The sequence below is a fragment of the Thalassospira sp. MCCC 1A03138 genome, from assembly GCF_002115785.1.
Taxonomy (GTDB): domain Bacteria; phylum Pseudomonadota; class Alphaproteobacteria; order Rhodospirillales; family Thalassospiraceae; genus Thalassospira.
This window is the reverse complement of the sequence record NZ_JFJY01000005.1, coordinates 230,685-346,027: the sequence shown is the minus strand read 5'-3', so window position 1 is coordinate 346,027 and position 115,343 is coordinate 230,685. Positions and strand designations below refer to the sequence as shown.

At 55.3% G+C, this 115,343-nt stretch carries 102 protein-coding genes and 2 tRNA genes (1 of these 104 only partly in view); 47 read left to right on the top strand and 57 right to left on the bottom strand.

The genetic code is table 11. The features are described from left to right. Positions 1 to 160: 160 nt before the first annotated feature. From TH468_RS13000 to TH468_RS12990, 3 genes are all read left to right on the top strand, one after another. The gene (locus TH468_RS13000) at positions 161 to 1,129 is read left to right on the top strand and encodes a cation diffusion facilitator family transporter (RefSeq protein ID WP_085644720.1); all 969 of its coding nucleotides are present in this window, start codon (positions 161 to 163) and stop codon (positions 1,127 to 1,129) included. Positions 1,130 to 1,259: 130 nt separating this feature from the next. Further along, the gene (locus TH468_RS12995; protein ID WP_085644772.1) at positions 1,260 to 2,207 is read left to right on the top strand and encodes a 2-dehydro-3-deoxygalactonokinase; all 948 of its coding nucleotides are present in this window, start codon (positions 1,260 to 1,262) and stop codon (positions 2,205 to 2,207) included. A gap of 36 nt (positions 2,208 to 2,243) precedes the next feature. Next, positions 2,244 to 2,903, top strand: a complete 660-nt coding sequence (locus TH468_RS12990) for a 2-dehydro-3-deoxy-6-phosphogalactonate aldolase (RefSeq protein WP_085644718.1) — start codon at positions 2,244 to 2,246, stop codon at positions 2,901 to 2,903. Between the two features lie 36 nt (positions 2,904 to 2,939). Here TH468_RS12990 and TH468_RS12985 read toward each other — a convergent pair whose 3' ends face one another. Together TH468_RS12985 and TH468_RS12980 are read right to left on the bottom strand one after the other, a co-directional pair. After that, a complete protein-coding gene (locus tag TH468_RS12985; RefSeq protein ID WP_085644716.1) occupies positions 2,940 to 4,559 on the bottom strand; it encodes an inverse autotransporter beta domain-containing protein in 1,620 nt (539 codons plus the stop codon). A 196-nt stretch (positions 4,560 to 4,755) separates the two neighbouring features. Continuing rightward, complete coding sequence (locus TH468_RS12980) at positions 4,756 to 5,691, bottom strand: AraC family transcriptional regulator (RefSeq protein WP_168177134.1); 936 nt, start codon at positions 5,689 to 5,691, stop codon at positions 4,756 to 4,758. A gap of 356 nt (positions 5,692 to 6,047) precedes the next feature. Between TH468_RS12980 and TH468_RS12975 the strand changes: the two genes are divergently transcribed. From TH468_RS12975 to TH468_RS12965, 3 genes are all read left to right on the top strand, one after another. Then, on the top strand, positions 6,048 to 6,830 hold the full coding sequence (locus tag TH468_RS12975) for an SDR family oxidoreductase (RefSeq protein ID WP_085644712.1): 783 nt from the start codon (positions 6,048 to 6,050) through the stop codon (positions 6,828 to 6,830). Between the two features lie 80 nt (positions 6,831 to 6,910). Further along, on the top strand, positions 6,911 to 7,165 hold the full coding sequence (locus TH468_RS12970; RefSeq protein ID WP_085644710.1) for a GIY-YIG nuclease family protein: 255 nt from the start codon (positions 6,911 to 6,913) through the stop codon (positions 7,163 to 7,165). A gap of 78 nt (positions 7,166 to 7,243) precedes the next feature. Further along, on the top strand, positions 7,244 to 7,591 hold the full coding sequence (locus TH468_RS12965; protein WP_037989728.1) for a hypothetical protein: 348 nt from the start codon (positions 7,244 to 7,246) through the stop codon (positions 7,589 to 7,591). 46 nt (positions 7,592 to 7,637) lie between these two features. Here TH468_RS12965 and TH468_RS12960 read toward each other — a convergent pair whose 3' ends face one another. Both TH468_RS12960 and TH468_RS12955 read right to left on the bottom strand, forming a co-directional pair. Continuing rightward, positions 7,638 to 8,780, bottom strand: coding sequence for an ABC transporter substrate-binding protein (locus TH468_RS12960; RefSeq protein ID WP_085644770.1), 1,143 nt, complete (start codon positions 8,778 to 8,780; stop codon positions 7,638 to 7,640). Positions 8,781 to 8,888: 108 nt separating this feature from the next. Then, positions 8,889 to 9,524: a CDP-alcohol phosphatidyltransferase family protein gene (locus TH468_RS12955; protein ID WP_085644708.1), complete on the bottom strand. Its 636-nt coding sequence runs from the start codon at positions 9,522 to 9,524 to the stop codon at positions 8,889 to 8,891. 168 nt (positions 9,525 to 9,692) lie between these two features. Between TH468_RS12955 and TH468_RS12950 the strand changes: the two genes are divergently transcribed. Further along, positions 9,693 to 10,889 carry a pyridoxal phosphate-dependent aminotransferase gene (locus tag TH468_RS12950; protein ID WP_085644706.1) on the top strand — a complete coding sequence of 399 codons (1,197 nt, stop codon included), beginning with the start codon at positions 9,693 to 9,695 and terminating at the stop codon, positions 10,887 to 10,889. Here TH468_RS12950 and TH468_RS12945 read toward each other — a convergent pair. Genes TH468_RS12945 through nirB form a run of 4 tightly spaced genes read right to left on the bottom strand, consistent with a single transcriptional unit; the run spans position 10,886 to position 17,426 of the window. Further along, the gene (locus TH468_RS12945; RefSeq protein WP_085644704.1) at positions 10,886 to 11,905 is read right to left on the bottom strand and encodes a bifunctional precorrin-2 dehydrogenase/sirohydrochlorin ferrochelatase; all 1,020 of its coding nucleotides are present in this window, start codon (positions 11,903 to 11,905) and stop codon (positions 10,886 to 10,888) included. The two genes, TH468_RS12950 and TH468_RS12945, sit on opposite strands and share 4 nt — an antisense overlap. After that, entirely contained in the window at positions 11,877 to 14,612 is a 2,736-nt protein-coding gene (locus TH468_RS12940; RefSeq protein ID WP_085644702.1) for a nitrate reductase, read from the bottom strand. Before TH468_RS12940 ends, TH468_RS12945 begins: the two co-directional genes overlap by 29 nt. Beyond that, on the bottom strand, positions 14,602 to 14,952 hold the full coding sequence (nirD, locus tag TH468_RS12935; protein WP_071240479.1) for a nitrite reductase small subunit NirD: 351 nt from the start codon (positions 14,950 to 14,952) through the stop codon (positions 14,602 to 14,604). Before nirD ends, TH468_RS12940 begins: the two co-directional genes overlap by 11 nt. A gap of 5 nt (positions 14,953 to 14,957) precedes the next feature. Beyond that, positions 14,958 to 17,426 (bottom strand): nitrite reductase large subunit NirB, encoded by a 2,469-nt coding sequence (nirB, locus tag TH468_RS12930; protein ID WP_085644700.1) that lies wholly within the window; start codon positions 17,424 to 17,426, stop codon positions 14,958 to 14,960. Between the two features lie 693 nt (positions 17,427 to 18,119). Between nirB and TH468_RS12920 the strand changes: the two genes are divergently transcribed. The 3 genes from TH468_RS12920 (at position 18,120) to TH468_RS12910 (ending at position 21,421) form a co-directional block, all read left to right on the top strand. Beyond that, entirely contained in the window at positions 18,120 to 19,511 is a 1,392-nt protein-coding gene (locus TH468_RS12920; protein ID WP_246832322.1) for an MFS transporter, read from the top strand. Between the two features lie 122 nt (positions 19,512 to 19,633). Next, a complete protein-coding gene (locus TH468_RS12915; protein WP_007091383.1) occupies positions 19,634 to 20,221 on the top strand; it encodes an ANTAR domain-containing response regulator in 588 nt (195 codons plus the stop codon). Between the two features lie 3 nt (positions 20,222 to 20,224). Further along, complete coding sequence (locus TH468_RS12910; protein WP_085644696.1) at positions 20,225 to 21,421, top strand: CmpA/NrtA family ABC transporter substrate-binding protein; 1,197 nt, start codon at positions 20,225 to 20,227, stop codon at positions 21,419 to 21,421. A gap of 33 nt (positions 21,422 to 21,454) precedes the next feature. On the opposite strand, the gene TH468_RS12905 is transcribed toward TH468_RS12910, so the two are convergent. Together TH468_RS12905 and TH468_RS12900 are read right to left on the bottom strand one after the other, a co-directional pair. Next, the gene (locus TH468_RS12905) at positions 21,455 to 22,396 is read right to left on the bottom strand and encodes a glucosaminidase domain-containing protein (protein WP_085644694.1); all 942 of its coding nucleotides are present in this window, start codon (positions 22,394 to 22,396) and stop codon (positions 21,455 to 21,457) included. 62 nt (positions 22,397 to 22,458) lie between these two features. Then, the gene (locus TH468_RS12900) at positions 22,459 to 23,172 is read right to left on the bottom strand and encodes a GNAT family N-acetyltransferase (RefSeq protein WP_085644692.1); all 714 of its coding nucleotides are present in this window, start codon (positions 23,170 to 23,172) and stop codon (positions 22,459 to 22,461) included. A 627-nt stretch (positions 23,173 to 23,799) separates the two neighbouring features. Here TH468_RS12900 and TH468_RS12895 point away from each other — a divergent pair. From TH468_RS12895 to TH468_RS12875, 5 genes are all read left to right on the top strand, one after another. After that, positions 23,800 to 25,632 carry a dipeptide ABC transporter ATP-binding protein gene (locus tag TH468_RS12895; protein WP_085644690.1) on the top strand — a complete coding sequence of 611 codons (1,833 nt, stop codon included), beginning with the start codon at positions 23,800 to 23,802 and terminating at the stop codon, positions 25,630 to 25,632. 66 nt (positions 25,633 to 25,698) lie between these two features. After that, entirely contained in the window at positions 25,699 to 27,231 is a 1,533-nt protein-coding gene (locus tag TH468_RS12890; RefSeq protein ID WP_062951974.1) for an ABC transporter substrate-binding protein, read from the top strand. Positions 27,232 to 27,300: 69 nt separating this feature from the next. Then, entirely contained in the window at positions 27,301 to 28,224 is a 924-nt protein-coding gene (locus tag TH468_RS12885) for an ABC transporter permease (protein ID WP_062951975.1), read from the top strand. 4 nt (positions 28,225 to 28,228) lie between these two features. Continuing rightward, positions 28,229 to 29,083: an ABC transporter permease gene (locus TH468_RS12880; protein ID WP_007091389.1), complete on the top strand. Its 855-nt coding sequence runs from the start codon at positions 28,229 to 28,231 to the stop codon at positions 29,081 to 29,083. After that, the gene (locus TH468_RS12875; RefSeq protein ID WP_085644688.1) at positions 29,080 to 30,843 is read left to right on the top strand and encodes a M14 family metallopeptidase; all 1,764 of its coding nucleotides are present in this window, start codon (positions 29,080 to 29,082) and stop codon (positions 30,841 to 30,843) included. Before TH468_RS12880 ends, TH468_RS12875 begins: the two co-directional genes overlap by 4 nt. A 64-nt stretch (positions 30,844 to 30,907) precedes the next feature. Here the strand turns inward: TH468_RS12875 and TH468_RS12870 are convergent, their stop codons facing one another. From TH468_RS12870 to TH468_RS12835, 8 genes are all read right to left on the bottom strand, one after another. Continuing rightward, entirely contained in the window at positions 30,908 to 34,249 is a 3,342-nt protein-coding gene (locus tag TH468_RS12870; protein ID WP_246832321.1) for an error-prone DNA polymerase, read from the bottom strand. A 1-nt stretch (position 34,250) separates the two neighbouring features. Beyond that, positions 34,251 to 35,849 (bottom strand): DNA polymerase Y family protein, encoded by a 1,599-nt coding sequence (locus TH468_RS12865; protein ID WP_246832320.1) that lies wholly within the window; start codon positions 35,847 to 35,849, stop codon positions 34,251 to 34,253. Continuing rightward, positions 35,767 to 36,522, bottom strand: coding sequence for an ImuA family protein (locus TH468_RS12860; protein ID WP_085644682.1), 756 nt, complete (start codon positions 36,520 to 36,522; stop codon positions 35,767 to 35,769). The genes TH468_RS12865 and TH468_RS12860 overlap by 83 nt, the downstream gene beginning before the upstream one ends. 127 nt (positions 36,523 to 36,649) lie before the next feature. Further along, a complete protein-coding gene (locus TH468_RS12855) occupies positions 36,650 to 38,314 on the bottom strand; it encodes a Na/Pi cotransporter family protein (RefSeq protein ID WP_085644680.1) in 1,665 nt (554 codons plus the stop codon). Between the two features lie 246 nt (positions 38,315 to 38,560). After that, entirely contained in the window at positions 38,561 to 40,480 is a 1,920-nt protein-coding gene (cysN, locus tag TH468_RS12850; RefSeq protein ID WP_085644678.1) for a sulfate adenylyltransferase subunit CysN, read from the bottom strand. Beyond that, a complete protein-coding gene (gene cysD, locus TH468_RS12845) occupies positions 40,480 to 41,385 on the bottom strand; it encodes a sulfate adenylyltransferase subunit CysD (protein WP_085644676.1) in 906 nt (301 codons plus the stop codon). Before cysD ends, cysN begins: the two co-directional genes overlap by 1 nt. A 196-nt stretch (positions 41,386 to 41,581) precedes the next feature. After that, on the bottom strand, positions 41,582 to 42,043 hold the full coding sequence (locus TH468_RS12840; RefSeq protein WP_085644674.1) for an Lrp/AsnC family transcriptional regulator: 462 nt from the start codon (positions 42,041 to 42,043) through the stop codon (positions 41,582 to 41,584). A gap of 102 nt (positions 42,044 to 42,145) precedes the next feature. Beyond that, the gene (locus tag TH468_RS12835) at positions 42,146 to 43,558 is read right to left on the bottom strand and encodes an aminotransferase (protein WP_085644672.1); all 1,413 of its coding nucleotides are present in this window, start codon (positions 43,556 to 43,558) and stop codon (positions 42,146 to 42,148) included. Between the two features lie 289 nt (positions 43,559 to 43,847). Between TH468_RS12835 and TH468_RS12830 the strand changes: the two genes are divergently transcribed. Beyond that, complete coding sequence (locus TH468_RS12830; RefSeq protein ID WP_139834710.1) at positions 43,848 to 44,486, top strand: hypothetical protein; 639 nt, start codon at positions 43,848 to 43,850, stop codon at positions 44,484 to 44,486. Positions 44,487 to 44,521: 35 nt separating this feature from the next. Here the strand turns inward: TH468_RS12830 and astB are convergent, their stop codons facing one another. From astB to TH468_RS12810, 4 genes are read right to left on the bottom strand one after another with little or no spacing between them, the layout of a single operon-like run. Beyond that, positions 44,522 to 45,877, bottom strand: a complete 1,356-nt coding sequence (gene astB / locus TH468_RS12825; protein WP_085644668.1) for an N-succinylarginine dihydrolase — start codon at positions 45,875 to 45,877, stop codon at positions 44,522 to 44,524. Next, positions 45,874 to 47,358 (bottom strand): succinylglutamate-semialdehyde dehydrogenase, encoded by a 1,485-nt coding sequence (gene astD / locus TH468_RS12820; RefSeq protein WP_246832319.1) that lies wholly within the window; start codon positions 47,356 to 47,358, stop codon positions 45,874 to 45,876. Before astD ends, astB begins: the two co-directional genes overlap by 4 nt. Positions 47,359 to 47,376: 18 nt before the next feature. Then, a complete protein-coding gene (locus tag TH468_RS12815; RefSeq protein WP_085644666.1) occupies positions 47,377 to 48,396 on the bottom strand; it encodes an arginine N-succinyltransferase in 1,020 nt (339 codons plus the stop codon). A 4-nt stretch (positions 48,397 to 48,400) separates the two neighbouring features. Then, on the bottom strand, positions 48,401 to 49,642 hold the full coding sequence (locus TH468_RS12810) for a hydrolase (RefSeq protein WP_085644664.1): 1,242 nt from the start codon (positions 49,640 to 49,642) through the stop codon (positions 48,401 to 48,403). Positions 49,643 to 49,873: 231 nt separating this feature from the next. Here TH468_RS12810 and TH468_RS12805 point away from each other — a divergent pair, with 231 nt between their 5' ends. Beyond that, complete coding sequence (locus TH468_RS12805; RefSeq protein ID WP_085644662.1) at positions 49,874 to 51,091, top strand: PLP-dependent aminotransferase family protein; 1,218 nt, start codon at positions 49,874 to 49,876, stop codon at positions 51,089 to 51,091. A gap of 32 nt (positions 51,092 to 51,123) precedes the next feature. Next, positions 51,124 to 51,522 (top strand): cupin domain-containing protein, encoded by a 399-nt coding sequence (locus TH468_RS12800; protein ID WP_085644627.1) that lies wholly within the window; start codon positions 51,124 to 51,126, stop codon positions 51,520 to 51,522. A 113-nt stretch (positions 51,523 to 51,635) separates the two neighbouring features. Here TH468_RS12800 and TH468_RS12795 read toward each other — a convergent pair whose 3' ends face one another. The 4 genes from TH468_RS12795 to TH468_RS12780 form a co-directional block, all read right to left on the bottom strand. After that, positions 51,636 to 51,764, bottom strand: a complete 129-nt coding sequence (locus TH468_RS12795) for a DUF2474 family protein (RefSeq protein ID WP_040059893.1) — start codon at positions 51,762 to 51,764, stop codon at positions 51,636 to 51,638. Continuing rightward, entirely contained in the window at positions 51,764 to 52,762 is a 999-nt protein-coding gene (gene cydB / locus TH468_RS12790; RefSeq protein ID WP_062959572.1) for a cytochrome d ubiquinol oxidase subunit II, read from the bottom strand. Before cydB ends, TH468_RS12795 begins: the two co-directional genes overlap by 1 nt. Then, complete coding sequence (locus tag TH468_RS12785) at positions 52,759 to 54,144, bottom strand: cytochrome ubiquinol oxidase subunit I (protein WP_085644625.1); 1,386 nt, start codon at positions 54,142 to 54,144, stop codon at positions 52,759 to 52,761. Before TH468_RS12785 ends, cydB begins: the two co-directional genes overlap by 4 nt. A 192-nt stretch (positions 54,145 to 54,336) precedes the next feature. Continuing rightward, entirely contained in the window at positions 54,337 to 55,230 is an 894-nt protein-coding gene (locus TH468_RS12780; RefSeq protein ID WP_371268754.1) for a LysR substrate-binding domain-containing protein, read from the bottom strand. Between the two features lie 111 nt (positions 55,231 to 55,341). On the opposite strand from TH468_RS12780, the gene TH468_RS12775 reads away from it, so the two are divergent. After that, complete coding sequence (locus TH468_RS12775) at positions 55,342 to 56,346, top strand: YeiH family protein (protein ID WP_085644623.1); 1,005 nt, start codon at positions 55,342 to 55,344, stop codon at positions 56,344 to 56,346. A gap of 150 nt (positions 56,347 to 56,496) precedes the next feature. Here the strand turns inward: TH468_RS12775 and TH468_RS12770 are convergent, their stop codons facing one another. Both TH468_RS12770 and adh read right to left on the bottom strand, forming a co-directional pair. Further along, complete coding sequence (locus TH468_RS12770) at positions 56,497 to 56,910, bottom strand: DUF779 domain-containing protein (protein ID WP_085644621.1); 414 nt, start codon at positions 56,908 to 56,910, stop codon at positions 56,497 to 56,499. 60 nt (positions 56,911 to 56,970) lie between these two features. Next, positions 56,971 to 58,491, bottom strand: a complete 1,521-nt coding sequence (adh, locus tag TH468_RS12765; protein ID WP_085644765.1) for an aldehyde dehydrogenase — start codon at positions 58,489 to 58,491, stop codon at positions 56,971 to 56,973. Positions 58,492 to 58,876: 385 nt separating this feature from the next. Here adh and TH468_RS12760 point away from each other — a divergent pair, with 385 nt between their 5' ends. Then, positions 58,877 to 60,799 (top strand): sigma-54-dependent Fis family transcriptional regulator, encoded by a 1,923-nt coding sequence (locus TH468_RS12760; RefSeq protein WP_085644619.1) that lies wholly within the window; start codon positions 58,877 to 58,879, stop codon positions 60,797 to 60,799. Here TH468_RS12760 and TH468_RS12755 read toward each other — a convergent pair. After that, positions 60,796 to 61,302: an Lrp/AsnC family transcriptional regulator gene (locus TH468_RS12755; protein ID WP_082832740.1), complete on the bottom strand. Its 507-nt coding sequence runs from the start codon at positions 61,300 to 61,302 to the stop codon at positions 60,796 to 60,798. The genes TH468_RS12760 and TH468_RS12755 overlap by 4 nt on opposite strands. 169 nt (positions 61,303 to 61,471) lie before the next feature. Between TH468_RS12755 and asnB the strand changes: the two genes are divergently transcribed. The 3 genes from asnB to TH468_RS12740 all read left to right on the top strand — a co-directional run bounded on the left by asnB (position 61,472) and on the right by TH468_RS12740 (position 67,221). Next, positions 61,472 to 63,412, top strand: coding sequence for an asparagine synthase (glutamine-hydrolyzing) (gene asnB, locus TH468_RS12750; protein ID WP_085644617.1), 1,941 nt, complete (start codon positions 61,472 to 61,474; stop codon positions 63,410 to 63,412). A gap of 258 nt (positions 63,413 to 63,670) precedes the next feature. Beyond that, complete coding sequence (glpD, locus tag TH468_RS12745) at positions 63,671 to 65,209, top strand: glycerol-3-phosphate dehydrogenase (protein WP_085644615.1); 1,539 nt, start codon at positions 63,671 to 63,673, stop codon at positions 65,207 to 65,209. Positions 65,210 to 65,421: 212 nt separating this feature from the next. Continuing rightward, complete coding sequence (locus tag TH468_RS12740; RefSeq protein ID WP_246832318.1) at positions 65,422 to 67,221, top strand: Na/Pi cotransporter family protein; 1,800 nt, start codon at positions 65,422 to 65,424, stop codon at positions 67,219 to 67,221. A gap of 80 nt (positions 67,222 to 67,301) precedes the next feature. On the opposite strand, the gene TH468_RS12735 is transcribed toward TH468_RS12740, so the two are convergent. Beyond that, positions 67,302 to 67,760, bottom strand: a complete 459-nt coding sequence (locus TH468_RS12735) for a GNAT family acetyltransferase (RefSeq protein WP_085644611.1) — start codon at positions 67,758 to 67,760, stop codon at positions 67,302 to 67,304. 197 nt (positions 67,761 to 67,957) lie between these two features. Then, a complete protein-coding gene (locus TH468_RS12730; protein ID WP_085644609.1) occupies positions 67,958 to 68,608 on the bottom strand; it encodes a hypothetical protein in 651 nt (216 codons plus the stop codon). Between the two features lie 210 nt (positions 68,609 to 68,818). On the opposite strand from TH468_RS12730, the gene TH468_RS12725 reads away from it, so the two are divergent. The 3 genes from TH468_RS12725 (at position 68,819) to TH468_RS12715 (ending at position 72,554) form a co-directional block, all read left to right on the top strand. Continuing rightward, on the top strand, positions 68,819 to 69,544 hold the full coding sequence (locus TH468_RS12725; protein WP_085644607.1) for a response regulator: 726 nt from the start codon (positions 68,819 to 68,821) through the stop codon (positions 69,542 to 69,544). After that, a complete protein-coding gene (locus tag TH468_RS12720; RefSeq protein WP_085644605.1) occupies positions 69,541 to 71,082 on the top strand; it encodes an ATP-binding protein in 1,542 nt (513 codons plus the stop codon). Before TH468_RS12725 ends, TH468_RS12720 begins: the two co-directional genes overlap by 4 nt. A gap of 167 nt (positions 71,083 to 71,249) precedes the next feature. Next, the gene (locus TH468_RS12715) at positions 71,250 to 72,554 is read left to right on the top strand and encodes an adenylate/guanylate cyclase domain-containing protein (RefSeq protein WP_085644603.1); all 1,305 of its coding nucleotides are present in this window, start codon (positions 71,250 to 71,252) and stop codon (positions 72,552 to 72,554) included. A gap of 16 nt (positions 72,555 to 72,570) precedes the next feature. Here TH468_RS12715 and TH468_RS12710 read toward each other — a convergent pair whose 3' ends face one another. The 12 genes from TH468_RS12710 to TH468_RS12655 all read right to left on the bottom strand — a co-directional run bounded on the left by TH468_RS12710 (position 72,571) and on the right by TH468_RS12655 (position 80,311). Beyond that, a complete protein-coding gene (locus TH468_RS12710; protein WP_085644763.1) occupies positions 72,571 to 73,140 on the bottom strand; it encodes a hypothetical protein in 570 nt (189 codons plus the stop codon). Positions 73,141 to 73,229: 89 nt separating this feature from the next. Next, positions 73,230 to 73,487 (bottom strand): RebB family R body protein, encoded by a 258-nt coding sequence (locus tag TH468_RS12705; RefSeq protein ID WP_071240510.1) that lies wholly within the window; start codon positions 73,485 to 73,487, stop codon positions 73,230 to 73,232. Positions 73,488 to 73,546: 59 nt separating this feature from the next. Beyond that, positions 73,547 to 73,870 carry a RebB family R body protein gene (locus tag TH468_RS12700; protein WP_037990938.1) on the bottom strand — a complete coding sequence of 108 codons (324 nt, stop codon included), beginning with the start codon at positions 73,868 to 73,870 and terminating at the stop codon, positions 73,547 to 73,549. Between the two features lie 93 nt (positions 73,871 to 73,963). Beyond that, positions 73,964 to 74,188 (bottom strand): RebB family R body protein, encoded by a 225-nt coding sequence (locus TH468_RS12695; protein WP_007090416.1) that lies wholly within the window; start codon positions 74,186 to 74,188, stop codon positions 73,964 to 73,966. 235 nt (positions 74,189 to 74,423) lie between these two features. Beyond that, positions 74,424 to 74,669 carry a RebB family R body protein gene (locus TH468_RS12690; RefSeq protein ID WP_007090415.1) on the bottom strand — a complete coding sequence of 82 codons (246 nt, stop codon included), beginning with the start codon at positions 74,667 to 74,669 and terminating at the stop codon, positions 74,424 to 74,426. Positions 74,670 to 74,680: 11 nt separating this feature from the next. Then, complete coding sequence (locus tag TH468_RS12685) at positions 74,681 to 74,980, bottom strand: RebB family R body protein (RefSeq protein ID WP_085644601.1); 300 nt, start codon at positions 74,978 to 74,980, stop codon at positions 74,681 to 74,683. Positions 74,981 to 75,106: 126 nt separating this feature from the next. Further along, positions 75,107 to 75,442 (bottom strand): RebB family R body protein, encoded by a 336-nt coding sequence (locus tag TH468_RS12680; protein ID WP_007090413.1) that lies wholly within the window; start codon positions 75,440 to 75,442, stop codon positions 75,107 to 75,109. A gap of 202 nt (positions 75,443 to 75,644) precedes the next feature. Further along, positions 75,645 to 75,968, bottom strand: a complete 324-nt coding sequence (locus TH468_RS12675) for a RebB family R body protein (protein ID WP_007090412.1) — start codon at positions 75,966 to 75,968, stop codon at positions 75,645 to 75,647. A 230-nt stretch (positions 75,969 to 76,198) separates the two neighbouring features. Then, positions 76,199 to 77,392: an RNA polymerase sigma factor gene (locus TH468_RS12670; protein WP_085644599.1), complete on the bottom strand. Its 1,194-nt coding sequence runs from the start codon at positions 77,390 to 77,392 to the stop codon at positions 76,199 to 76,201. A 259-nt stretch (positions 77,393 to 77,651) separates the two neighbouring features. Next, complete coding sequence (locus tag TH468_RS12665; RefSeq protein ID WP_085644597.1) at positions 77,652 to 78,293, bottom strand: hypothetical protein; 642 nt, start codon at positions 78,291 to 78,293, stop codon at positions 77,652 to 77,654. Next, the gene (locus tag TH468_RS12660) at positions 78,293 to 80,038 is read right to left on the bottom strand and encodes a hypothetical protein (RefSeq protein WP_085644595.1); all 1,746 of its coding nucleotides are present in this window, start codon (positions 80,036 to 80,038) and stop codon (positions 78,293 to 78,295) included. The genes TH468_RS12665 and TH468_RS12660 overlap by 1 nt, the downstream gene beginning before the upstream one ends. 197 nt (positions 80,039 to 80,235) lie before the next feature. Beyond that, positions 80,236 to 80,311 (bottom strand) — tRNA-Thr (locus tag TH468_RS12655). A 220-nt stretch (positions 80,312 to 80,531) separates the two neighbouring features. Between TH468_RS12655 and TH468_RS12650 the strand changes: the two genes are divergently transcribed. Then, the gene (locus TH468_RS12650) at positions 80,532 to 81,326 is read left to right on the top strand and encodes a class II glutamine amidotransferase (RefSeq protein ID WP_007090408.1); all 795 of its coding nucleotides are present in this window, start codon (positions 80,532 to 80,534) and stop codon (positions 81,324 to 81,326) included. Between the two features lie 2 nt (positions 81,327 to 81,328). On the opposite strand, the gene TH468_RS12645 is transcribed toward TH468_RS12650, so the two are convergent. Next, positions 81,329 to 82,102, bottom strand: coding sequence for a DeoR/GlpR family DNA-binding transcription regulator (locus TH468_RS12645; RefSeq protein ID WP_085644593.1), 774 nt, complete (start codon positions 82,100 to 82,102; stop codon positions 81,329 to 81,331). A 232-nt stretch (positions 82,103 to 82,334) separates the two neighbouring features. On the opposite strand from TH468_RS12645, the gene TH468_RS12640 reads away from it, so the two are divergent. The 6 genes from TH468_RS12640 to TH468_RS12615 are packed head-to-tail and all read left to right on the top strand — an operon-like array spanning position 82,335 to position 88,302. Further along, entirely contained in the window at positions 82,335 to 83,315 is a 981-nt protein-coding gene (locus TH468_RS12640) for an ABC transporter substrate-binding protein (RefSeq protein ID WP_196871236.1), read from the top strand. Then, on the top strand, positions 83,315 to 85,051 hold the full coding sequence (locus TH468_RS12635; protein ID WP_085644591.1) for an iron ABC transporter permease: 1,737 nt from the start codon (positions 83,315 to 83,317) through the stop codon (positions 85,049 to 85,051). The genes TH468_RS12640 and TH468_RS12635 overlap by 1 nt, the downstream gene beginning before the upstream one ends. Next, positions 85,039 to 86,115, top strand: coding sequence for an ABC transporter ATP-binding protein (locus TH468_RS12630; RefSeq protein WP_085644589.1), 1,077 nt, complete (start codon positions 85,039 to 85,041; stop codon positions 86,113 to 86,115). The genes TH468_RS12635 and TH468_RS12630 overlap by 13 nt, the downstream gene beginning before the upstream one ends. Continuing rightward, complete coding sequence (locus TH468_RS12625; protein ID WP_085644587.1) at positions 86,115 to 87,203, top strand: MBL fold metallo-hydrolase; 1,089 nt, start codon at positions 86,115 to 86,117, stop codon at positions 87,201 to 87,203. Before TH468_RS12630 ends, TH468_RS12625 begins: the two co-directional genes overlap by 1 nt. A 17-nt stretch (positions 87,204 to 87,220) precedes the next feature. Beyond that, positions 87,221 to 87,811 carry a histidine phosphatase family protein gene (locus TH468_RS12620; protein WP_085644585.1) on the top strand — a complete coding sequence of 197 codons (591 nt, stop codon included), beginning with the start codon at positions 87,221 to 87,223 and terminating at the stop codon, positions 87,809 to 87,811. After that, on the top strand, positions 87,808 to 88,302 hold the full coding sequence (locus tag TH468_RS12615; RefSeq protein ID WP_085644583.1) for an HAD family hydrolase: 495 nt from the start codon (positions 87,808 to 87,810) through the stop codon (positions 88,300 to 88,302). Before TH468_RS12620 ends, TH468_RS12615 begins: the two co-directional genes overlap by 4 nt. 48 nt (positions 88,303 to 88,350) lie before the next feature. Here the strand turns inward: TH468_RS12615 and TH468_RS12610 are convergent, their stop codons facing one another. The 8 genes from TH468_RS12610 to TH468_RS12575 all read right to left on the bottom strand — a co-directional run bounded on the left by TH468_RS12610 (position 88,351) and on the right by TH468_RS12575 (position 94,206). After that, the gene (locus tag TH468_RS12610; RefSeq protein ID WP_085644581.1) at positions 88,351 to 89,127 is read right to left on the bottom strand and encodes a hypothetical protein; all 777 of its coding nucleotides are present in this window, start codon (positions 89,125 to 89,127) and stop codon (positions 88,351 to 88,353) included. Further along, positions 89,124 to 89,504: a hypothetical protein gene (locus tag TH468_RS12605; RefSeq protein WP_085644580.1), complete on the bottom strand. Its 381-nt coding sequence runs from the start codon at positions 89,502 to 89,504 to the stop codon at positions 89,124 to 89,126. The genes TH468_RS12610 and TH468_RS12605 overlap by 4 nt, the downstream gene beginning before the upstream one ends. Next, positions 89,488 to 90,027, bottom strand: a complete 540-nt coding sequence (locus TH468_RS12600; RefSeq protein ID WP_139834709.1) for a hypothetical protein — start codon at positions 90,025 to 90,027, stop codon at positions 89,488 to 89,490. The genes TH468_RS12605 and TH468_RS12600 overlap by 17 nt, the downstream gene beginning before the upstream one ends. Positions 90,028 to 90,318: 291 nt before the next feature. Beyond that, complete coding sequence (gene msrB / locus TH468_RS12595; RefSeq protein ID WP_085644576.1) at positions 90,319 to 90,759, bottom strand: peptide-methionine (R)-S-oxide reductase MsrB; 441 nt, start codon at positions 90,757 to 90,759, stop codon at positions 90,319 to 90,321. Between the two features lie 102 nt (positions 90,760 to 90,861). Further along, on the bottom strand, positions 90,862 to 91,326 hold the full coding sequence (locus TH468_RS12590; RefSeq protein WP_114121152.1) for a thermonuclease family protein: 465 nt from the start codon (positions 91,324 to 91,326) through the stop codon (positions 90,862 to 90,864). Positions 91,327 to 91,357: 31 nt separating this feature from the next. Beyond that, positions 91,358 to 91,912 (bottom strand): AAA family ATPase, encoded by a 555-nt coding sequence (locus TH468_RS12585; RefSeq protein WP_085644574.1) that lies wholly within the window; start codon positions 91,910 to 91,912, stop codon positions 91,358 to 91,360. Positions 91,913 to 92,070: 158 nt separating this feature from the next. Next, positions 92,071 to 93,024 carry a hypothetical protein gene (locus tag TH468_RS12580; RefSeq protein ID WP_139834708.1) on the bottom strand — a complete coding sequence of 318 codons (954 nt, stop codon included), beginning with the start codon at positions 93,022 to 93,024 and terminating at the stop codon, positions 92,071 to 92,073. 195 nt (positions 93,025 to 93,219) lie between these two features. Next, complete coding sequence (locus tag TH468_RS12575; protein WP_062952027.1) at positions 93,220 to 94,206, bottom strand: LysR family transcriptional regulator; 987 nt, start codon at positions 94,204 to 94,206, stop codon at positions 93,220 to 93,222. A gap of 224 nt (positions 94,207 to 94,430) precedes the next feature. On the opposite strand from TH468_RS12575, the gene chvE reads away from it, so the two are divergent. The 4 genes from chvE to araD all read left to right on the top strand — a co-directional run bounded on the left by chvE (position 94,431) and on the right by araD (position 100,284). Further along, the gene (chvE, locus tag TH468_RS12570; RefSeq protein ID WP_062952028.1) at positions 94,431 to 95,510 is read left to right on the top strand and encodes a multiple monosaccharide ABC transporter substrate-binding protein; all 1,080 of its coding nucleotides are present in this window, start codon (positions 94,431 to 94,433) and stop codon (positions 95,508 to 95,510) included. Positions 95,511 to 95,659: 149 nt separating this feature from the next. Next, complete coding sequence (gene mmsA, locus TH468_RS12565) at positions 95,660 to 97,183, top strand: multiple monosaccharide ABC transporter ATP-binding protein (protein ID WP_062952029.1); 1,524 nt, start codon at positions 95,660 to 95,662, stop codon at positions 97,181 to 97,183. A gap of 11 nt (positions 97,184 to 97,194) precedes the next feature. Continuing rightward, on the top strand, positions 97,195 to 98,382 hold the full coding sequence (gene mmsB, locus TH468_RS12560) for a multiple monosaccharide ABC transporter permease (RefSeq protein ID WP_085644571.1): 1,188 nt from the start codon (positions 97,195 to 97,197) through the stop codon (positions 98,380 to 98,382). A 153-nt stretch (positions 98,383 to 98,535) separates the two neighbouring features. Beyond that, positions 98,536 to 100,284, top strand: coding sequence for an L-arabinonate dehydratase (araD, locus tag TH468_RS12555; RefSeq protein WP_085644569.1), 1,749 nt, complete (start codon positions 98,536 to 98,538; stop codon positions 100,282 to 100,284). 157 nt (positions 100,285 to 100,441) lie between these two features. Here the strand turns inward: araD and TH468_RS12550 are convergent. Together TH468_RS12550 and TH468_RS12545 are read right to left on the bottom strand one after the other, a co-directional pair. Next, positions 100,442 to 100,518, bottom strand: a tRNA-Val gene (locus tag TH468_RS12550). Positions 100,519 to 100,597: 79 nt separating this feature from the next. Beyond that, positions 100,598 to 101,281: an HAD-IA family hydrolase gene (locus tag TH468_RS12545; protein WP_085644567.1), complete on the bottom strand. Its 684-nt coding sequence runs from the start codon at positions 101,279 to 101,281 to the stop codon at positions 100,598 to 100,600. Positions 101,282 to 101,526: 245 nt separating this feature from the next. On the opposite strand from TH468_RS12545, the gene glmU reads away from it, so the two are divergent. The 5 genes from glmU (at position 101,527) to rfbA (ending at position 107,648) form a co-directional block, all read left to right on the top strand. After that, positions 101,527 to 102,870, top strand: coding sequence for a bifunctional UDP-N-acetylglucosamine diphosphorylase/glucosamine-1-phosphate N-acetyltransferase GlmU (glmU, locus tag TH468_RS12540; protein WP_085644565.1), 1,344 nt, complete (start codon positions 101,527 to 101,529; stop codon positions 102,868 to 102,870). A 64-nt stretch (positions 102,871 to 102,934) separates the two neighbouring features. After that, complete coding sequence (gene glmS / locus TH468_RS12535; RefSeq protein ID WP_085644563.1) at positions 102,935 to 104,758, top strand: glutamine--fructose-6-phosphate transaminase (isomerizing); 1,824 nt, start codon at positions 102,935 to 102,937, stop codon at positions 104,756 to 104,758. Positions 104,759 to 104,802: 44 nt separating this feature from the next. Continuing rightward, positions 104,803 to 105,858 carry a dTDP-glucose 4,6-dehydratase gene (rfbB, locus tag TH468_RS12530; RefSeq protein WP_085644562.1) on the top strand — a complete coding sequence of 352 codons (1,056 nt, stop codon included), beginning with the start codon at positions 104,803 to 104,805 and terminating at the stop codon, positions 105,856 to 105,858. 2 nt (positions 105,859 to 105,860) lie between these two features. Next, entirely contained in the window at positions 105,861 to 106,763 is a 903-nt protein-coding gene (gene rfbD / locus TH468_RS12525) for a dTDP-4-dehydrorhamnose reductase (protein WP_085644560.1), read from the top strand. A 3-nt stretch (positions 106,764 to 106,766) separates the two neighbouring features. Further along, positions 106,767 to 107,648, top strand: a complete 882-nt coding sequence (gene rfbA, locus TH468_RS12520; protein WP_085644558.1) for a glucose-1-phosphate thymidylyltransferase RfbA — start codon at positions 106,767 to 106,769, stop codon at positions 107,646 to 107,648. 8 nt (positions 107,649 to 107,656) lie between these two features. Here the strand turns inward: rfbA and rfbC are convergent, their stop codons facing one another. Next, a complete protein-coding gene (rfbC, locus tag TH468_RS12515; protein WP_085644556.1) occupies positions 107,657 to 108,220 on the bottom strand; it encodes a dTDP-4-dehydrorhamnose 3,5-epimerase in 564 nt (187 codons plus the stop codon). 441 nt (positions 108,221 to 108,661) lie between these two features. Between rfbC and groES the strand changes: the two genes are divergently transcribed. Both groES and groL read left to right on the top strand, forming a co-directional pair. Next, positions 108,662 to 108,949 (top strand): co-chaperone GroES, encoded by a 288-nt coding sequence (groES, locus tag TH468_RS12510; RefSeq protein ID WP_007090384.1) that lies wholly within the window; start codon positions 108,662 to 108,664, stop codon positions 108,947 to 108,949. 59 nt (positions 108,950 to 109,008) lie between these two features. Then, the gene (gene groL / locus TH468_RS12505; protein ID WP_085644554.1) at positions 109,009 to 110,664 is read left to right on the top strand and encodes a chaperonin GroEL; all 1,656 of its coding nucleotides are present in this window, start codon (positions 109,009 to 109,011) and stop codon (positions 110,662 to 110,664) included. 122 nt (positions 110,665 to 110,786) lie between these two features. Here groL and TH468_RS12500 read toward each other — a convergent pair whose 3' ends face one another. Then, complete coding sequence (locus TH468_RS12500) at positions 110,787 to 111,881, bottom strand: NADH:flavin oxidoreductase/NADH oxidase (protein ID WP_085644552.1); 1,095 nt, start codon at positions 111,879 to 111,881, stop codon at positions 110,787 to 110,789. 309 nt (positions 111,882 to 112,190) lie between these two features. Between TH468_RS12500 and TH468_RS12495 the strand changes: the two genes are divergently transcribed. Further along, positions 112,191 to 112,694 (top strand): Hsp20/alpha crystallin family protein, encoded by a 504-nt coding sequence (locus TH468_RS12495; protein ID WP_085644550.1) that lies wholly within the window; start codon positions 112,191 to 112,193, stop codon positions 112,692 to 112,694. A gap of 81 nt (positions 112,695 to 112,775) precedes the next feature. Here TH468_RS12495 and TH468_RS12490 read toward each other — a convergent pair whose 3' ends face one another. Continuing rightward, a complete protein-coding gene (locus tag TH468_RS12490) occupies positions 112,776 to 113,879 on the bottom strand; it encodes a PLP-dependent cysteine synthase family protein (protein WP_085644548.1) in 1,104 nt (367 codons plus the stop codon). A gap of 184 nt (positions 113,880 to 114,063) precedes the next feature. Between TH468_RS12490 and fliN the strand changes: the two genes are divergently transcribed. Both fliN and TH468_RS12480 read left to right on the top strand, forming a co-directional pair. Then, positions 114,064 to 114,366: a flagellar motor switch protein FliN gene (gene fliN / locus TH468_RS12485; RefSeq protein ID WP_007090379.1), complete on the top strand. Its 303-nt coding sequence runs from the start codon at positions 114,064 to 114,066 to the stop codon at positions 114,364 to 114,366. A 201-nt stretch (positions 114,367 to 114,567) separates the two neighbouring features. Then, on the top strand, positions 114,568 to 115,343 hold the 5' end (the start) of the coding sequence (locus TH468_RS12480) for a glucose/quinate/shikimate family membrane-bound PQQ-dependent dehydrogenase (RefSeq protein WP_085644546.1). Its footprint extends 1,561 nt past the window's final position; 776 of the gene's 2,337 nt are visible here — the first part of the coding sequence; the start codon lies at positions 114,568 to 114,570; its stop codon lies beyond the right edge, outside the window.

Sequence of the window (115,343 nt, the reverse complement as noted above, 5' to 3'; positions counted from 1 at the left end):
CTGTCTGGGCCTGATTTTTCTGCCAGCAATGACATTTCGCGAAAACAGGTTAGACTGTTGCACAATCTGGATTTTCTGATCACGACAGATCGGCCGATCAATCCCTTTCCAGTTCTAGGTCCCAACCCTGACAACAACCAAACCCGGAAGCCACCACACCATGTCTCATTCGTCAAAAGGCGCCATTTACATGGCTGCTGCCGCCAATTTTTTGATCGCCGTTGCCAAGTTTGGCGGGGCGGCGGTTACCGGGTCTGCCGCGATGCTGTCAGAAGGCATTCATTCGCTGGTCGATACCGGAAATCAGGGATTGCTTCTGCTTGGCATCCGGTTGTCAAACAAGCAACCCGACAAACAGCATCCGCTTGGTTATGGCAAGGAAACCTATTTCTGGTCGTTTCTGGTGGCGGTGATGATATTCGGCCTTGGCGCCGGGGTTTCGATCTGGGAAGGAGTGGACAAGATCATTCATCCCCATGCGCTTGATATTCATATGGTTGCCAGCTTCGGCGGGTTCGAGGTCATGACCTATCACGTCGTGCTGTCGATCCTTGTCATTGCCATGCTGCTGGAAGGGGCAGCGTTCCGGACGGCTTATCTGGCCTTTGTCGCGCAGCACCCTGATACCCCGATTTTCAAGGCGATCCACGATACCAAAGACCCGACCGTGATCGTGATCCTGTTTGAAGACAGTGCGGCCATGCTTGGCCTGATCGTTGCGTTTTGCGGGATATCGGCGGCCTATATTCTTGATATGCCGCTTCTGGACGGGATTGCATCGGTGGCGATTGGCGTCATTCTGGCGGTTACGGCGTTCTTCCTGGCGGTCGAATGCAAGGGATTGCTGATCGGTGAAAGTGCCACGGCCGAAACCCGGTCAAAGATCACTGCAATGGTGAATGCCATTCCGGGGATTAAGCGCGCCAATGAAATCATCACCCTGCATCAGGGGCCACAGAGCCTTATGGTGTGTATCAGTGTCGATTTTCAGGACAATATCAGTTCGAACCAGATAGAGGCCACCGTTTCCCAGGTCGAAGCAGATATTCGGTCCGCCATTCCCGGTGTCGCGAAGGTGTTTATCGAAGCGCAGAACTGGCGTTCGCATCAGGAGCTTCTTGCTCAGTGATCTGGCGCAGTGATTGGGTGCAATGATCCCGCCATTCAACCGATCATCCGTGCAGACGCAGATTGACCGGCCCTGTTGCAAATAGTATGAGGAATTCAAACAAATCATAACGTTTGAGGGCAGGGTGGTCGTGTCACAATCGGAACTTAAATCTTCCGCCGCATGGATTGCCGTGGATTGGGGAACATCCAACGTTCGGGCATGGGCGATCGATGATCACACCAATATCCTTGATCAGGTATCAAGCCCGCTTGGCATGAATGCGATTGCGGCGGATGCGGCACTTGGGTTTGAGGGCGTTCTGATCGATCTGATTGGTCGGTGGTTGCCGTCCGGGGTATCTGATCGGATGCGGGTTGTGATTTGCGGCATGGCCGGGGCAAAGCAGGGGTGGCTTGAAGCGCCTTATTGTTCCGTGCCGGTGCGCCCCGAAGAACTGGCATCGGGGGCTGTTCGGCCCGATATTTCCGATCCGCGGATTGATGTTGCGATCTTGCCGGGCCTTAAACAGGTTGATGATCCCGATGTGATGCGCGGCGAGGAAACCCAGCTTGTCGGGTTCATGGCGTCGCATCCGGGCTTTGATGGCTGGGTCTGTTTGCCGGGAACCCATTCGAAATGGGCGCGGGTTTCGGGCGGAGCGATCCTTGGATTTAGAACCTATATGAGCGGCGAGGTTTTTGCCCTGTTATCGGGGCAATCAATCCTGCGTCATTCGATGGATGATCGATGGGATGATGCGGTGTTTGAGGCGGCTGTGCGCGATGCATCCGATGCACCGACCGGTTTCCTGCACAAGCTGTTTACGGTGCGTGCAAGCGGGCTGGTCGGCAATGCGAATGCCGCAAATGTTGCGGGTGCCGCGGTTCTTTCCGGGGCTGTGATCGGTTCGGAAATTGCCGATGTCGTTGGCGCGCTGGACGGAAATGCGCAGATTGCCCTGATCGGGGATGGCAAGCTTGCCGGTTTGTATCGCAAGGCGCTGGCGGTGCATGGTTTTGATGCGCATGCCGTTGATGGACAGGCGATCACGATTGCCGGTCTTGCGACCGCGCATCAGGTCATCCGCAACGCATAACAGTATTTTGGTTTTTTAAGGTTTCGCAGGTGTAACATGGCATATCCGACTTCGGTAAATTCACAGATCACGGACGCGGTGGAAACGGTTTCCCATCGCAAGCTGATTGCCATCCTGCGCGGGGTGAAACCCGATGAGGCGGCCGGGACGGCACGCGCGCTTGTGGATGCCGGGATCACCATGATCGAGGTACCGCTCAATTCCCCCGAACCGCTTAAAAGCATTGCGGCGATGAAGGATGAAGTTGGCGCGGCGGCATTGATCGGGGCGGGGACGGTTTTGACAGCTGAAGACGTCGAACGGGTCAGGTCGGCCAAGGGTGAATTCATCGTATCGCCCAATTGCGATATCGAGGTGATCGCCAGAACCAAGGAATTGGGCCTTGGATCGTGGCCCGGTGTTCTGACACCGAGCGAATGTTTTGCCGCGATCAGGGCCGGTGCAAGCGGGCTTAAAATCTTTCCGGCCAGCATCATCGGTGCGGAGGGCATCAAGGCAATGCGCGCCGTATTGCCAAAAGACATGCCGGTCTATGCGGTTGGCGGGGTCGGGCCGGATGATTTTGCGACCTATGCCAAGGCCGGTTGTGACGGTTTTGGGCTTGGGTCCGGCATCTATAAGCCCGGTATGACGGCCAGTGACGTTTCAAAGGCCGCCATGGCCTATGTCGCGGCGCATGATACGGTGTTTGGTTAAAACGTTTTGCATTTAATCGATTAACAAACGTTTGATCTATTGGCAGTTGATGGTGCTAAAGCCCACAGAGCCTGTCGTTGCACCGGAAAGGTTACAACTGCCATCATTTGTCGTGTTCCCGGTAGAGGCAGCGTTGAAGCTTGTTGTTCCTGCGCCACTAGAAGAAATAACAGTTTTAAGGGTGCCTGTTGAAAACGAAAACGTGTTGTTGGCAATGGTGGGGTTGGTGGAATTTGAAATGATAATTCCGACCGCACCGGCGGTATTTGATGATGGCGATATGGTGTTATTGCGAACCACCAGATTGGTTGAATTACGCGCATCAATGCCGACGCCGCCCCCCGTCGCACCGAAGGCCGTGAGCGTACTGTTTTCGATTGTGACGCCGGTTGTGTTGTCAGCGCGAACGGCAAAAATGCCAGTCCCACCGTTATCCGAATTGCTGACGGTCATTCCGATCAGTTTGGTATTGTCTCTCATTAACAGAGCATAGGGGCTATTTTGGTCCGTCGCCGCGATTTTACCGCCAGAGACAGTCAGGATCGCTTCGCGACCGGAAGGGGATTTGACTGTGATATTGCCGGACCCGACCAGCGTTTGACCTGCTTCCATATTGACTTGGGTCGTTACATCAATTGTTCCGTCAATGATAACCGTATTGGCCCCTGCTGTGCCTAGGGCAGTATTGAATTCACCTGTATCGGCCACCGATGAGGCGTTGATAACCGTCAAAGTTTGGCCATCGGCTGTTTCTGTGGCGGTTTCAACCGGGCCGAAGGCGCCAGCTTGGCTGACAATATCAATGTCACGGACCACCGGATCAGTCATGCGCCGTTCCATCGGTGTCAGGCGTTTACGGCCTGAACCAAAGAATTGCAGCGGAATACGAAGGCGTGCCGTCACGAAACCTTGTGAACCGCGCGGATTGTCATGTTGCCATTCGCTGCCGATGGAAAAGCGTGATCCGTCCCAAAGCCAGGGGACCTCGTCGAATGCCATTTCAGCCCGCAGTCGCGGACCGGTTATGTCCGCGACCTCGTCGGCAAAGAAATGATATCCACCGGCGAACAGTCTGATTTGCCGGGGTTCTTCTGGTTCATAGACCGGTAGACGCCAACCGATTTCGCCATCAAAGCCAGCCATGCTGCGTTCTTCGCCGCCACGGAAGCTGATGGTTGTGCCCGACAGGCTGACCTCGTTCAAGGCGTCAACACTGCGAACACGGCTTCCCTGCGGGATATAGGCGTTGCTACGAAAATCCCAATCGGTGGACAAGGCCTCAAGCCCCAGCGTGATCTGATTGTAATAATTATCCCATTCGCTTTTGCGCCGGTCAAAATAAGCAATGCTGCCAACATTCCAGCCACTGCCAAGCATATGGCGTAGTCCAACGCCAAAATTGCCTTCAACACTGCTGCCATCATCCATGCGCGTACGTAAATTAGTAAAGAACAGCGTATCTTCATTCTGAAGAAGCGGCATGAAAAGATCGACTTCACCCAGATTACGGTTTGTGCCTGCCTTGCCTTCAAGGTCAAGATGCGGTCCCCATTTGGGAGTGTCGCCTTCTTCTGCCTTGGCCTCTTCCATTGGACAGGCAAGTGCCATCAGCACCAGCCACGCGGAAAACCGGGGGCGTATATAAGCGATCTTCATCGGGTGACCTTGCAGAAGCCTTTCAGAAAATGACAAAGCTTGTCCGACATCCTGTTGAATTGTTTTTGCGCTGTTTTCCCAGCGCCTGTTGCCACGTGGTGTAGGTAACAACCACGCGTCATACAATCGCGGATTTCTGCGACGATTACTTTTTGTCGTGAAGTGGATAGTGGTGTCCGAAATCGGATATTTTGGCCTACGCTTCGCGTGCTGTTTTGGTCGGACGTTCGCCAAATTCTTGTATATATTCCTGTGCGAAACGTCCCATATGGCCAAAGCCCCATCGCCGGGCGATGGTCGCAACTGGGTCCGTGACGTCAGTTGACATCAGATCATTGCGAACAAGCTGTAGACGAACCTTGCGAATATACTGTCGCGGCGTCAGCCCAAAGGCATTAATGAAGCCGCGTTGCAAAGTGCGGTAACTGCACTCGGCAGTTTCTGACAATGACACCATGTCAAGAGTTTCAGACGGGTTCGCATGGATATAGTCCTGAGCGCGCTTGACATGGCGAGGAACGACACGCGAAACTTCCTGACCGGTGAGGATATCCTGCACATTGCTTTTCAGTTGGGTCAGTATATGTGTCAGCAAAAGATCGCAGGCCTGTGAAGTCACTAATTTATTTGGCTTATCCATCAGCCCGTGATTAAGGGAACTTGCCAGAAATTGCATATAGTGCCGGATCATTTGCCCACCAGAGGTCGTAAGATTGGCAACCGGATCAAATTCTATCGGGTAAAGTCCCATAAGCTCCCCACCAAGGTTTCTTGCATGTTCCCTGATCCGGGTTTTAGAGATCGGCAGGACATAGGAATGAAACTGTTCCTGATAGGCTGTTGTCTCGATACTTAGGTCGCGCATCATGCCTTGGTTGGGTGTCAGATCCCACGTGCGGCCAAGGTGGGTGATTTCGCCCCAACCATCGGTCGGGACAAACAGCATCATTGTATCGCTGCCTTCCCCGGCAGACTGCCAGTCGACACGTGCAGTCCCGAACGTTCCATGCAAAAACGGTTGGTTCCCGATCATGGCAAGCGCCATATCGGCATCAATCTCGTCCCCTTTTCGATTGATCCTCAGTCGCAGTGGTGAAGAAAAATCAGAAACGAATTCCTGTAGCTCAGCCAAATCTTTTGACCGAATTACTGTGAATTTCGAATGCAATACCATGCGCTATGCTGTGTCCCTAGCAAGCAACCGAGACGATCTAAGCCTTTGATTCAGGCTGCCTGTTTATTACCTATACGGTAAGATACAAACCAATAGCCTGCAACAGAAGACAGCACTTTGTGGCTCGGAAACGTCCGATACGTTACAAAATGCTTCCTTTCCCAAGCTGCAGAACACAATGATTGTGCGCATTGCTCGTGTGTTTTGGAATATTCGGTTTTTAAATCATTCCAAATTGTGGAAGTGCGTTTGACCCTTGAAGGCGTGCGGTCTAAATTCCTGCCATTGCAAGAACTCCAGAATGGGAGGATCCATTGGATCTGGGAATCAAGGGCCGCAAGGCGATTGTCTGCGCGTCATCAAAGGGACTTGGTCGTGGATGCGCGATCAAGCTGGCCGAGGCCGGTGTTGATCTGACGCTGAATGCGCGTTCCGAAGGGCCGTTAAACGAAACGGCGGAATATATTCGCGATACGTTTGGCGTGAAAGTCACGACGGTTGCGTGTGACATCACCACCGAAGAGGGCCGCAACAAGGTTCTGGCGGCCGAAGGCATGCCCGATATTCTGGTGAATAATGCCGGTGGTCCGCCGCCCGGTGTCTGGTCCGACTGGGGGCAGGCCGAATGGGAAGCCGCGGTTCAGTCCAACATGCTGACCCCGATCCTGCTGGCGACGGCGGTTCTGCCGGGCATGATTTCGCGCAAATGGGGCCGGATTGTTAATATCACGTCGGGTTCGGTCAAATCGCCAATCCCGCATCTGGGGCTTTCGAATGCGGCACGGGCCGGGTTGACCGGCTTTGTGGCCGGGACCGCACGCCAGGTGGCCAAGGATGGCGTGATCATGAATAACCTGCTGCCGGGGCAGCATGATACTGATCGTATCAATGCATTGATGACCAATCGGGCGAAGAACGAGGATATCAGCCTTGACGAGGCGCGCGCCAAAACGCAGGCGGGTCTTCCGACCGGGCGTTTTGGTGATCCGATTGATTTCGGGGCAACCTGTGCCTTCATGTGCAGCGAGCATGCAAAGTTTATGGTCGGACAGAATGTACTGCTTGATGGTGGGGCCTTCAACTCCACCATGGGCTGATATGTCGTCTTTCGCTACAGGGCGGTCTGCAACGAAATCCAGCATATCACCAAATGCCCGGCGCAAAGGGTGGTGCTAGCATGGCGTCATTCACCTTTGTCTATGTGTTGCGCGAGCGGGAGGTTCCCCGCCCGCGCACCTATGTCGGCTGGTCAACCGATGTCGAGGCGCGGCTTGCCACGCATAACAGTGGCAAGGGGGCAAAGACGACGCGCGGGCGGCAATGGGACCTTGTTTATGTCGAACGGTTCCGCACCTTTGGCGAGGCGATGAGCCGCGAATGGCATTTAAAGCGTGACCGGAAATTACGCAAAATGCTGGCAGGTGGTGCGTGATAAACAAATCAGGGCTTGAATATTTGCGCGCACTCGCAGATATGTGGGCCAACAGTTTCAAATCATCAGGACGACATTATGCCGGTACAACGCAAAAATCCGCTGAAGCTCAATAACCTGCAGCTGCGCACGCTTGTGCTGGCGCAGATTATCGCCAAGGACCCGAATTCGGGTTCGATTGATGAGGCTACCGGCGATGCGACCCTTTTGCGTATTCCGCATGCGCATGGGGATCATGTTCATGTCGGCAAGTTTGTGGTTGCCGCGCGCGACGCCAGCGGCTTTGCCAATCCGGCGGTCTGGGTGGCTTTGGCGCGCAAGGGACTGGCGCGCGAAGGGTATCCGGCCAGCATCGTTCTGACCCGCGAGGGCATGGAATATGATACCGGCCTTTCTGAGAATTTTGTCGAAGAATCAGATCATTGATCTGTCAATCCAGACCAACAAAAGCCCCGATCCGTCGGGGCTTTTTTTATTCCAGAATGAACTGCCCGTTTTTGATTTTTACGAAATAGGCATCACGTTTGCCGTCGCCGAACTGATCAAACATCAATTCCTGATGCAGGCCCTGTTGCGGTGGCAGGGTTGCAAGGGCATCGGAAAGCGGTTGATCGGGTGCCCGGGTTTCAAGGGCTGCGACCAAAACGGTCATCGCATCATAGGCCAGGACACTTGTATAGCCAGGCTGTTCATTGAATTTCTGACGGTAATCGGCGACAAATTTCTGGTAGCGCGGGTTGGTGGCATAACGATCATAGGTTTGCAGCAGTTCCATGCCTTCGACAGCGTCCCCGCCGAAGGTGATCAATTGTTCTGTGCCGGCCCATTCGGCGGTCGAAAGCGGGATATCGCGATCCGTTTCGCGGATTTCCTTTGCCAGTTCGGCACTGTCTACACCGTTGGCAACAAAGATGATCGCATCGGGATTATCGGCCAGAAGTTGCCGGGCGACATCCGGTTTGTTGGTATCGGCGGTGTTGAACCAGACTTTTGAAAGGACCCGACCGCCAAGCTTGTCAAAGGTCAGCAGAAATTCACGATACCAGCTTTCGGTGAAAGCTTCGTTTTCACCGTCCAGCGCAAGCGAAATGCGCATGCGTCCCTTGTCGATATTGCGTCTGGCGTAGGCATCGGCATTTTCACGGGTTGTCGAATTCATGCGGAAAAAGTTATCGCGAAGGCCGGCGAATTCTGCGGCGGAGGCGGTGGGCGATATGGCCACGATATCAAGTTCGTTGATCACCGGCAGCATCGCCATGCCGATTGAGCTGATGATCGGGCCAATGATCGCGGTGACGCCAAGTTCCTTGAATTCGTGAACCGCATCCTGCGCGGTTTGCGGATTTTTTTTATCATCGCGGGCAATGATTTCAAGCGACCGGCCATGGATGCCGCCTTTTTCGTTGACCTGCTGGGCGGCAAGTTCCATCGCGTGAAGGGCCGCGATCCCGGTATCGGCACCGTCACCGGAAATACCAGCGATGAAACCGATTTTGATCGGGCCGCTATCATCGCAGCCAAACAGCATCATGGCCGCGGCGGTGATGGTGCAAAAACGGATGGACAATCCGGGCTTCTTTACCGGTCTTGATGCGCGATCTTCGTGCTTGTTCATATTTTGCCGAACCGGTTGAAAAAGAAGATTATTGTTTGTGTTATAAGACTGTTTGATATGGCGCGCGCCGATCACGACTTCAAGTTTCCCCAACGTGGGATATTTGCCTTATCCGAAGTCCCGACGTGCCTGCATCACGCGGCCCGCCGTCGTCAGAAGACATAACGCCCCGAAAATCCCGGCAATCTGATTAAACCATTGCGGGAAAACGCATATTAGCACAAGAATCAGGATGGTTTCGCTGCCTTCGGTAATGCCGGTCAGGTAATAGAAGCTTTTCTTGCCCTGTGTTTCATGGTTGCGGCCGGTTTTGGCCGCGATGATCGCATAGGCCAGAAAACTTGATCCGGTGCCGACAAAACAGAAAATCAGGAACGCCGCCATCAGCGCGTGTTCCGGCCGCCCGATGGCAAAGGCCAGAATGATGCCAGCATAAAACAGGAAATCAGCGACAATATCGTAATAGCCGCCAAGGTCGCTTTCCTGTGATTTTGACCCGGCATGGCGGGATCGCGGCTGGGTATGGCGGGCAACGGCGCCATCAAGACCATCCATGATGCGGCTGAGCAAAATCAGGCCAAGCGCGATGTGATCAAGCCGGAAGGCGAGTGCGGCGGCAGCCAGAAGACCAAAGACAAAACCAAGGCCGGTGACCATGTTGGGCGTGATGCCACTTCCCGATAGCTGGCGGGCAACGGCATTGAGCGGTTTGTCGATCAGGGGGCGCAGGCGGGCATCAAACATTCTGGTTTCCGGTTAAATCATTGCAGGCGCATCATAATCCTATCACGGTCTTTGGGGCAATCATGCACGCGTGATGATGCCGATTGGAAATTGCCCGATTGACGGGGCGTTGAAAACGGGATTGGCTGTTGTCTGTATGGTAATTCAATTTTTATCGGGGCGCTCCATATGTCCGTTTCGAACGTTATCCCGACTTCTTCCTTTGCGGTAGACGGTATCCGCAAGGATGTCCGCGATATCGGGGCGTCGCTGATCCGCGAAGTCGCCCATCTGGGCATGGGGCGCGAAAATATCGTGCCGCTATGGTTTGGCGAACCTGATCAGCCAACCCCGGAATTCATTCGCAAGGCGGCGATTGCGGCCCTTGAGGCGGGGGATACTTTCTATCAGCCCAACCGGGGGATCACACCGCTTCGCGATGCGCTGGCGGTTTATGGCAATCGTCTTTATGGCACGGCACTGGATCGTGAAAACATCACCGTGACGGTATCGGGGTTAAATGCCCTGATGATTGCGATGCAGTCGATCCTGAAGGCGGGCGACAGGATGGTGACCACAGCCCCGATCTGGCCCAACATTGTTGCGATGCCAAAGGTTCTGGGTGCGCAGGTGACAACCGTGCCGTTGCGGTCCGGGAACGACGGCTGGCAGCTTGATATCGATGAATTCATTGCCGCCTGTGCGCCCGATACGCGCGCGATCCTGATCAATTCGCCGAATAATCCGACCGGCTGGGTGATGCCCGCCGAGGACCAGAAAAAGCTGGTCGAATTTGCCACTGAACGGGGTATCTGGCTGATCGCGGATGAGGTTTATGCGCGCCTGATCTATGACGGATCGGATGTGGCACCGTCATTTGTGCCCTATGTCAGCGATGATACGCGGATCATGGTGATCAACAGTTTTTCCAAAAGCTGGGCGATGACAGGTTGGCGGTTGGGCTGGATCACTGCACCCAAGGGGGTTGGCAGTGAACTTGAAAAGCTGATGGAATTCAATGTGTCCTGTCCGGCGGGGTTCATTCAGCAGGCAGGCATTGTCGCCCTTGAACAGGGCGAGGAATTTGTCACAACTTCGCGCGCCAGATATAGCCGTGCACGCGCAGCAATAATCGAACGCTTGCGCGACATGAACCGCATCCACCTGCCCGAAGCAGACGGCGCGTTCTATGCGTTTTTCCGGGTTGATGGCGTTGAGGATACGCTTTCCTTTACCAAGGATCTTTTGCTGTCCGAGGGTATCGGCCTTGCGCCCGGCGAGGCATTCGGGCCAGAGGGGGCAGGCCATATCCGCGCCTGTTATGCGGTATCGGAAGACAGCATTCACAGGGCGATGGACGGACTGGCCCGGTTTTTGAAGCGTTAGTTTCGATACAGGCAGGTGATATTGCTGCCTTGCCGGGCGAAAAAGGCGGCCTGGTGTTTCAGGCGTTCGCGGGCGTCGTTATCGATGTTTCCGTCATCGCCGCTGCTTTCAAGTTCGATCACGGTGGCGTCGCGGCGGGCAAGACCCAGAATTTCGGCGGCGATGCCGGGCATGTGGAAGATGATGTCCGATGTTTCAATCGCGCGTGCAATGCCGTGGGCAAGATCAAAGGCATTGTCGGCCGTGACATCGGCATGCAGGATCTGGCCGCCCGGGACGGTGGCGGAACTGCCTTCGGGGACGAAGCGGATCAGGGCGGCGTCAAGATCCTGCGGGGTGCTTTGCGTCAGGTGGGTGTCCTGTAATCCGTTCTGGAAAAAATGCGTCCAGAACCGTTGTCTTGCGACATTGTCGGGCAGGTGGGCGGCGACGCGACGGCGGGCGCTGCGGGCGAGGCTTGCCAATTGTGACATCGAGGCGGGCAGGGTGGTTTCAAGGCGTTGGCGGATGATGCGGGCCAGTGCCGGGGCGCAGCCCCCGGTCGAAATGGTGACCATCACCGGTGCCCGGTCAAGGATTGCAGGCACGATGAAATCGCAATGTTCGGTTTTGTCGACAACATTCAAAAGGATGTTGCGCCGTTTGGCCGCGACCTTGACTCGGCGGGTCAGGTGCATGTCATCGGCGGCGTCAAAGATCATCACCGCACCGTTTAGCATGGTATCGACAAACGGGGCTGCTTCCCAGTGGATAGCGCCGGTATCGGTCATCGTTGCGATGTCGGTGCACAGTTCCGGGGCGATGACGGTAATGTCGGCCTGACTGCGAAGCAACAGGCGGAGTTTGCCCGCCGCGACCTCGCCCCCGCCCAGCACGATGACCTTTTTGCCGGTGACATGAACGAAGGCCGGAAAGAAGGGGAAGGTTTCCCGGTTTTCCGTTTCAAGGCCATACAGGTTTTCGGGTTTGGCCGTTTTATACTGCTGCTTATTCTGCGGCGCGCGGTAATGCGTCATCAAGAATCTCCTTGAGTTCGGGCAGGCAGGACCCGCATCCGGTTCCGGCTTGCAACAGGCGGCCGATATCGGCGGTGCTGACCGCGTTCTGGTCATGGATGGCGCGCGTGATGGCGGCCAGCCCGACCGAGAAGCACGAACAGATCAAACGATCATTGATCGCCCCGGCATAGGGCATGCGGCCCGCCAGAAGCGCATTGCGTTCCGCGCCGCTGATCGCATCATTGCCAAGCAGTGCCGATATCCAGTCCCGGCCAAGGGCGGGGCGATCCGGGCCGACAAAAAGCGCACCCGTGATGCGGTCGCCATTCAGGCGGGCATAGCGATGAACGCCTTTTTTCCCGTCGTTATATTCGATGATGTGTTCGATGGCGTTTTCTTCGCCGGTATTGTTGGCGGCCATCGGCAGCATGGATTTGAACAGGCAGGGCCTGTCACCGGCGATTTCATAAATCATGCAGCCGGGACCGGTTGCCGCCACCCAATAGGGCAGGTTTGAAAGATCAACCGGCGTGTTGGAAAACAGCAATCCCTGCCACAGCGGTTCAAACGGTTCGATGGAAACCGGAATATGTTTGGTTTCGGGTTGCCCGGAAAAGGGATCAACATGCGCGGTTGGCAAACGCCCGATACCGCCCGCCGATGAATAAACATCGTTCCAGTGCATCGGCATGAAAACTTCGCCGGGCATCTGGGCGTCTGATACGGATACCCGCATCAGGGCGGTGCCGCGTTTGCTTCTGATCCGGGCAAGGCCGCCATCGGTCAGCTTGTAACGCTTGGCATCAAGGGTGTTGACTTCGAGCAGCGGTTCGGGCCGATGGGCCGAAAGGCGCGCGGCGGTGCCCGTACGGGTCATGGTGTGCCATTGGTCGCGATACCGGCCACTATTGGCGATCAGCGGGAATTCCTTGCCCGGTTGCGACATGGGCAGTTTATGCGTAACCGCCAGCATACGGGCCCGCCCATTTGAGGTGGTGAAAATGCCATTGCCATACAGGCGTTCGGCGCCGCCAGCGGGCTGATGTTTGCGCGATGCGGGCCATTGGAAGGGTTCCATGGTGTCATAGGTTGATTTCTTTGCCTTGTGCCACTGGCCGATATCAAAGGCGCGCATGCCGTCATTTTCAAATTCCGACAGGGCGGCATGTTCGGCGAAAATATCGGCAGGATCGCGGTATTTGAACGCCTTGCCATAGCCCATGGCGCGTGCGACCTGCGTCATGATCCACCAGTCGGGTTTGGCGTCGCCCTGCAATTCGCGGAACGGACGTTGACGGGAAATGCGGCGTTCGGAATTGGTAACCGTGCCGGATTTTTCAGCCCACCCGGCGGCGGGCAGTTTGATGTGGGCATAACGCAGCGTGTCGGTGTCATTCACCGTGTCCGATACGATCACCAGCGGGCAACGCGACAGGGCAAGACGGACGCGGTCCGCATCGGGCAGGCTGACGGCGGGATTGGTTGCCATGACCCAGACGGCCTTGATTTCACCGCGTTCGATGGCGCGGAACATATCGACCGCCTTGTATCCCTCGCCCGGTTCCAGAATATCGGATTTCCAGAACCGGCGGACGCGGTCAACGTCGTTAACATCGTTCGGGTCCATATGGGCGGCAAGCTGGTTGGCAAGACCGCCGACCTCGCGCCCGCCCATGGCATTGGGTTGGCCAGTGACGGAAAACGGGCTTGATCCCGGTTTGCCGACCCGTCCGGTCGCCAGATGGGTATTGATGATCGCATTGACCTTGTCAGAGCCGCTGCTGGACTGGTTGACGCCTTGTGAAAACACGGTGACCGTGCGGTCAAAGGCGGCAAACCAGTTAAAGAACGTTTCCAGTTTCCCCAGACCCGAGCCGTCATGATCGGTGTACGCGCTGATCTCGGAGGGATAATCGAGGCCGCATTTTTTGGCTGTACTCTCGATATCGGGGCAGTCCGCGCGTGCCTCGGCGACGGCGGTTTCATAGCCGCTGACATGGCGGGCGACATATTGAAGGTCGCAATGACCGTTCTGGTCAAGCCATGCCAACAGCCCGTTAAACAGGGCAACGTCGCTGCCCGGTTTGATTGGCAGGTGCAGATCGGCGATGTCGCAGCTTGCGGTTTTGCGCGGATCGATCACGACGATCTTGGTGCCGTGCTTTTCCCTGGCTGCGCGCAAACGCTGGTTCAGGACCGGATGGCACCATGCCAGGTTTGATCCGGTCAGGACGACCAGATCGGCAATTTCGAGGTCTTCGTAGCATCCCGGCACGACATCGGCGCCAAAGGCGCGTTTGTGCCCGACCACGGTTGATGCCATGCATAGCCGGGAATTGGTATCGATATGCGGCGACCCGATGAAGCCCTTGATCAGCTTGTTGGCGATATAATAATCCTCGGTCAGAAGTTGACCGGAAACATAGAACGCCACCGATTTCGGGCCATGTTTCTGGATGGTCGCGCGCAGGCGATCCGCGGTTTCCTGTGTTGCGGTTGGCCAGTCGACGGTTTTGCCGTCGATTTCGGGTTTCAGCAGGCGGAAATCGCGCTTCATCTCGGCGGTGATCGTATCGATCAGGGCGGCACCCTTTGAGCATAACCGGCCCCGGTTAGCCGGGTGATCGGGGTCGCCCCCGACCGCCCAGCCGTCCCGGGTGGGGGAGACGATCAGGCCGCAGCCAACGCCGCAATAAGGACAGGTGGTTTTAACCTCACCCCGCATGGCGCAGACCGATTTGTTCCGCCGTCAGGCCGATATGCACCGTGCCGTCAATGACGCGCAGCTCCACCTTGGCAGCACAGCCGTCATCGGGGCCCTGTGCCTCGCCGGTTTCAAGCGAAAAGACCATGTTATGCAGCGGGCAGGTGACGAAATGGCCATGCACGATCCCCTGTGCCAGCGGCCCGTCCTTGTGCGGGCAGCGATCCAGAAGGGCATAGACCTGATCATCAAGGGTTCTGAAAATCGCGATGCGATCAGTTTCGGTCTGAAAGGTGCGGGCCCCCTGAAGCGGGATATTGGCGACCGGTCCGACATTTACCCAGTTTACGATATCCGTCATTGCCGTTACTCCGCTGCGATCAGGGAAAGGGATTTGAATTCGTGCGCATCCACGCCCTGGCTGGCGCGCTCGGCCCACGGATCGACCTGCGCCGTTTTCTGGCTTTCCATGAAACGTTCAAACAGGGCGGCGCGATTTTTGGCATCATCGACCACACGTTCTTGGACATGTTTCAGGCCGACACGTTCGATCCACGGGGCAGTACGTTCCAGATAGCGGGCTTCTTCGCGGTAAAGCTGGATGAAGGCACCGCAATATTCTTTTACTTCCTGATCGGTTGTGACCTTGCACAGAAGTTCGGTCGCGCGGACATGAATGCCCCCATTGCCACCCACATGCAGGTCCCAGCCGCCATCGGTTGCGACAACGCCGAAATCCTTGATCGTGGCTTCGGCGCAGTTACGCGGGCAACCTGATACGGCCATCTTGAATTTGTGGGGCATCCACGAACCCCAGGTCATTTTTTCAAGGTCGACGGCCATGCTCATGGACATCTGGGTGCCAAAGCGGCACCATTCCTGGCCGACACAGCTTTTGACCGTGCGAAGGGACTTGCCATAGGCATGACCCGAAACCATCCCGGCCGCATTCAGATCGGCCCAGACGGCAGGCAGGTCTTCCTTTTTGACACCCAGAAGGTCAATGCGCTGCCCGCCGGTGACCTTGACGGTCGGGATATCGAATTTGTCAGCGACATCGGCAATGGCGCGCAATTCGCGCGGGTTGGTCAGGCCACCCCACATGCGGGGCACCACCGAATAGGTGCCGTCTTTCTGAATGTTGGCGTGGACGCGTTCATTAATGAAGCGCGACGCACCATGATCGACATATTCCCCCGGCCATGCGGCCAGCAGGTAATAGTTCAGCGCCGGACGGCAGACATGACAGCCGTCCGATGATTTCCATTCCAGTTCCTGCATGACGGCAGGCATGGATTTCAGTTCCTTGGCCTTGATCAGGCGACGGACATTGTCATGGTCATGATCGGTACAGGTGCAGATCGGTTTGACCGCAGCCGCCTGATAATCACCGCCAAGGGTTGCCGCCAGAAGGTTTTCGACAAGGCCGCTGCATGAACCACAGGATGCGGATGCCTTGGTATGGCCTTTGACCTCGTCAAGCGTTGTCAGGCCCTTTTCGGTGATGGCGGAAACGATGGTTCCCTTGCAAATGCCGTTGCAGCCACAAATCTCTGCGTCGTCTGGCAGGGCGGCAACGGCATCAAGAGGGTTTCCGGCGGATCCCCCGGCGAAGGCCTGACCAAAGGCGAGGGTATCGCGAAGCTCGGTCACGTCCTGAGCATCTTTCATCAGCTGGAAATACCAGCCGCCATCGGATGTATCGCCATAAAGGACGGCACCCTTGATCCTGCCGTCTTCCAGAACGATGCGTTTGTAAACGCCGCGTCCGGCATCGCGGAAGACGATTTCTTCGGTTTCGCCGCCGCCGGAAAAATCACCGGCGGAAAAAACATCAACCCCGGTGACTTTCAGTTTGGTCGAGGTCACCGAACCGGCATAGCCATCGGTTGCGATTTCGGCCAGATGATCGGCACAGGATTTTGCCATTTCAAACAGCGGCGCAACAAGGCCGTAGCACTGGCCGCGATGCTGTACGCATTCGCCAACGGCAAAGATATCCGGATCACTGGTGGTCATGACATCGTCAACGACAATGCCGCGTTCGACGGTCAGTCCCGCGTCTGCGGCAAGGCGCCCGTTGGGGCGGATGCCAACAGCCATGACCACCAGATCAGCCGGGATCATGCGCCCGTCTTTAAGCCGGACGCCGGTTACGCAATCGGTTCCGACGATTTCGGCGGTGTCGGCCTCGGTAATGACATTGATGCCCCGACGGCCAAGTTCCTGCGCGAGAAGGTAACCGGCCGACGGATCAAGCTGGCGTTCCATCACATGGCCCGCCAGATGCAGGACCGTGACCGACATGCCACGCGCCTGCAGGCCGACGGCGGCCTCAAGACCCAGAAGGCCACCACCGATGACGACAGCAGGGCCGCCATTCGCCGCGGTTTTCAGCATGGTATCGACATCATCGACATCGCGGAAGGTGACAACGCCCGAAAGCTTGTGGCCGGGGACCGGGATCATGATCGGGTCGGACCCGGTGGCCAGCAGAAGCTGGTCATAGGCAGTTTCGGTGCCGCTTTTCGAAATGACGACCTTGCGGGTGCGGTCGATTTCAATCACCGGATCGCCGGAAAACAGATGGATGCGGTTTTCCTGATACCATTCGGCGGTGTTGATGACGATATCGTCGAATTCCTTTTCGCCCGACAGAAGCGGGGAGAGCATGATGCGGTTATAGTTCACGCGTGGCTCGGCCCCGAAAACGGTGATTTCATATTTGTCAGGGGCGCGACCGAGGATTTCCTCGACGGTGCGCATGCCGGCCATGCCGTTGCCGATGACGACAAGGCGGGGTTTCTTGGTAAGTGCTGCAGGGACGTGGTTCATTTGTCTCTGGCTCCTGATCGCGGGAAGCGAATTGGCAAAAAAAAACGCCCGGTGCGCACTGCCTGTCAAAAAGGCAATCTCGCAACGGACGTCGTTATCCGGGTGAACCCGCCATTGGATTCTATATAGGGGTTTGGCATTTCTGCCGTGGCAGCAGGCGACCTTGCCCGCGCTCTTGTCCCTTACTATACAAGTTGCGTGCCAGAACTGCAGATTGCGCCGAAAAACTTGCAAAATACTGATTTAAAATAATATTTTTGATGCCTGCAGGATAAGCAAAAATTGCACGAAACCTGTGATTGTTTAAAAAATAACCACACGTAAAATGATGAGATTAAAAAATGTGCAAATACACTGCTTTCAGACAGGGTGGGTTTTTCGTCTGTGCAATTGCGGTGGATAAATTGTATTGAATTTCAGGGAATTATTTGAAAATTTCCGCGTTGCGAAAAAATTGGCGCGCGGTTTGCACAACTTGTTTCGTGTGAGCCGCTTCGACGGAAGCAGGCCCAATGACGGGTGACTCACAGTTCTTCGTCCAATGGCGGGCGATCAGACGTTTGATTTTGGCGCGCAACGATGGCGCAGCCGCAGTCGAAACGAATGACGGGCCGCCAGCGGAATCCATCTGATGAAGCGTGCGGCCCTTGGGGAAATAACCGTCGGTCGCGACAACCGGGAAACCGGTTCGGAGTGACCCAAACGAAGGGCTTCATTGTTATGGAAATCAAAAACAAGGCTCCGCGGATCAATCTCTTCAGTCTCAAGACTGTCCAGATGCGGACTTTCCACCTGACCTGGCTTGCGTTCTTCCTGTGTTTCTTTGGCTGGTTCGGTATCGCACCGCTGATGCCGCTTGTGCGTGACGATCTTGGCCTGACCAAGGGTGAAATCGGCAATACCATCATCGCGTCTGTCGCGATTACCGTTCTTGTGCGCCTTCTGATCGGGCCGCTTTGCGATAAAATCGGCCCGCGCAAGACCTATACGGCGTTGCTGGTTCTGGGTTCCTTGCCGGTCATGCTGATCGGGCTTGCCGACAGCTATGAAACTTTCCTGCTGGCGCGTCTTGCCATCGGTTCGATCGGGGCATCGTTCGTGATCACGCAGTATCATACCTCGACCATGTTTGCGCCGAACGTTGTCGGTACCGCAAATGCGACTACGGCGGGCTGGGGTAACCTTGGCGGTGGTGTGACACAGATGGTCATGCCGCTGATCCTTGCCATGGTGCTTGGCTTTGGTGTTTCGGAAACCATGGGCTGGCGTCTGGCGATGGTCTTCCCGGGTGTGATCATGCTGGTGGTTGCGGCACTTTACTGGTTCTTCACCACCGATGCGCCGGATGGCAACTATGCCGACATGCGCAAAAGCGGTGCCCTGTCACCGGAAGATGATCATGCCGGTGCGACCAAGGGCATGCTGGCCGCGGCCAAGGATTACCGGGTCTGGGCGCTGTTTCTGGTTTACGGGGCGTGTTTCGGTGTCGAGCTTACGATCAACAACATCGCCGCGATCTATTTCTTTGACCGGTTCGAGCTTAGCCTCCAGACAGCCGGTCTGATTGCCGGTCTGTTTGGTTTGATGAACATCTTTGCCCGTACGCTGGGCGGGGTGTTTTCCGACAAGTTTGCCGCCAAGGGCGGGCTTTCGGGGCGGGTCAAGTTCCTGTTCCTGGCGCTGTTCATCGAAGGTGTTGCACTTGTTGCGTTTTCGATGATGGATGCGCTGGTTATCGCGGTTTCGATGATGGTGATCTTCTCGCTTTTCGTGCAGATGTCCGAAGGTGCGACATTCGGGATTGTTCCGTTTGTTAATCGCAAGGTGCTTGGCTCGGTTGCCGGTATTGTCGGTGCGGGCGGGAATGCCGGGGCGGTTGCCGCGGGCTTCCTGTTCAAATCCGAAGCACTGACCTATCAGCAGGGCCTGATGTATCTTGGCATTGCCGTGATTATCTGTTCCTTTGCAGCGCTTGCGGTTCGTTTCTCGGAAAAGACCGTGGCCGAGGAAAAGGAACGTTTCGAAAAAGCCATGCAGGAACGCGATGCGCTGCCATCCGGTGCGCAGGCGGTTCCGGCGGAATAACATACGATCTTTCCGGGATGCGGCATGTGCCGCATCCCGGTTCTCACCGGGCCATCAAGGTCCGGGCGAAAAAGAACAGACAGGAGAGAGACCTTGATCGTCAGGGATTTGGGTTGGTTTAAATGAAGCTTGAAGACTTCAGCATTCTGGTGATCGACGAAAACCCGGACCGTGCTGCCATTGTCGAGCGCGGCCTTGTCGAAAGTGGCTATACCCGCGTCAGCCGCATCGGCACGTCATACAATCTGGTCGAACGCATTCAGGCGTTGGCCCCCGACATCATCATCATTGATCTTGAAAACCCGGACCGTGATACGCTGGAACAGATGTTTCAGGTATCGCGTGTTATTGCGCGCCCGATTGCGATGTTTGTCGATCAAAGCGACAGCAACACGATCCGCGAGGCGGTTGAGGCCGGGGTCAGTGCCTATGTCGTTGATGGCTTGCGTCAGGATCGTATTCGGCCCATCGTCGAAATGGCCATTTCGCGTTTCAACGCGTTTGACCAGTTGCGCCGGGAACGGGACGAAGCCAAGGCCAAGCTTAATGATCGCAAGTTGATTGATCGGGCAAAAGGACTTCTGATGCAGGAAAAGGGGCTGAGCGAGGACGAGGCCTATAACCTGCTGCGCAAAAACGCCATGAAACAGAACCGCAAAATTTCTGAAATCGCGCAAAGCGTGATCACGGCCTTTCAGTTGGAGTTCTAACGCATGTCCCTTAAACAGGTTCGACTTGGCTTTGTGCCACTTGTGGATTGTGCCCTGCCTGTCGTGGCGCGTGCCAAGGGCTTTGCCGAGGAAGAAAATATCGACCTGACCCTGATCCGGGAAATGTCCTGGGCAGCCATTCGCGACAAGCTGTCTTATGGTGTTTATGACGCGGCGCATCTTCTGGCGGGTATTCCGCTGGCAGCGCGGCTTGGGCTTGGCGGGATGCCGTCGCAGCGCATTGCGGTGCCGATGGCGCTGGGGCGGGGCGGGAACGCGATTACGGTTTCAACCCGGCTTTATCAGCGGATGCTTGAAGCGGATCCGGCGGCGATGCACGGGCCGCGCGGGCTTTCGGCACGGGCACTTAAGAAAGTGATCGATGAAGACCGGGCTGCCGGTCGTCCGATCATGTCCTTTGCGACCGTGTTCCCGTATTCAAGCCATAATTACGAACTGCGTTACTGGATGGCGGCGGGCGGTATTGACCCCGATAAGGACGTCAATATTGGCGTGATTGCGCCACCACGGATGTTTGACAGTCTGCGCAATGGCTGGGTCGATGGCTATTGCGTGGGGGAGCCGTGGAACCAGCGGGCGGTGTTCCATGGGGACGGGGTGATTGTCGCGCTTAAGGAAGATATCTGGGCGCGCAGCCCGGAAAAGGTTCTTGGCGTGCGCGAAGACTGGGTGCAGTCCAATCCCGATACGGTGGATGCACTGGTGCGTGCGCTTGTCCGGTCGGCGGAATGGGCCGATCAGCCGGAAAATCGCACCGAACTGGCGCAATTGCTGTCTGGTGAAAGCCATGTCGGCGCATCGTTTGATATCCTGCGGGCATCGTTGCTTGGCCGACCGGTGCTTAAACCCGGGGACAATCCGATTGAGGCACCCGATCGCCATGTGTTTTATCGCTATACCGCAACGTTCCCTTGGCTGTCGCAGGGGGCGTGGGTCGGCACACAGATGCAGCGCTGGGGGCAGGTGGATGCCACCGTCGATTTCAATACGCTTATATCCGACATATACCGACCCGACCTTTATCGCCGTGCGGTCAAGGGGCTTGATGTTGCGCTTCCGCATGATGACTGGCGTGTTGAGGGCGTAAATGATGCCGCGGACCGGGCGTTTGTCGGCCCGGATGCGTTTCTGGATAACAGTATATTCGACATGCGCAGCTTTGCCGGTGTCGGGGAATAGCCCGGCACCGGCTGTCGGCTTTTGAATGCGAACCTATTGGGCCGTCGCACCGATCGGGATCAGGTGATAATATTGTCCTTCAAGGACAGCATTGTCGACTTCCTGCAAGCCGTTCTGCCGGATGACGGCCTGGACTTCCTTGACATATTCTTCCCCGCGTTCGGAATAGCGGATCAGGGCTTCGGCCAGTTCCATACCGGTTGACTGTCGATCCGCCGCGATGTCGCTTGCGCGCATGTCACGCACATCGGCATAGGCATTATGGGTGTTGAGGTTCAGCAGATAGGCGCGCACCGATCCGAACGGGGTTCGGAAGGATGCGATTTTATAATCGCCCAGATGTGTGCGTTGCTGTTCGGGGGTGATGCCCTCGCCATCATAGGTCCATTGCCCAAACAGGGCATTGCCAAGGGCGGCAAAGCGCGATGTGGCCCAGCCGCTTTCGATTGCCATCTGCGCCAGAACAAGTGACGGCGGCACCGGATTGATCCGTTCACGCAGTTCGGCGATGGTTGTGCTGTCACCCGGGGCGCCGTCGACCCTGTACTGGGTGGCAAGTTCCGTAATTACGGTATTGTCACCATCGGCAATGGCCTTTTCCAGTGCGACGCGCTGAAATTCGATTTCCTCGTTCGCGAGCAGGGCAAGCGGCCCCAATGTGCGGAAGAAAATCCGTTTTTTGGTGGCAACGGTGACCTGATCGCTGATTTCACTGCGCCATCTTTCGGGGATGGTTTGCAGGAACAGGCGCGGAACTTCGCGTTTGCCTTCCTGCCAGCTTTGCTGGGTGTAATCGAGGCTTTCGTAAAGCTCTTCAAGTTGTTCGTAACCGTCAAGCTCGATCCGATTGATCTGGTCCGGGTCGGGCATCGGCAAGGTAATATCGGCGCGTGCAATTTGTGCCGCGCCGACCAGAAAGATGCTTGTTATCAGGTATTTCATGCTTTTTTGCAGGCAAACGGAAAAGGACGGCATGGCATAACCTCCCGCTATGCGCGATCATGAATGCGCGCGTTGCTTGTGTTCCCTGCGTGTGATTATACCTTGCGGAAGCTTTGCAGACTATTGCGTTGTTTGCCGGTTTCATCAAAGTTGCCAGGGGCAAGCCATGCTTCGAACGCGGCCCTTACCGCTGGCCATTCAAGATCGGTAATCGAAAACCACGCGGTATCGCGGTTGCGGCCCTTATAGACCATGTGATTGCGGAAGGTACCTTCGTAGGTGAAGCCATACCGCAGGGCAGCGGCGCGTGACGGGGCGTTCTGATCGTCGCATTTCCATTCGTACCGGCGGTATCCAAGTTCGTCAAAGGCGCGTTTCATCATCAGATACATCGCCTCTGTGCCGCCGACGGTTTGCGACAGGGCCGGGGAATAGTTGATATTGCCGATTTCAATGCCGCCAAATTTGGTATCAATCCGCATGAAGGCGGCGACACCTACTGCGGTGCCGGATGCCTTGTCGATGATGGTGTGCAGCATCGGGTCGCTGGTGGCGGCCATGCTTTCAAGCCACGCCTGATAAGCGTCAAAATCGGTGAATGCGTCCGTGAAAAGATAGGTAAAGCGCGATCCGTCCATGGCTTCGCGGTTGGCGTCAAATAGCTGCCTGGCGTCGCGTTTTACATCAATCGGGCTGACAATGACATGATGGCCCGCCATGTCACTGCGTGGTGGCATCGGGCATTCTTTCCAGTTTTCAACCGGGCGGCCGACCGGCTGACCAAATTCGTTTTTATATTCGGATGGCATCTGATGACCTTTGTTGTGAGGCGAGGGGCATGCAGTCTGGGATATTATTGGTGCGTCATAAAGAGCCGTTTTGGCAAAATGAAGGGAGCCAATTTTGCGGGGCTTAAGGGATGACCGAAAAACTGGCCCGATTTGGCAAATGGAAGGGTGGTTTGACACCGGGTCATGAGGAGTCTTTGGGGCGTGTGACGAAAGTGTTGTGATGCGTTCGTCTTTGGGTTGTAAGGCGTGTTGGGTTGCCCGTGATATAAGGAGAAATGCTGCGTTGCGAAATTATGGTTTTGAAACAAACCTTTAATGCGTCCGCGCTATGCGGTGGATTATGCGGCGACAGGGCAGTCAAACCGAATTGAATTTAGTTAAATTCAATTCGTTGACAATTTGTCGAATAAATGATGAGGTTTGTATACAAAATAAAAAACCATGAATTCGGTATCAGGGTTGTTGGCAATCGTCGTTAAGAGGGACCGCGTTACAACTTTCCGTTACGCATCGTCATAAGGCCACGGCCCCCACCGTGCCGGACGAGAAACCCGATCTGGCGCCAATCACGTCTTGCAGCACTGACACCGGTTTGACCGGTGCGCGCCACCCGCGCATCCGCCTTACATTGCCGAGGATGTTTGCGTGACTGATTCTGTTTCTGTTCCGATCCTGTCCGTCGAAGATTTGTCCGTTGAGTTCGGCGACAGCCGGGTCATCGAAAATCTGAGTTTTGCCGTGAAACCCGGAAGGACATTGGCAATTGTCGGGGAGTCCGGATCGGGCAAGTCGGTGACATCGATGTCGATCATGCGTTTGGCCGATATGATGGGCGCATCCTATGCATCGGGGCGTATCCGGTTTACGTCAAAAGATCGCGATGAAGATCTGCTGGCACTGTCGCAAAAACAGATGCGCCGCATTCGCGGTAAAGACATCGCGATGATTTTTCAGGAGCCGATGACGTCGCTGAACCCGGTTTTCACCATCGGTGATCAGATTGCGGAATCCCTGATGCTGCATGAAGGCATGTCGAAGCCCGATGCGCTTGTTGAAAGCAAACGGTTGCTTGATATGGTGCGGCTGCCCGATGCGCAAGAACTTCTGGGGCGGTATCCCCATCAGCTTTCGGGCGGGATGCGCCAGCGCGTCATGATTGCCATGGCGCTTGCCTGCCGGCCCAAGGTCCTGATTGCGGATGAACCGACCACGGCCCTTGATGTAACCATTCAGGCGCAAATTTTGACCATCATCCGCGATCTGCAACAGGAACTTGGCATGGCGGTGATTTTCATCACCCATGACATGGGGGTTGTTGCCGAGATTGCCGATGATGTTGTCGTCATGTGGAAGGGCAAAAAGGTCGAAGAAGGTACGGTTGCCGATATTTTTGCCAATCCGGCCCATCCCTATACCCAAACCCTGTTGTCCGCGGTGCCCAAACTGGGCAGCATGACCGGCGAAGCATTCCCCAAACGGTTCCCGGTGACGATGATGGATGGCGATACGCCGCGTCTGGTCGGGACGGAGCATATCCAGAATACCGCACGTTACGACGAGGCCCCGTTATTGTCGGTGCGTGACCTGGTGACGCGCTTTGACATCAAAAAGGGCCTGTTTGGCGGGGTTTCCCACCGGGTTCACGCGGTCGAGAATGTCAGTTTTGATATTTATCGTGGCGAGACGCTTGCCCTTGTCGGGGAGTCCGGATCGGGCAAATCGACCATCGGCCGCACGATCCAGCAATTGCAGAAGGCAACGGCGGGCAATATCAGCTTCGAAGGCCGCGCATTTAGTGCAATGAGCAAAGGCGAACAGCAGCGCCTGCGTCAGGAAATCCAGTATATCTTTCAGGATCCGTTTGCGTCCCTTGATCCGCGCAAGAAAATCGGATTTTCGATTGCAGAGCCGATCCGCACGCACCGCCTGATTGACGGTGAAAAACAGATTGCCGCACGCGTTGACCAGTTGCTGGAACGGGTCGGCCTGACATCGGCCCATGCCAATCGTTACCCGCATGAATTTTCCGGCGGTCAGCGCCAGCGTATCTGCATCGCGCGCGCCTTGGCATCCAATCCCAAGCTGATCATTGCCGACGAGGCGCTTTCGGCGCTTGATGTGTCGATCCAGGCGCAGATCATCAATCTGTTCATGGAGCTTCAGGAAGAACACGGGCTTGCCTATCTGTTCATCAGCCATGACATGGCGGTGGTCGAAAAAATGAGCCACCGGGTCGCCGTGCTTTACCTTGGTCAGGTTGCCGAACTTGGATCGCGCCAGCAGGTTCTTGAAACGCCGACACATCCTTATACCCAGCGGCTTCTGAGTGCCGTGCCGGTCGCGGATCCCACAATCGTGCGCGACCGCATCCTGATGGATGGTGAAATTCCAAGCCCGATCCGCCGGGTCGGTGATGAACCGGCCATTCTTGCCCATCGTGAAATTGCGCCCGGTCACTTTGTGGCCGACGCACGTTAAGCGGCCCTTGGGTCGCAAGCCTTGTCTCCCCTCGCGCCAAGCCACCAACAACGGAGAAAAAATAACATGACGAAAAAACAGGGAATGCGCAGTGCGCTGATGGCTCTTGCCTTTGCGGGCGGCCTGATGGCAACTGCGCCGGCATATGCCGAAGGCACCTTGACCATCTCATCACCACAGGACCCCGGTAGCTGGGACCCGGTCGATACGTTTCTGGTCAACTGGTCGTCGGTTGCGACCAATATTTATGACGGTCTGACCTATCGCGGGCCGGATGCCAAACTGGTTCCGGGGCTTGCGTCATCATGGGAAGAATTTGATGGCGGCACGCGCATCCGTTTCCATCTGCGCGAAGGCGTGACTTTCCAGAATGGCGAAGCTTTCAATGCCGAAGCGGTCAAATTCACCTTTGATCGCCTGATGGGTGATGAAGGCAAAAAGGGACCGCAGCGGTCAAACTATGCTGCGATCAAATCGGTCGAAGTTATTGACGAAAACACCGTCGACATGCATCTGACCCAGCCGGATCCGGTGCTTCTGACCAAGCTTGCCGGTTATGGTGCGATGATTGTTCCGCCGAAATATATCGCGGAAAAAGGCGAAGATTATTTTAACGCCCATCCGATCGGCACCGGTCCGTTCAAAATGGTTTCCTATGAGCCGAAAGTTGGTCTGACGCTTGAAGCCTATGCCGATCATTGGGGCGGTGCGCCGAAACTTTCGACCATCAAGTATCGCTTCATCAGTGAACCGTCGACCGCGGTTGCGGAACTTCAGGCCGGGAACGTTGATCTTGTCATTCCGCCGACCATTCCGATTGGCATGATCCCGACCATTCAGGAAGACGAAAACATCGATATCGTCACCACCGTAAGCCCGACGGTTTATGCGCTTCGCTTTAACACCGGCAATGGCATCACGGCGGATGAAAAAGTCCGTAAGGCGATGATTTACGGTGTGGATCGTCAGGCGATCATTGACTCGATCCTTGGTGGTCAGGCATCGCCGATTGCAAGTTTCCAGGGTGAATTGTCGTTTGGCAATGACCCGTCGATGAAACCGTTGCCGTATGATCCGGCCAAGGCACAGGCGCTTCTGAAAGAAGCCGGTGTTGCACCGGGCACGAAAATCCAGATCGACATTCGCGGCAATGACGCAACCTTTAACGAAGTTGTCCAGGCCGTTGCCAGCTACCTTCAGGTGATTGGCCTGAATGCGACGATCAAGCCATATGAAACCAACGTTCTGCTTAATGACATCATTCCGGCGGGTAAAACCGGTGCGATGTTCCAGCAGTCGTGGGGTGGCTGGACGCTTGATTATGATAACACCGCTTATTCCATGTATCACACGGGCGAAAAGTGGAACCCGTATGACAGCGATCCGGAACTCGACAAGCTGCTGGAATCCCAGCGTGCGATTACCGATCGTGCCAAACGTGAAGAAATCCTGCAGTCGATCGCGCATTACACGGCCGATCGTGCGCTGGAAATGCCGCTTTATAACCTCAATGCGATCTTTGGGGTTTCCAAGCGCGTCAAGAATTTCACCCCGGTTCCCGACAGCCGTCTGCGCCTGACGGAAGTGACTGTCGACTGATGTGAAATGAAAGCCGCCCGGACAGATGCCGGGCGGCTTTCATGCCTATTTCTTTAAAGGACAAGTGTTTTGGCTGGTTTTCTGATCAAACGCCTTTTGCAGGCGATTTTCGTGGTCGTTGCGGTGACATTGATTGTCTCGTTTGCCATCCGCCTGACGGGTGACCCGGCGCTGATGTTAAGCCAGGGGGCCGGCAGCATCACCGAGGAAGACCTTGCACGTATTCGTGAATCCCTTGGTTTGAACCAGCCATTTTTTGTTCAGTATGCCGATTTCATGCTGGGGCTTTTCAGCCTTGATTTCGGTCGATCCTTCCTTGGTGGAACGCAGGTTTCCACCCTGATTGGCAATGCATTGCCCGCGACCCTGATGCTGGCGTTTGCATCGATGTTCGTATCCATCGTGATTTCGATCCCGCTGGGGATCAAGGCCGCCATTTCGCGGGGCAAATGGCCCGATCAGGTCATTCGCATCCTGTCGCTGGTTGGCCTGTCATTCCCGAATTTCTGGCTGGCGATCATGCTGGTGCTGTTGCTGTCGATTACTTTCCGGCTTCTGCCGCCAAGTGGCATGACGGGGATTGAAAACTTCATCATGCCGGCGATCACCATGGGGGTGATCCTGACCGCAACCAATGTGCGCCTTGTGCGGACCTCGATGCTGGAAACCCTTCAGTCGCAATACATTATGGTCGCACGCGCCAAGGGGCTTAGCGAGAAGGTCGTTCTTTATAAACACGCGCTTCGCAATTGTGCGATCCCGCTTGTGACCTATTTCGGTTTGCAGTTTGGCAATCTTCTGGGCGGGATTGTTGTCGTCGAACTGGTGTTTAACTGGCCGGGAATGGGCACGCTGGCTTTTGATGCCGTTGGTGCACGTGATTATCCGGTTCTGCAGGCCGTGATTACGGTTCTGTCGATCATGATTGTCGGGGTGAACCTGCTTGTCGACATTGCCTATGGCCTGATTGATCCACGTATCCGGACGGAGTAACCCCATGGCGACCACTGCAACCAAGGCGCGGTTTGCGCGCTTTAAAAATCTTGAATTCGTTCTGGGTGCTGTTCTGACCGGTGGCATCTGTTTTCTGGTCGTGTTTTCCGATCTGCTGTTTCCCGGTGGGGCGGACAAGATTGATCTTTCGGCCCGCCTGATTGCGCCGTTTACCAATGCCGATCATATCTTTGGCACCGATCCGCTGGGGCGTGATGTTCTGGCGCGTGTGGTTTCGGGGGGTAAAATATCGCTTCAGGTGGGCTTGCTGTCTGTTGCCGGGGCGGTTGTCATTGGTGTGATCATGGGCCTGATATCGGGATATTATCGCGGTTTCTGGGACATGATCGTGATGCGCTTTGCCGATGTGCAGCTTGCATTGCCGTTCATTTTGCTGGCGATTACCTTTATCGCGATTATCGGCGGTGGACTGACCAACATGATCATTCTGCTGATCATTGCGCAATGGGTGCAATATGCCCGTCTGGTGCGGGGATCGGTTCTATCATTGCGGGACCGGGAATTCATCCAGTCGGCCAAGGCGATTGGCGTGCGCGATATTCATATCCTGTTCCGTCACCTTCTGCCGAACCTGATCGGGCCGGTGATTGTTCTGATGACGCTTAATGTTGCGACCAACATTTTGCTTGAAAGCAGCCTGACCTTCCTTGGACTGGGTGTCGATCCCCTGATTCCGAGCTGGGGCGGGATGCTAGCGGATGGGCGGACCTATTTGCAGAATGCCTGGTGGGTATCGGTTTTCCCCGGGCTTGCCATTCTTCTGACCGTGCTTGGCCTGAACCTTCTGGGCGACTGGCTGCGCGATAGCCTTGACCCCACAGGCAGGACGTCCAAATGACACAGATTTTCGCCACCACCTTTGCGCCGACCCTCCCAAACCTGATCGATGAAATCGTCAAGGCTGCCCGCCCCGGGCAGTTTATCGAGGCATGGCTGTTTAACGATGCCCAAACCCGTGCCGCGGCCGAGGCAAAGTTGGCCCAGAAGGGGATCAAGGCCCGCATTCGCAGTGCCTATAAGCCGCTTTTGCATTTCTTCCTTGAAGATATTGATCTGGCAAAGTCGGGCATTGCCGATATCACGGTGCGTTATCCGCGCCATGAAAATGCAGCGGATAATCGTTTCCTGCTTGAAACCTATCCCTTGGCGGCCCTGGTTGCGCCAGCCTTGATCACGTTCGAGGCATCGGATCGTTGTGATTGTACCTATGATGTGATCCTGCGTGGGGCAAATGGGGTTGAAACCCGTCATGAAGTCTTTGCGCCAAACCGCGTGCATCAGGATGTGGTTGATGAAACCCACCTGTCGCCGACCGGGTGGGTGCGGATCTCCGATGCCGATGGTCAGATTGTCCGCGATGAACGGATTGAAACCGAATATGAGGCGCTTTTTGCCCGGAGCATGTCGGCCATTGCCGATCATGACTGGGGCGATCAGGAACCCTATTTCGAAGAACTGAACATTTCGGTCGAGCTGCCCGGGCATGATCAGAAGATCGCCCATGGTCACGAGGTTCTGAGCCTGCATGAAGCCCTGCACGAGGATTTCTATTTCTCGCTGCTGGAATATTTTCAGGTCAAATCAGGTCGTCCGCTGGGCGATCGCGGATTGCAGCCGGGGCAGATTGTCCCGGAAATCCGTCAGGTGTCCGGTGCTGGTGATGGGGATGGCGAGACCCGGGTCACGGTTGAATTGCGCCCCCTGTCAAAGGACGAGACAGCGGGTGAGATGCAACAGATTGATCGCGCGACCCGCCCGTTGACGGTTGCGCAAATCCGCGCCGAGCTTGACGGGATTGAGGGTGAAGAATTTCATGCGAGGTCGCGGTCCGGGCGTGTTTTGAATGCGCGCTATCACAAGGGTACGGATTTGCCGGTCATGATCAGTGGCGGGCAGCATCCCAACGAGATTTCCGGTGTTGCGGGCGCGCTTCGCGGGGCGTTGGAGCTGGCAAAACGCGATGGGGCGCATTTCACGATTTCACCGCTGGAAAATCCGGATGGTTATGCCCTTCATCAGCGTCTGATTGTTGATAACCCGTTCCATATGCATCACGCGGCGCGCTATACAGCGCTTGGCGATGACATGGAATATCGCAGCGGTGATGGTCTTTATGAAAAGGAAATCCGGGTTCGGGCGCGTGCCATCAGCGAGGCAAGCCTGCATGTCAATCTGCATGGCTATCCCTGTCATGAATGGACCCGGCCGCTTTCGGGATATGTTCCGCGCGGGTTTGGCATGTGGACCCTGCCAAAGGGGTTCTTCCTGATCATGCGCCATCATGATGAATGGTCGGAACGGGCGGAAAACTTTATCGATCAGGTCACCCGAAAACTTGCCGCCATTCCGGGGCTTCTGGCGTTCAACGCGGCACAGATTGATCTTTATCGCATTCATGCCGGTGAAACCGGTTTTCGTATCATCAATGGTTTCCCATGCATGATTTCGGTTGATGATCGACATGACGTGCCATTGACCCTGATTTCTGAATATCCCGATGAAACGATCTATGGCGATGCCTTCATCGCGGCCCATACCGCGCAGATGGCAACGGTTGTTGCCGCCTATGATGCATGGCAGAACCTGGATAAAGATTGATCAATCATGTCGGTCTTTTGCAAAACACCCCGGTGCAAATGCCGGGGTGTTTTCGTTTGAGGGATTAGTGGAAATCGTGGCTATCGACCTTAAGGCGTGATGTGTTTTGCTGTTTGCCGTGGCGTTGTTCAAGCTGTTCAAGGTTTTGGGCCGCGGGGCCGGTTTGATCGGATGGTCCTGCGGCGGGCGTGGCCCAGCGCAGGTTGCGGGGATGGGTATTGTTGGCGCGGGCAATGCGGGTATTGTCCGTCAGACTTTGCAGCATTCCTGACAGATCGACAAGTTTATCAGCGATGATATGGGTGACACCGTCTTCGCGCTGAAGCTTGCCCGATACGCCAAGGACGGTTGCGGTCATGACCTCGCGGCGGAACTGTTCCATTACCTTGCTCCAGACCACAAGGTTTGTGATGCCCGTTTCATCCTCAAGCGTTATGAAAACCACGCCGGACGAGGTGCCGGGGCGCTGGCGAACAATGGCAAGGCCGGCATGGTTGATCCGTTCGTTATTCTTGAAATTCACCAGATCGGTCGATTTGCACACCCCGGCGGCGGACAGGGCATCGCGCAGCATCGATATTGGATGCCCCTTAAGCGATAGCCGCAGGCTTGCGTAATCCTCGATAATTTCTTCGCCCGGCCCCATGATTGGCAAATTGACCGGGGCCTCTGGCCCGAATTCGGCGGAAACGCCCATATTGTGGTTGAAATTCTGGGCTGCTTCAAACAGGGGCAGGGCCGCCGGGGCCTTGCGCCCCTTGCCAAACCGGCGGACGGCCCATAATGCTTCGCGCCGCGACAGGCCAAGGGAGCCAAATGCATCGGCTTCGGCTAGTTTTTCAAGGGCCGCGGGCGATAACCCGGTCTGGCGTGCCATCAGAAAGATATCCTGAAACCCGCCGACCGGGCGGTTTGATATCAGGGATAGGGCATCGAACTGCCCGAACCCCTTGATCTGGCGAAAGCCGAGCCGGACGGAAAGATGACCGCTGGCGCGGCCCAGTTCCCGTTCCAGATGATTGTCCCAGAAACTGTGATTGATATCGATTTCAAGTACCCGGACACCGTGATTTTTGGCATCGGCTACCAGTTGCGCCGGGGCATAAAACCCCATTGGTTGTGCATTCAGAAGGGCGCATAAGAACACATCGGGATGATGGCATTTAAGCCATGATGACGCATAGGCAAGGATGGCAAAGCTGGCGGCATGGCTTTCGGGGAAACCGTAATCGGCGAAGCCTTCGATCTGTTTGAAGCATCGTTCGGCAAACTCGGCATCATATCCGTTTTTCAGCATGCCATTGATGAATTTGTCGCGATGCGCGCCAATCGTGCCCGTGCGGCGAAAGGTTGCCATGGCACGGCGCAGCTCATCGGCTTCGCCGCCGGTATAACCGGCGGCGACAATGGCGATCTGCATGGCCTGTTCCTGAAACAGGGGCACGCCACAGGTGCGTTTCAGGACGGCTTCGAGTTCCTTTGACGGGTAATCGACCTTTTCGCGGCCCATGCGCCGTTGCAGGAAGGGATGGACCATGCCGCCCTGTATCGGGCCGGGGCGGACAATGGCAACCTGAATGGTCAGGTCATAGATGCTGCGTGGTTTCAGTCGCGGCAGCATGCTCATTTGTGCGCGGGATTCGACCTGAAACGTGCCGATGCTGTCGGCTTTTTCCAGCATGTCGTAAACCCGCCCGTCTTCCTTGGGCAGGCTTGCCAGATCATGATCGATATTCTTGTGGTTTCGCAATTCATCGAATGCCTTGCGAATGCAGCTTAGCATTCCAAGGGCAAGCACATCGACCTTGAGGATACCCAGCGCATCGATATCGTCCTTGTCCCATTCGATGGTGGTGCGGTCCTCCATCGCGGCATTGGCAATCGGGGACAATTCGCATAATGGGCCACGGGTGATGACAAAGCCGCCAACATGCTGCGACAGATGACGCGGGAACCCGGTCAGTTCGCCCGCAAGATCAAGAACGGCTTTCAGACGCGGTTCATCGGGATGAATGCCCGACTGACGCATCATTTCATCATGGGCCCCCTTGCTGCCCGATCCCCAGATGGTTTTGGTCAGTTTGACAATGGTGTCTTCGGGGAGGCCGAAGACCTTGCCGACATCGCGGATAGCACTTCGCGACCGGTATGAAATCACGGTTGCGGTCAATCCGGCGCGGTCCCGGCCATAACGTTGATAGATATGCTGGATCACCTCTTCGCGGCGTTCATGTTCAAAATCGACATCGATGTCGGGCGGCTCGTTCCGTGCGTTACTGATGAAGCGCGAAAACAGAAGTTCCACCTTGGCCGGGTCGACCGATGTGACATGCAGGCAGAAACAGACCGATGAATTGGCCGCCGATCCGCGTCCCTGACACAGAATGTTTTGCGATCTGGCAAAGGCGACAATGTCATGCACGGTCAGGAAATAGGGGGCATAGCCGAGTTCGTCGATCAGTTTAAGTTCGGCTTCGATCAAGCCCCGGACCTTGTCGGGGATGCCATCGGGATAGCGTTTATGAGCACCTTCCCATGTCAGGCGGGTCAGGCGTTCCTGCGTACCTTCGCCTGATCCGTCATTTTCATCGGGATATTCATAGCGTAATTCAGATAATGAGAATTGGCATTGATCGGCGATTTCGACGGTGCGCGCCAGCCATTCGGGATGTGTCGGGAAAAGTTTCGCCATGTCCTGCGGGCTTTTGATATGGCGTTCGCCATTGGGAAACAGCCGGTATCCGGCATCCTCGATCCGGCAATGATGGCGGATGCAGGTCAGGACATCCTGCAACGGTTTGCGCGAGCGGACATGCATGTGCACGTCATTGGTGACAACTGCCGGGATGGCAAGTTCTGCCTCGACCGCCTCGGTAAAGGCCAGCCGTTCGCTATCAAACCCGTCCATGAACCGCCCGATGGCAAGCCATAAACGGCCTGATATGTGGCGTTTCAGGTCGATCAGCTGCGTGCGAAAGGTGTCATCGGGGACTTGTGGCGGGACCGCGATGAAGAGCAATCCGTCGGCATGATTTATGATATCCGCCAGATAAATTTCGCATTCGCCCTTTGGCGCACGACGTTTGCCAAGGGTCAGTAACCGGCATAACCGGGCATAGGCGGTGCGGTCCGTCGGATAACATAACAGCGACGGACCATCGACGGGATCAAGTCGACAGCCGACAATATAATTCAGCCGATCCCTGTGGGGCTGATGTGCGGTGTGGCCGCGCACGACCCCGGCCAAGGTGTTGCGGTCGGTTATCGCAATGGCATGCAATCCTTTGGTCGCGGCCATAAGAACCAGTTCCTCGGCGTGGGAAGCGCCGCGCAGGAAGGAAAAATTGCTGCTGACCTGTAATTCGGCATAGGCAGGTGTCGTTTGGGGAGGGGGGAAATCGGTCATGTCAGTTCCCGAATAATCCATGGATGGACCAGATATCCTGCCCGGTTGTGCCGGTGCGAAAGGCCCATAACAACCGGCCTGCCTGATCACGGATGCGGAAATAATCCCGCGTTTTGGGGGATAGGGCATATTCATCCTGATCAAGGCACTGCCACCATTCCGGACAAATCCGTTCGGGTCCCTCGGCATGGATGATATCGACCGCCATTTTGCGCCAGCGCAGGCGGCTTGGCGTGCCATTGGTGTCGCGCGCAAGGATTTCGGCCGGTTCGGGTGGGTCGATCAGGCGCACTGGGCGTTTGGGTAATGTCATGTCGGTGCGTCTGGCTGGATATGTCCGGGCGTTAACGGCCTGCCGCACAGAAGCCCGCTCAGGCAAATGGCTTGCGTGGTGGCCGGGGTGAAACAGCATGTCACGCGGACCCAGATGATGTGAAATCCGGTCGATCAACTGGGCAAGGGCAATCTGGTCGGTGGTTTCTTCCTGTTGCTGATCAAGGCGCGACTGGCGAAAGGCCACATGTTCGACCCACGGGGCATAGACAATCACCTGTTCGATGCCAAAACCGGTATCGACACCGGGCATTTTTTCAGACAGCAACCGCAAGACATGCGGGGCGGACTGGCACGGGCTTCCTGTGCCAAGTGTGATGGTATGGGTATGCCCATCAACCCGCACACAGCGCAGGATGATCCGACGCAGGCCAAGATTTTCCTGCGCCAGATTATCACATAGTTCCGTGATCATGCTTTCAACGGCAATTGCCAGATTGGCCGCATCGCCCAGCGGTTCGCCAAAGCTGCGTCGGATCAGCCATGGCCGATCTGGCAGATTGAAATTCAGATGTTCGGGCAGGCGACCATAAAACTGGTCCAGCCGTTGCAAAACTTCCGGCCCCAGACGTGTGGTGATATTGGCGCGCGGCATCGGGGTGATGTCGCCCAGATGTTTCAGCCCCAGCCGAAACAGGGTGACCCGTGTCTGTTCGGGCAGACGCAGTGCGGATATCGGAAAACCGGCGGCAATATCGTGGTCGCGCGGCAGGCTTAAAATCCGTTGTTCAGCCGGGGCAGGGTGGCATCGTGCCGCACCCCATGCCGCACCTGCCGTATCGGCAATGGCTGCCCGGCAGGCATAACCGCGTGATTTCCCATCGCGCAGAACCAATTCCAGAAGGGCGCTTTCCCCGCCAAAAAGATGACTGCCGCCGGTAATTTCAAGCCACAATCCGGCATCGCCCCCATCCATGGGGCCGTCCTGACCTGCTTCCTGCAGGAACCGGTCGCGGGCAACCCACGGGCTGTATCGGTCCATCGCCCGGATCAAGCGGGCCAGATGGCGTTCATAAAGATCGGGCTGTTCGGGAAGGTCGCGCAAAGCCGGGTATATGCTGCGTGCTTCGGCAAGGCGCATGCCCGGTGCAAGTCCGCGTGATTGTGCTGCCTTGTCACTGCCGCAGACAAGAACGCCCTTGTGATCGGCGCGTGTTATCACGATCGGTTCCGGTTTGGGGCTGTCATCCCCGGTTTTCGGCATATCGATCCGGTGGCAGTCTGTTTTCCAATGCGTCAGCCACAGATAAAGAAAACGTTGTTGCATCAATTTGCATTCTCCAGCTGCCCGGTCGAACCCCGCGTCCCCCGATCAGGCTGAGTATGTGTCGGTTGCCTGTTGTTGAATGTGCCGGTGCATCCGGTGTTATCCGCCAGCGTGTATGCGCACTGGATGCGATGGTTTTGCCATCGGACCGCATATGCCGGATCGCAATCAGGCGGGTGTGCCCGGCTTCGCAGGCCAGTTGCAGGCGGCGTGCCGCGGTCAGGTCATAATCCGTGGTTTCGGCTATGATGCTGGCGATCTGTCCGGATTTTGCCGCTTCCTCGCAGGTCCAAAGGGCGATGGCCTGCTGATCAACCACCATCATGACCGGCATGTCCGTCGCTGGTAGCGCAAGCGGATAAAGCCCGCCCTGATCAATCGCGCGCCTTTGCCGGATCCAGAACAGGCTTTTGCCTGTTTGATCCCCGTTGGAAAGCCGCGCCAGATACCATGCCAGAACCGATGCGCCGGTATCATCATGGCCGCAGATGATTTCATGCAGGCCAACCGGGGCAATTCCGCCTATGCTGATATGATGTGCAAGATCGACCCCGCCAAAGGCACGGCGAATAACCCTGTCCGCACCGCCGGGCAGACAGGTGACCTGTCCTTTCCACTGTTTTTCGGCCCGTTGCAACGCGGCACGGGCAAGATGAAGACGTCTGTCCGACATGATGTGAGTTCCTGATTTGTTCTTTTTATGTGGTCAGGATGGAACAGGAGTCAAGCATCATTGATCCGGGAAATGTCAGATGCTGTGCGCAATACCCGTCAAGCCATTGGCATGAAAGGAAAGAGCATCAGCCATGCTTGGGCATTTTGAGGCGGCTGGTAAGAAGTTCGCCCTGATCCTTCAATACCGGATAGGCGGCGGCAGCAACCAGATGCGCATTGATGCGTTTAAGGTCGCGGACGATATCAAGATGCAGGGTGCTGGTTTCGGTGCTGTCCTGACGCCCGGCCTGCAGGCGTTGGAAATGCGCGTTAATCGTGCGTTCTTCAAGGTCGCGGAAGGCTTCCTTTTCCCTGGCAAGTTTGCGGGCCATACGCGGGTCCTCATTCATGAAAACCGCCGTTGCAGACCGAAGATTGCTTTCAAGCCGTTCAAGCATATCAAGCAATTCACGCTGCCCTTCGGGCGAGAAGGTCAGGCCGCGCTTGATCCGTTTGCTGGTCAGATTGACCAGATCGCGTTCAATCACATCGCCAGCCTGTTCGAGGTTGGTTGCAAAGGTCAGGATTTCACGCATCCTGCGGCGATCCCGGTCATCGAATGTCCGGACATCCAGTGACGTCAGGTATTCTTTGATCGCGGTATTGAGGTGATCAAGGATATCGTCCATGCGCCGTGTCTGGGCGGCGCGTTTGCGATCCCCGTTTTCAAGCGCATCTTCAACCCCGGCCAGCATTTGCTGCAATGTATCGGCCATGCGAAGGGCTTCGCGGGCGGCAACCGCCATTGCGATGGGCGGTGACGCCTTGGCATCATCATCAAGATAAACCGGCTTTGCCGGATCGCTGCCATCATTGCGTGTCGGCAGCCAGCGGCATAAAAGCCGGGCAAGAAGCGGCAAGGTCGGCAGCATCAGAACCGCAAGGCACAGGTTGAAAACAAGGTGAAATGCCGCAACAGCCTGTGCCGGATCAGGGATGATCCGGGCAATATGGTTTGTCGCAGGTTCCAGAGCCGCCAGTGCGAGAACGCAACCCGCCATTCGGTTCAAAAGATTGCCAAGCGGCAGGCGTTTTGACGCCGGGTCGCTGTTATTGCCGCCTTCAAGCCACGGATTGATCGCGGTTCCCAGATTGGCACCGAGCACCAATGCAAAGGCGGCTTCAAGCGGAATAATCCCGGCCGAGGCAAAGGACATGATCAGCAACACAATCGCAACGCTGGAATGGGCTAGCCATGTCAGGGCCGCGGCCAGCAGGACATTCAAAACCGGGGCGACAGTAATTGCGGTCAGGACGGTACGCAATCCCGGTGCATCGGCATAGGGGGCAACCGCACCATGCACCAGATGAAGGGATAGCAGCATCATGCCAAGCCCGATCACCACCCGGCCAAGGTCACGTGTGCGGGTGACGCCACCACGCCGGAACATCAGAACCCCGATCAGGATAAAGACCGGGGCGATCTGTGTGATGTCAAAGGACAGGACCTGAACAATCAGTGTGGTGCCGACATTCGCGCCCAGCATGATCGCAAGGGCGGTAACAAGGCTGATCAATCTTTCGGCGGTAAAGGCGGTCGCCATCAGGCCGGTGGCCGTGCTGCTTTGAAGAATTGCGGTTACGCCGATCCCGGCGAAAAATGCCTTGAACCGGTTGCCCAGTGCGAATGACAGAAATCTGCGGAGCTCTGGCCCATAGGCGCGCTGAATACCGGTTTGCACCATGTGAAGACCCCATAGAAGAAGGGCAATCATGCCCGCAATCTCAAACAGCTTCAGGGAAATTTCCATGGGCGCCTCGTTGTTCCGGTCTTCTTATGATGCGAGCTCAATGAGCGGGCCTTTGATATTCACGTGATCACGGTGCCTGCATTATTCAATGTGTATAAGGCAACGAACTGCGTCATTCATTCGATCATATCACATTTTCAAATGAACATTATAATTTGAATTTGACGAATGAAAGGCAAACAAAAGCCCCGGCGCGAAGGCCGGGGCTTTGATGCCGTTTCGTTCGTATCGAGGTTGCCGGTATTCTTAGATTTCAGGATACCACGCACCCAGAACACCGAATTCTTCGAGCTTGGCAACGATGATCTCGGCGGCCTGTTCGGCGGTTTGATCGGATGTGTTGACCGTGATCTCAGCGTTTTCTGGCGCTTCATACGGGCTGTCGATCCCGGTGAAGTTGGCGATCTTGCCTTCGCGGGCCTTTTTATAAAGGCCTTTCACGTCGCGCTGTTCGCAGATTTCAATCGGGGTGTCGATAAAGACTTCGATGAACTCGCCATCTTCGACAAGGCTACGCGCAAACTGGCGTTCGCTTTTGAACGGCGAGATGAAGGATACCAGCGTGATGATCCCGGCATCGACAAACAGCTTGGCGGTTTCACCGACGCGGCGGATGTTTTCCACCCGGTCGGCATCGGTAAAGCCAAGGTCCTTGTTCAATCCATGACGGACATTGTCGCCATCAAGGGTGTAAGTGTGCTTGCCCATGGCATGCAGCTTTTTCTCGACCAGGTTGGCGATGGTCGATTTACCAGCACCCGAAAGACCCGTGAACCATAGAACGGCCGATTGCTGACCTTTCTGATAGGCACGAGACTTTTTGTTGATGTCCATTTCCTGCCATTTGACGTTGGTCGCACGGCGAAGCGAATGGTTGACCATGCCCGCACCAACGGTGGCGTTGGAATAACGGTCGATGATGATGAACCGGCCCGAATGGCGGTTGTCATCATAGGGATCAAAGGCCAGTGCCTTGTCGGTTGCGATATTGGCAATGCCGACTTCGTTCAGTTCCAGCGTCTTGCCTGCAATATGTTCCAGCGTGTTGACATTGACCTTGTATTTCAGGTCGCTAATCTGCGCGTTGGTGACCTGCGCGCCCATCTTGATGATATAGGGGCGGCCGGGCAGAAGATGATCTTCGTGCATCCAGATGATACGGGCTTCGAACTGATCGGCAAATTCCGGGCGTTCATCCGGTCGCGCCAGAACATCGCCGCGCGAAATGTCGATTTCATCTTCAAGCGTCAGGGTGACCGCCTGACCGGCAAAGGCCTGATCAAGGTTGCCATCAAAGGTGACGATTTCCTTGACCTTGCTGGTCTGACCCGATGCGGTGACGGCAATCGGATCGCCCGGCTTGATCATGCCCGACGCGATGGTGCCGGAAAAGCCACGGAAATCAAGGTTCGGGCGGTTGACCCACTGGACCGGAAGGCGGAACGGCTTTTCAATTGCATCCTGTTCGACCTGAACGGTTTCAAGATGTGCGAGCAGCGTCGGGCCTTCGTACCAGGGGGTATTCGGGCTGGCTTCGATCATGTTATCGCCGCGAAGGGCCGATAACGGGATTGGCGTGATCGAGCTATAGCCAAGGTCTTTGACGAATTCTTTATAGTCCGCAACAATGGTGTCGAACTTGGCCTGATCATAGCTGATCAGGTCCATCTTGTTTACCGCCAGAACCACATGCTTGATCCCCAGCAACGACGTGATGAAGCTGTGGCGGCGTGTCTGTGTCAGGATGCCTTTGCGGGCATCAATCAGGATCACAGCGACATCGGCGGTCGAGGCACCGGTTGCCATGTTACGAGTATATTGTTCATGGCCGGGGGTATCTGCGACAATGAATTTGCGTTTGTCGGTCGAAAAGAACCGGTAGGCGACATCAATCGTGATGCCCTGTTCGCGTTCGGCCTGAAGCCCGTCAAGCAGCAGGGCGAAATCAATTTCGCCATTCTGGGTGCCGACCTTGCGGCTGTCAGATTCAAGGGCGGCCAACTGGTCTTCGAAAATCAGTTTGGAATCCCAAAGCAGACGGCCAATCAGGGTCGATTTGCCATCATCAACGCTGCCACACGTGATGAAACGCAGCAGGCTTTTTTCTTCCTGAGCTTTCAGGTAGCCGAGAATGTCATCGGCAATCAGATCGGATTTGTGTGCCATCAGAAGTAGCCTTCCTGCTTTTTCTTTTCCATTGAACCGGCCTGATCATGGTCGATCATGCGCCCCTGACGCTCGCTTGAGCGGGTCAGCAGCATTTCCTGGATAATGTCGGGCAGGGTGGCGGCTTCGGACTCAACCGCACCGGTCAACGGATAGCAGCCAAGCGTTCTGAAACGCACCGATTTCATTTCCGGTTTTTCACCCGGATTAAGCGGCATGCGGTCGTCATCAACCATGATCAGCATGCCGTCACGTTCAACAACCGGGCGTTTGGCCGAATAATACAGCGGCACAATCGGGATCTGTTCGAGATAGATATATTGCCAGATATCAAGCTCGGTCCAGTTCGAGATCGGGAAGGCGCGAATGCTTTCGCCCTTGTTGATCCGTGCGTTGTATATATCCCAAAGTTCCGGGCGCTGGTTTTTCGGATCCCAGCGATGGGTTTCGGTGCGGAACGAAAATACGCGTTCTTTCGCGCGTGCCTTTTCCTCATCCCGGCGCGCACCGCCAAAGGCTGCATCGAACTTGTATTTGTTCAGCGCCTGTTTCAGCGATTGGGTTTTCATGACGTCAGTATGCAGGCTTGATCCGTGGGTGAACGGGCCAATGCCCTGTTCCACACCTTCCTGATTGATGTGAACAATCAGCTCAAAGCCATATTCCGCCGCCACCTTGTCGCGAAATTCGATCATTTCGCGGAATTTCCATGTGGTATCGACATGCATGAGCGGAAAGGGCGGCGGGGCCGGGTAAAATGCCTTGCGCGCCAGATGCAGCAAAACCGACGAATCCTTGCCGATGGAATAAAGCATCACCGGCCGTTCGAACGATGCCGCAACTTCGCGGATAATGTGAATACTCTCGGCCTCAAGCTGGCGGAGATGGGTCAGATTAGGCTGCATTCTCGTTCCTGCCGATCAATCAACACAAAATTTGTGTTTATAAATGTATTTCACGTTGCTTTGATGGGTAATATGGAAACGGCTTTGATGCAAGCGCGATCTATCCAAATCACACAAAAAAGATAACCACATATTTTCTAGTACAAAGGAAATATGTTCTTTGGGTGTTTTCTTTGTGGTCTATGAAGCCTGGACGTCAAACCGGATAGCCTTTGAATGCCTTCGTCTGGGCCAAAGCGACATGGCCGATGAATTTGGTAATGCCAAGATTGCCGTGGATCATGTCTTCGGACAGGGAATGGTAATGCTGCACATCGCGACAAACGAGGCACAGCATATAATCATATGGTCCTGAAATCCGGTAGGCGGCAACGACTTCGGGGATGGTTTTGGCCGCATCGGCAAAGCGTTTGTAATCGGCAGCGGTCTTGCCGGTTAAGGTGACCTCGGCAAAGACCCGGACATGCGGGCAGATTTTTTCGATATCAAGTACCGCGCGATAGCGCTTCACGACCGCTTCTTTTTCGAGCCTCTTGACCCGGTCAAGACACGGGCTTGGGCTTAGTCCCACCAGCTTTGAAAGGGCCAGATTGGTCAGCTTTGCGTTGGCCTGAAGGGCGCGCAGGATTTTAAGGTTGATCTCGTCGATCTTGATCATCGGGGTCGCCGTTATCTTGTTTGCGCCACCTTACACATAAAAAAACGGCCCGACCAGTATTCCGGTCGGGCAAGTGGGGCAGGATTTGGGGCGTTACGAGAATCAGGCGGCCATGCCCTTGCGTTCCTCAGCACTCAGTTCGCCCATCACCTGATCAATCCCCTTTTTGATGGCATCGACCATCTGGTCGGCTTCGCGCCGGTTAATCGTCAGCGGCGGGGAAAATGCGAGGCTGTCGGCGGTTGGAAGCGGGCGGACAATCACGCCTTGGTTTCCGATGGCCGCCGCACAGCGCGCGGCGATCTTGTGTTTCAGATCGAACCCGGTTTTTGTGTCCCGGTCCGCCATCAGTTGCAAGGCGCCCAGAAGGCCGACACCGCGCACTTCGCCGATATGGGCATGATGGCCAAAGGTGTCGTTAAGCCGCGCATGCAGGTAAGCACCGGTTTCCGCCGAGTTCGCGACCAGATTTTCGCCTTCGATGATCGCAAGGTTCGCCAGTGCGACGGCCGATCCCACCGGATGGCCGGAATAGGTGAAGCCATGGGCAAATGCACCAAGGGTTGCCGATCCGTCACGCAGGACTTTCCAGATATCATCGCTGATGAAGGCCGCTGACATCGGGAAATAGCCGCTGGTCAGGCCCTTGGCGGTGGCGATCATATCGGGGCGAATGTCATAAAGTTGATGGCCAAACCAGTGCCCGGTGCGGCCATAACCGCAAACAACCTCGTCACAGATGAACAGGATATCGTGCTTTTTCAGAACCGCCTGAACGGCTTTGAAATAGCCCTTTGGCGGGGTGATGACACCACCGGCCCCCATGATCGGTTCGGCAATGAAGGCACCGATCGTTTCCGGGCCTTCGGCGATGATCAGCTCTTCAAGCTCGTTTGCCAATCGGACCGAAAACTGTTCCTCGCTCTCGCCCGGCTTGGCTTCGCGATAATAATGCGGAAGCGAGGTGTGTTTGACTTCAGGGATCGGCAGGCCGAAATTGCGATGAAAGGATGCAAGCCCGGTCAGGCTGGCGGTGGCAATGGTGGTGCCGTGATAGGCCTGCTTACGGGCGATAATCTTGCGTTTTTCCGGCTTGCCGCGAAGCCCGTTATAATACCAGACGATCTTCATCAATGTGTCGTTGGCATCCGACCCGGAACTGCCAAAGAAGACCTTTGTTATGTGACTTGGCATCTTTGCCACCAGCTTTTCGGCCAGTTCGATCTGGGCCGGGTTGGATGCCCCGGCAAAGGTATGAAAATAGCCCATCTGATCGGATGCGGCCTTCATCGCATCGCCGATCTCGGTCCGGCCATAGCCGATATTCATGCACCAAAGTCCGCCAACCCCGTCCAGCATCCTGTTGCCGTCGGTGTCGGTAATGAACGCGCCCTTGCCCTCGACAAAGATACGGGCCGGGCCGTTATTTGACACATCGGCAACCACGGATGCCGGATGCAGGATATTGGCCGCATCCGATCTTTTGAGATGTTCGGTATCATAGAGGGTCGACATGGCGGGGCTCCCGGACTTTGTGTGGGGCGTGAAGCTTGTTATTCCGGTTATTCTGCCACGGTTGGTCCGGTATTAAATTTCGAAGCAGCACTTCCCGACGGTGAAGAATGCTGATTTCAGAAAACGGTTTGTCTTCGCCATCTGATTTTATGATAAAAACAATCAAGAGTTGAGGGTTGGCGAGGGGAAGATGAGGAAAATTTTGATCTTGGGGATGGTCGCCTTTCTTTCTGGTTGTACGGCGGGAGCCCCTATCGGCCAGCTTTCTGTTCCGGTTGTCAAAAACACAATGGAACAGAAAGCTGTTTCGGATGTGCTTAAAGAATTGCGGGTGTCGTTGCAGATTGCCGAAAACATTTTAAGAATTGCAGATATCTGTCAGGCGGACGATTTGCCGTGGCATGGACGCAGGCCATTAAATGCAAAAGTAACACTGGCGACAGCCAAATCATCCACCGTCGGTGGCGAAGCCGGTGGGGCATTTAGCTTTGTACCGGTTTCGGCAAATCTTTCGGGGGAACGGAGTACCGTTGCCAGCCGAATTTACAAAATAACCTTGCAGGCAGATGATGCGGCAAGGCTTGCCGATGGTGATTTAGTCGAGATATGCCAAACGGCAACCCGCAAAGATGTAACTGCCGCGCTTGAACAACATCCGGTTGCCGATGCAATTGTCAGCAGCATGCTGGGTGTTGGCGATGGTCTTGCAGGGGCAGTATTTTTGCCGCCGAGTTTTCGGATCGCCAATGATCCTACTGTCGGTGATCTGAGCAGCTCAGTGATCGAAGTCACCGTCAAATTCACCGTAGAGGTGAAGTCGGAAGCAGAAGGCGGCATTGATCTTCTGGTTTTCAGGGCCGGGGTATCGGGCAGCGAAGGCCGCGAAAACGAGCAGGAAATGGTCGTAACACTGGGTGAATTGAAATAGTGAAAGCGCACTCGCCTGCACCTTCGCCATTTCTTCTATCGCTGGAAATCATAAATCGGGCCAAGGTCAAGAAGTTGCGTCAGCTCGTCAAGGGCTGTCCGGACTTCGTTCAGAAGCGATGGGTCGCGGAAATCATCTGCACTTAGGCGGTCGCGATAATGTTTTTCGACCCAGCCTGTCAGTTCAGCAAAGCACTGATCGTCGATCAGGCTTTGTTGGTTGGTCGCGGTAAGTTCATCCTCGGTCAGGGCGATGCGCAGCCGCAAGCAGGCAGGGCCACCGCCATTGCGCATGCTTTGGCGCAGATCGAAAAACTTGATCTGTCTGATCGGTGTAGTGCCCTTGCCGATAAGGTCATAAAGGTAATCGCGGACCGATATGGTTTCTTCGGCCTCGGTCGGCAGGATCAGCATCATCTGACCATTTTCCGGCAGGCGCAAAAGCTGTGAATTGAACAGGTAGCTTTTGATCACGTCGGAGAGCGGCACCGCACTTTTGGGCACCTCAATACTGGTGAAATCAGCAATGCCGTCCATCTTGCGCCGGATGTCGTTGATGACGGCGGGCGTGTCGACAAAGGCGTCCTCGTAATGGAACAGCACATTGGCATTGCCGACCGAAATCACGTCATTATGAAAGACCCCGGCATCAATCAGGTCCGGGTTTTGCTGCGCATAGACGACACCGTTTTCCGATAGGCCATGATGGCGTGCTATCGCGCTGCTGGCTTCGAACGTCTGGCGCGCCGGATAACGGTTTGGCCGGGTTTTGCCAGGATCAAAAGCGTGGCGGCCATAGACAAAAAATTCGACCCCGCGCGCGCCATAATCGCCGCAAAAACGGGTATGGTTGGCAGCCCCCTCGTCCCCCATATGGTCCGTGCCGGGCAGGGCGGCATGATGGGTGAAATGATCGGGATTGGCGAATGTCGCGGCAAGTGCGCGCCCCGTCACTGGATGTTCGATGGATCGGTGGAACATGGCGCACAGATTGGCGGGGGTGAAATGCACCTTGCCATCATCGGTATCACCGCTGGGCGAAACGGTTGCGGCGTTGGCCGTCCACATCGGGGATGCCGATGATACCGCCAGAACAAGGTTCGGATTGGTTTTCCAGGCGGACGCCAGGACATCACCATCCGACCCGGTAAACCCGAAAACATCGCGCAGGGTTTTGACATGCGGGCGTTCATGAGGCGGCAGCACGCCCTGCACAAAACCCATATCATGCAGCGCCTTCATCTTGGTCAGGCCCTGAAGGGCGGCCGATTTCGGGTTGGAATGGGTGCTGGCATTGCTGGTTGATGCGACATTGCCGAAGCTTAACCCGGCATAATTGTGCGTCGGGCCGACCAGACCGTCAAAATTGGCTTCGATGGCGTATCGGGTCATGGGCGGACTCCTTTGGGGGCGGCATCGGGGGCGATTAGTTTGTCGGTCTGAAGGGTTGAGACCGGCCATGCGCAGTAATCGGCGGCGTAATAGGCCGATGGGCGGTGGTTGCCGCTTTCGCCGATGCCGCCAAACGGGGCGGCACTGGACGCGCCGGTCAGTTGCTTGTTCCAGTTGACAATCCCGGCGCGGCTTTCATGGATAAAACGCTGCCAAAGTTCGGCATCATCGCACAGCAACCCGGCGGCTAGGCCAAAACGGGTATTGTTGGCCTCACGGATCGCATCGTCAAAGTGATCGACCCGGATGATTTGCAGGATCGGGCCAAACAGTTCTTCGTCCGCGCGATCCTTTACACCGGTCACGTCAATCAGACCCGGTGTCAGGAACGGGCGGGCAGGATCGGGACGCGTCATTTCGCGGATTATTTTGGCGCCATTGGCAACAAGTTTTTCCTGCGCCGCGATCAATGCATCCGCCGCCCGGTTGGAAATCACCGGTCCCATGAAGGGTTCGGGATCATCATCTGGCGCACCGATAATCAGCCTGTCGCAATAATCATTGATGGTGGCAATCATCGCATCGCCCCTTGCGCCGGATGGCACGATCAGGCGGCGCGCACAGGTACAACGCTGCCCTGCCGTGATAAAGGCCGACATGACGGTATGGTGGGCGACGGCATCGAGATCGGCGGCGTCCCAGACGACAAGCGGATTATTCCCGCCAAGTTCCAGCGCCAGGATTTTGTCCATCTGCCCGGCAAAGGCATGGTGCAAATGGCGTCCGGTCGGGACACTGCCGGTAAAGAACAGCCCGTCGATACCGGGATGCTGCGCCACGGCAATGCCGGTATCGCGTTCGCCCTGCACAAGGTTCATAACCCCGCCCGGCAATCCGGCCTGTTGCCAGAGCTTTACGGTTTCCTCGGCGACAAGCGGGGTTAGTTCGGATGGCTTGAACACCACGCAATTGCCCGCCAGAAGGGCCGGGACGATATGGCCGTTGGGCAGATGGCCGGGGAAGTTATAGGGACCAAAGACCGCAACCACCCCATGGGGTTTATGGCGCAAGATCGCCTGTCCGCCGCCCGGCGCATCGCCGTGGCGGGTGCCGGTGCGATCATGATAGGCCTTGATCGAAATCGCGATCTTGCCGGCCATTGCGCCGACTTCGGTCAGGGCCTCCCAATGCGGCTTTCCGGCATCAAGGCTGATGGTGCGTGCCAGTGCGTCCCTGTGATCATTGAGCAACCCGGCAAACCGTTCAAGGATTTCAATCCGTTCATTCAGGTCGCGTTTTGCCCATGCCGGAAAGGCATTTCGTGCCGCCATGATCGCGGCGTTAACATCATCGGGTCTGGCGGAATTACCCTGCCAGATGATATCGCCATTGGCCGGGTTTTCGGCGTGAAACGCTTTGCCTTTTCCGGTTTGCCATGTGCCATTGATGAACAGGGCGGGATTTGATTTCTGGGTCATCATGATGCCTGCTCCTGCGGTTTAATCGATGACAAAACGGATCTGATCGCCAGCACGCAGACCAAGGATTTCGGCCTGATCGCGGTCCAGATCGACATGCGTGCCATTCACAACCGTCATATAAAGCCAGCTTGCCTGATAGCCGCGAAGTTCCAGCGTGCAGGCAAGATGGCGTTCCATAGATGGGCTGCGATCAACTGTTTTGCGGATGGTAGCGATTTTGGAATGACGGATGGTGCGGATGTCATCAAGCCGGACATCAACGCAGGGTCCGCCATCAAAAATATCGACCGCATTTGAAAACCGGAAACCTTCCTTTTTCAAAAGGTTCAGCGCCGGTCGCGTTTCATCATGGGTTTTGCCGATCACATCCTGTGCTGCTTTGGGCAGCATTTCGATATAGATCGGATATTTCGGCATCAGATCGGCAATGAACTGGTTATTGCCAATCCCGGAAATGTAATCGGCATCGGGAAACGGGATGTTGAAGAAATGCGATCCCAGCGCTTCCCAAAGCGGTGATTTGCCGTTTTCATCCTGCCAGCCGCGCATTTCGGCCATGACCATTTCCGAAAACCGTTCCTTGAAGCACCCCATCAACAGATATCGCGACCGTGCCAGAAGCTGCCCGTTGCCGTCCTTGCGATAATCGGGGTCAAGGTAAAGTGTGCCCACCTCGGTAGCACCCTGATAATCGTTCACAAGGGTCAGCAGGCGCGATGTCACCGTGACATTCAGTTCATGCGAATATTGCGTCAGTTTCAGGATTTTGTAGTTATAAAATGCCTTTGATAATCCGACCCCGGCATAGATCGCGCAGGTGCCTGCGACCTTGCCATTGGCGGTATCTTCGAGAACCATGAAATAGCTTTCACCACCGGGGCCGTCGATATCGGCCACGAAGGCCTCGATGCTTTCGATAATGCGGGCTTCGAGCACGTCACGATTGGCCGGAAGGGTGGTCAAACCCTTGCTGGCCGAGGATGCCAGATCAACCAGCCGGTCAAGGTCGCTCATACGGGCGGGGCGGACACGCATCATGATTTTATATCTCCGTCTTTTTCAATGCGTTGGGTAAATCGCCTGAACCGGCTTTCATCAGGATCAGGGCCGAAAGCTTTGCCCGTTCGATCAAACTGTCGAGCTTCACAAATTCCTGATCGGAATGGATCAGGCCACCGCGTACCCCAAGGGTATCGATATTGGGTAATCCGGCCTCGGCCAGATTGTTGCCATCGCAACAGCCCCCCGTTGCCTTCCATGAGATGTCCAGATCAAGGTCATGACCGAGCTCGCGCACCCATTCAAAAAGCGCCCTGGTCCTGCCAGCCATTGGTTTTGGCGCGCGGCCAAACTGGCCATGCAGTTCGGCCGTGATGCAGTCACGCTGATTGATCGCGGCAATGACATCGGCAATTTCATTTTCGGCCTGATGGCGTTCGTCATGGTTTGAAATCCGAACATTAAATCGCACCACGGCGCTATCGGGTACGACATTGACCGGCCCTCCGCCATCGATCTTGCCGATATTGAATGTGGCCTCGCCAACCTTGCCGTTAAGCTGATCAAGGCGCATGACGCAGTCACTGGCCGCGACCATCGCACTGCGCCCGGCATGGAATTCGCGCCCCGCATGGGCAGCACGCCCCTTGATCCGGATGGCAAAATTGCCCGATCCCTTGCGTGCCCCGGCAAGGGTGCCGTCTTCCAGCGCCGGTTCATACAGCATCCCGAAATCGGCGGCGCGGGCGTGTTCGGCCAAAAACGGGGCCGATCCGATGGAGCCGGTTTCTTCATCCGGGTTCAGGATCACGTCCCAGCCGATGCCACCCGCAAACGGGCTTCGTTCCAGTGCGCTTAAGGCATTGAGGATCGTCAGGATGCCGCCCTTAGCATCGGCAACACCCGGCCCATTCAAGGTGTTTTCATCGATCAGGCGCGGGGTTTGAAAGGCACTGTCGATGGCAAAGACCGTGTCATAATGAATGCACAGCAAAACCCGAACCGGGGCCTGTGGCCGTTTGGAAAAATGCAAAAGCTTGCCATAGCGCACGGGGGCGATGCTGCCGTCGGCGGCGACGGTTTCGCTATCGGGGAGGTCGATGACGGTGGTTGTGGTGTCAAGTTCGGCAAAGGCATCCAGAATGGCGTCATGCATCCGATCAAGCCCGTCGATATTGCCCGTGCCACTATTGATCGCCGACCACGATTTCAGGCGATCAACCGCTTCATCGTAACGCTGATCAAGCCAGTCGAGCCAGGGCTGAAACTTTGCATATTCGGTCATGATAACCTTTGGGACGTTTTGGCATTGTTGATTGTTTATTGGATATATCGTGCCAAAAACCGCCCGGCAGGTGGTGCGGGATCGAGGGATGGAAACGGAATTACATGCGGGCGAGCAAAAGGCCAAAAGGTAATTTTGTTTCAAAATCATCATCCATAGAAAAATAAACTTGATTTAGGTCAGTCTTCCTTGCCAAATAATGGCAACAACACTGACCTAAAGAGAAGCCCCATGACTGTCCAATGGAATGACCTGATCGTTCGTGATGCCCGTGCGCTCACCGCCTCCGAAATCCGTGATCTGCTTAAAGTGGCCGACCTGCCGGAAATCATTTCCTTTGCCGGGGGGGTGCCTGACCCGTCGCTTTTTCCGCTGGCCGATTTCAATGCGATCTATGGTGATCTGACGACCGACGAGGTTGCCGGTCACAAAAGCCTGCAATATTCCATCAGTGAAGGCCTGCCCGCGCTTCGTCAATGGATTGCCGATGATCTGGCAGCCAGCGGGGCGGTGCGCGGGATTGATAACATCCTGATTACCTGTGGCGCGCAGCAGGGGCTTGATATGCTTGCTCGTCTGTTGCTGGAACCGGGGCGTGAAATCGTCGTGGAAAAGCCAAGCTACCTTGGCGCGATGCAGGCCTTTTCCATGCGCCGTCCGACCTATGTCGGGGTGAATATGGATGACGATGGCCCGGTGATTGCCGAGCTCGAAGCAGCCTTTGAACTTGGTGCGCGCATTGCCTATCTGGCGCCGGATTTCCAGAACCCGACCGGGCGGTCCTATAGTCTTGATCGGCGCTTGGCGGTGCTTGAAGTTGCACGTAAATATGGTGCGGTCATTCTTGAAGACGCAGCCTATTGCAAGCTGTCCTACGAAGGCGATGTTTTGCCATCGTTGCTTGCCCTTGATGAAACCAACGGCGATCCGCAGGCCGGAACCGTCATCCAGCTTGGCACATTTTCCAAAACGCTGGTGCCTGCCCTTCGGATTGGCTGGGTCTGTGCGCCGCGTCCGGTGATCGAACGGCTGGTTCTGATGAAGCAGGCGGGTGATCTGCATGTGTCGACCATCAATCAGGAAGTCGCCCTGCGTGCAGCACGCAGACTGTTTCCCGGGCATCTGGATGCCATCCGCGATGCCTATCGCGCCAAACGCGATACGATGCTGGCCGCCCTTGACGAATTCATGCCCGAAACCGCGTCCTATACAAGACCCGAGGGTGGCATGTTCATCTGGCTGACCCTGCCGGAAAATATCGATAGTCGCCAATTGCTGGAACAGGCCCTGCACGACGCCAAGGTCGCCTTCGTCCCTGGTCAGGCTTTCTTCTGTGATCACACGGGCCGTAATACCGCACGTCTCAGCTTCGCGACGGAAAAGGCCGATCGCATTCGCGATGGCATCGAACGTCTGGCCTTGCTGATCCGGCGGGTGCACAATCAGTAAAGTTCACCAGGAAACAAAGCCGAAGGGTCACCATGAACATCCAGCGCAACGCATCAAAACCATCGACCAAGGGATCGTTGGATTACTTCACGGGTACGGTTCGGATCGACAGCCCGTTTCAGACCGCCGATCCCGCCCGTGTTGGCGGGGCCATTGTGACGTTTGAACCGGGTGCCCGCACCGCATGGCACACCCATCCGCTAGGCCAGACCGTGATCATCACAAGCGGCCTTGGCTGGGCGCAGCGTGAAGGCGGACCCCGCGAAGAAATCCGCCCCGGCGATATCGTCTGGTTCGAACCGGGTGAAAAACATTGGCATGGGGCGACCGATAAAACCGCGATGACCCATATCGCGATTGCGGAATCGGTCAACGGATCGGCGGTCGATTGGCTGGAAAAAGTGGCGGATAGCGATTATCTGGGCCAATGACTGACCCCGAATGAAAAAGCCCGGCAGGGGTGGGGGACCTTGCTGCCGGGCCGGAGTTGCTGACAAGTGTCAGCAGGTAGACGGAGTAATCCGATATTTGTGAACGGATACTTTCAGGAAATCCCGGTGATCAGGCTACGCAGCAAAAGCGACACAGCCCCGATCACAAGGATGCCTCCTGCATAAAGCCCGATAAACCAAAGCACACGCCGGGTTTTGGGTTTGGGTGAAAATGCCGTCATCAGTGATATCCTTCATCCCCGACCTTGCCCCGGAATACCCAATAGGCATAGGCAGTATAGGCCAGAATGATCGGGATCAGGATAGCGGCACCGACCAGCATGAAGGACAGGCTGTTATCTGGGGCGGCGGCCGTTCTGAAATCAATCATCGGTGGGACGATATTGGGATAAAGTGTGATGCCGAACCCGGCATAGCACAGGAAGAAAATTCCAAGTGTAATGCCAAATACCGTCTTTTCGCGGTGCTTTACCGCATGCCAGAGCCAGAAAAGCAGACCGGCCGTGACAATCGGGATCGGGGCAAGGAAAAACAGGTTTGGCATATCAAACCAGCGCGCGGCATAAGCGGGGTGGATATAGCTTGTCATCAGCGACACCACGCCAAGATTGGCCGCCATCCAGATGACCGCAGGCTTGGCAAGGCCACGCAAACGTCCCTGAAAATTGCCTTCCATCTTCATGATCAACCAGCCGGTGCCAAGCAGGGCATAGCCGACCACAACGGCGGATGCGCAGAACACCGAAAACGGACTTAGCCAGTCAAACGGGCCGCCAACGAATTTGGCATTTTCAACCGCAATCCCTTCAATAAAGGCGCCCAGCATTGCACCCTGCATAGCGGCAGCAATGATCGATCCGGCGGAAAAGGCAAAGTCCCAGTGTTTTTGATGATCACGGCTTTTGAACCGGAATTCGAACGCCACCCCGCGAAACACAAGGGCGAGCAGCATGGTGAAAACCGGGATATAAAACGCGGTCATCAGCAATGAATAGGCCAGCGGGAAGGCGGCATAAAGCCCGCCACCGCCCAGAACCAGCCAGGTTTCATTGCCATCCCACACAGGGGCAACCGTATTCATCATCCTGCCGCGTTTGGCCGGGTCTTTGATGAACGGAAACAGAATACCGATGCCAAGATCAAAGCCATCAAGCGTGACATAGGCGAAAACGGCAACCGCAATCAGCAGTGCCCAGATCAGTTGATAATCCATGATCATTCTCCTGCCGTCGGGATGGTGGGATCAGAAACCGGGCGGCTTCCGGCGCGCAGGACTTCGCCCTTCGGCGAATGGGCAAAACGCGGGTCCCTGTTCATCGCGCGGATGATATAGGCGGTGCCAACCCCGAACACGATGGCATAGACAATGACGAATGCGGCAAGCGATCCGGCAATTGCGGTCGGGGCGACGGGCGATCCGGCATCCGATGTGCGCATCAATCCGTAAACCACCCAGGGCTGACGCCCGATTTCGGTGGTGAACCATCCGGCCAGAATGGCGATAAAGCCGCTTGGTCCCATGATCAGGGCAAAGCGATGCAGCCACGTGCAGCTATAAAGCGATTTGCGCCACCGGGCGAACAGGCTGACGATACCAAGTAACGCCATCAAAACGCCCAGCCCGACCATGATGCGGAATGTCCAGAATACGATGGTCGCATTCGGGCGGTCTTCGGGGGCGAAATCCTTTAATCCGGTGATCCTGCCATCCCAGTCATGGGTCAGGATCATTGATCCCAGTTTCGGGATTTCAACGGCGTATTTTGTTTCCTCTGCCGCCATGTCGGGCCAGCCAAAAAGGATCAGCGGCGCGCCATTCTGTGTTTCAAAATGGCCTTCCATCGCCGCGACCTTGGCCGGTTGATATTCAAGGGTATTAAGCCCGTGCATGTCACCGGCCACGATCTGGATCGGGGCCACAATGGCGGCCATCCACATTGCCATGGAAAACATGATCCGTGCAGCGCGGTTTTCCCGATCACGCAGCAGATGCCACGCACCCACCGCACCAACCACAAGGGCGGTGGTCAGAAATGCCGCCAGAACCATGTGAACAAGTCGATAGGGGAAGCTTGGGTTAAAGATCACATCCCACCAGCTTTGCACAACAGCCCGACCATTTTCGATGATATGGCCGGTGGGTGTTTGCATCCAGCTATTGGCCGACAAAATCCAGAAGGCGGAAAACAATGTGCCAATCGCAACCATGGTGGTCGCGGTGAAATGCAGCTTCGGTCCGACACGGTTAAGGCCAAACAGCATGATGCCGAGGAACCCGGCCTCAAGGAAAAAGGCGCTTAGCACCTCGTAGGCCAGAAGCGGGCCCAGCACGCTGCCGGTAAATTCGGAAAACGGTCCCCAGTTCGTGCCGAACTGATAGGACATGACAATGCCCGAAACGACACCCATGCCAAAGGCCAGCGCAAAGATTTTCAGCCAGAATTTATATAGCGCCAGATAGGTATCATCGCGTGTGCGCAGCCATAGGGCTTCGAGCACGAAAAGATAACTGGCCAGTCCAATGGTAAAGGACGGAAAAATGATGTGAAATGAGATGGTGAACGCGAATTGTACGCGGGCCAATATGTCGGGATCAAACATTGGCGTTGGTCCTTTTATCAGGCAAAGCCTTCCTGTCGGGCCGCGTTTTTCGTTGCAACGCGAAATCGCTCATTGCATGACCTGATCCACTGAGAACAGCGGATCAGGGGCCGTGTTCATAAGGACAAAGTGATACAGTTCCCGTCCGAATTGTGCATTGCGTATTCGCAATTTTGATCTGGAAAAATTCGATTATGCGTTTGTGGAAAGGCAAAGCTTTTCCAAAGCCAGCGAACTTTGCGTCTGGCGGCGTTCCTTGTGGCGCAGCATCATGAATTTGCGTGGGCGGATATGAAATGCCGCACGGAAAAGCCGCCCCTGCGCGATCAGGGAACTGACTGCGAAGCTTGAAACGGCGGTTGCGCTGATGCCGGTTTCAACCGCGGTAATCACCGCCTCGTTCGCCGGTAATGTCAGGGCGATTTTGAGTTTTTGCGGATCAATGCCCGACTGGTGTACCGCATTCTCAAACTCGGAACGTGTGCCAGATCCGGCTTCGCGAAGGACCCAACTGCTTTGGATTGTCAGGTCCTGCGCGCTTAAGGGCCTGCCATCGGCCCAGGGATGTTTGGGGCCGACCACCACCACCAATGCATCTTCGGCGACTTCGCGCATGGCAAGGGCGGGTTCATCAACTTCACCCTCGATAAAGCCGATATCGGCAGCACCACCACGGACGGCATCGGCCACGGTTTTTGTATTGCCAATCGTCAGATTGATGGCAATGCCGGGATACTGATCATGAAACTGCATCAAAAACGGTGGCAGCCAGTAACTGGCGATTGTCTGGCTGGCATAAACGTTAAGTTCGCCGCGCTGCAATCCGCCAAGTTCGGCCAGTGTCAGTTCGGCGGCGCGTGCGCGTGCCAAGGTCGCCTTGGCCTCGTTTAAAAACAGCCGCCCGGTTTCGCTAAGCTCGATCCGTCGTCCGACCCGGTGGAACAGCGCAACGCCATAAAACCCTTCTAGGTTCTTGATCGCCGAACTGACCGCCGAGGGGGTGAGGCCAATCGCATCGGCGGCTTTTGTAAGATGTTCGCGTTCGGCCACGGCCACAAAGATGGCAAGCTGTTCAAGAGTCATCATGGCACATGCCCGTTATTGTTCGAAATTATCGAATGAAATATCAATTTTTATTCGATGGAAGTAAATGATTGATCGTGTGATTTTTCGCCTGTCACATTTTACAGGCAGATCATGTTTTTTAAAGCCCACCTCAAATCCCTTTTGCCCGGTCTGTTCCTGACCACGGCGATTGCCCTGATCGCCAAACTGGTTGAGCAGGCGGAGCGTAGCCTTTTGGGGCATGGCTGGATCGAAAGTCTGGTTTTTGCCATCCTGCTTGGTGTGGTGGTGCGATCCGTGTTTGGCCTTGCCAAGCCGTTTCATGATGGTGTGCGGTTTTGTGGGAAGACCGTGCTTGAAATCGCGATTGTCTTCCTAGGTGCCTCAATCAGTGCGCAGGCTTTGGGGCAGGCGGGCTTTGGCCTGATTGCGGCCATTGTTCTGGTGGTTTGCGCCAGTCTGTTTTTAAGCTTCCATATCGGGCGGTTACTTGGACTGTCGAAGCATTTAGCGATGCTGGTGGCGTGCGGCAATTCGATCTGCGGCAATTCGGCGATTGCCGCCACCGCCCCGGTGATTTCGGCAAAATCCGATGATGTCGCGGCATCCATCGCCTTTACCGCCGTTCTGGGGGTTCTGTTTGTCTTTGTTCTGCCGCTGGTGCATGTCGGTCTGGGCTTGAGTGCCGCGCAGTATGGTATCTTTTCCGGGCTGACGGTTTATGCCGTCCCGCAGGTTCTGGCTGCGACCGCCCCGGCAGGAGCCTTGGCCGTGCAGGTCGGCACCCTGGTCAAGCTGATCCGGGTTCTGATGCTTGGCCCGGTGATCTTTGCGCTTGCCCTTATGGGGGAGCGCAAACGCGAGGTCCGCCTTCCTGTCACCCAGATGGTGCCGTGGTTCATTGTCGGGTTCGTTGCGATGATGGCGGCACGCTCGTTTGGTCTGATCCCCGAAATCGCGCTGGAACCGATGCGCACAACCTCATCCTTCCTGACCATCCTTGCCATGGCGGCATTGGGGTTAAGTGTCGATATCCGAAGCGTCATGCATGTCGGCGGGCGGGTCATTGCCGCAGCCCTTCTTTCGCTTCTGGTGCTGTGTGCACTTGGTTTTCTGGTGCTGGTGATTTTGGCCTGATCGCAGACAAAAAAAGCCCGCCGCCTGTTCGGGGGGAATGGCGACGGGCAAGGGGAAGATGCGTCCGGCATCTTCAGACATTGGCGAGCAGGCACTGTGGGAGGCAGGGATCGCGCAATGTCACGGGTAAATCTGCGTTGGTAATCTTCTTTACGTTCTTGCTTCTGTTTTAGATTGCTCGTTTCCTTGTTCTGCGTGTTTCAGTGCATTCCATTCGTCATCGGTGAAGATGCGTGATCGGGTCAGAAAGCGTTTGCCTTCGGGTCCCTCAAGCGAAAACATCCCGCCGCGTCCATCCACGACGTCAATGATCAGCTGTGTGTGACGCCAATATTCGAATTGTGCGCGTCCGATGTAAAACGGGCTGCCTTCAATCTCGCCCAGCAACACGTCCTGATCGCCGGTTTTGAACTCCCCATTCGGAAAGCACATCGGTGCACTGCCGTCGCAGCATCCACCCGACTGATGAAACATCAGGGGGCCGTGAATGTCCTTAAGCTTCCGGATCAGGGCGGTGGCCGCGTCGGTGGCCGTCACTCGTGCCGGAATTTGATCTGCTGTCATCTTCGCCTCCTGTATCGGGAAGGGCCGGGGACGAACAGGACCCCGGCCAGAGCATTCCGATCAGAAGAAGCCCATCGGTTTCGGATCATACGAAACCAGCAGGTTCTTGGTCTGCTGATAATGGTTTAGCATCATCTTGTGGTTTTCACGTCCGATGCCTGATTGCTTGTAGCCGCCAAAGGCCGCATGTGCCGGATAAAGGTGATAGCAATTGGTCCAGACGCGACCGGCCTTGATATTGCGGCCAAACCGGTAGGCGCGTGTGCCATCACGGGTCCAGACCCCGGCACCAAGACCGTAAAGCGTGTCATTGGCGATTTTTAGCGCCTCGGCCTCGTCCTTGAAGGTCGTGGCGGAAACCACCGGGCCAAAGATTTCCTCCTGGAAAATCCGCATCCGGTTATGGCCCTTGAAGATGGTTGGCTGGATATAGAACCCGGTCGAAAGATCACCACCCAGTTCCGCCTTGCCACCGCCGCAAAGGACTTCGGCACCCTCCTGCTTGCCGATATCAAGATAGGACAGGATTTTTTCCATCTGTTCGGTCGATGCCTGCGCGCCGATCATGGTTTCACTATCAAGCGGGTTGCCCTGCTTGATGTGGGCCACGCGTGAAAGCACGCTATCCATGAACTTGTCATAGATATTTTCCTGAATAAGTGCGCGCGACGGGCAGGTGCAGACCTCGCCCTGGTTGAGCGCGAACATGGTCAGGCCTTCGGCGGCTTTCTGACGGAAATCGTCATCCTGTGCCATCACGTCATCAAAGAAGATGTTGGGCGATTTGCCACCCAGTTCCAGCGTAACCGGAATGATGTTTTCACTGGCATATTGCATGATCAGGCGGCCGGTGGTGGTTTCACCGGTAAAGGCGACCTTGGCGACCCGGTTGCTTTGTGCCAATGGTTTGCCTGCTTCGACCCCGAAGCCCTGCACAACGTTCAGCACACCGGCCGGAAGAAGATCACCAACCAGTTCCAGCAGCACGCAAATTGATGCCGGGGTCTGTTCGGCCGGTTTCAGGACAACGCAGTTGCCAGCCGCCAGTGCCGGGGCGAGTTTCCAGACTGCCATCAGGATTGGGAAGTTCCATGGGATGATCTGCCCGACAACGCCAAGCGGTTCATGGAAATGATAGGCGACGGTGTTGTCGTCAATCTCGCCAAGCGATCCTTCCTGGGCGCGGATCGCACCGGCAAAATACCGGAAATGATCAATCGCCAGCGGAATATCGGCGGCCAGCGTTTCACGCACGGCCTTGCCATTATCCCATGTTTCGGCAACCGCCAGCATTTCAAGGTTCTGTTCCATGCGGTCGGCGATTTTATTGAGGATATTGGCGCGTTCGGTGACCGATGTTTTGCCCCATGCATCGGCGGCGGCATGGGCGGCATCAAGTGCCTTTTCGATATCTTCCGAACTGGATCGTGCGATTTCGCAGAACGGCTTGCCATTCACCGGCGAGACATTTTCGAAATACTGGCCCTTGGCCGGGGCGGTCCATTCGCCACCGATATAGTTGTCATAACGGGATTTGAATGCAACGACGCTGCCCGCGTCGCCCGGATTCTTGTAAATCATCTTGGATCCTCCATGATCGGAAGGCGGCTTTGCCACCTGTTTTTGGTTTTGGCCCTGACATTTCCGCAAAGCCCGTGCCAGTTCGTAAAATCCCGTGCCAGATGATCGAATGATCCGTTTTTTCGTCTTTTAACAATCGGTTGGAGGAGGGCGGTGATTGGGAGCGATTGTGTCATTCCGTTCCCGACGGTGGCACAGATGATACAAACTGTCCCATATTCGTGACACACCCGATTATGCCGCGGATTTGCAGTGAAACCTTTTGGCGTTTCGGGGCTTTGGTGTGTTACGATCCTGCCTGTGATCGGACGCGGACAAATCCGCAAGCCGGGCGATGCCAGAACGCATTCCCGATAAAACACCGGCACAAGGGAGATAACGTCTTATGTCTGGAAACCATTACGGTGGACGGATAGAAGCTGCGTTGCAGTTAAGTGGCGTCGCCCAAAATCGCGCCGTCCTTGAAAGCTGGCAACGCTGCGAACAGCGCTTTGGCCTTGCCCATGACACGCGGCGCCGTCCCGAAGTCATGCCTGAAAGTCAGACCCGCCAGCGTCGAGATCGCAGCGGGCGGCTCTATCATCATGCCCATGATCTGGTGCGCACCCTTTATCGCAAAATCGATGCGTCGGGCTATGCGGTTTTCCTGACCGATAATGACGGTGTGATCCTTGACAGTGTCGCAGCCCACACGCTGCTGCCATCGTTTCGCACCAACGGCCTTCTGCCGGGGGCGGTCTGGAGCGAGGAACGCGAAGGTACCAACGGTATCGGCACCTGCATCGTTGAAGGCCGTCCGATCACCATTCACAAGGACGAACATTTTCTGGCGCAACATGCAGTGCTGACCTGTACGGCCGCCCCGGTATTTGCCCCCGAAGGGCAGGTTTGTTCGGTCCTTGATGTTTCTGCCGTGCGCGAAGACATCAAACGTACGGATTGTTTGCGTGTCCGAAGCCTGATTGCCGATTATGCCGATGCGCTTGAACGTATCCTGTTCTTTGATGAATGTGCATCCGATCTGATCCTGCATCTTCATCCCGATGCCCAGCATGTCGGATCGACCCGTGACGCCCTGATTTCGATTGGCCCGGATGGCAATATTCGCGGAGCAACCTCAACCGCGCGCCGTTTGCTGGCCGCGGTGGACAATGCGCGCGATGTGCAATCGATGTTCGGTTTTGATCTTGATGGCCTGATCACCACCCTTGGCGTGGGGGAGGAAACTTCGACCTCCGGATCGGCCAAGGCCCTGCCGGTTAATGGTGGGGGGCTTCTGTTCGGGCGGGTGACCTTGCCCGAAAAGCAGCGGCGCAAATTCATTTCGATGCGGCCCGCACCAGTATCGCGTTCGTCCGTACGTTTGGCGGCGAACGAAACCGGTGACATACCCGATCAGGACCCGGCAATCCGTCGTCTTTACAAGGTCGGCAGCAAGCTTATTACCAACCGTATCAATGTTCTGATGTCGGGCGAAACCGGCAGCGGCAAGGAACATATGGCGCGTGCCATCCATGCGGCAGCGGTTGGCACGCGCAAACCTTTTGTCGCGATCAATTGCGCGGCCCTTCCCGAAAGCCTGATCGAAAGCGAATTGTTTGGTCATGCCGGTGGTGCCTTTACCGGGGCGGCGCGTGATGGTTTTGGCGGGCGGATCAAACAGGCGGATGGCGGGACGCTGTTTCTGGATGAAATCGGCGATATGCCGTTATCGGCACAGGGACGGCTTTTGCGCGTGCTTGAGCAGCGCACGGTTGAGCCGCTTGGCAGTACCAAGTCCGTGCCGGTCAATTTCCGTCTGATTTGTGCCAGCAATGTCGATCTGACCCGTGCCGTCGCGGATGGCAAATTCCGCGAAGATCTGCTTTACCGGATCAAAGGGGCGCGGCTTTCCCTGCCAGCGCTTCGCGAACGGTCCGATCTGCCCGATCTCATCGCCCGGCTTCTTCGCGGTGTTTCTGGCGATATGGCGGGGGATGTTCGTTGTTCGGACGATGTTCTTGAATTGCTGGCACGCCATGACTGGCCGGGCAACATCCGCGAACTGGTTAATGTCTTGCAATATGCCTGCGTCTTTGCCGAAGGTGGTTTGATCCTGAGGTCGCACCTGCCCGATGATTTCCACGAAACCGTTACGTGCGACCCGGCCCCTGCCGGATCGATCCTGAAGCGGGCTGAAGCCGATGCATTGCGTCAGGTGCTTGATGATCACCGCTGGCATATCAGCAAAACCGCCAAGGCGCTCGGCATCAGTCGCAATACGCTTTATCGCAAGATGGATCGGTTCGATATAAGACGTGAAGCCTAGCCCTTAAGCACGCCGTCAAGTGGCGAGGGCGCGGTCAGGCTTTCGAGCGGATAGCCCGAAAATGTTTTGGTGCGTTCCATCACCACATGGCCGCGGAAATGTTCGATCCCGATTTTGGCGGCCAGAAGCTTTTCTTTCAGCTGATTAAAATGCGCGATATCGCGGCAGATCATATCCATCGTGTAATCGAACGGACCGGCGATTTTGTAGCATGATATGACTTCGGGCACATCGGTGATCGCGGCTTCGAACCGTTTGAAATCATCGACTAGATGATTGCCCAGCGTGATTTCTGCCATGATGTGCAGGTTGGCGCCGATTTTATCAAGGTCGATTTCCGCCAGATACTGCGTGATCAGCCCGGCTTCCTCAAGCTTGCGCACCCGCTCCAGACAGGGTGATGGCGACAGATTGACCTCTTCTGAAAGATCAAGGTTCGAAATCCGGCCATTGGTTTGCAAAACCTGCAGGATTTTGATGAACAGTCGATCCAGTTTCAGCATGGTCATTCCAGCTTGATGGGCAATGCTGCCTGTTTATCACCGCTTGCCATTGCATGCGACCAAAATCCCCGAAACAAACTGCAAATCCATGTCGGCAAGCCCATGATTTTGGTTGTCGAACGCGCCCGGATCGTTTTTAAGTAGGGCAAATGATAAAGGGATATTTTTCATGTGCGGCATCACTGGTCTGTGGCTTGATCGCAATAGCGACGGCGATAAATTGCGCGAAACCATCACGCGCATGACCGATGCATTGCTTCATCGCGGGCCGGACGGCGGCGATGTCTGGTGCGATAGCGATGCCGGACTGGCGCTGGGGCAGCGTCGCCTTGCCATCATCGATCTTTCCGATGCCGGAAAACAGCCAATGCATTCGGCCGATGGCAGATACGTCATGGTTTATAATGGCGAGGTCTATAACGCCGAGGACCTTCGTGCCAAACTGGCCGGTGAAAATGTCGCGTGGCGCGGTCATTCCGATAGCGAGGTGATCCTTGAATGCATGGCCCGCTGGGGCGTGCGCGATACGGTCAAACGCCTGATCGGCATGTTCGCCATCGCCCTTTGGGATAAAAAGACCGGCAAGTTGACGCTGGTGCGTGATCGTTTGGGGGTCAAGCCGCTCTACTGGTCGCGTTATGACGGGAACATCGCCTTTGCGTCCGAGCTTAAAGGCCTGATCGCGGGCAATGTCATCTCGCGCGAGGTCAATCGTACCGCCCTTGATGCCTATTTGCGGTTTGGCTATGTGCCATCAGGGCATTCGATCTATGCCCATGCCAAAATGTTGCAGCCCGGACACATTCTTGAAATCACGGGTGAAGGCCATGCATCCGAATTTGCGTACTGGTCGGTCGAAGATGCCGTTCTAAGCGGTCAGAACCATCATTGGAGTGGTGATGATCAAAGTGCGATCAATGCGCTTGAAGATTTGCTGCGCGATGCCGTCGAACGGCGGATGATTGCCGATGTGCCCTTGGGGGCGTTTCTGTCCGGCGGTATTGATTCCTCGGCAATCGTTGCCCTGATGCAATCGATTTCCGACCGGCCGGTAAAAACCTATTCCATCGGCTTTGACCATGATGCCTATAACGAGGCGGCCTTTGCCGGTAAAGTCGCCAAACACCTTGGCACCGACCATACCGAGCTTTATGTTACGGCGCAGGATGCGCTTGATCTGGTGCCGCGCCTTTCGGAAATCTATGATGAGCCGTTCTTTGATAGTTCATCCATCCCGACCAGCCTGATTTCGACCCTGACCCGCAAGGAAGTTACGGTTGCCCTTTCGGGGGATGGCGGGGATGAAACCTTTGGTGGTTATAATCGGTATCTGTGGGCGCGCCAGATCAGCAATGTCGCAAAAAATATCCCATTTGGGTCGTCGCTGGTGTCCAAGGGGCTTACGGCCCTGTCGCCCGGGCAATGGGATGCGCTGATTGGTCTTTTGCCCGGCAAGCGCGGGACGGCGGCATTGGGCGACAAGATTCACAAAGTCGCGCCACTTTTGTCGATCCGCGATGATCTGGATCGTTATCAGGCGTTGCTGTCGCTTTGGGATCCCGATGTCCTGATGGCGGATGAGTCGGGTAAAGCTCATAAGAAATTCCGCTTTCCGGGCGAAAAGTTCTGCCGTAACCGCAATCTTGATTATGTATCCTCGATGCAGGTCATGGATACGATGATGTATATGGTGGATGATGTTCTGACCAAGGTCGACCGGGCATCAATGGCAAGCTCGCTTGAAGTTCGTGTGCCTTTGATTGATCATCGCGTCATCGAATTTGGATGGAGGATGCCCGCGCACCTTAAATTGGATGGTTCGGTGGGAAAGGTTGCCCTTCGGCGTATTCTTTACAAATATGTCCCGCGTGAGCTGATTGATCGTCCCAAAACCGGTTTTGGTGTACCGTTGGCAGAATGGCTGCGTGGACCGCTTAAGGAATGGCTAGGCGACTTGCTGGCACGGGATGATCTTTATTCTGATTTCGGACTTAACCGAGCGGAAGTTAACAAGCGGTTTGCCGAGCATCTTTCAGGTCACCGCAACTGGCCGCACCAGCTTTGGACAATTGCCATGTTGTCTGATTGGCAGCGTCGCTGGCTTGCGTAAGTGAAGCTGATTGCAAAAATTTGACCTTCGGAAGCCCCGCCATTTGGCGGGGTTTTTCGTTTTTGCGTATGGGTTTCGTTCCCAAGATAATCATTATTTTCATAATCGAAATTTCAATCGGATGCAATTGGTTTTGGTAGTGCTAAGCTAAGATATCGATCGCTTTTGACTATAAATTGTCACAATTCAGAGCTTGAAAATTTTCGAAAATGAAATATTTTATGGTTAATATCGAAACTAAAGCGCGGAATTCATGCCATGCAGAACCATTCGGAATATGACCTGATCATCGTCGGAGGCGGAATCAACGGGGCGGGGATCGCCCGTGATGCGGCCGGTCGCGGGTTGAAGGTCCTGCTGTGCGAAATGAACGATCTGGCAAGTGCCACGTCTTCGGCCAGTACCAAGCTGATCCATGGCGGCCTGCGTTATCTTGAGCATTATGAATTCCGTCTGGTACGCGAGGCGCTCAGCGAACGCGAAATCCTTTTGGGCAATGCGCCGCATATCATCTGGCCGTTGCGGTTTGTTCTGCCTCATGTTCCCGGCCTGCGCCCGGCATGGATGATCCGCCTTGGCCTGTTCCTTTATGATCATCTTGGCGGGCGCAAGAAACTGCCGGGAAGCACAGGCATTTCACTAGACAAACATGTTGCGGGGCAGCCGCTTAAGGCCGGGATGGACAAGGCATTCGTCTATTCTGATTGCTGGGTCGATGATGCGCGGCTTGTTGTCCTGAACGCCATGGATGCCCGCGAATGCGGTGCCGAAATCCTGACACGCACCCGATGTGTCGGTGCAACCCAGCAGGATGGCAAATGGCAGGTGATCCTGCATGATCGCGATAGCGGTGCCGAGCGTGTTGTTGATGGCAAGATGCTGATCAATGCCGCCGGACCGTGGTGTGCTTCGCTGATCGATCCTGAAAACGGTGTGGTCAAGGCCGAAACCAAGGCGAACATCCGTTTGGTCAAGGGGAGCCATATCGTGGTTCCGAAACTGTTCGATCATGATCATTGCTACATTTTCCAGAACCCGGATGGTCGCATCGTTTTCGCCATTCCCTATCAGGATGATTTTACCCTGATCGGTACCACCGATGTCGATTTTACTGGCGACCCGGGCAAGGTTGAAATCAGTGCTGACGAAGTTGATTATCTGTGCAAGTTGGCTGGTGATTATTTCGAAACGCCAATTTCACCGATGGATGTTGTCTGGTCCTATTCCGGTGTGCGCCCGCTGTATGCGGGCGAGGGCGAAGTTGCCAACGCATCCAAAGTCTCGCGTGATTACACGCTCAAACTCGAAGCCGGACAGGGCAAAGTCCCGGCGCTGCATGTGTTTGGTGGCAAAATCACCACCTATCGCAAGCTGGCCGAGCATGCCTTGCAACTGATTTCAAAACAGCTTGGCGTGACTGATCGTCCCTGGACGGCGGGCGAAGTACTGCCCGGTGGTGATCTGCCCGATGCATCCTTTGAAAAGGCCCTGCAATCCTATGGTGCCCGTTATGACTGGCTACCGGAAGCAACCCTGAAACGTCTTCTACGTGCCTATGGCAGCAGGATCGAAAAACTGCTTGATGGCTGCAATAGCGTGGCCGACCTTGGTGTTTGTTATGGTCATGACCTGTATGAAGCCGAGGTCCGTTACCTGATTGATCAGGAATGGGTACGTGGCGTCGAAGACCTTGTCTGGCATCGTTCGAAACTTGGTTTGCGCCTGTCAGAAGATCAGATTGCCGTGCTGCGCAAACGACTGGCATCGGTAAAGTCGGACCGGATTGCGGCCCAGTAATCTGCAGGAATTATCGTTCCGCGATTTCACTGCGTAACTGCGCCAGTAAATCGCGGAATTCCTGTTTGCGCGATGGGGCAATGTCGTGCCGATATGCGCATCCTTTCGTGTCAGTTCGGGGCCGGCACATCGGGGTAATCCAGTCTGATCTATACGCGGGGTTACTGTGTGCTATGATGGCATATCAATAGTTTATGGCAGGTTCCGTGCCGATGTCATCCCTTCGCTTATCTGCTTTTTTACCTGTCCTGACAGTTCTGCTGACCGTTCTTCCGATGTACGGCATTCTTGCGGCAACCAATGATCCTGCGGTGTCGGAATTGCATCCGGGCTGGATGGCGGTTGGTCTTTTGGGCGGGCTTGCCCTTTTCCTGTATGGCATGGATCATCTGGCGACGGCGCTTAAAACGCTGGCCGGGGGACGGTTGCGCGCGATCCTTGCAAAAATGACGCGAAACCGGTTTATGGCGGCCCTTTCCGGTGCGGCGATTACCGGACTTGTCCAGTCTTCCAGTGTTACCACCGTTCTGGTGGTCGGTTTTGTGTCGGCCGGGTTGATGGGGTTCGGGCAATCGATTGCGGTGATTATGGGGGCGAATGTCGGCAGTACGCTGACCGCACAGATTATTGCCTTTCGGATTGATGCAATCGCACCGCTGATGATTGCGGTCGGTTTTGGCGTCATGAGCTTCGTTCCCCATCGTGGTTGGTCGCTTGCCGGGCGGGCGTTGCTGGGAACGGGGCTTTTGTTCTTTGGCATGGGCATGATGAGCGATGCGATGGAACCGCTTCGCACCTATGGCCCCTTCATCGATCTGATGGCGCAAATGACCAATCCGCTGATCGGGATTGCGATTGCCGCGGCCTTTACCGCTCTTGTGCAATCAAGTGCGGCAACAACCGGGATTGTCATTGTGCTGGCGGGGCAGGGACTGGTGCCGCTGGAAGCTGGGATTGCTCTGATTTTCGGGGCGAATATCGGTACCTGTGTCACAGCGCTTCTGGTGACAATCGGCAAGAACCGCGACGCGATGCGTACCGCCCTTGGGCATGTGTTCTTTAACGTGGTCGGGGTGTTGATCTGGTTGCCGTTTATTCCGCAACTGGCAGATATCGTGCGTGTCATATCGCTGGGTGGAAACGGCGGGCAGGTTGATATTGCGCGTGAGATCGCCAATGCGCACAGCATTTTTAATATCGCCAATGTGGTGATCATGATCTGTTTTGTGCCGTGGATCGCGCGTCTGATCGAAAAATGCGTGCCGGTGCGCGATGTGTTTGAACCCCCGCTTGATCCTGCGCCAAAATTTCTGGTCGACGACATCACCGATACCCCGTCTGCCGCGCTGATGCTGCTGCGGAACGAGATCATGCATATGGGGGATATCGTGTGCGACGTTGTGCGGCGTGGGCGCGAAACCATGCAAAACCCGACACGTGAAAAGCTTGAAAAGATTGCCGAGCTTGATGATGGGGTTGATAGTCTTCAGGATGCTATTGCGCGGTTTGCCGGAAAACTGCGCCATTCGGAATTACTGCCATCAGATCAGAACCGGCTGTTAAACAAGCTTGCGATCAGCAATCATTTGGAGGCTATCGGCGATATTATCAGCGAGGAAATGACCGAGCTGGTTGGCAGATTGTTAGCCGAACGCAATCTGCCATTATTAGATAGCCGTGAAAAAATGTCCGAATTATTCACTTTTTCTGAAGAATGCCTCAAGCAGGCACTGACGGCCTTTGCCAGTGATGACGTTGAAGCCGCCAATCGTGTGTTGGCCCGTAAGGGCGAGTTCATCGAAAAAATGGATGTTACCCTGCGCCGCATCAGCGACGAGATCGGGCCAAGAGATGCCGATATTCGCCGTTATCGCACAGAAGTCGCATTGGTTGAGCGTATCAACCGTCTTTATGAACGCGCACGGCGCATTGCGCATGCATCCCTTGCCATCACTCAGGATGATCGCAACAGCAATCCGACGGAACAGCGACCAACCCCCGAGCCTGCGTAATAGTTTAAGCAATTCCGGCGACCTTTGTGCGGAATTTGCAAGATTGCCCCGCTATTGCAAAGACGGACTTGGTTTGATCGCTATTTGGTACGGTCGGCGGGCGGGGTGTCGATGTCTTTTTGCATGACGGTGACATCAAGCGCACGATAGCCAAGATGGCGATAGAAATCCTGCATCACGCTGTTTTCTGATCGCACCATTAATTGCATGCGCCAGACACCGTGTTCACGCAGCCAGTCTTCGCCGATGGCAACCAGTTTTTTGCCAAGCCCGGTTTTCTGATGACTTGGCGCAACGGCTAGATAATAAATCCAGCCGCGATGCCCATCATGGCCAGCCATGACAGTGGCAATAATAAGACCGTCGATGTCTTCCCATACCATCAGCGTCGAATTGCGATCCGAGAGGGCAAATCGCACATCCCATTCCGGCGGATTATACGGGCGGTAAAGCCCGGTTTCCTGCCAGAGTTTGGTGATTGCGGGAATGTCGGTTTCAAGGGCGGTACGTGGGGCGGGGGAAAGGTGGGTGGCAGTCATGATGCAGCTTCTTGGTTCCTAAAAACGCAGAATGATCAGGGATCGAAGGCGCGTCAAACCAAAAGTCATGCAAATATAAAAAGTGGCGCCCCCCGGGGAGAGGGGCGCCAGTGTTGTCCGGGCTATCGGTTGGGTGGGGGAGGGACCCGGACAATGGAAGTTGGGTAGAAGGGAAGTCCGTGTTCTGACAAAGCCGGTTAGCTGACCGGGCGACCGGTCACGCGGCTAAGCTCCATTTCGCGAACGATGTCGCCGGCCTTGTTGGTGATGGTCGCGATATAGGTGCCGCGCGGCGTTTCCTTGATTTCGCCCAGCGTCAGTTCACCGCCACCAAACCGGATTACCATGGCATTGGCCAGAAGGGTCATCTGTTCAGTGGTAAAGCGACGGTCAAAGCGGTCCTCCGCGTCCGGTTTGGGCATCATGCGGTGCATGTCACGCATTTCGTCGCGATCCGGGCGGCCCGATTGGGCATCGAAACTCACGGTATCAACAACATTGCCGTTGGCATTCAGCAGGGTGACTTCGATTTCCTCGCCGTTATCAACCGATTTGACATCACCGGTTTTAAGCTCCGTCGTGCCGCGACGCAGAAGCATTGCATCGACCAGAATTTTGGCTTCCTCGACCGTTAGCGGAGTGCTGCGGCGCATGCCATGTTTGCCATACATGCCTTTGTGGTGGTCACGGTCATGATCGCGGAATTTCGGGCCATCGCCTCGGTCATCATCGCTCATCTGCCAGGGGCGATGATCGCCGCCCGATGCAAGGGCGGTGGCGATGGGGGTTGCGACAATGCTGGTCGCGATCAGGAGGGATGCGATTTTAAGTTTGCTGTTACGGGTCATGTGGGCCTCTTTTCGTTGGGGGACGTTTTGTTTGGCTGAGGCCTTTATGAAGCTGATTTGTCGCGAAATGATCCCGATAAACCGGGGAAATGGTCGCAATGTCTACCAAAACGGGCTTTTGCGACAATCTGATACAAATTGCTGTTTTTGATGGGGCACCGGGCGCGATAAACTGGGATCAGATAATCTTTGAAAGACAGGCACAGCTTGATGAGTGATCCGGCCCACATTCTTGTCGTTGATGACCACCGCGATATTCGCGATCTGCTGGGGCGGTATTTGCGCCAGCATGAATACCGCGTGACGCTGGCGTCTGACGGGCGTGAATTGCGCAAGCTGATGGGGGAGAATGTTCTGCCCGATCTGATCGTGCTCGATCTGATGATGCCTGGCGAAGACGGATTGAGTCTTTGCCGGTGGCTGCGCGAGAATTATGACGTGCCGGTTGTGATGCTGACCGCCCTTGGCGAGGAAACCGATCGGATCATCGGCCTTGAAATGGGGGCGGATGATTATCTGGCAAAGCCTTTCAATCCGCGTGAGTTGCTGGCACGTATCAAGGCGGTGCTTCGTCGGGCGCAAAGTTTGCCAAGCGGGCGGCGCGGCCAGAAGGCCGGGGGTGAAATTGCCTTTGATCGCTGGATACTGGATCGTACGCGTCATGAATTGCGTGACGAAAACGATGTTGTCGTGCCGCTGAGTGCTGGTGAATTTGCCCTGTTATGCGCCTTTGTCGATCACCACAATATGGTGCTGAACCGCGACCAGTTGCTTGACCTGACCAAGGGGCGCGAAGCCATTCCGTTTGATCGCAGTATTGATAATCAGGTTAGCCGCCTGCGCAAAAAGATCGAACCCGACCCGAAGAACCCGACCCTGATCAAAACCGTTTGGGGCGGGGGATATATGTTTACCTGCGACGTGGTGAAAAAATGAAACTGCGCGGTTTCATTTCCCGTTTATGGCCAGAAACCCTTGTCGGGCAGCTGGTGTTGCTAATCCTTGGGGCCGTGGTTCTGACCCATGTGGTGTTAGGATTGCTTTTGGCCGAAGAACGGCGTGATGCGTTGTTAAGCGAGCGGCGTGGTGGTGCATTGGCGCGCGTTGCTGCGATTTCGCGCATTCTGTCGGCGACCCCATCGGAAAACTGGCGTGATGTCCTGAAGGTCGGCCAGTCGCCGCAAAGCATCATGCGTCTGGCGGACAAGCCCGATAACAGCCTGCCGATGTCTGACATCAGTTATACACTGAGCGAGCGGCTTAATCAGGCGCTTGACGGTCCCGCGGTGCCCGCGCGAGTGCATATCCTGTCGGAGGATGATTGTGAGGCGGTTGAGGAGCGCGAGAAAAAGAAACACGAAAAGCATGGTGACGATGACGATGATGATCGCGACAAGAAATGGCGCAAGGATGACTTTGTTCGCGACGGACATCACGGGCCGCGTTTCTTTGATCACCTTGACTGTGTTGCCGCACCATTAATGCAGATTAGTGTGCCGATCTTCCCGGTGGGGGTTACGGCAAACGCTGCCGTATCGGGGGGGGCTGAAAGTGTACAGCCTGTTGTCTGGCTGGAAGCGCGGATCAATGGTGTTGCACCGCCGCCGCGTGCGGTTTTGCAAAATATCCTGCGTATTGTTATTTCGGCGGTCCTGATCGGGATCATCGCGTTTTTCCTGGCGCGTCGCATGACACGGTCCTGGGCAGTTCTGGCACAGGCCGCCGACCGTGTGGGGCGTGGTGATTATCCCGAACCGGTGCCCGAAGATGGCCCGCTTGAAATCCGCCGTGCAGCAAAGGCGTTCAACCGCATGACCGCAAGGCTGAAACGTTTTGTCGAGGATCGGACCCGGATGCTGGCCGCGATTTCGCACGATTTGCGCACTCCGATCACGTCTCTTCGGCTGCGGGCGGAATTTGTCGAGGATGCGGAAAACCGGTCGCGGATCATCGAGACATTGAATGAAATGGAACAGATGGTCGAAGCGGCCATGACCTTTGCGCGCGAAGAAACCGCGAACGAGGCGACCCGCAAAATCGATATTGCCGCCCTGATCGAGGCCGCGGTCGAAGACCTTGCCGAAACCGGGCGACCGATCTGGTTCGTGGGTGCTGGCGCACCACGGGTTTATCCATGCCGTCCGCTTTCGATCAAGCGGGCGATGGGCAATCTGATGTCAAATGCCCTGACATTTGGCGATCATGTCGACGTATCGTTGAAGCCCGCCGATGATGGTGGCATGTGGATCGAAGTCAGTGATGACGGGCCGGGAATTCCGCCCGATCAGCGCGATCAGGTGTTCGAGCCGTTCTTCCGGCTTGAGTCCTCGCGCAATCGTGAAACGGGTGGAATTGGCCTTGGTCTGGCGATTGCCCGCACCGCGATCCGGGCGCATGGCGGCGAGATTTATCTGGAAGATGCGCCGTCTGGCGGGCTTCTGGCGCGGATTTACCTTCCGCCGATTGCGCAGTGATCCCGGGGGCTTGGGCAAAAGGTTTCGCTGGATTGACCGAAATTTGTCAGGAATAATATCGGTCAGTGCAGTTTTTGCGATTTTGCGATTGCGAAATCACAAGCCTGTCCCATTTATGCGATGTCATATTCATGTCATAGTCGCTTAAGAATCGGACGGAGCCCGTCATGCCGGAAAACACGAAGTCCAACAACAATGTCACGTCGCTGCCGGGTACGAACAGTGCCCTGTCTGGCGGTGGCTTTGTGCGGGCGGTCAATGATTGGCTGATGGAGCGCGCACTCGACGATACCGATATTGACGCGATTGTTGAAGGCATGGTGTCGCGGCTTGTTGCCGCGGGCATTCCGATCGAACGAGTCATGGTTGGTTTCAAGACCCTGCATCCGCTGTATGAAGGCGTTTCCTATATCTGGTCCAAGGATGAGGGCCGGGTTGAACGGTCGCTGCATCTTGATGTGCGCGAAAAGAACCCCGACTGGCTTGATAGCCCGATGAAGTGGATGTCCGATAACGATGTCACCTTCATGCGTCGCCATCTGATCGGGCCGGGGGCGATCCTTGATTTCAATGTTTTGCAGACTTTCCGCAAATCCGGCGGCACGGATTATCTGGCGCTGATGACGCCCTTTACCACGGACCGCGACAGCACGCTGGGTACGAACCGTATCTTCATGACCTATATGACGCGTCGGCCCAGCGGCTTTACCGACGAGGATCTGGCAATCCTGTCATCGATCCAGCGCCGTTTTGCCGTGTCGTGCAAAATGCGCATCATGCACGAAGAAACCAAGACGATCCTTGAAACCTATCTGGGTTCGGATGCCGGGCATCGGGTGCGCGACGGGCAGATCAAGCTGGGCGACAGTACCAAGACGCGTGCAGTGATCTGGTTTTCCGATATGCGCAATTCGACATCGGTTGCCGCCAGTGTCGGGGATGATGCTTTTCTGGGCGAAATGAATGATTTCTTTGCCGCGACGGCCGGTGCGGTCCTGAAGCATGGCGGGCAGGTCTTACGCTATATCGGGGATGCGACATTGGCGATTTTCCCGATCCGCGAGGATGAGCAGGATCTGGAACAGGCCTGTACGGCCGCGGTTTACGCCGCAGCCGAGGCGCAGCTTAATATCGATCAGCTTAACCGCCAGCGCGAAGAAACCGGATTGCCGGCCTTTGATTACGGGCTTGGCATGCATGTTGGTGATGTGATTTACGGCAATGTCGGCGTGCCCGACCGGGTCGATTTTACCGTGATCGGGCAGGCGGCCAACGAAGCCGCCCGGATCGAACAGTTGACCAAGCAGCTTGGCAAACGGGTTCTGGTCAGTCATCAGGTGGCGAAGTTCATTTCCTGTCCGACGGAAGAAATGGGCGCCTTCGAGCTTCACGGCACGGGTTTGAGCCTGAAACTGTTTGCGCCGGACTTTGCCGAAGCGTGCGAGCGTATCCAGTTGATGCAGGCGGGATGATCCCGCTTCACTATTATCAGGCCATACTGTCGAAATCCTTGACCACACCGCTTGATGCCGTACCGACATTGGTAAATGTTTGCTGGGCATCGGTGACGGCCTGCGTTGCCGCCTTGATGATATCGGCATAGGGATCGGTCGTTTTTTCCACCAGCATCTTTTGCAGCGCGACACCGGTTGTGGCAGACGCCATCGACATGATGTTGCGCATGTAATCGGTGCTGTCCTGTACGGCGTAGGCGGCGGCCTGCGCGACCTTTTGATAGGCGATCCCGTTGGCGCCCGGACCGGCCCCGTTCAGTACGGCGTGATTGGTGGTGCCGACGGCCTGAACGATTTGCGGGTTAAGGGCGGTGCTGAGCGGTGTGTTGTTTGCGCCACCGCCACCTCCTCCGCCAGCGGTGCCAACATTCGCGGGCGGAGTGTCGCCGCCGGCAGCTTTGCCGTCACCAGCACCACCTTGGGCTTCGGCCGCAGGGGAGGCTTTGTCTTCGGCTTTTTCGGGATCGGCGGCACCCTGTTCATCGGCGGGATTTCCACCAGCGGGAGGGGTATCCTTTGGGGGATTTTCGTTTTCGTCAGCCATGACGGGCCTCATCGCGTTAACAGGTCGGTTTCAGGAGCTTGGCGCAAAGTTGCCGGACGTTTAAGGCGTGGGAAATCATGTTGGCGGCGTCAGGATTTGCCGCCGCCACCCATGCCGCCACCGGTGCTGTCGAGAATCATTTTGCACGCGCTGGAGGTTACGGCATTGCCGATCTGTTGCAGTCCGCCCTGGGTTTGCATGGCGTTCTGCATCGATAGACTGATGGAATGTGCCATCGTCTGATACACGAGCCCCATTGCCTGTGCCGGAGCCTCGCCCAGAACCTTGACGTTGGTCTGCGTGACCGCGTCCGTAATCTGGGAATTTACCGGGGTGTTGTCTGCCATGTCACGCCCTCACTGAAATTGCCGGATAACACGCACGGCGCGTGACATCCGAATGCTGCCTACCGGCGAGTTGCTGCCAAAATGACCAAAAGGGTCAGAAGTGTGTTGCTGTTGTCGGATCGCGACAGCTTGGTTGTTGCCTGCGCACCGGCCATTGTATTGACCGAGTAAAGCTGCATCACACCCATATTGGTTGCGGCCTGCGAGCACATCGAGGCCTGTTGCTGGGCCTGGATAGCGTTCTGGAACAGGATGGATGTCGAATGCGCGGCACTTTGATAGATCATGCCCATGGCATTTGCCGGGGCCGAGCCGAGAACGCTGACCGATGTCTGGGTCACCGCATCTGTGATCTGACCGTTCACTGGGGTTGGAATAGCCATTTCTTCCTCCGATTTGGCGGTCACGATGACCGTACCCGTTTTGACGCAGATGATTGATCTTTGTGACAAAAATCCTGAATGGTGACCTTTTTATCAACCGGCTTGGGCTGTGATCATGGCCACCAGTTTTGAGGTTGCGGTATTGGCGACCTGTTGCATGTTTCCCTGTGTCAGAGTGGCATTTTCCATAGCCAGGCCTGTCGAATGGGAATGCGATTGCAGGGCGATTGATACCGCCTGTGCCGGGCTTTCGCCCAGCACCTTGACGTTGGTCTGAGTCACGGCATCGGTGATTTGCGGATTGACGATATCGCTCATGACGTCATGCCTTTGTCTTGAAGGTTTGTCCGCAGGTCGGGTCAGAATCGACGCAGCCGTTTAAAGTGCTGTTATTGTCCGGCCTGTCTCTGTCTTTCGTATTCGTCCTGCTGGCGTTTAAGTTCGTCGTCGTTCAGTTCGGTATTGCTGTTCGGATCTTCCGGTCTTTTGGGGGCGGGAGGCGGTGCGCTCTTTAGGTCGGGGGGGCGCTTTGCTGTCCCATTATTATCCCCCCTTAGGACTTTGGGCCTTTGTCCCCGATCGCCAGCGTATTACGGGCGCATTCCATGGTGGTCGCCAGGCTGGCGACGGCAAGCTGTTGCTGTTCATTGACCATGTTTGCAAACAGCACGCCCTGTGCCTGGGCCTGCGACAGGTAAGTCTGCATGGTTCCCATGGCGGGTGCGGAGCCTATGACGGTGGTGTTTGTTTGCGTTACGCCATCGGTGATCTGTTCGTCGACTTCGCGCGGGTTGCTCATCGTTCTGATCCTTATCGGTTAGGACGCGACATCATCTGTTCGATGCTTTTGGTCAGGGTGGCCATGCCGGTCATGGATAGTTGCCGCTGACCGGAAACCATGTTGGCCATCAAAACACCCTGTGCCTGTGACTGTGCCAGCATGGATTGCAGGGTGGCGTAGGCCGGGCCGACACCAAGGGTGCCAACATTTACCAGACTGACAGCGTCACTGATCTGATGGGATACCTGATCCTGCAAATTTTCCACCGCGTCTGCGACGGGGGTTGCGTCGGAATTGTTGTCGGACGGGTCGGTATTTGCCGGTGCCATCGCGGTCTCCTTGGCTGGCGCGTGAACTACATCGCAATGACGGTGAGGATCGGAATTTGTGACACAAAAAAAGCCCGGCAAGCTTTTGCATGCCGGGCCGGTTCGGGCGGTGAAACCAATGAAGGTTTACGACACTGCTGTGCCGGTGGTTGCCTTCAGGGCGGACAGCAATGCAAGCATGTTGTCCGGAACGTCGCTAGTTGCGATTTTCTGCGTTGCCACGGCACCCGCCATGGTATCGACGGAATAGACCTGAATGACGCCCTGATTGGTTGCAGCCTGCGACGAGATGCCGACCTGCTGCTGGTTGCTGACGGCGTTTTCGTAAAGAATGCCGTGGGAATGTGCCAGCGACTGAAACAGCGAGCCCATGGCCATGGCCGGTGCATCGCCCAGTACTTTGACATTGGCCTGGGTCACTGCATCGGTAATCATGCCATTGACCGGGGTATTATCAGCCATAATCTGTCTCCTGGTTGCCTGGATAAATATGCCGGAAACCGGCCCGTTCCGCGTGGTGCGCGGCGATCAGTCATTTGACGGGGGGGATGTGCCTTTGTGACGTCAAACCGCCAAAAACTGCGGGCGAAATTGCCGGGAAACGATATTGGGCGGCCGGTCGGAAAACGGGCCGCCCAATCGGGGAGGTCTTGGAGGACGGGGCTTAGCTTTTGACTGCCTGAAGGGTGGTCAGAAGCGAAAGCATGTTGTCGGGGACGTCGCTCTGGGCAATTTTCGAGGTCGCGACGGCATCTGCCATGGTGTCGATCGAATAGATCTGGATAACACCCTGGTTGGTTGCCGCCTGAGAGGAAATGCCAAGCTGCTGCTGGGCGCTGACGGCATTTTCATAGAGAATGCCCGTGGAATGGGCCAGTGACTGGAAGATCGAGCCCATAGCCATGGCCGGGGCATCACCGAGCACCTTGACGTTTGCCTGGGTGACGGCATCGGTGATTTGACCGTTTACCGGGGTCGGAATCGCCATTTCAAAACTCCTTCGTATGCTGCTTGCGGTGGAAATCCTGACGGGGTTTCTCCGTCCCGAATTCACCCTATCGACGCTGGCAATTCGGGGTTGTGACAGGACGGATGATTTTTTTTACCAGCAAGGGGATTTCTGTAAGTCTTTTGCGGGCCGGATCTTTTTCAAGCCCGGCGTTGAGACGGGCAGAATGGCATTTGTCATTCTGCCCGTTAAACAGGTTTCACGTGCGGTTACTGGATGCCTGCGCCACGCAGATGATCGCGGGCAAGCTGAACGCGTTTACGCACGGCACAATTGCTTAGTCCGAGATTGACCGCGATATCATCGTAGCTGCGGTCTTCGACACATCGCATCAGAAGTGGCTTGCGCAGTTTTTCAGGAAGGGCGCGTAAGGCGCGTTCAAGGTGGTCGAACATTTCGGTCGCAAGGAAGGATTCCTCGGGGCTGGGTTCGTTGCGACCAGAAATCGGCGGCAGGGCGGCATCCGCAGTGCCGTGGTTTTCTTCCTTGTATTCCGCCTTTCGGCGGTTTTGCCGATGCAGATCAATGCAGGCATTGTGCACGATCCGTGACAGCCATGCGCGGTGATTACGGATTTCGTCCATTGAATCCTCGAACTTTACCGATGCCTTTAGCATGGCTTCGGACAGTGCATCCTGCGCGTCATCCATATTGCCAGACATCAGTTTCAGGCATTGCTTAAGAAGGCTGTCCTGTTGATCCATCCAGAGCGGCCAGAAATTTGGCGCGGCCGGTTCCATACCGGGAAGGTCGGAAACGTCGAGGGGATCGGATTGCCATGCCCGTGGATGGGGGGCGTGTGTCGGTGGGGTGCCAAGGGGCTGGCAAGGAGCCGGTTGTTCGAAACCGAGATTGCCCAGCAGCGACATCGCATCCTGCAGGGATCGCTGCATCTGGTCGATCTGATTGCCGGTGTTGCCTAATCCTAGCGAGCCGGGCATTCCCTGCAACCCGGCCAACCCGGCAAGACTGCCAGGATTGCCAAGGCTACCGGCGATGATATCAGTTGGGCTTGGGCCGTTTGACGATGGTTCCAGTCCCGGAAATCCGGCCAATGGATTGAAATTCTCCGGATAACCACGCGGCACGGCAGAGGTTTCTGGCCCGGTTGGCGGGGGGGCTGTGTGGGCTGCTGCTGTTCCTTGCTGTGCCTCTGGCGTGGTGGGTGAGGCTGGCGAATTGTTTTCAAAATTGCTACTTTTACGAGAATCAGTATTCAATGCGGCAAGGTAGTCTGCAGCCAGTCTGGCGCGCTGTTCATCTTTGAGGTGCGACCAGATTGATGTGACATTGTCGCCTGTCCCCAATGCCTTTTCCAAGGCATGGTCTAGAGATTGGGCAAACGTGATTTCGTTTTCCGATAGTTCTGTCTGTCCCTGTTCGGTATTCTTTTCGTACTGCACTTCGGACCCCTCCTCAGAAAGATTACAACCAAAGGCTGTTTAGGTCTCTCGCGACTATTATGACGGCGCGCAGTCTTAATTGTGAAGAAAAAGAAAAATACTATTTAAGGTTGCGCAATTTTTGGCTGGGAAAGTCGCAGATGGCACCCTTTAACCTTCTGTTTTAAAAGATATTTTTCAGATTTCTCGCCTAGGTCGTGGCCCACCTCCTGCGGGATCGAGTTGCAGGTCGGACTTGCAACCTTTGGCAAAAGCCGAATCATCCATCCGCCGGTGGGGCGGCGTTTGGTGGATTTTCGGAACCGGCATTGGCAGTTTGTGGTACTGTGGGCCGGGTGTGTTCCGACGGGGCGGTTTCCGGAGAAGGTGTAGGTTGGGGAGGCGCTGCGGCGCTTGGGTTTTGCGCGTTGCTTTGCGGCGTGGCGGGAATATTTGGTTGAGGCGTTTGTGGGGCAGTGCCGGTTTCGCTTCCGGCAGGCTGGGTGACCGCGGGTTTTGTATCGGAAGGTGCATTTGATGCCACAGGCGGAATTGACTGTGCGATTGCCTGTTCGACCTGTCCCGCCAGATGGTTCATGCGCATGTCAATTTCCGCGACGATGATGCGGCGCAATTCATTGGCGATTTCGATCATGACCATTGCGCCCGGCTCGATCGGGGTTGACGGTGCGTTGTTGGTGCCCGGCGCATTCGGGGCGGTTGCGGCGGTTTTTGTGCTTTGGCTTGATTGTGCGTGGCTTCCCGCGGCGAGTTTCTGGTTCAAAACTTGCGCACGTGCACGGTCCGCGGCATTCGCCATGGCTTTCATGGTGGCCTGATATTCCTGATTGAAGGCCTTTTTTACCGCATCCTTTTTACTGCTTGCCGTTTCGACGCCGGGAAAGTTCGGGCCGCTTGTCATCAGGAGGCTCCCTTGTCCGCTTTTCCGGGGCTGTTGGTGGCGGTAGTGCCGGTATCGCCGTTATTGCTGTCAGCATCGGGGGGGCTGCTGGTGTTGTCAGTGATGGTGGCCTTGCCCTTTACCGATGCTGGCTTCGCCGGGGCTGATTTGGCGATATTTGTGCCTTTGTCCGGTTTGCCGGTCGGGGTTGCGTCGGTGGTGCTGTCGTTACCGGACGGTGCGGGCAGCACAAAGCCATAGGCGGCAAGCCCGTCATCATCGGGGGCGTCGGTGATGCTGATCAGGCTGGTTTGCAGGCTGGAATTCGCATTGGCGATCATGCTTTCTGCGCGGCATTCGGTATCCTGGTCCGGATCGATGCAGCCGAGCATCGCGGTCGGGGTTGAGATTTTGTGATCGCCGCGCAGTTGTGCGGTGACCGAAAAGCCCGACGCAGCCCCGCGCAGGATCAGCGCGACAAGGGTTGCGCCCGATTTACCGTCGGTGGGGGCGATGACCTGCATGCGAAGCGACAGGCTGGTTTCGGTCGTGAGAGGGACGTCACCCTGCAAGATCGGGCTGGGCAGGGCACCTGTATATTGCAGTTGAACCGGGATCGAGGTCGGGATGCTGGTGATGGCCGATGTGATGCGCAGGGTGGCGATGAACGGATCCTGCGTGCTGTCAATCGTACCGAGTTGCTGATCCATGCCAAGGCTTGCCGGAGCAACGGGTTCGGCAGCGTCCGGGACCGAAGTGCCGGAGTTGTCCGTACTGCTGCCGCCCGCTGCCAGTGTTGCCGCGGCCATGTGCCATTCGCTGGACGGTAATCCACCGATGATGCTGGCCCGTGTCAGAGACGGCAGAGTTGCCGGGATATCAAGTGCCAGCCGGGCGGTGTTGATGTCTTGTGGCCCTGCCGATAGCGCCCATTGCCGGATATCAGCCGGGATTTCGGCGGCATCAAGCCGTGCGGTGACGATGGCATCCGTGTCGCTGCCGGTAGGGCCGGGGTTGGGCAATTGATCAAGTGTGATCGACCAGTCCGGCGTCTTGGCATTTTGGACATTGCCGGATAGCTCGGGCAGAAGCGGGCGATAAAGATCGCCATACGTCACGCTGCCTTCGAGCCGTGTCGCACGGCCGTCATCACGGATCAGATCAACGCGATAGGACTGCGGGCCGCTGACGCCGGGCGTCCCGGGTGCCGGGCGGCTTGGCGTGGTTGCGGTATCGTCGTGGTCCTGAAAGCGGGGGGGGGCTTCTTCGTCGGTGAGATCGTCGTCCCCGTCGCCTCCGTTGTCGGGGGGGGCGGAGCCGGTAGATGATGTTTCCGATGCCGCGTTTTGCGGGGCCGGAGCCGGAGCCGGTACGGTCGCGCTCGCCGTTGTAGTCAGGTTGCCGTATTCGTCATAGCTATAAGATGACAGTGGCGGGACCGCCTGCATCGGTTGGCCAAGGGCTTGTTCGATTTTCTGCATGGCATATTCGATCAGATTCTGGCCTTGCAGTGGTGCATGGCCCGATAGCCCATCGAGCGGCCCCGGATTGTTGCCGCCGGTCGTGCCACTGGACGGATCGGGGATTGGGGAGGCCGAAGACGGGCGTGGAATGACGGCGTCAAGACCCCATTCCTTTGCCGTGTCGAAACCCAGCACATGGGCCCACGGCCAGTTATCGACGGCCGGGCTTTTGGGGCCGTTGGTGGCGGCGGGATTGCTTCCGCCATTTTCGGTGCTGTTGGGCTGTTGGTCTTTGTCGGTCATGCTGACAATCCCCTGGTTGCACTTGCGAAACGCTGCGGAGGGTGCACGCCTGCGCCGAACCGGATTTCACAAGGATTGCGACGGTTCACATGTCAAAAGGACGGGGAGCACCGGAGGTTGTGACAAAAAACGTCAAGTCGCGTCCGGGGAAAGGCAACAAAAAACCCCGCAGGGCTGTTAGCCCGACGGGGTTATAGTGGTGCTGATGATAGGATTTGAACCTACGACCTACGCATTACGAATGCGCCGCTCTACCAGCTGAGCTACATCAGCACGATTCATTTTGTGGCGCGGAAAATACGGATAATCCCCCCGGTTGGCAAGTGCTTTATTGTTCTTTTTATTATCCATCCCCAACTGTATCCGGCAGATTGCGCAAGGCAGCCGGAAGATCGACCAAAACCATAAATATCACATTGACCGTTATGTAGTTTCCCGGCATAGATAACGCGTCGCGCCGCTTCATGCCGTAACGTCAATCAAGGGAAGTCATATGTGCCGCTGGCTGAGCTATATCGGAGATCCGGTTTATCTTGAAAAACTGGTGTTCGAGCCGCGCCATTCCCTTGTTGAACAAAGCCTGCATGCCGAACAGGCCAAAACGCCAACCAATGGCGATGGTTTTGGTATCGGCTGGTATGACGAGCGCAAGACGCCTGGTCTTTATCGTGAAATCCTTCCGGCTTGGAATGATCCGAACCTGCGGTCGCTTGCCCATCATATCCGATCAGGCATGTTTTTCGCCCATGTTCGGGCATCGACGGGGACCGAAACCAGCCGCACCAACTGCCATCCGTTTGCGCATGACAATTACCTGTTCATGCATAACGGCCAGATCGGGGATTATCCGTTGGTGCGGCGCGTGCTGGAAGCGATGATCGATGATGAATTTTACGCCACCCGCCATGGCACGACCGATAGCGAGCTTATTTTCTGTTTGATGCTGACATTTGGTTTGCGCACCGATCCGCATCGCGCGATCCGCAAAACCATCGAAGTTGTCGAACGTGAAATGAACGAACGCGGTGCAACTGCGCCCTTCCGTTTCACCGCCTGCCTGTCAAATGGCGAAAGCGTTTGTGCCATCCGCCATGCCAGCGATGACAAGCCGCCCTCACTTTACTGGCGCAAGCGTGGGGATCATGTGATTGTCGTGTCCGAACCGCTGGATGCCGAAAGCGATAGCTGGATCGCGGTGGCACCCAACCATACCCTGCATGTTTGCCGTGATTTGAATATCTGCGAAGAACCGACACTTTCGGCGACCGGGTGCAAGGGCGCAGCGTAATCCTAGTTCGCGACGATCACCTGTGATCGGCCCCGAACCAGTTGCTGTTGCAAAATATCGCCCGGTGCGGTGTTAAGCATTACGGTTTTGAAATCCGATGCATGACCATCGCGGCACAGGGCCTTGCGACCGACCTTTTTTTCATCGACCAATAGGATCGCGTGATCGCAGCAGGCGGCAAGGGCGCGACGTGCGCGGACTTCGTCCATGTTGAAATCCATCAGGTCCCCGGTTTCCGACATCCCCCCGACACTGACAATCCCGAAATCGGCGCGGTAGGTGCCAAAGAATTCCGCACTGTCAGCCCCGATGATATCAAGATCGCGGGTGCGGATGGTCCCGCCCGCAAGGCGTAACGTGACATTGGGCGCGTTTTGTAATGTCAGTACCACATGGATATTGTTGGTCAGCACCGTCAGGTTACGGTGCGAGGTCAGGCTTTGGGCGGCCAGTTCGGCGGTGGTGCCGGTGCCAATCGCGATGGTGCAGCCTTCGGGGATGATATCGGCGAGTTTGGCGGCAAGGGCGCGTTTGCCACTGCGGTTCCAGACTTCGCGTTTTTCATAGGCCGAGTTATCCGGATCGGGCGCCGGACCGGCAAGGCCATGGCGGCGGAAGATGCGCCCCTGTTCCTGCAAATCGCGCAGATCGGTCCGGATTGTCTGGACCGAGACGTTAAAGCGGCGTGCCAGTTCTTCGACCGCCATGAAGCCGCAGGATTTGACAAGGGCGACAATCCGGTCGCGGCGGCGGTCAAGTGGCACGGGATCGGACATTGGTTTCCTTTGATATTCTTTCGTTCGAAAGCAGGTGTTTCGCGATGTCACGGAGTATAGACAGGCTTGGTTATGTCTGAAAAGCCCGGTACGCTTGTTGAAACATTTAATTCTTTGCTTTGTCACACAACTGAAATCGAAATCCATATAGCGTCCCCGTCGGATTGTTTTCGAACGAAACCTTCGGGGTGGCCGCAAAAGGTACGCCCCACGCAATCAAGGGATGTGGATGATGCGTAACGTTCTTCTTGCTGCCGTGGCTTCGGCTGCGATGATGCTGCCAGTTGTTGGTCAGGCAGCCGAGAAACTGGTTCTTTATACCAGCCAGCCAAATCAGGATGCCCAGACCACCGTCGATGCCTTCAAGGCTGCCTATCCGGATGTTGAAGTCGAATGGGTGCGTGATGGCACCACCAAGCTGATGGCAAAACTACGTGCCGAGATTGCGGCAGGTGATCCGCGCCCGGATGTTTTGCTGATCGCCGATACCGTGACCCTGGAAGGCATGAAGGGCGAGGGGCTTTTGCAAGCGTATAAATCGCCCGAAGCATCGGCCTATGAAGCCGCCCTTTATGATGCGGATGGTTATTACTATTCGACCAAGCTGATCACGACCGGCATTGTTTATAATACTGGTGTCGAGAAAGCCCCGAAAAGCTGGGCCGATCTTGCCGATCCGGCGATGAAAAATCAGGTTGTGATGCCAAGCCCGCTTTATTCCGGTGCAGCCCTTATTCATCTGTCGACCCTGACGGAAAACAAGGAACTGGGTTGGGATTATTATCAGGCACTGGCCGCGAACGAAGCGCGTGCACAGGGTGGTAATGGCGGCGTGTTCAAGGCCGTTGCATCGGGCGAAAAGCCGTATGGTGTGGTTGTCGATTTCCTTGCGATCCGTGGCAAGGCCGAAGGTTCGCCGGTTGATTTCGTTTTCCCGACCGAAGGTGTCACCTATGTGACCGAGCCGGTTGCGATCATGAAAGACGCCAAAAACGTCGATGCGGCGCACAAGTTTGTTGATTTTGTTCTGTCGAGCAAAGGCCAGGAACTGGTTCTGGACATGGGTTATGTCCCGGCACGCGGCGACATGGCATTGCCGGAAGGTTTCCCGGCACGCAGCGACATCAAGCTGATGGATTTCAATCCGGCCGTGGCACTGGAACAGGCAGAAGCGAACAAGAAAAAGTTCGCGGACATTTTCGGGGCTGAATAATGCAGGCTGCAAGTCGCCTTCGCGGCTTCATGCCCGGCTTTGAAAGCCCGACGGTTGGCAACCGGTCTTCGGACCGGTTGCTGCCATGGCTTTTATTGCCGGTGTTCGTGATTTCGATTTTACCGATTGTGCGCCTTGCGATTGAGGGCGTGTTTGTTGGCGGTGTGCCCAGTGCGGATTACATCCGCGATGTTCTGGGCAGTTCGACGACATGGCGGGCAACTGCCAACAGTCTCTATACCGCAGGGCTTGGAACGATTATCTCGCTTCTGATCGGGGGCGCGTTTGCCTTTCTGGTCGCACTGACCGATATCCGCGCCAAGGCGGTACTGGTTTTCTGTTTCATGATCCCGATGATGATCCCGCCGCAGATCACGGCGTTGGCGTGGGTGCAACTGACCGGGCCGAGCAGCGCGCTTTTGAATGCGCTTGGCATGGCACCCCCGATGGGATCGCCCCAGCCGTTTTATTCGGCCGAGGGGATTGCGCTTTTGCTGGGTATTCAGCATGCATCAATCGTGTTTCTGACCCTTCGGGCCAATTTGCGCATGCTGCCGCGCGAACAGATCGAAGCAGCCCGTTTGGCGGGTGCGCGTGGCGGTCGTTTGTGGTGGCAGATCATTTTGCCACTGACAAGCCCCGGTTTGATTGCCGGGACGGCGATGGCGTTTGTCACGGCCCTTGGCAATTTCGGGATACCGGCGATGTTGGGGATACCCGCCAATTATTCGACATTACCGACCTTGATTTATCAGAAGCTGGCGGGATTTGGTCCGTCGGTTCTGGGCGAGGTTTCGGTACTGGCGATGCTGATCGGGACGATTGCGATTTTGGGCGTGGCGGTGCATCACCGGTTATTGGGCAAGCGTGACTATCGTCTTATGGGGATGGTGGGGCGGCCACTTGATATCCGGTTGGGCGCACGCAGGACATTTGTTGAAGCGGTGCTTTGGACGGTTTTGATCGCCATTCTGGTGATCCCGTTGATGGCGTTGGTTGCGACCGCATTGGTCCCGGCATTTGGCGTTAAGCTAAGTCTTGCCAATTACAGTTTCGATGCGTTTTACGAAGTCCTGTTTGTTCAGCCCTCGACCATCCGGGCGTTCCATAACAGTTTCATGTTGTCGATCGGTGCGGCGGTGACGCTGGTCGCGATCTGTTTGCCGCTGGCTTATGTGATTGTCCGGCGGCCAACCCGGTTGACCCATATGGTCAATCTTCTGGTCGAGGTGCCCTATGCCTTGCCCGGTGTGGTTTTGGCGATTGCCTGTATTCTTCTGTTCATCCGCATTCCGGTAATCGATATCAGTTTGTATGGCACGCTTGCGATCATTTTTGTTGCCTATCTGGCTCGGTTTCTGGTGATTGCGCTGCGCCCGGTGATGAACAGTTTTTCCCAGCTTGATCCGGCATTGGAAGAAGCGGCACAGGCATGCGGTGCAGGGCTTGGCCGCCGGTTGCGCGATATCCTTTTGCCATTGGCGGCACCGTCGGCGGCAGCCGGCGCGTTACTTGTGTTTTTGACAGCGTTTAACGAATTGACGGTTTCGGCCCTTTTGTGGTCGGCCGGAAACGAGACGCTGGGTGTTTTGATCTTCAATCTCGATGACAGTGGCGACACCGTTCTGGCCTCGGCCGTGGCGGTATTGGTCGTGCTGGTTGTTATTGCGTTGATGACCGGTTTCCAACTGGCATCACGTCGTTTGCCCAAGGGAGTTGTGCCATGGCAGACATAAATCTTTCGCGGATTACCAAATCTTTTGGCGATTACCGCGCGGTCAATCAGGTATCGCTTGATATCCATGATGGCGAATTTGTTGCCCTTCTGGGGCCGTCGGGCTGTGGCAAGACGACTTTGCTGCGTCTTCTGGCCGGTTTCGAGGAACCCGATCAGGGCGTCATCGCACTGGGCGGGCAGGCAGTTGCCGATCCTGCCAACGGGGTGATGATCAATCCAGAAGCACGCAACCTTGGCATCGTGTTTCAGTCCTATGCGCTTTGGCCGCATATGTCGGTGGCGCGCAATGTCGGTTATCCGTTGGAGGTGCGCGGGCTTGGCCGGGCGGAACGTGATGCGAAAATTGCCGAGGCATTGTCGATTGTTGCCCTTGAACCTTATGCCGACCGCAGCCCGACGGAACTTTCGGGTGGGCAGCGCCAGCGGGTTGCATTGGCGCGCTGTCTGGTGATGGAGCCGCGCGCGGTGTTGCTGGACGAACCGCTTGCAAACCTTGATGTGCATCTGCGCGAAACCATGCAGCAGGCATTTCTGGATTTCCATCGCCGGACCGGGGCGACAATGATTTACGTCACCCACGATCAGGCCGAAGCCATGGCCATGGCCGACCGGATTGCGGTGATGGACAAGGGCTGCATTCGTCAGATGGCGGCCCCGGAAACCCTTTACCGTGAACCGGCCGATCATATGGTCGCGGGCTTTGTCGGGGCTGGGGCGGTGTTGCCGATTGGTGACGTATCCATGCGGGGTGCCGGACGGTGTTCGGTGCGATTGGGTGATGCGGCGATCCATGCGCGGATTTGCCAGAAGGCGGCCAGCAATATGAACGAACTTGGTTTGTGTTTGCGGCCAGAGGATGTCTGGGTCGACGAGGTCGGGACATTGCGCGGTTCGGTCGAGGATTGCGTTTATCTGGGCGGTCGGTTCCGTCTTCAGGTTCGGGTCGGTGCCGACCAGGTTTTACCGGTTTATGCGACGAAACGCGCACGGATCGGCGAAACCGTCGGATTGGTGATTTCCGATGGATGGGTGTTTAACCGATCAGAAGATGAGGCCGCCTGATGTCTGCCCGGATTCGTGTTTTATCGGGACTTGGTGAAAAGGGCCCGGCCTGTCTGTGGCTGGAGTTTTTCAACCGGCGCTGGCTGCTTGATTGCGGGGTCGGTCCGGAAAATGACAGCGGTTTTGACCTGGCATGGCTCAATAAAGTTAACGCTGTTTTCATTACTCATGATCATGTCGATCATATCGGGGCCGCGGCCGAAGTTATTGCGGCAGGCCTGCCGATTTATTGTACCGAAGTCACAGCACGGTCATTACCCGCCGGTGCGAATGTGATCATCCTGCCACCTTATGGGGAAATCCAGGTTGACGGTGTGACGGTTACGACCGGGAGGACTGGGCATGCCTTTGGCGGAGTATGGCTGCATTTTGAACTGGGTGGCGGGGTTCTTTACACCGGCGATTTCTGCAAGGAATCTGATTACTTCCTGTATGACACGCCGCCCGACGCGGCGACGGTTTTGATGGACGCGTCCTATGGTATGGAACGCCTGACACAGCAGGTGCGGATCGACGGGCTTTTGACCAAGATGTCCAAACTTGATGGCCAGATCCTGTTTCCTGTACCGCCGAGCGGGCGGGCGGCTGAAATGGCGTTGCTGTTTGAAAAACACGGCATGGCCGACTGGTCGATGGATGCGCGGTGCTATGGGCGCGTTAAACAGGTTCTGGGCGACGGGGGATCGGATTATGTATCGTTTGATTCGATCAAAAAGCTGCGCGGGCTTAAGGACAAGGCGCGGGATTTCAATCCGGATGCCAGATTGCTTTTGTGTCACGCGCCGTGCGGCACATATGGCGTGGCGGGCGAACTGATTGAAAAATGGGGAAGGGACGGACGGCTGGGCCGCGATGCGCATGTAATCTTTACCGGTTTCATGCCAGCCGAGGCACGCCGCATGGTCGAAAAGGGGCATGCCCATTTCCGGCGCTGGAACGTGCATCCGCTGTTTGATGACGTGGTCGCGATGGCCAATGATTGCCACGCGATGCAGATCGTACCGCTGTTTAATGGCCGTCCGGAGGACTTTGCCCTTGTCGATGGCTTTGACGGGCGGTTACAGCTTTCGGATCGGTTTTATCTGTAAATGGGCGAAAACCAGACATGATTTATCCTGCAAAGACGTTCGATTTTCCGAAAGTGCCGTTTGTGTTTATCCGGCACGGGGAAACCGATGCCAACAAGGCCGAAATCATCGCCGGGTCAAGCGAGCCGCCATTGAACAATGCCGGCCGCGAACAGGCGCGTGCGATTGCACCATTGATGGCGATGGGAAAATGGCAGGCGGTCTATGTCAGCCCGCAGGACAGGGCGCGCAAAACAGCCGAACTTGTTTTGCCCGATTATGATTTGCACATTCTTAACGGATTGCGCGAACGCCATTGGGGCGATCTTGAAGGCCGTCCGATTTCCGAAGTGTGTTCGCGGTTCGACACTCCGCCAAATGGCGAGGGATTTGATGCCATGTGTCAGCGGGTATCGTTTGCCATGCAGACCGCGCTGGCCGGGGTCAGTGATCGTCTGACCGTGGTGGTAGCCCATTCGGGTGTCGGGCGCTGCATTCTTTATATGACCGGCTTTGATGCCGAAGGCCCGCGCATTGCCAATGCAACACCGATCCTGTTTCGTCCGACGGCAATGGGATGGGAATATGAAAATTTGACCGAAGATTTGATCAGGGAGATTTCCGCGTGAGCCAGCCCACAACCAGTACTTTAGGGGTAAACATATCGTCCGTTCGTGATGCGGTGGTGTTTGATATGGATGGCACATTGGCCCATTTCGATGCCGATGAATTGGGGCATCTGGTGCATGGGGTGGAAAAGCATTGGGATGCGTTTTTCGATGAAATGGACAAGGCCGCCCCGATTGCAGATATCGAACGGCTTTTGCGGGTTCTGCATCAATCCGGGCAGGCGATTGTAATCTGCTCGGGCCGCCCGGCCGGGTGGCAGCACCGCTCCGAAGCATGGCTTCGTGCGCATGGCATTCCGTTTGACGGCATGTATCTGCGCCCGGAAGATGCAGATCACCGCACAGACGAGGAAGTCAAGGAAGAACTTCTGGCACAAATCCGGGCGGATGGTTTTAACCCATGGCTGGTGGTCGATGATCGCAAGCGGGTGGTGGACAAATGGCGTGATATGGGGCTGACCTGTCTGCAATGTGCTCCGGGGGATTTTTAATCGCTTTTGAACCGTCTCGCTAAAATGGTTGGTTGGATAATCCAAAGATTAGTTTTGAATTTCAAACTCGACTGCTCTGGGATTCTTTTGGTCTTCTGAAAATAAAACACGGAAACCGATGTCATTTAGCGTTTCAAATGACTCGTGCTCACTACGTAAGACAAGCTTCGATGCTAGATTTTCAACCTTCATCGGCAGTAATACGAGGCAAGATCGTGGAGATAGTGCTATGCGACATTCCGTTTGAGACGCGTCTGGGGAACATACTGATGATGCCACTATTTGATGCATCAGAGTGCTAGCTGATAAATCAAACAAGGATATGTCACCAGTCTTTTCTATAGAAGAAAAATGGTTGATGATCGATTGCAGGGCTGCTTGATGCCAGTTAACCGCTGATGGTTTAGGTGCGGTATTAATTTTTAAGCGTCCGGCAATGATGTGAGTTCCTTTGGTTGAGTAAGTATGAACAACTATCTCGCTGGGGGCATTTGCTTCAATTCCGGCGATTGGAATTCCGACAGTAAATTGTATTACTTTAGCATCGTCAGGTATCGGGCCGAGCTGCTCGCCTGATAGTGGAGCTTCAAGGGGAACTACTATTGGTTCTGGCTCGTTCGGAATAGTCAACCGTATTTCTTTTAGAAAATCGGGCGTGCGTACATCTGTTCCGTAAGTAACATCAATATGCATCGCCGTGATCGTATGCGGGAAATTTTGAACTAATAGCTCCCGATTGTAGCGCCCAACAAATGTTACCTTGCCGCTCACCTCTCGGCGAGCGTCATCATAAAAGGCCGCAGTTGCAAAGTTTTGTACAGTCATGCTACTTGAACCATGACGGTAGTTGATTGTGTCTGTGCCGAGTGGTGTGCATCAAGTTCATGCATGTGCTCATTTGGGTTTGTAGATGCTTGATTGCTTCCCTCTTTCACAATATGAGCTTTCTCGAAAACTATCTTGGGTCGGGTGTTTGACTCGTAAGCGATCTCAGCGATAGATCGGAGAGTCAAGTCAGCCTTGCCGGAGAGTTTGCGCGTGATTACGGCTTTATCGCATCCAATATTGCGAGCCATATCAGAGCGTGTTTTCCCATATTTGCTTGTTGCTTCTTCAACCGCTTTCACTAAATCTCGGCGCACTTGCCCAATGAAGCGACCAGCCGCACGACTGTGTGGTGTAAGGTTAATTTTGAAGCCCATTGACTATCTCCAGATATGTCGGTCTTTTCTTGGGTTCCAGCCCTAGTCTCGTTCTTTTGGTAACCGCCTCTTCACAGAGTCCTGGGTATAAATCCAGATCGCGTTCTTCTCGAAGTTGCTCAAGGGTTGATTTCATCTTGATGTTTGTGACGATGAAGATGTTGACTTCGTGAAACCAACCAAAAATTCTTAGGTCGGTGGTTTTGAATTCCCAGACATCTTTAGGGGCGATACGAAGCTCTTTAAGGTTATCGTGGCGTTTGTTTGCGCCCATCCAATAACAGGCACCGGCTACAGTTATGCTCCCGCCTGAGCAATATTGATGAAATACATCGTCCAGTTGTTCTGCTGGGGATACAGAGTTTTCCGGGTATAGCGTTTGTGCATTTCCAAGCTCTTCTTCGACAAACTGAGCAACTTCAGGGGTGGCATATATGTAACGCTGTGGTAAAGCGCTTGCTTCAAGTTCACACTCGAACTTCTGTAGCTGACCATCTTCTACCAGTTTGCGTACAGTTGACATATATGTCAACTCCATAGTTGAGCAGCCTAAACAAGCCAGCTATTCAGTTTGTGAATAGATAATATCTTATTATGCTAAACAGCTTTGGGTTGCGCAACATTCATGATTGTTAATGTAAAATTAATACTAGACCGTACTGTCGCATAGTGCTTTTGGTGCCGAGACCCAGTTCTATTTGCGGTTCGATACTTCTATGTCGACAGCTAGTTGTGTAGATGGGGTCTACGGCTGTTCTGAGGTAATAAGTGCTGTCTTTAGGGTGGCGTTTGCAGAGATATCTTGCCGCAATAATTATTCGAATTCGTGACGATAGTCGCCGTATCCCTCTGCCTCAAGATCGCGGACGGGGATAAAACGCAGCGATGCGGAATTGATGCAATAGCGCAGGCCACCGGCTTCTTTGGGGCCATCGGGAAAAACATGGCCCAGATGACTGTCACCATGTTTGGAGCGGACTTCAATCCGGCGCATGCCGTGCGTATTGTCTTCGCGGGCGATGACATGATCGGTTTCGACCGGGCGGGTGAAGCTTGGCCAGCCGCAGCCGGAATCAAACTTGTCGCGGGATGTGAATAACGGCTCGCCCGAGACGATATCGACATAAAGCCCGTCTTCCTTGTGATCCCAGAATTCATTGCGAAACGGCGGTTCGGTGCCGCTGTTTTGCGTGATGTGATACTGGTTGGCGTCAAGTGCTTTGATTGCGTCCGGGTTCTTGGTGTATTTCGTCATGGTTACTCCGGCAGGCGTGATTTTGTCATGCTTCCGAAGATGGTCGGATTGGCCGCAATGTCCAGTGCCTTCACGGCAAAGTTATGGATTTTGGTGGCTTGTTCACCCTTGGCACCACGGCTGGCGCTTTGTTTTGCCGTCATAAGGGCGGGCGAAACCCTGATTGATTAGTTCCTGATCAAGTGCCTTGCCGTCAATGCGCACCGATGCAACGACACGCCCACCATAACGCCCCCATTCAGGTTCGCAGAATTCAACGCGTTTGGCCGATTTCAGGCTTTGACGCGCGAAATCACGGGCTTTGCCGGCAAGGGATTTTTCGGTTTCGCATTTGCCACGGATTTCGGGCGTATCCACCCCACGCACACGCACCGACATTTCGGCAATTTCGCCGGGAAGGCCGGGGATATTCACATAGATGGTGTCGCCGTCATAGGCATATTCGCCCTGACGTTCACGAAGCGGCCAGTCATAGCAGGCGGCGTTGGCAGCGATAGGGGCGAATGGCGAGAGGAGAGTAACGAGGAGCGAAGTCATGATCGTGTGATGGACGGACCGGCGGGGCATGGGCGTGTTCTTTTGGCTTGTCTAAGGCGGATTAAAGTTTCAGGCGGGCAAGAATCTGGCCGGCGCGTTGTTCGACGGGACCTTTACGGATTTCAACCGGCTCATAACCGCATTGAAGATAGGTGCGATACAGAACGACATATGTTCTGACGGCCTCAGAGAAGCTTTGTGTTCGCGCATTGTCGTTTTTGTAGATTTCCGACCATGGCGGCAGGATGAAAACCGTTCTGCGATAGCGATAGGTTTCAATGGCGCGTTTAAGCCCGGGATCATCGGGCAGGCCGGAAAGTTCACGGTGGGCGAGCGTATCGGGCAGGCCGCGATCAAAGAAAACCATTTGCGGGTCCTGACCCATGCCATGTTGCCAGGCGCGGATCGAACCGCGCGTCATTAACCCGGCATAGGCTTCGTTATCGCCCCAAGGCAGGGCATTGCCGCCGCGTTCCTGCTGTTCCTTGATCACGGCACGCGCGACTTCGCGGCTGATTTCATAGCCACGTTCATGAAGATAATTGATCAATGTGGTCTTGCCTGCACCGGGCCCGCCGGTGATGACAACAAGATTGGATGGATAAGGCGATTGCATTCGTATTCCCTGCACAAGGCGCACGATATGAAAGCGCTTTGCGGCAAGCTGATGGCGTAAAAATGATTGTTTGGACCTTTGGGGCAGGACGCCCGCAAGGCAGGGAGACGCAGGGCATTAATCCGCTGGCGACAGGCTGTCAATACAGAGATGGACGCCTAGTAGCAGCTTTCGGCCCGGGCGATAGAGCCGGTCCCGGCATGGATGGCGGTTACGGTGCCGTCCCGCCCGGTTTCAAAGCGGATGCCCGATGTTTTGGCATCATTTGCCCACCATGTCAGATAACGGCCATCGGGGCCGTCATATTCGTGTTCTTCCTCGATCAGGCCATCGCCATATGCGGCGCGCACGTCATCAATGGTATCGCCGACCTGAATGGCGCGGCCAGTTCGGATCAGGCTGGTAGCGATGTCATATTCGTCGGCATAAACCGAAATGCGGGCCAGTTTGCTATCGACCATCATAAAGCCAAGCCCGGTCGGGCCGCCAGCCGATTGCAGGTGATAGCATTCGGCATCCTCGGTCCCTTCGCGGGTTGATGTCATCGGTTCGACCATGGCAGCACGAACTTCATCCTCGGTCATGCCAGTTTTGGCGTCACCATATCCTTCGGGTGTCAATGTCGAAAGCGGGGTGTTTATGGCATCAAGGACAAGAATATCGATGGTGGCGATATCGTCGCGGACCGTAACAGCCCCAGGTTCGATCCGCTGCGACAGATAGGTTTGCGCACCCGATTGTCTGTCTTGCCAGCTTTCGGGCAACAGAAGTCGTTCACGTGGTTCAAGACACAGGTACTTTGCCCCCTTTAACCGGTCGGCATGGTCAAAGGTAACATTGGCCGGAATATCCATGCAGATTGTCTGTGGAAGGTCGCTATACCAGTCGACCGGGGTGCCACGATCATCGCAAATCGTCGGATCAAACCGCAATTCGCAATAGGGCGGGACCGTATCGCGCAGGACCATATCAAAAACCATCTGACCCTGATCGGCTTCGGCGATCAGGGTTCTTACAACATCCTCGTCGGGGTTGAGGATCTGGTAATGCGTCAGGTTCCAGACAAAATCGTCGCGCAGGTCAAACAGGACGTAGGGATCGGCCGCTTGCATCTCGGCAGCATTTTCCTGCGCAAAGCCTGTAGCGGAAAAATGTGCCAGTCCGGTTGTCAAAACTGTCAAAACTGTAAGTGTTACAGGTCGCATTACGTGTCCGGTGAAATGTTTTGTATTTGTGTCAGAATCTTATGCGAAACATATGCCATTGCGCCACTCGCATTTGGTAGGAGCCGGGGCAGCGGCACAAAATTATGGATCGGGCTTTTCGATACGGGCCAGAATATGGTCCGAAACAAGTTGTGCCGATGGCGACAGACGATGCCCGCGCGCGGTAATCAGGCTGTAGGGCTTGATTTCAATCGCATCGTCAAATGGCAGTTCGGCAATCATGCCCCCGATACTCAGAAGCGATGTGACTTCTTCGGCCATTGGCGCAATGGCATCCGTGCCCGACAGGGTGGAAAGGGTGACCAGAAGTGACGCGGAATTCAGGCTGGAATGCGGCAAAGGCAAATGGCGCGAGATGAAAACATCTTCGATCGTACGGCGCATCAGGTTGCCCGGTGGCGGTAAAATCCATTCGAACTTGGCAAGACGGGCAAGGGATACCGCTTTGTTTTCGGCAAGCAACGGGTGCCCGGCGCGGACCATCAGGCGGATTTTCTCGCTTCGGATTTCGCGGATATTGAACTGGCGTGGGTCCATGTCCTCGGGCACGCGACCAATGACAAAATCATGATCGCCTGCCAGTAGATCCTTGATCAGCAAATGCGATGGCCCGACCGAAACATGGGCTTCAAGCAGGGCATTGATCGACTGTACGGTTCGGATCGCGGGCACGACCAGATCGACTGCCGCGGCGGTCACCGCACCGATAAAAACCGTGCCGCCGCCATGTTTGATATCCTCAATCTCGCGTTCGGCCTCGCGGATTTCAATCAGCATGCTGCGCGCACGCCGGGCAAGGGCGCGACCGGCATTGGTCATTTCAATACCGCGTGATCCGCGCACGCACAGTCGGGCTTCAAGGATGGTTTCCATTTCCGACAACAGACGCGATGCCGCGGGCTGCGATGTTTGCAACATGTCTGCGGCCTGGCTGATCTGCCCGGTTTCTTCCATCGCGACGATCATGCGCAGATGGCTAAGCTTCAGTCCACGTTGAAACAGATTGCCGGATCGAAACAGCAGGGATTTCGCGGAACTGAGCGGCAGCGTCTTGGCGGGTTCGGTCATGATGGTTCTCCTTGCCAGACAAGTTTAATATATCATTTTTGATATGCAAGTTTCGAAATTCCTTATTTGATTGTTATGTCTGGCCCCGGAATAATGGCGCCGCATCCTGCGGGAAAACGGGATGCATCACCAAGCGAAAAACAAAGACGCGGCGCATACAGGCAGCTTTGCCTGGAAAGTCGGGCAAAAGGCTGTAAAGGCCGTGTCTTTTAGGGAGGAAAGATATGAAACGTCTCAGTGCCGTAATGGCAGGGGTCGCCTTTGGCGCGGCCGCAATGATGAGCCCGATGATTTCTGGCAGTTATGCACATGCCGATGAAAAAGGATATGTCGGGATCGCGATGCCCACCAAATCCTCGGCACGCTGGATTTCGGACGGCGAGTCCATGGTTAAGCAGTTCGAAGACGCCGGTTACAAAACCGATCTGCAATATGCAGAAGACGATATTCCCAACCAGCTTTCCCAGATTGAAAACATGATCGTCAAGGGCGTCGATGTCCTTGTGATTGCTGCAATCGATGGCACAACGCTTTCGAATGCACTTGAAAATGCCAAGGCCGCCGGGATCAAGGTTTTCGCCTATGACCGCCTGATCCGCGAAAGTGCCAATGTCGATTATTATTCGACCTTTGATAACTTCCAGGTCGGCGTGCAGCAGGCAACCTCGCTTGTTGACGGTCTTCTGGCGCAGGGCGAACCGCCGTTCAACGTTGAACTGTTCGGTGGATCGCCGGACGATAACAACGCTTACTTCTTCTATAACGGCGCAATGTCGGTTCTGCAGCCGTTGATCGATGAGGGCACGGTTGTGATCAAATCCGGCCAGATGGGCATGGACAAGGTCGGTACACTTCGCTGGGACGGTGCGGTTGCACAGGCCCGTATGGATAACCTGCTGTCGGCTTATTACACTGACGATCAGGTTGATGGTGTCCTGTCGCCCTATGACGGTCTTTCGATCGGTATCCTGTCGTCGCTTAAGGGCGTTGGCTATGGTTCCGGCGACATGAAAATGCCGGTTGTAACCGGTCAGGATGCGGAACTGCCGTCGGTCAAGTCGATCCTTGCCGGTGAACAGTATTCCACGATCTTCAAGGACACCCGTGAACTTGCACGTGTCACAGTTTCGATGGTTGATGCCGTTCTTGCCGGTAAAGAACCGACCATCAATGACACCAAAACCTATGACAACGGTGTCAAGGTTGTGCCGTCCTATTTGCTGGAACCGGTCATGGTCGACAAATCCAACTGGGAAGAAATCCTGGTCGGCTCGGGCTACTACGAAAAGGATCAGGTTCAGTAATTTGCTGATCTGAACGTGACAAAGGGCGGGCTCGCTCTTGAATGCTGGCCCGCCTTTTTCCTGTGCTGCCGAAAATGGACAGTTGCAGGTAAACAAGACTGCGACCGAGAATATGGCCGTTGTAATAGCATCGGCAGTGGGAGGACCGGATGGATACCATCCTGGAAATGCGCAACATCACCAAAACCTTTCCGGGGGTGAAGGCGCTGGACGATGTCAGCCTTAAAGTGGAACGTGGTGAAATCCACGCCCTTTGCGGCGAAAACGGGGCCGGTAAATCGACCCTGATGAAGGTACTGAGCGGCGTTTACCCGATCGGTAGCTATGAAGGTGACATCCTTTATGACGGGGATGTGCAGGAATTCAAGGATATCCGCGACAGCGAAGAGCGCGGCATCATCATCATTCACCAGGAACTGGCACTTGTACCGTTGCTGTCGATTGCCGAAAACATCTTTCTGGGCAACGAGATTTGTGAAAATGGTGTGATCAACTGGCCCGCGACCTTTGCGCGCACTGGCGAGCTTTTGAAAAAGGTCGGCCTTCGCGAAACACCCAGCGAACTGATTACGAATATTGGTGTCGGCAAGCAGCAGCTTGTTGAAATTGCCAAGGCGCTTTCGAAAAAGGTCAAACTTCTGATCCTTGACGAGCCCACGGCAAGCTTGCAGGAAAATGATAGCCAGAAGCTTCTGGACCTGTTGCTGGAATTCAAGGCGCAGGGCATTACGTCGATCCTGATTTCGCACAAACTGAACGAGATCAATCGCGTTGCGGACCGCATCACGATCATTCGCGATGGCAAGGCGATTTCGACCCTAGATGCGCGCGGCGGCAAAATTACCGAGGACGATATCGTCAAGGATATGGTCGGGCGCGATATGGCGCACCGCTATCCGGATCGTACGCCCAATATCGGTACGGCCAAGCTGATGGAAGTCCGCAACTGGAATGTGACCCATCCACTGCATCCTGAACGCAAGGTCGTCAAAAACGTCAATATCGATGTTGCGGCGGGCGAGGTTGTTGGCATTGCCGGTCTGATGGGGGCCGGGCGGACCGAACTTGCCATGAGCATCTTTGGCCGTGCCTATGGCGCGGACATCAGCGGCGAAGTCCTGATCAATGGCAAGCCTGCGGATGTAACGACCGTCGAAAAGGCGATTGCGTCGGGTCTTGCCTATGTCACCGAGGATCGCAAGGAAATGGGGCTGGTGCTTGAAGAAAGCATCACGACCAATATTACGCTCGCCAATCTTGATGGTGTTGCCGAACGTGGTGTCATCAATGAAGGTGCCGAACGTCAGGTGGCCGAGGAATACCGCAGCAAAATCAATATCCGCACCCCGAATGTCGCGCAAAAGGCGGTCAATCTTTCGGGCGGGAACCAGCAGAAAGTCGTTCTGGCAAAATGGCTGTTTGCCGGGCCGGAGGTCCTTATTCTGGACGAGCCAACACGTGGTATCGATGTGGGTGCGAAATACGAGATTTATACGATTATCAACCAGCTGGCAGCCGACGGTAAGGGGGTCATCATGATCTCGTCGGAGATGCCGGAGCTTCTGGGCATGTGCGATCGCATCTATGTGATGAACGAGGGTGAGATCAAAGGGCAACTGGCGGCAAACGATGCCAGCCAGGAAAAAATCATGCGCATGATCCTGAAAGCGTGAGGAAGCAGACAATGACGGATACTTCTAGCAGAAAATCAATGGGTTATTACCTGCGCACGCATATGCGCGAATACGGCATGGTGATCGCGCTGATCGCGATTCTGGCCTTCTTCCAGGTGATGACCGATGGCGTGATGCTCAAACCGGTCAACCTGACCAACCTGTTCCTTCAGAACAGCTATATCATCATAATGGCAGTAGGCATGCTGCTGGTGATTGTCGGTGGCCATATTGACCTCTCGGTCGGATCGGTCGTCGGCTTTATCGGTGCGCTTGCTGCGGTGATGATTGTCCATTGGGATTTGCCGACGATTATTGTGATCCCGGCCTGTCTGATCGTCGGTGCGATTATCGGTGCCGCCCAAGGATATTGGGTTGCCTATTGGCGCATTCCGTCCTTTATCGTGACGCTGGCCGGTATGCTGGTGTTTAAAGGTTTGACGCTGGCGCTTCTGGGCGGGGCATCGGTTGGTCCGTTCCCTGACAGCTTCCAGGCGATGTCTTCGGGCTTCCTCCCCGATTTCTTTGCCGGTTTGATCGAAGGCCGGTTTAACATCTTTTCGATGGTTCTGGGCGTTGCAATCGCGGTGATCCTGCCGGTCCTTGGTCTGCGGGCACGCGCCAAGCAGGCGAAGTTCGCCGAAGTCGAAGAGCCGATCGCGTTCTTTGCCGCCAAACATGCGATTGCCGGTATCGCGATACTTTATGTCACCTATCTTCTGTCGACCTATCGCGGGTTACCGAACGTTTTGATCGTGATGGCGCTTCTGATTGCGATATTCACCTTCATCACCAACAGCACAACGCTTGGTCGCCGTATTTATGCGCTGGGCGGGAATGAAAAAGCCGCCAAGCTTTCGGGCATCAATACCAAACGCCTGACCTTCCTGACCTTTGCCAATATGGGCATGTTGGCCGCACTCGCCGGTCTGGTGTTTGCCGCGCGTTTGAATACGGCAACCCCGAAAGCCGGTCTTGCGTTCGAGCTTGATGTGATTGCGGCCGTGTTTATCGGTGGCGCGTCGATGTCGGGCGGGGTTGGCAAGGTGATCGGTGCGGTGGTTGGCGCGTTGATCATGGGGGTCATGAATAACGGCATGTCGATCATTGGTGTTGGTATCGACTGGCAGCAGGTCATCAAGGGTCTGGTCCTGCTCGCGGCTGTGATCTTTGACGTCTATAACAAGAACAAAGCGTAACAACATGCAGACGAGGAACGGCACGGTTCTGACAGGATCAGTTGCTTTGATAAAGCAATTGCAAAGCCGTGCCGTTCAAAGTCCCCTATATGGAATGCCACATCCATATGGAAACGGACCCGTCTCGATAAAAACTCATAAAGGAGAACGGGCATGACGAAGTTCAAACCGGCAGCATGGCCCCGCGTCCTGCGTTCGCAGGAAGGCTGGTTCGGCGGAACCAGCAAGGACAATATCTATCACCGCAGCTGGATGAAGAACCAGGGCCTGCCATCGGACCTGTTTGACGGTCGTCCGGTGATCGGGATTTGCAATACCTGGTCGCAGCTGACGCCTTGCAACGCGCATTTGCGCGATCTGGCGGAACGCGTCAAACACGGTATTTACGAAGCTGGTGGTTTGCCGCTTGAATTCCCGGTTTTCTCGCCGGGCGAAAGCACATTGCGCCCGACCGCCATGATGTTCCGTAATTTGTGCGCTATGGATGTCGAGGAAGCGCTGCGCGGAACGCCGCTTGACGGTGTGGTTCTGATGGTGGGCTGCGATAAAACCACCCCAGCCCTTTTGATGGGGGCTGCAAGTGTTGATATCCCGGCGATTGTGGTCACCGGCGGGCCGATGCTGAACGGTAAATGGCGCGGTCAGGATATCGGTTCGGGCACGTCGCTTTGGCAGCTTTCCGAAGACCGCAAAGCCGGCAAGATCAGTACCGAGGATTTCCTTGAAGCCGAAATCGCCATGTCGCGTTCGCCCGGTTCGTGCAACACGATGGGCACCGCATCCACCATGGCCAGCATGGCCGAGGCACTGGGCATGGCGCTTTCGGGCAATGCTGCGATTCCGGCCGTGGACAGCCGTCGCCGCGTGATGGCGCATGTGACCGGCCGCCGGATCGTGCAGATGGTCAAGGACGACCTGAAACCATCCGACGTCATGACCAAGGAAGCGTTTGAAAATGCGATCCGGGTCAATGGGGCGATTGGCGGTTCGACCAATGCGGTGATCCATTTGCTCGCCATTGCCGGGCGTGTTGGCATCGACCTGACACTTGATGATTGGGACCGTCTGGGTCGTGACATTCCGACGATTGTGAATCTGCAGCCCTCGGGCAAATACCTGATGGAGGAATTCTTCTATGCCGGTGGTTTACCGGTGGTCATCAAGGCACTGGGCGAGGCGGGCAAGCTGCATAATGATGTATTGACCGTTTCGGGTGACACCATGTGGGATCAGGTCAAGGATGTTCAGAACTGGAGTGACGATGTCATTCGTCCGTTCGAAAAGGCCCTGACCCAAAGCGGTGGTATTGCGGTTGTCAAAGGCAACCTTGCGCCCAATGGTGCGGTGTTGAAACCGTCGGCGGCAACAGCTTCCTTGCTCACCCATCGTGGTCGTGCCGTGGTGTTTGAAGATATCGACGATTACAAGGCCAAGATCTATGACGAAAGCCTTGATATCGATGAAAACTGCATCATGGTCCTGAAAAACTGCGGGCCGAAAGGCTATCCGGGCATGGCCGAGGTCGGCAATATGGGCTTGCCGCCCAAGGTGCTGCGCAAGGGCATTACCGACATGGTGCGTATTTCCGATGCCCGTATGAGCGGTACAGCATATGGCACGGTGGTTCTGCATACATCCCCTGAAGCCGCTGCTGGCGGCCCGTTGGCGGTGGTGCAGAATGGCGATATGATTGAACTGGATGTGCCAAACCGCAAACTGCATCTCGATATCAGTGACGAGGAGCTTAAAAAGCGCCTTGATAACTGGAAATCAACGGTGCCGGTACCCGAAAGTGGCTATGCGTCGCTGTATTACAAAAGCGTTATTGGCGCGGACAAGGGGGCCGATTTCGACTTCCTTGTCGGTCATCGTGGCAAGGAAATTCCGAAAGACAGCCATTAGATCAAATCTCCCGCAAGACGCGATAGCGTTGATTGCGCACTCCGACCGGTCGGCAGGAAACTGCTGACCGGTTTTTTGTTCTTCACCACAATCACAATAAAGACGGTCAGTTTCCCTGCGCGGGCAATTATGTGAAGGGATCGATTTTTTGGGAAAATGGTGGGCGTAACAAGATTCGAACTTGTGACCTCTCCCGTGTGAAGGGAACGCTCTAACCAACTGAGCTATACGCCCGAATTCGGAAATCGCGGCCCGGTTGGGCAGCTTGTTTTCCGTCGGTAGCGCGGGGTTATAAGGTTGTGATCCAGGGGTGTCAAGCAGCCTGTTTGACGATTTTCCTGATTGTGTCTGGCAGGGTTTCAAATGCAGTAACAACCCCGTCCGCGCCCAGATTTTTTGCATGTGTATTATCGACTTCAAAGGCCACCGCAATGGCCGGAATGCCCAAATCGCGTGCGGCATTCACATCATTGGCATGATCGCCAACCATGATCGAGATATCGCCCCGTGCCCGGTCATATCCGGCTTGATCCAGGGCGAATGCCAAATGAGCGCCGTCTGGCTTTTTAACGTGCGTTGCATCGCCGCCGGCAATCACGGCAAACAGGTCGGAGACACCCAGCCGTTCAAGGATGCGTTTGCAGGGTGCGGTCGGTTTGTTTGAGGCCAGACCAATGATCCAACCATCTGCTGCCAGATTGCGAAGGGTTGCTTCGGCATTTTCAAACAGGCGGGTATGGGCATAGTCGGTGTCGACATAACGTGTGGTGAAATCGCCTTCGCAGTCATCAAGTTGTTGACCATCAATCGTGACACCGCGCGCATCAAACGCCCGTTTGGTCAGTATTCTGGTGCCATCGCCCAGCATGGCTTCGAGTTCGGGACGGGCAAGTGGCGCAAGGTCGTGGGCGGCGAGGGTTTCGTTCATAGCAAACAGCAGATCATCCACCCCGTCAATCAGGGTGCCGTCAAGATCGAACAGGATGAATTTTGCCATTTTGCGATGCTGCCTTTGAAAATGAAAATCGATTTATCGGACCTTAACCGAAATGGTGTCATTAACAAACGGTAACATCTGCTAACACGAAGTAACAAAACGTGATTCTTTCGGGGCTTTTGCCTTTGGGGATTATAGGTTAGGAGTTGCTTCAAATCGGCTGTGACAGGTTCGGACCGGGATATCGTGACCGGATCGAAAACAAAGGGGACGCCGTGTAACGCATGGCACAACAGGGTTAAAGCATGTCGCGTGAATTAAGTGTGGTGGTTCTGGCTGCGGGTATGGGAACGCGAATGAAAAGCGAGATCCCCAAGGTCATGCACAAGATTGCAGGTAAGCCAATGGTCAATCATGTGATTGATACGGCGGCCCATCTTAACGCAACCAAAACCATGATTGTTGTCGGGCCGGATATGCCCAAACTGATTGAGGCCGTGTCCCCGCATCCGACATTTGAACAAACCGATCGACATGGAACCGCACATGCAGTGCTTGCCGCTAAACAGGCCCTGCGGGGCCTTCCGGGCAATGTCCTTGTGCTTTATGCCGACAGTCCGCTTTTTACCGCCGAAACCCTGTTGCGCCTAGTCGCGGCGCGCGAGGATGGCGATCACGCGGTTGCGGTTTTGGGATTTCGCCCTGAAGACCCGACCGGTTATGGCCGCCTTGTGACCGATCCGGCAAATGGTGAGTTACTGGCGATTGTTGAAGACAAGGAATGTGACGAAACGCAACGTGCGATCAATTTTTGCAATTCCGGTGTGATGTGCTTCCGTGCTGAAAGCATGATTGAAACCCTTGAAGCGATTGGAAATGCCAATGCCAAGGGCGAATATTACCTGACCGATGCGGTCGAGGTGGCGCGTGTCAACGGCAATAGTTGCGTTGCTGTTGAGGTCGCCGAGGAAGAGACACTTGGCGTGAATTCCAGAAGCCAGCTTGCCGAGGCCGAAGCCATTATGCAGTCACGCCTGCGCGAGGCGGCAATGGTGAATGGTGCGACCCTGATTGATCCGGGGTCGGTCTATCTGGCCAGCGACACCAGATTGGGCCGGGATGTTGTTATCGAGCCGAATGTGTTTTTCGGTCCCGGTGTTACGGTTGGCGATGAGGTAACCATCAAAGCCTTCAGCCATCTTGAAAGCTGTGTGGTGGGCGACAAAGCCGATATCGGGCCCTATGCCCGTTTGCGACCGGGCGCGGAAATTGGTGCCGGTGCCAGGGTTGGAAATTTTGTCGAGATCAAAAAGGCTGTTGTTGAAGACGGGGCGAAGGTCAATCACCTCAGCTATATCGGTGATGCCCGTATCGGGGCAAAGGCCAATATCGGTGCCGGAACCATCACATGCAATTACGACGGATATCGCAAACAGCATACTGATATCGGGGCAGGTGCATTTATCGGTTCCAATTCGGCACTGGTCGCCCCCGTATCCATCGGGGATGGTGCCATTATTGGTGCGGGCAGCACGATTACCGGAACGGTCGAAGCCGATGCCCTGGTGATAGAGCGTGCGCAACGGCTTGATAAACCGGGCTGGGCGCGGGTATTTCGCGAGAAGATGAAGGCCCTTTTGGGTAAGTAACGGCAATTAACGCGCGGCATTTGCGTGCGCGACGGGCAAAATTTCGACGGGGAAGATAATAACTATGTGCGGCATTATCGGCATTATTGGCAAGGACAGCGTCAGCGACCGTATTCTTGAAGGGCTTAAACGGCTTGAATATCGGGGCTATGACAGTGCCGGGATTGCGACCCTTGTGAATGGTCATATTGATCGCCGCCGGGCCGAAGGAAAGCTGATCAATCTTGCCAACCGTCTTGCGGAAATGCCGCTGGCGGGGGATGTCGGCATTGGTCACACCCGCTGGGCGACCCACGGTGTGCCGACCGAAAACAATGCCCATCCGCACACCGACGGCAAGGTTGCCGTGGTGCATAACGGCATCATCGAAAATTATCAGGAAATCAAGGCTGAGCTTTCCGGCAAGGGCCGGGTTTTTGCCACCGATACTGACACCGAAGTGATCGTGCATCTGGTTTCCGACTTCCTTGATCAGGGCAAAACCCCGCGAGAAGCAGTCGCTGCCACATTACATCGGATTGAGGGGGCCTTTGCGCTAGTAATCATGATTGCCGGACAGCATGACGTGATTTTTGGCGCGCGCCGTGGTACACCACTTGCTGTTGGTTTGGGCGAGGGCGAGATGTATCTTGGTTCGGACGCGATGGCTCTGTCGCACCTGACCAACAAGTTGATTTACCTTGAGGAAGGCGATTGGGTCGAACTGACTCGCGACGGCGTTCAGGTCCGGGACGAGCATGATAATGGCGTTACCCGCGAAACAAAGCTTTCGGCTGTCTCCGGGGCCATGATGGGCAAGGGTAACTATAATCATTTCATGCAAAAGGAAATTTTCGAGCAACCAGCCGTGATTGGCGACACGTTGCATGCCTTCATCAATCCGGCAACGCGCACGATCAAGCTGCCCGACATGCCGTTTTCGTTTAACGATGTCAGCCGGTTGACGATTGTAGCGTGCGGCACGTCCTTCTATGCCGGAATGGTGGCAAAGCACTGGATCGAACGCTATGCCGGACTTGGCGTTGATGTCGATATTGCGTCCGAATTCCGCTATCGCTGCCCGCCGCTTCCAAAAGGGGGCGTTGCGCTGTTTCTTTCGCAATCCGGCGAGACGCTTGATACGCTGGCAGCCCTTCGTTATGCGAAGTCCAAGGGTCAGAAAATCGTTTCCATCGTCAATGTGGCCGAAAGCACGATTGCACGTGCAAGCGATGTGGTCTTGCTGACCTATGCCGGGCCGGAAATCGGTGTCGCCTCGACCAAGGCATTTACCACGCAATTGACGGTGCTGGCCTGCCTTGCGGTGACGATTGGACGAGATAACGGGACGCTGGACAAGGACGAGGAAGCCGCCATCGTCAACGCGCTGACCGAGGTGCCAAAACATGCGGCCGAAGTCCTTCATCATGACGATGAAATCCGTGAACTTGCGATCAATATCGCTGATGCGCGCGATGTGCTTTATATCGGCCGCGGCCTTGGCTATCCGATTGCGATGGAAGGGGCGCTGAAGCTCAAGGAAATTTCCTATATCCACGCCGAAGGCTATGCGGCGGGCGAGATGAAGCATGGCCCGATTGCCCTGATTGATCAGTCGGTTCCGATCATCGTTATTGCACCGTCCGACGAACTTTTTGAAAAAACCGCATCGAACATGCAGGAAGCGGCTGCACGTGGCGGACGGGTAATTTTCCTGTCTGATGCAGAGGGGCTTGCGAAGCTTGGCGATATGGCATCCGCCACGGTCGAACTGCCAAAGGTTGCGGACTTCGTCGCACCGATCCTTTATACGATTCCGGTTCAGATGCTGGCCTATCATGTGGCGGTTCACAAGGGCACGGATGTCGATCAGCCCCGTAACCTCGCCAAGTCGGTTACGGTGGAATAAAGTCGATATTTCTGGCGACAAAGTTGGATAAACGGGCGGGGCCTATGAAGGTCATTGTGACAGGTGGTGCAGGGTTTATCGGGTCGGCGGTCTGTCGGCTTTTGGCCGGGCAGAAAAAGATTGAGGTTCTCAACCTTGATAAGCTGACATATGCGGCCGATTTGCGCACTGTTCAAAGTGTTTCCTCGCTGCCCAATTACCATTTCGTAAAACAGGATATCTGCAACCGGGCGGAACTTGACCGGGTATTTGATGATTTTCGGCCCGACGCCGTGATGCATCTGGCGGCAGAAAGCCATGTAGACCGTTCGATTGACGGGCCGTCTGAATTTATTCAGACGAATCTTGTTGGTACATTCACCCTGCTGGAAGCAGCACGGGATTATTTCAACGGCTTATCTGCTGAACGACGGTCGACTTTCCGGTTTCATCATATTTCGACTGACGAGGTGTATGGTTCGCTTGGGGACGAGGGGCTTTTTACAGAAGAAACCCCCTATGCGCCCAATTCGCCATATTCTGCAAGCAAGGCGGGATCGGATCACCTGGTGCGCGCCTGGCATCATACGTATGGGTTGCCGGTGATTATCAGCAATTGTTCGAACAATTACGGGCCCTATCAATTCCCCGAGAAGCTGATCCCCCTGATGATCCTGAATGTCTTGCATGGCAGGGCGTTGCCGGTTTATGGCGATGGCAAAAACACGCGGGACTGGCTTCATGTTGAAGACCATGCAGACGCGCTTTTTACCATTTTGACCGAGGGACGAATTGGCGAGAAATACAATGTCGGTGGTTGCAACGAAGTTGCAAATATTGATGTCGTGCGCAGCATCTTTGATGTTGTGTCGCGGTTTCAGCCCGATGCTGTGACAGGTGACTTTGAGGCGCAGGTTCGGTTCGTGACCGACCGCCCGGGGCATGACTGGCGGTATGCGATTGATCCATCGAAGATACGCGACGAGCTTGGCTGGGAACCAAAACACAGCTTTGAAAGTGGTCTGGAGCAGGCAGTGAAATGGTATCTGGCAAATCGGGTGTGGTGGGAGCCGATCCTGAAAGATAAATATGCGGGTGAGCGTCTCGGAACGGTAAAATAGTGATGATTAACGCACTTGTCTTTGGCGAGAACGGCCAATTGGGAAGAAGTCTGGCGGTATGTGGCGCGGCTTTCCCGAAAGTCCGTTTGACACTCTTGGGTCGGAACAAGTGCGATTTATCCGATCTGTCGTCTATTGCCGCCGTGATTCGCGACAATGATCCGCAGGTGATCATCAATGCGGCTGCTTATACGGCCGTTGATCTTGCTGAAAATGATCGTGACAGCGCCTATCGGGTCAATTGCGATGCCGTTGATATGATGGCCCGGGCTGCCGACGATCTTGATATTCCGCTGATCCATTTTTCAACCGATTATGTTTTTGATGGCGCGTCACAGCGACCATACTGCGAAGATGATCCGGTCGCGCCACTTGGCGTTTACGGTGCCAGCAAACTGGCAGGCGAAAGCGCGGCGAGGGCTTCGGCTAAGCGCCACCTTATTTTCCGTACTGCCTGGGTTTACAGCCCGTTTGGCAAGAATTTCGTCAAGACGATGCTGGGATTGATGACGCAACGTGATGTTCTGACGATTGTGAATGATCAGCATGGATGTCCGACATCGGCAATTGATCTGGCGAATGCGACCTTGCGATTATTACCGGTGATACTTGATCCGAATTTTTACGGATTTGGGACCTATCATCTTGTTTCCGATAATCCGATGACATGGTTTGATTTCGCCAAACGTATTCAGGATGTCGCGATTGCGCAGTTTGGGGCAAACTGGATCGGAAAAAATTGCAGGATCGATCCGGTCACTTCGGATGCCTTTCCAACGATTGCCAAGCGTCCGGCCTATTCCATAATGTCGACACAGAAATTTGCCGATACTTTTGGTTATGGGCCGCCCGATATTTCGGAAAGCCTTCCGACATGCTTGAACAACCTTGAAGCGGGCAGATAGAAAATGCGTAAAGGCATCATTCTGGCGGGTGGAACCGGATCGCGTTTGCATCCGTCGACAATGGTTGTGTCAAAGCAACTGTTGCCGGTTTACGACAAGCCAATGGTCTATTACCCGCTGACGACATTGATGTTGACCGGGATCAGGGAAATCCTTTTGATCAGTACGCCGCGCGATTTACCGTTATTTCGTGAGCTGTTGGGGGATGGTCAGAGGTGGGGGCTTCAGATCGAATATGCAGTGCAGGAAGAGCCCCGCGGCCTTGCCGACGCGTTTCGGGTCGGGGCTGCCTTTATCGGCAATGACCCGTGCTGTCTGATTCTGGGGGATAACATATTTTTCGGCCATGGTCTGACCGAACTTCTGGTCAACGCGATGAAGCAGACCACCGGCGCAACGATTTTTGCCTATTATGTGCAGGACCCTGAACGTTACGGTGTCGTCGAATTCGATAACAAGGGAATGGCAAAAGGAATTGAGGAAAAGCCGAAAGAGCCGAAATCGAATTATGCCGTGACCGGGATGTATTTCTATGACGCGCAGATCGTTGAAATCGCAAGATCCATAAAACCATCGGCGCGTCGCGAGCTTGAAATTACCGATGTCAACAATGCGTATCTGGAACGCGGGCAGTTGAATGTGGAAAAGATGGGGCGCGGATATGCCTGGCTTGATACTGGAACCCATGGTGCGATGCTTGATGCCGCAAACTTTGTTGAAACAGTAGAAAAGCGGCAAAGCCTTAAAATTGCTTGCCCCGAAGAAATAGCATTACGTACAGGTCTGATTGATGAGGGGCAATTTGAAAAGCTGATTGATGCCTTTGGTGCCAGCTCGTATCGTGACTATCTAATATCCGTTTTGCGCAGCTTGCATCGGATTTAGACGACAGTTCAGTTTTCGTCTCTAACTGTTTCGAGATACTTTTTGAACGACATAGCATTGGTATCTTTAGCTGACAGTATCAACTGGCTTTCATCCATCGGCCAGTCAATGGCAAGATCGGGATCGTTCCATAGAATGGCATGCTCGGCCGAAGGGGTGTAAGGCCTGCTGACCTTGTAGACGACTTCTGTGTCAGGGGCGAGCGTCAGAAAACCATGAGCAAACCCGCTCGGAACAAAAATCTGGTTCCAGTCATCGGCGTTGATTTCGGCAATAACCGATTTCCCAAGTGTTGGCGAATTGGGACGAATGTCGACGGCAACGTCGAGGATGCGACCGCGCAGAACCCGAACGAGTTTGTCTTGGGCATACGGTTCGCGCTGGAAATGCAGGCCGCGCAAAACACCGGGGCTTTTGGAAAAGGAATGGTTATCCTGAACGAAATCCTGCGTGATTCCAGCCTGTGAAAACTCCTCGTGATTATAGGTTTCGGAGAAGAATCCCCGCTCGTCTTCGAATTTTCTCGGGAAGAGTAGTTTGACTTCGGGGATTTCCAAGGATTCGATCTTCATAAAATCACCATTTTGAGACCCAAGTGGTCCAATCGGGCTAATGACCTGCAAGACGAATATTCTACTTAGCATAACTGATAGAGATGCGTTGGGGATTTGGTTACATCAAAGTCCGCCAATGAGTTTATCTTGGCGAATGAAGGGTTTCGGAAATCGTGTCACAATATTGCCCTTTGTCATGTGAGGTGTCGCGTGATAGGCAAGACGTCAGAAAATGATCGTGGCGCGGCGCGTGGGCGAAGCGCTCCGGCTTGATTCTCGCAAGTGCGAGAAAATCCCCAAAATCATGACATTTTTGCGTCCTTTTGCTCTCTTCTGTTGACAAATTCCGATGGTTTCAATACATGCTGTTAGCACTCGCCGGGGGTGAGTGCTAATACGGGCTCATCCCGGTTAGTTTTGTACTTAATCGAGCCATACTTAAACACGGAGTTGTCTAACATGAAGTTCCGTCCGTTACATGATCGTGTGCTGGTGCGTCGTGTCGAATCCGACACCAAGACTGCCGGTGGCATCATTATCCCGGATACCGCGAAAGAAAAACCGCAGGAAGGCGAGATCATCGCTGTCGGTTCCGGTGTTCGCAAAGAAGACGGCTCGCTTGTCGCGCTCGACGTCAAGGCTGGTGACAAGGTTCTGTTCGGCAAATGGTCGGGCACCGAAGTCAAGGTCGATGGCGAAGAGCTGCTGATCATGAAAGAGTCCGACATTATGGGCATCATGGAATAAGTCAGCCTTCTGGTGACTCAAATCCACGTTCATCCGTCTCATAGAGAGGAAAGAATATTATGGCTGCTAAAGAAGTAAAATTCTCCACCGACGCACGCGCCAAAATGCTGCGCGGTGTCGACATCCTTGCTGATGCCGTTAAAGTGACGCTCGGCCCGAAAGGCCGTAACGTTGTCATCGAAAAATCCTTTGGCGCGCCGCGCGTGACCAAGGACGGTGTTTCGGTCGCCAAGGAAATCGAACTTTCTGACAAGTTCGAAAACATGGGCGCACAGATGCTGCGCGAAGTGGCTTCCAAAACCGCCGATCTGGCTGGTGACGGCACCACCACTGCAACCGTTCTCGCACAGGCAATCGTTCGTGAAGGCAACAAGTCCGTTGCTGCCGGCATGAACCCGATGGACCTGAAACGTGGCATCGATCTTGCGACCACCAAAGTAATTGAAGCCATCCAGGGCCGCGCACGTAAAGTGTCGGGTAAGGATGAGATTGCTCAGGTCGGTAACATTTCGGCTAACGGTGACCGTGAAGTCGGCGACATGATCGCTGAAGCCATGGAAAAGGTTGGCAACGAAGGCGTTATCACCGTCGAGGAAGCCAAAGGCCTGCACACTGAACTCGACGTTGTCGAAGGCATGCAGTTCGACCGTGGTTACCTTTCGCCGTACTTCGTAACCAATCCGGAAAAGATGGTTGCGGAACTCGACAACCCGTATGTTCTTCTGTTCGACAAAAAAGTTTCCTCGCTGCAGCCGCTGCTGCCGCTTCTGGAAGCTGCCGTTCAGTCGGGCAAGCCGCTTCTTATCATTGCTGAAGACGTCGAAGGCGAAGCTCTTGCAACGCTGGTCGTCAACAAGCTGCGTGGTGGTCTGAAAATCGCTGCTGTCAAAGCACCGGGCTTCGGCGACCGTCGCAAAGCAATGCTCGAAGACATCGCCATCCTTACCGGTGGTCAGGTTGTCTCCGAAGATCTCGGCATCAAGCTTGAGAGCGTTACGCTTGATATGCTCGGTACCGCGAAATCGATCACCATCACCAAAGAAGAAACCACCATCGTTGATGGTGCAGGTGAGAAAGCCCAGATCGAAGCCCGCGTTGGCCAGATCCGTGCACAGATCGAAGAAACCACTTCGGATTACGACCGTGAGAAACTGCAGGAACGTCTTGCGAAACTCGCTGGCGGTGTTGCCGTGATCAAAATCGGTGGCGCTTCGGAAATCGAAGTGAAAGAACGCAAAGACCGCGTTGACGATGCCCTGCACGCAACCCGCGCTGCTGTTGAAGAAGGTATCGTTGCTGGTGGTGGTACGGCTCTGCTGTACGCAACCCGCGCTCTTGATGGTCTTGAAGGTGCAAACCACGACCAGACTATCGGTGTCGACATCGTTCGTCGCGCGCTGCAGGCTCCGGTCCGTCAGATCGCTCAGAACGCAGGTGTTGACGGTGCGGTTGTCGCAGGCAAGCTGCTTGAGCAGGATGATGTTGAATTCGGCTTCGACGCCCAGAAAGGTGAATACACCAATCTGGTCAAAGCCGGCATCATCGACCCGGCCAAAGTTGTTCGTACTGCCCTGCAGGACGCAGCATCGGTCGCAGGTCTGCTGATCACCACCGAATGCATGATCGCTGAAAAGCCGGAAGATAAATCCTCCGGTGGCGCGCCTGACATGGGCGGCATGGGTGGTATGGGCGGCATGGGCGGTATGGGCTTCTAAGCCTTACCACCAACCGACATTCTTGCTACGGAAAGGGTCTCGCATTTGCGAGGCCCTTTTCGTTTTTGTATCGATTACGACAAAAATCCCCGCAATCATATAGGTTGCGGGGATTTTCCAGATTAACCGAACAGCTTTTTAAGTGTGCGTGGCTGACAGCGCAGATACTGATTGGCCGCCTTGACTTCGGCACCAAGGCTTGCTGCCGCATGCCACGGCCAGCGCGGGTCATAAAGAATGCCACGCGCCAGCGCAATTGCATCGGCCTGACCGGTGAAGACAATGGCCTCTGCCTGTTCTGCTTCGGTAATCAGGCCAACCGCGATGGTGGTGATGCCGGTCTCCGATTTGATGCGATCTGCAAAGGGAACCTGATAGTTCGGGCCAACGGGGATTTTCTGATCGATGTGAAGACCGCCAGATGACACATGGATAAAATCGCAACCGCGTTCCTTCAGGACACGGGCCAGTTCAACGCTTTGATCAATATCCCAGCCGCCTTCGACCCAGTCAGAAGCCGAAATCCGAATGCCGACCGGTTTGGCTGGATCGAAAGCTGCGCGAACTGCATCATAAACCTCGATCACGATCCGCATACGATTTTCGAGCGATCCGCCATAGTCGTCATCGCGTTTGTTGGAACGTGGTGAGAGGAATTGATGGAGCAGGTACCCGTGTGCCCCGTGAATTTCGATGGCATCAAGACCAAGTCGATCCGCGCGCTTGGCCGCATCGGCAAAGCCCTGAATGATTTCGCTGATGCGCGAGGTGTTGAGTGCCTCGGGTTCCGGGTCGCCTGCACGGAACGGAACAGCGGACGGGGCAACAGCCTGCCAGCCATTTTTATGATCCGGTGCAATCGCGCCACCGCCATCCCAAGGCTTTTCGCAGGATGCCTTACGCCCGGCATGGGCAAGCTGGATGGCAATTGGCATGTCGGAATGGCTGCGCACAGCGGCGAGGGTCTTGCCAAAAGCTGCTTCGGTTTCATCATCCCACAATCCAACATCACCATAGGTAATGCGACCTTCCGGTTCGATTGCGGTGGCTTCTATAATCAGAAGACCGGCGCCTGATTGGGCCAAATTGCCCAGATGCATGTCATGCCATGCGGTAAACTTTCCGTTCTCGGCGGAATACTGGCACATCGGTGCGATGACAATGCGGTTTTCCAGTTCAAGCTTGCCAAGGCAGAGCTGCGTAAAAAGGTGACTCATTGAGGTGTCCTGTATCAGTGGGGGGATGGGTTCCTGCCGACAATGACATGAAGCTAGTTGGAAATTGCTGTTCGCGCCATAGGGACCCAAGGGTTTTCCGTCTTGTGGAATGATCGGACAGATAAGGGCAGGGAGGATAGTGAAGTAAGGTGCAAAAATTTTTTCAAAAAAATGCGCGCGCCTACTTGCGGAAAAAACGCCCTGATCTATTTGTTGAATTGAAGGGCCTTGGTGGCCTTGTGCGCGTCAGGGTTGCAGCATGACTGGACCTGCGACGCAAGAACTACCTGTCTGTTTAGGAGGGTAATTATGACTGGTCTTCAGACTGTAAATGGTACTGCTCGTCGTTTGGCTTCGCGTCCGGCATATGGTGATCCGTTTGGCGTTTTTGGACGTGATTTTGATCGTATGATCGGCTCGATCTTTGGACGTGACGGGCTTGTGAATTCTGCCGATACAAGTGGCAATGAAGCGCCGCAAAAGCTTTTGACCCCACGTATCGATGTTCATGAGACCGATGACAATATCGAACTTTCCGCCGAACTTCCGGGTGTTGAACAGGGCGATGTTGATGTCTCGGTGCTTGAAGGTGTCCTGACGATTACGGGTGAAAAGAAATCAACCCGTGAAAGCAATGATGGTGTCCGCGTTATCGAACGTACCTATGGCAGCTTCAAACGTTCATTCCGTCTGCCCGATACCGTCGATGCAGACAAGATTGCGGCATCGTTCAAGAACGGTGTCCTGACGCTCACTCTCCCTAAAGTAGCGGAAGTGAAGCCGGAGCCGCGCAAGATCGCGATTTCGGGCTAAGTTTTGCCTCAACCTTGATGAAGCACCTGAACGGGCGGAGAAATCCGCCCGTCTTTTTTGTTTCCAGCCACATGGCGATGGTCAGTGAGCCGTGCAGCAATCCATCGGCATTTCAAACATACCGGTTTTATCAAAGGCTTCGAGGGCCGCATACCAAGGTGCAAGGTCGATACCCTGTCTGGCGATCCAGTCCGGGTTATAATAGGTGTCGCGATAGCGGTCACCGCCATCACACAGCAGGGTCACGACTGATCCGGTTTCACCGGCCTTTTTCATCTGACTGATCAGTGACAGGGTGGCGATCAGGTTGGTGCCGGTCGACCCGCCGCAGCGACGGCCCATATGTTTTTCCAGATATTGCAGGGCGGCGAAGCTTCCGGCATCCGGTACGCGGATCATGTGATCGACGACGTTGGGGTTAAAACTTGGTTCAACGCGCGGGCGACCTATGCCTTCGACGCGTGATGCCTTTTGCCCGGTGATGTCGCATTTGCCGGTTTCATAAGCGTCATAGAAAACCGAGTTTTCCGGATCGGCGACGCAAAGTTCGCATCCCATGCCAAGGATTTGTCCGTAACGGATATAGCGGCCGATGGTCGAAGATGTCCCGCCCGTACCGGCACCGACCACGATCCAGCGCGGAACAGGGTGGGGTTCGCGTTTGAGCTGGTCAAAGATGCTTTCGGCGATATTGTTGTTGCCTCGCCAATCGGTTGCGCGTTCGGCATAGGTGAACTGATCCATGTAATGGCCGCCCAGCTCGCGCGCGAGGCGCTGTGATTCGGCATAAATCTGGCCGCTGTGATCGACCAGATGGCTTTCGCCGCCATAAAAGGCGATCTGATCGATTTTCTGTTGTGATGTGGATTTGGGCATCACCGCAATAAAGCGAAGCCCCAGAAGGCGTGCAAAATAGGCTTCGGACACGGCAGTGGAGCCGCTTGATGCCTCGATGATCGGGGTGTCTTTGGATATCCAGCCATTGCAAAGGCCATACAGGAACAATGAACGCGCCAGGCGATGCTTCAGGCTGCCGGACGGATGGGTCGATTCATCCTTGAGGTAAAGCCCGATGCCATCAAGTGACGGCAGATCAAGACGGATCAGATGGGTGTCTGCAGACCGGTTGAAGTCGGCTTCGATGATGTTGATGGCATCAGCCACCCATTGGCGATCGTAGCTCATGAAAAGTCCTGTATTTCTGTTTGGCGCTGGTGACGCGGATCGTTGAAGGTTTCTTCATGTAGGCGATTATTATACAGAAAACTACCGTAAATTTTGCGAATAAGCTTGCTAACACTTTTTTCAAAGCTAACCTCTAGAATAGAGTTTCGCGATTCTTCCATTTTATCCGGGTGATCTGGTTACCATGGCTAAAAACGACGACGATCCTTTTGCCAAACGTCACGCTGCATCTGAAATCGGGGCGGCGTATGATGTGCCGGTACGCGTATCGACCGTGATCGGCAAAAGCCAGATTCAGGTTGCACAATTGATGCGCCTGACCCGCGGTGCGGTTCTTGAACTGGATCGCAAAGTGGGGGAGCCGGTTGATATTTACGTCAATAACCGGTTGGTGGCACGTGGGGAACTCGTTGTCGTGGATGAAAACCTTGGTGTAACGATCACCGAAGTTGTTAAATCTGGCACCATTATCGAGACCCATCACTAAGAGATTTTCCAAAGAACTCGGCGATTTTGCAAACCACCGGATTGTTAACGGCCGGTGGTTTTTATTTTTCCGATGTTGGTTGGAACCGGTGTTGCTGTCTGTGCGTTCTGGAAAAAATGCCGATACTGCCTTTAACCTGCCATTTTGTGGTCAAAGGCTGTGTCGGTATGTCCCGCTTTTACGCACAACGAGGACAATCTCATGATCAATATTCTGACATCCGGGTTGCTGGCCTTGATCGGACTGGCACTTGGTGCCGGGGGCGTCTGGCTTATTTTGCTGGATGGTAGCTGGTATTATGCATTTGCCGGATTGGCATTTCTGATTGCCGCGGCTCTTTCATTCGCAAAACGACCTGTCGTTTTACCGTTTTACGCACTTTTCATGATCGCAAGCCTTGGCTGGGCCGTTTGGGAAGTCGGGTTTGACTGGTGGCAGTTGGGACCGCGCGGTGGTTTGATTGTTTTGATCGGCCTGTGGCTTGCCATGCCTGCCTATCGCAAGACGCTTCTGGTCGGGCAGCCAGTGCCGGAAGTCAAACCAACACGTTCGTTCGTGCTGGAGGGCAGCCTTGTCCTGGCGATTGTTGTTGCGGTGTATTCGATGATGAATAACCCTCATGCAATCGAGGGCCAGTTAAACGACAGCCCGGTTGTTTCCAGTCCTGACCTGGGAGGCGATGTTCCGGCAGGTGATTGGCATCAATATGGACGGACACCGTTCGGGCAACGTTATTCGCCTCTTGATCAGATCAACACCGATAATGTTGCGACACTTGAACAGGCGTGGGTTTTTCAGACCGGCGATGTCAGGCGGTCCGAAGACGTGCCTGAAACGACCTATCAGGTGACCCCCCTTAAGATCAATGACACGCTTTATCTGTGTACGCCGCATAGCTGGGCAATGGCGATCGATGCCAAAACCGGGCAGGAAAAATGGCGGTTTGATCCGGAAGTTCCCGATAATACCGACCGGCA

Excerpts from the sequence above, each read along its gene's own strand:
- TH468_RS13000 (WP_085644720.1), top strand. The coding sequence starts at position 161 with ATGTCTCATTCGTCAAAAGGCGCCATTTACATGGCTGCTGCCGCCAAT.
- TH468_RS12990 (WP_085644718.1), top strand. The coding sequence starts at position 2,244 with ATGGCATATCCGACTTCGGTAAATTCACAGATCACGGACGCGGTGGAA.
- TH468_RS12985 (WP_085644716.1), bottom strand. The coding sequence starts at position 4,559 with ATGAAGATCGCTTATATACGCCCCCGGTTTTCCGCGTGGCTGGTGCTG.
- TH468_RS12970 (WP_085644710.1), top strand. The coding sequence starts at position 6,911 with ATGGCGTCATTCACCTTTGTCTATGTGTTGCGCGAGCGGGAGGTTCCC.
- TH468_RS12965 (WP_037989728.1), top strand. The coding sequence starts at position 7,244 with ATGCCGGTACAACGCAAAAATCCGCTGAAGCTCAATAACCTGCAGCTG.
- TH468_RS12960 (WP_085644770.1), bottom strand. The coding sequence starts at position 8,780 with ATGAACAAGCACGAAGATCGCGCATCAAGACCGGTAAAGAAGCCCGGA.
- TH468_RS12955 (WP_085644708.1), bottom strand. The coding sequence starts at position 9,524 with ATGTTTGATGCCCGCCTGCGCCCCCTGATCGACAAACCGCTCAATGCC.
- TH468_RS12950 (WP_085644706.1), top strand. The coding sequence starts at position 9,693 with ATGTCCGTTTCGAACGTTATCCCGACTTCTTCCTTTGCGGTAGACGGT.
- TH468_RS12945 (WP_085644704.1), bottom strand. The coding sequence starts at position 11,905 with ATGACGCATTACCGCGCGCCGCAGAATAAGCAGCAGTATAAAACGGCC.
- TH468_RS12940 (WP_085644702.1), bottom strand. The coding sequence starts at position 14,612 with ATGCGGGGTGAGGTTAAAACCACCTGTCCTTATTGCGGCGTTGGCTGC.
- nirD (WP_071240479.1), bottom strand. The coding sequence starts at position 14,952 with ATGACGGATATCGTAAACTGGGTAAATGTCGGACCGGTCGCCAATATC.
- nirB (WP_085644700.1), bottom strand. The coding sequence starts at position 17,426 with ATGAACCACGTCCCTGCAGCACTTACCAAGAAACCCCGCCTTGTCGTC.
- TH468_RS12915 (WP_007091383.1), top strand. The coding sequence starts at position 19,634 with ATGAAGCTTGAAGACTTCAGCATTCTGGTGATCGACGAAAACCCGGAC.
- TH468_RS12910 (WP_085644696.1), top strand. The coding sequence starts at position 20,225 with ATGTCCCTTAAACAGGTTCGACTTGGCTTTGTGCCACTTGTGGATTGT.
- TH468_RS12905 (WP_085644694.1), bottom strand. The coding sequence starts at position 22,396 with ATGCCGTCCTTTTCCGTTTGCCTGCAAAAAAGCATGAAATACCTGATA.
- TH468_RS12900 (WP_085644692.1), bottom strand. The coding sequence starts at position 23,172 with ATGCCATCCGAATATAAAAACGAATTTGGTCAGCCGGTCGGCCGCCCG.
- TH468_RS12890 (WP_062951974.1), top strand. The coding sequence starts at position 25,699 with ATGACGAAAAAACAGGGAATGCGCAGTGCGCTGATGGCTCTTGCCTTT.
- TH468_RS12880 (WP_007091389.1), top strand. The coding sequence starts at position 28,229 with ATGGCGACCACTGCAACCAAGGCGCGGTTTGCGCGCTTTAAAAATCTT.
- TH468_RS12875 (WP_085644688.1), top strand. The coding sequence starts at position 29,080 with ATGACACAGATTTTCGCCACCACCTTTGCGCCGACCCTCCCAAACCTG.
- TH468_RS12870 (WP_246832321.1), bottom strand. The coding sequence starts at position 34,249 with ATGACCGATTTCCCCCCTCCCCAAACGACACCTGCCTATGCCGAATTA.
- TH468_RS12865 (WP_246832320.1), bottom strand. The coding sequence starts at position 35,849 with ATGCAACAACGTTTTCTTTATCTGTGGCTGACGCATTGGAAAACAGAC.
- TH468_RS12860 (WP_085644682.1), bottom strand. The coding sequence starts at position 36,522 with ATGTCGGACAGACGTCTTCATCTTGCCCGTGCCGCGTTGCAACGGGCC.
- TH468_RS12855 (WP_085644680.1), bottom strand. The coding sequence starts at position 38,314 with ATGGAAATTTCCCTGAAGCTGTTTGAGATTGCGGGCATGATTGCCCTT.
- cysN (WP_085644678.1), bottom strand. The coding sequence starts at position 40,480 with ATGGCACACAAATCCGATCTGATTGCCGATGACATTCTCGGCTACCTG.
- cysD (WP_085644676.1), bottom strand. The coding sequence starts at position 41,385 with ATGCAGCCTAATCTGACCCATCTCCGCCAGCTTGAGGCCGAGAGTATT.
- TH468_RS12840 (WP_085644674.1), bottom strand. The coding sequence starts at position 42,043 with ATGATCAAGATCGACGAGATCAACCTTAAAATCCTGCGCGCCCTTCAG.
- TH468_RS12835 (WP_085644672.1), bottom strand. The coding sequence starts at position 43,558 with ATGTCGACCCTCTATGATACCGAACATCTCAAAAGATCGGATGCGGCC.
- TH468_RS12830 (WP_139834710.1), top strand. The coding sequence starts at position 43,848 with ATGGAACAGAAAGCTGTTTCGGATGTGCTTAAAGAATTGCGGGTGTCG.
- astB (WP_085644668.1), bottom strand. The coding sequence starts at position 45,877 with ATGACCCGATACGCCATCGAAGCCAATTTTGACGGTCTGGTCGGCCCG.
- astD (WP_246832319.1), bottom strand. The coding sequence starts at position 47,358 with ATGATGACCCAGAAATCAAATCCCGCCCTGTTCATCAATGGCACATGG.
- TH468_RS12815 (WP_085644666.1), bottom strand. The coding sequence starts at position 48,396 with ATGATGCGTGTCCGCCCCGCCCGTATGAGCGACCTTGACCGGCTGGTT.
- TH468_RS12810 (WP_085644664.1), bottom strand. The coding sequence starts at position 49,642 with ATGACCGAATATGCAAAGTTTCAGCCCTGGCTCGACTGGCTTGATCAG.
- TH468_RS12805 (WP_085644662.1), top strand. The coding sequence starts at position 49,874 with ATGACTGTCCAATGGAATGACCTGATCGTTCGTGATGCCCGTGCGCTC.
- TH468_RS12800 (WP_085644627.1), top strand. The coding sequence starts at position 51,124 with ATGAACATCCAGCGCAACGCATCAAAACCATCGACCAAGGGATCGTTG.
- TH468_RS12795 (WP_040059893.1), bottom strand. The coding sequence starts at position 51,764 with ATGACGGCATTTTCACCCAAACCCAAAACCCGGCGTGTGCTTTGGTTT.
- cydB (WP_062959572.1), bottom strand. The coding sequence starts at position 52,762 with ATGATCATGGATTATCAACTGATCTGGGCACTGCTGATTGCGGTTGCC.
- TH468_RS12785 (WP_085644625.1), bottom strand. The coding sequence starts at position 54,144 with ATGTTTGATCCCGACATATTGGCCCGCGTACAATTCGCGTTCACCATC.
- TH468_RS12780 (WP_371268754.1), bottom strand. The coding sequence starts at position 55,230 with ATGATGACTCTTGAACAGCTTGCCATCTTTGTGGCCGTGGCCGAACGC.
- TH468_RS12775 (WP_085644623.1), top strand. The coding sequence starts at position 55,342 with ATGTTTTTTAAAGCCCACCTCAAATCCCTTTTGCCCGGTCTGTTCCTG.
- TH468_RS12770 (WP_085644621.1), bottom strand. The coding sequence starts at position 56,910 with ATGACAGCAGATCAAATTCCGGCACGAGTGACGGCCACCGACGCGGCC.
- adh (WP_085644765.1), bottom strand. The coding sequence starts at position 58,491 with ATGATTTACAAGAATCCGGGCGACGCGGGCAGCGTCGTTGCATTCAAA.
- TH468_RS12760 (WP_085644619.1), top strand. The coding sequence starts at position 58,877 with ATGTCTGGAAACCATTACGGTGGACGGATAGAAGCTGCGTTGCAGTTA.
- TH468_RS12755 (WP_082832740.1), bottom strand. The coding sequence starts at position 61,302 with ATGCTGAAACTGGATCGACTGTTCATCAAAATCCTGCAGGTTTTGCAA.
- asnB (WP_085644617.1), top strand. The coding sequence starts at position 61,472 with ATGTGCGGCATCACTGGTCTGTGGCTTGATCGCAATAGCGACGGCGAT.
- glpD (WP_085644615.1), top strand. The coding sequence starts at position 63,671 with ATGCAGAACCATTCGGAATATGACCTGATCATCGTCGGAGGCGGAATC.
- TH468_RS12740 (WP_246832318.1), top strand. The coding sequence starts at position 65,422 with ATGTCATCCCTTCGCTTATCTGCTTTTTTACCTGTCCTGACAGTTCTG.
- TH468_RS12735 (WP_085644611.1), bottom strand. The coding sequence starts at position 67,760 with ATGACTGCCACCCACCTTTCCCCCGCCCCACGTACCGCCCTTGAAACC.
- TH468_RS12730 (WP_085644609.1), bottom strand. The coding sequence starts at position 68,608 with ATGACCCGTAACAGCAAACTTAAAATCGCATCCCTCCTGATCGCGACC.
- TH468_RS12725 (WP_085644607.1), top strand. The coding sequence starts at position 68,819 with ATGAGTGATCCGGCCCACATTCTTGTCGTTGATGACCACCGCGATATT.
- TH468_RS12720 (WP_085644605.1), top strand. The coding sequence starts at position 69,541 with ATGAAACTGCGCGGTTTCATTTCCCGTTTATGGCCAGAAACCCTTGTC.
- TH468_RS12715 (WP_085644603.1), top strand. The coding sequence starts at position 71,250 with ATGCCGGAAAACACGAAGTCCAACAACAATGTCACGTCGCTGCCGGGT.
- TH468_RS12710 (WP_085644763.1), bottom strand. The coding sequence starts at position 73,140 with ATGGCTGACGAAAACGAAAATCCCCCAAAGGATACCCCTCCCGCTGGT.
- TH468_RS12705 (WP_071240510.1), bottom strand. The coding sequence starts at position 73,487 with ATGGCAGACAACACCCCGGTAAATTCCCAGATTACGGACGCGGTCACG.
- TH468_RS12700 (WP_037990938.1), bottom strand. The coding sequence starts at position 73,870 with ATGGCTATTCCAACCCCAGTGAACGGTCAGATCACAGATGCGGTGACC.
- TH468_RS12695 (WP_007090416.1), bottom strand. The coding sequence starts at position 74,188 with ATGAGCGATATCGTCAATCCGCAAATCACCGATGCCGTGACTCAGACC.
- TH468_RS12690 (WP_007090415.1), bottom strand. The coding sequence starts at position 74,669 with ATGAGCAACCCGCGCGAAGTCGACGAACAGATCACCGATGGCGTAACG.
- TH468_RS12685 (WP_085644601.1), bottom strand. The coding sequence starts at position 74,980 with ATGGCACCGGCAAATACCGACCCGTCCGACAACAATTCCGACGCAACC.
- TH468_RS12680 (WP_007090413.1), bottom strand. The coding sequence starts at position 75,442 with ATGGCTGATAATACCCCGGTCAATGGCATGATTACCGATGCAGTGACC.
- TH468_RS12675 (WP_007090412.1), bottom strand. The coding sequence starts at position 75,968 with ATGGCGATTCCGACCCCGGTAAACGGTCAAATCACCGATGCCGTCACC.
- TH468_RS12665 (WP_085644597.1), bottom strand. The coding sequence starts at position 78,293 with ATGACAAGCGGCCCGAACTTTCCCGGCGTCGAAACGGCAAGCAGTAAA.
- TH468_RS12660 (WP_085644595.1), bottom strand. The coding sequence starts at position 80,038 with ATGACCGACAAAGACCAACAGCCCAACAGCACCGAAAATGGCGGAAGC.
- TH468_RS12650 (WP_007090408.1), top strand. The coding sequence starts at position 80,532 with ATGTGCCGCTGGCTGAGCTATATCGGAGATCCGGTTTATCTTGAAAAA.
- TH468_RS12645 (WP_085644593.1), bottom strand. The coding sequence starts at position 82,102 with ATGTCCGATCCCGTGCCACTTGACCGCCGCCGCGACCGGATTGTCGCC.
- TH468_RS12640 (WP_196871236.1), top strand. The coding sequence starts at position 82,335 with ATGCGTAACGTTCTTCTTGCTGCCGTGGCTTCGGCTGCGATGATGCTG.
- TH468_RS12635 (WP_085644591.1), top strand. The coding sequence starts at position 83,315 with ATGCAGGCTGCAAGTCGCCTTCGCGGCTTCATGCCCGGCTTTGAAAGC.
- TH468_RS12630 (WP_085644589.1), top strand. The coding sequence starts at position 85,039 with ATGGCAGACATAAATCTTTCGCGGATTACCAAATCTTTTGGCGATTAC.
- TH468_RS12625 (WP_085644587.1), top strand. The coding sequence starts at position 86,115 with ATGTCTGCCCGGATTCGTGTTTTATCGGGACTTGGTGAAAAGGGCCCG.
- TH468_RS12620 (WP_085644585.1), top strand. The coding sequence starts at position 87,221 with ATGATTTATCCTGCAAAGACGTTCGATTTTCCGAAAGTGCCGTTTGTG.
- TH468_RS12610 (WP_085644581.1), bottom strand. The coding sequence starts at position 89,127 with ATGACTGTACAAAACTTTGCAACTGCGGCCTTTTATGATGACGCTCGC.
- TH468_RS12605 (WP_085644580.1), bottom strand. The coding sequence starts at position 89,504 with ATGGGCTTCAAAATTAACCTTACACCACACAGTCGTGCGGCTGGTCGC.
- TH468_RS12600 (WP_139834709.1), bottom strand. The coding sequence starts at position 90,027 with ATGTCAACTGTACGCAAACTGGTAGAAGATGGTCAGCTACAGAAGTTC.
- msrB (WP_085644576.1), bottom strand. The coding sequence starts at position 90,759 with ATGACGAAATACACCAAGAACCCGGACGCAATCAAAGCACTTGACGCC.
- TH468_RS12590 (WP_114121152.1), bottom strand. The coding sequence starts at position 91,326 with ATGCCCCGCCGGTCCGTCCATCACACGATCATGACTTCGCTCCTCGTT.
- TH468_RS12585 (WP_085644574.1), bottom strand. The coding sequence starts at position 91,912 with ATGCAATCGCCTTATCCATCCAATCTTGTTGTCATCACCGGCGGGCCC.
- TH468_RS12580 (WP_139834708.1), bottom strand. The coding sequence starts at position 93,024 with ATGCAAGCGGCCGATCCCTACGTCCTGTTTGACCTGCGCGACGATTTT.
- TH468_RS12575 (WP_062952027.1), bottom strand. The coding sequence starts at position 94,206 with ATGACCGAACCCGCCAAGACGCTGCCGCTCAGTTCCGCGAAATCCCTG.
- chvE (WP_062952028.1), top strand. The coding sequence starts at position 94,431 with ATGAAACGTCTCAGTGCCGTAATGGCAGGGGTCGCCTTTGGCGCGGCC.
- mmsA (WP_062952029.1), top strand. The coding sequence starts at position 95,660 with ATGGATACCATCCTGGAAATGCGCAACATCACCAAAACCTTTCCGGGG.
- mmsB (WP_085644571.1), top strand. The coding sequence starts at position 97,195 with ATGACGGATACTTCTAGCAGAAAATCAATGGGTTATTACCTGCGCACG.
- araD (WP_085644569.1), top strand. The coding sequence starts at position 98,536 with ATGACGAAGTTCAAACCGGCAGCATGGCCCCGCGTCCTGCGTTCGCAG.
- TH468_RS12545 (WP_085644567.1), bottom strand. The coding sequence starts at position 101,281 with ATGGCAAAATTCATCCTGTTCGATCTTGACGGCACCCTGATTGACGGG.
- glmU (WP_085644565.1), top strand. The coding sequence starts at position 101,527 with ATGTCGCGTGAATTAAGTGTGGTGGTTCTGGCTGCGGGTATGGGAACG.
- glmS (WP_085644563.1), top strand. The coding sequence starts at position 102,935 with ATGTGCGGCATTATCGGCATTATTGGCAAGGACAGCGTCAGCGACCGT.
- rfbB (WP_085644562.1), top strand. The coding sequence starts at position 104,803 with ATGAAGGTCATTGTGACAGGTGGTGCAGGGTTTATCGGGTCGGCGGTC.
- rfbD (WP_085644560.1), top strand. The coding sequence starts at position 105,861 with ATGATTAACGCACTTGTCTTTGGCGAGAACGGCCAATTGGGAAGAAGT.
- rfbA (WP_085644558.1), top strand. The coding sequence starts at position 106,767 with ATGCGTAAAGGCATCATTCTGGCGGGTGGAACCGGATCGCGTTTGCAT.
- rfbC (WP_085644556.1), bottom strand. The coding sequence starts at position 108,220 with ATGAAGATCGAATCCTTGGAAATCCCCGAAGTCAAACTACTCTTCCCG.
- groES (WP_007090384.1), top strand. The coding sequence starts at position 108,662 with ATGAAGTTCCGTCCGTTACATGATCGTGTGCTGGTGCGTCGTGTCGAA.
- groL (WP_085644554.1), top strand. The coding sequence starts at position 109,009 with ATGGCTGCTAAAGAAGTAAAATTCTCCACCGACGCACGCGCCAAAATG.
- TH468_RS12500 (WP_085644552.1), bottom strand. The coding sequence starts at position 111,881 with ATGAGTCACCTTTTTACGCAGCTCTGCCTTGGCAAGCTTGAACTGGAA.
- TH468_RS12495 (WP_085644550.1), top strand. The coding sequence starts at position 112,191 with ATGACTGGTCTTCAGACTGTAAATGGTACTGCTCGTCGTTTGGCTTCG.
- TH468_RS12490 (WP_085644548.1), bottom strand. The coding sequence starts at position 113,879 with ATGAGCTACGATCGCCAATGGGTGGCTGATGCCATCAACATCATCGAA.
- fliN (WP_007090379.1), top strand. The coding sequence starts at position 114,064 with ATGGCTAAAAACGACGACGATCCTTTTGCCAAACGTCACGCTGCATCT.